Source organism: Streptomyces sp. NPDC051315 (assembly GCF_044455165.1).
Lineage (GTDB): Bacteria > Actinomycetota > Actinomycetes > Streptomycetales > Streptomycetaceae > Streptomyces.
The window spans coordinates 283468-397211 of the sequence record NZ_JBITEN010000005.1; the positions used below are offsets into that span (position 1 = coordinate 283468).

At 74.1% G+C, this 113744-nt stretch carries 102 protein-coding genes and 4 pseudogenes (2 of these 106 only partly in view); 58 read left to right on the forward strand and 48 right to left on the reverse strand.

All coding sequences use genetic code 11. The annotated features are described in order from the left end of the window. Window positions 1-332: the 3' end of an SDR family oxidoreductase gene (locus tag ACIBBD_RS12600; protein WP_399419329.1), read on the forward strand. 583 nt of this gene lie to the left of the window's left edge; only the last 332 of its 915 coding nucleotides appear in the window; its start codon lies off the left edge, out of view; it ends in the stop codon at window positions 330-332. A 33-nt stretch (window positions 333-365) separates the two neighbouring features. Here ACIBBD_RS12600 and ACIBBD_RS12605 read toward each other — a convergent pair whose 3' ends face one another. Beyond that, a complete protein-coding gene (locus tag ACIBBD_RS12605) occupies window positions 366-902 on the reverse strand; it encodes a hypothetical protein (protein WP_399419330.1) in 537 nt (178 codons plus the stop codon). Window positions 903-1003: 101 nt separating this feature from the next. Here ACIBBD_RS12605 and ACIBBD_RS12610 point away from each other — a divergent pair, with 101 nt between their 5' ends. The 5 genes from ACIBBD_RS12610 to ACIBBD_RS12630 all read left to right on the forward strand — a co-directional run bounded on the left by ACIBBD_RS12610 (window position 1004) and on the right by ACIBBD_RS12630 (window position 4554). Beyond that, a complete protein-coding gene (locus tag ACIBBD_RS12610; RefSeq protein ID WP_399419331.1) occupies window positions 1004-2287 on the forward strand; it encodes an MFS transporter in 1284 nt (427 codons plus the stop codon). Beyond that, on the forward strand, window positions 2284-2526 hold the full coding sequence (locus ACIBBD_RS12615) for a hypothetical protein (RefSeq protein ID WP_399419332.1): 243 nt from the start codon (window positions 2284-2286) through the stop codon (window positions 2524-2526). Before ACIBBD_RS12610 ends, ACIBBD_RS12615 begins: the two co-directional genes overlap by 4 nt. A 113-nt stretch (window positions 2527-2639) precedes the next feature. Beyond that, complete coding sequence (locus tag ACIBBD_RS12620) at window positions 2640-3335, forward strand: L,D-transpeptidase family protein (protein ID WP_399419333.1); 696 nt, start codon at window positions 2640-2642, stop codon at window positions 3333-3335. Between the two features lie 162 nt (window positions 3336-3497). Further along, on the forward strand, window positions 3498-3662 hold the full coding sequence (locus ACIBBD_RS12625; protein WP_399419334.1) for a hypothetical protein: 165 nt from the start codon (window positions 3498-3500) through the stop codon (window positions 3660-3662). A 67-nt stretch (window positions 3663-3729) separates the two neighbouring features. Next, a complete protein-coding gene (locus tag ACIBBD_RS12630) occupies window positions 3730-4554 on the forward strand; it encodes an EamA family transporter (protein ID WP_399419335.1) in 825 nt (274 codons plus the stop codon). A 23-nt stretch (window positions 4555-4577) separates the two neighbouring features. On the opposite strand, the gene ACIBBD_RS12635 is transcribed toward ACIBBD_RS12630, so the two are convergent. The 3 genes from ACIBBD_RS12635 to ACIBBD_RS12645 form a co-directional block, all read right to left on the reverse strand. Continuing rightward, window positions 4578-5978: a S1 family peptidase gene (locus tag ACIBBD_RS12635; protein WP_399419336.1), complete on the reverse strand. Its 1401-nt coding sequence runs from the start codon at window positions 5976-5978 to the stop codon at window positions 4578-4580. 118 nt (window positions 5979-6096) lie between these two features. Then, on the reverse strand, window positions 6097-6927 hold the full coding sequence (locus ACIBBD_RS12640; protein WP_399419337.1) for an SAM-dependent methyltransferase: 831 nt from the start codon (window positions 6925-6927) through the stop codon (window positions 6097-6099). Between the two features lie 52 nt (window positions 6928-6979). Continuing rightward, window positions 6980-8014, reverse strand: a complete 1035-nt coding sequence (locus ACIBBD_RS12645) for a hypothetical protein (protein WP_399419338.1) — start codon at window positions 8012-8014, stop codon at window positions 6980-6982. A gap of 24 nt (window positions 8015-8038) precedes the next feature. On the opposite strand from ACIBBD_RS12645, the gene ACIBBD_RS12650 reads away from it, so the two are divergent. Together ACIBBD_RS12650 and ACIBBD_RS12655 are read left to right on the forward strand one after the other, a co-directional pair. After that, window positions 8039-9217 (forward strand): MalY/PatB family protein, encoded by a 1179-nt coding sequence (locus ACIBBD_RS12650; protein ID WP_399419339.1) that lies wholly within the window; start codon window positions 8039-8041, stop codon window positions 9215-9217. Window positions 9218-9311: 94 nt separating this feature from the next. After that, entirely contained in the window at window positions 9312-9692 is a 381-nt protein-coding gene (locus ACIBBD_RS12655; RefSeq protein ID WP_399419340.1) for a PPOX class F420-dependent oxidoreductase, read from the forward strand. A gap of 47 nt (window positions 9693-9739) precedes the next feature. On the opposite strand, the gene ACIBBD_RS12660 is transcribed toward ACIBBD_RS12655, so the two are convergent. Next, the gene (locus tag ACIBBD_RS12660; RefSeq protein WP_399419341.1) at window positions 9740-12517 is read right to left on the reverse strand and encodes an alpha/beta hydrolase family protein; all 2778 of its coding nucleotides are present in this window, start codon (window positions 12515-12517) and stop codon (window positions 9740-9742) included. 416 nt (window positions 12518-12933) lie between these two features. Here ACIBBD_RS12660 and ACIBBD_RS12665 point away from each other — a divergent pair. The 3 genes and pseudogenes from ACIBBD_RS12665 to ACIBBD_RS12675 form a co-directional block, all read left to right on the forward strand. Then, window positions 12934-13143 (forward strand): annotated as a pseudogene (locus tag ACIBBD_RS12665) (cytochrome P450); the annotation flags it as partial. A gap of 127 nt (window positions 13144-13270) precedes the next feature. Next, window positions 13271-14008, forward strand: coding sequence for a TetR family transcriptional regulator (locus ACIBBD_RS12670; RefSeq protein WP_399419489.1), 738 nt, complete (start codon window positions 13271-13273; stop codon window positions 14006-14008). Between the two features lie 173 nt (window positions 14009-14181). Continuing rightward, entirely contained in the window at window positions 14182-14595 is a 414-nt protein-coding gene (locus tag ACIBBD_RS12675; RefSeq protein ID WP_399419342.1) for a Zn-ribbon domain-containing OB-fold protein, read from the forward strand. Window positions 14596-14969: 374 nt separating this feature from the next. Here the strand turns inward: ACIBBD_RS12675 and ACIBBD_RS12680 are convergent, their stop codons facing one another. Both ACIBBD_RS12680 and ACIBBD_RS12685 read right to left on the reverse strand, forming a co-directional pair. Beyond that, the gene (locus ACIBBD_RS12680) at window positions 14970-15818 is read right to left on the reverse strand and encodes a bifunctional methylenetetrahydrofolate dehydrogenase/methenyltetrahydrofolate cyclohydrolase (protein WP_399419343.1); all 849 of its coding nucleotides are present in this window, start codon (window positions 15816-15818) and stop codon (window positions 14970-14972) included. 71 nt (window positions 15819-15889) lie between these two features. Next, window positions 15890-16120, reverse strand: coding sequence for a hypothetical protein (locus tag ACIBBD_RS12685; protein ID WP_399419344.1), 231 nt, complete (start codon window positions 16118-16120; stop codon window positions 15890-15892). A gap of 197 nt (window positions 16121-16317) precedes the next feature. On the opposite strand from ACIBBD_RS12685, the gene ACIBBD_RS12690 reads away from it, so the two are divergent. Both ACIBBD_RS12690 and ACIBBD_RS12695 read left to right on the forward strand, forming a co-directional pair. Beyond that, the gene (locus ACIBBD_RS12690; protein WP_399419345.1) at window positions 16318-17145 is read left to right on the forward strand and encodes a hypothetical protein; all 828 of its coding nucleotides are present in this window, start codon (window positions 16318-16320) and stop codon (window positions 17143-17145) included. Window positions 17146-17204: 59 nt separating this feature from the next. Beyond that, window positions 17205-17849, forward strand: a complete 645-nt coding sequence (locus ACIBBD_RS12695) for a peptidoglycan-binding protein (RefSeq protein ID WP_399419346.1) — start codon at window positions 17205-17207, stop codon at window positions 17847-17849. Between the two features lie 23 nt (window positions 17850-17872). Here ACIBBD_RS12695 and ACIBBD_RS12700 read toward each other — a convergent pair whose 3' ends face one another. The 5 genes from ACIBBD_RS12700 to ACIBBD_RS12720 form a co-directional block, all read right to left on the reverse strand. Continuing rightward, window positions 17873-20218 (reverse strand): SpoIIE family protein phosphatase, encoded by a 2346-nt coding sequence (locus ACIBBD_RS12700; protein WP_399419490.1) that lies wholly within the window; start codon window positions 20216-20218, stop codon window positions 17873-17875. A 151-nt stretch (window positions 20219-20369) separates the two neighbouring features. After that, window positions 20370-20750, reverse strand: a complete 381-nt coding sequence (locus ACIBBD_RS12705) for a hypothetical protein (protein ID WP_399419347.1) — start codon at window positions 20748-20750, stop codon at window positions 20370-20372. A gap of 304 nt (window positions 20751-21054) precedes the next feature. Further along, a complete protein-coding gene (locus ACIBBD_RS12710) occupies window positions 21055-21978 on the reverse strand; it encodes a MurR/RpiR family transcriptional regulator (protein ID WP_399419348.1) in 924 nt (307 codons plus the stop codon). A 613-nt stretch (window positions 21979-22591) separates the two neighbouring features. Next, window positions 22592-24508, reverse strand: coding sequence for a phosphatase PAP2 family protein (locus ACIBBD_RS12715; RefSeq protein ID WP_399419349.1), 1917 nt, complete (start codon window positions 24506-24508; stop codon window positions 22592-22594). A 297-nt stretch (window positions 24509-24805) separates the two neighbouring features. Further along, window positions 24806-25705, reverse strand: a complete 900-nt coding sequence (locus ACIBBD_RS12720; protein ID WP_399419350.1) for an N-acetylglucosamine kinase — start codon at window positions 25703-25705, stop codon at window positions 24806-24808. Between the two features lie 322 nt (window positions 25706-26027). Between ACIBBD_RS12720 and ACIBBD_RS12725 the strand changes: the two genes are divergently transcribed. The 5 genes from ACIBBD_RS12725 to ACIBBD_RS12745 all read left to right on the forward strand — a co-directional run bounded on the left by ACIBBD_RS12725 (window position 26028) and on the right by ACIBBD_RS12745 (window position 32566). Then, window positions 26028-27161, forward strand: a complete 1134-nt coding sequence (locus tag ACIBBD_RS12725; RefSeq protein WP_399419351.1) for an ROK family transcriptional regulator — start codon at window positions 26028-26030, stop codon at window positions 27159-27161. 271 nt (window positions 27162-27432) lie between these two features. Next, window positions 27433-28764: an ABC transporter substrate-binding protein gene (locus ACIBBD_RS12730; RefSeq protein WP_399419352.1), complete on the forward strand. Its 1332-nt coding sequence runs from the start codon at window positions 27433-27435 to the stop codon at window positions 28762-28764. Window positions 28765-28811: 47 nt separating this feature from the next. Next, entirely contained in the window at window positions 28812-29789 is a 978-nt protein-coding gene (locus tag ACIBBD_RS12735; protein WP_399419353.1) for a carbohydrate ABC transporter permease, read from the forward strand. A 47-nt stretch (window positions 29790-29836) separates the two neighbouring features. Then, window positions 29837-30724, forward strand: a complete 888-nt coding sequence (locus tag ACIBBD_RS12740; RefSeq protein WP_399419354.1) for a carbohydrate ABC transporter permease — start codon at window positions 29837-29839, stop codon at window positions 30722-30724. Between the two features lie 6 nt (window positions 30725-30730). Then, window positions 30731-32566: a hypothetical protein gene (locus ACIBBD_RS12745; protein WP_399419355.1), complete on the forward strand. Its 1836-nt coding sequence runs from the start codon at window positions 30731-30733 to the stop codon at window positions 32564-32566. Between the two features lie 64 nt (window positions 32567-32630). Here the strand turns inward: ACIBBD_RS12745 and ACIBBD_RS12750 are convergent, their stop codons facing one another. The 3 genes from ACIBBD_RS12750 to ACIBBD_RS12760 are packed head-to-tail and all read right to left on the reverse strand — an operon-like array spanning window position 32631 to window position 34132. Beyond that, entirely contained in the window at window positions 32631-32921 is a 291-nt protein-coding gene (locus tag ACIBBD_RS12750) for a hypothetical protein (protein ID WP_399419356.1), read from the reverse strand. Next, window positions 32890-33486 (reverse strand): hypothetical protein, encoded by a 597-nt coding sequence (locus tag ACIBBD_RS12755; RefSeq protein ID WP_399419357.1) that lies wholly within the window; start codon window positions 33484-33486, stop codon window positions 32890-32892. Before ACIBBD_RS12755 ends, ACIBBD_RS12750 begins: the two co-directional genes overlap by 32 nt. After that, window positions 33422-34132 (reverse strand): nucleoside/nucleotide kinase family protein, encoded by a 711-nt coding sequence (locus ACIBBD_RS12760; RefSeq protein WP_399419358.1) that lies wholly within the window; start codon window positions 34130-34132, stop codon window positions 33422-33424. Before ACIBBD_RS12760 ends, ACIBBD_RS12755 begins: the two co-directional genes overlap by 65 nt. A 55-nt stretch (window positions 34133-34187) precedes the next feature. Between ACIBBD_RS12760 and ACIBBD_RS12765 the strand changes: the two genes are divergently transcribed. The 6 genes from ACIBBD_RS12765 to prcB all read left to right on the forward strand — a co-directional run bounded on the left by ACIBBD_RS12765 (window position 34188) and on the right by prcB (window position 41247). After that, complete coding sequence (locus tag ACIBBD_RS12765; RefSeq protein ID WP_399419359.1) at window positions 34188-34583, forward strand: nuclear transport factor 2 family protein; 396 nt, start codon at window positions 34188-34190, stop codon at window positions 34581-34583. Between the two features lie 86 nt (window positions 34584-34669). Beyond that, window positions 34670-35422 (forward strand): beta-phosphoglucomutase family hydrolase, encoded by a 753-nt coding sequence (locus ACIBBD_RS12770; protein WP_399419360.1) that lies wholly within the window; start codon window positions 34670-34672, stop codon window positions 35420-35422. Then, window positions 35419-37761, forward strand: a complete 2343-nt coding sequence (locus ACIBBD_RS12775) for a glycoside hydrolase family 65 protein (RefSeq protein ID WP_399419361.1) — start codon at window positions 35419-35421, stop codon at window positions 37759-37761. Before ACIBBD_RS12770 ends, ACIBBD_RS12775 begins: the two co-directional genes overlap by 4 nt. A gap of 120 nt (window positions 37762-37881) precedes the next feature. After that, window positions 37882-39378, forward strand: coding sequence for a hypothetical protein (locus ACIBBD_RS12780; protein ID WP_399419362.1), 1497 nt, complete (start codon window positions 37882-37884; stop codon window positions 39376-39378). Then, window positions 39375-40316, forward strand: coding sequence for a lysylphosphatidylglycerol synthase domain-containing protein (locus ACIBBD_RS12785; protein WP_399419363.1), 942 nt, complete (start codon window positions 39375-39377; stop codon window positions 40314-40316). Before ACIBBD_RS12780 ends, ACIBBD_RS12785 begins: the two co-directional genes overlap by 4 nt. 76 nt (window positions 40317-40392) lie before the next feature. Further along, a complete protein-coding gene (gene prcB, locus ACIBBD_RS12790; RefSeq protein WP_399419364.1) occupies window positions 40393-41247 on the forward strand; it encodes a proteasome subunit beta in 855 nt (284 codons plus the stop codon). A gap of 188 nt (window positions 41248-41435) precedes the next feature. Here the strand turns inward: prcB and ACIBBD_RS12795 are convergent, their stop codons facing one another. Both ACIBBD_RS12795 and ACIBBD_RS12800 read right to left on the reverse strand, forming a co-directional pair. After that, on the reverse strand, window positions 41436-42395 hold the full coding sequence (locus tag ACIBBD_RS12795) for a hypothetical protein (RefSeq protein WP_399419365.1): 960 nt from the start codon (window positions 42393-42395) through the stop codon (window positions 41436-41438). Window positions 42396-42408: 13 nt separating this feature from the next. Next, window positions 42409-43878, reverse strand: coding sequence for an APC family permease (locus ACIBBD_RS12800; RefSeq protein WP_399419366.1), 1470 nt, complete (start codon window positions 43876-43878; stop codon window positions 42409-42411). 331 nt (window positions 43879-44209) lie between these two features. Here ACIBBD_RS12800 and ACIBBD_RS12805 point away from each other — a divergent pair, with 331 nt between their 5' ends. Next, the gene (locus ACIBBD_RS12805; protein ID WP_399419367.1) at window positions 44210-44683 is read left to right on the forward strand and encodes a DUF5709 domain-containing protein; all 474 of its coding nucleotides are present in this window, start codon (window positions 44210-44212) and stop codon (window positions 44681-44683) included. A 133-nt stretch (window positions 44684-44816) separates the two neighbouring features. Here ACIBBD_RS12805 and sthA read toward each other — a convergent pair whose 3' ends face one another. Both sthA and ACIBBD_RS12815 read right to left on the reverse strand, forming a co-directional pair. After that, window positions 44817-46220, reverse strand: coding sequence for a Si-specific NAD(P)(+) transhydrogenase (sthA, locus tag ACIBBD_RS12810; protein ID WP_399419368.1), 1404 nt, complete (start codon window positions 46218-46220; stop codon window positions 44817-44819). A 94-nt stretch (window positions 46221-46314) separates the two neighbouring features. Next, on the reverse strand, window positions 46315-46521 hold the full coding sequence (locus tag ACIBBD_RS12815; protein WP_399419369.1) for a hypothetical protein: 207 nt from the start codon (window positions 46519-46521) through the stop codon (window positions 46315-46317). A 677-nt stretch (window positions 46522-47198) separates the two neighbouring features. On the opposite strand from ACIBBD_RS12815, the pseudogene ACIBBD_RS12820 reads away from it, so the two are divergent. The 4 genes and pseudogenes from ACIBBD_RS12820 to ACIBBD_RS12835 all read left to right on the forward strand — a co-directional run. Next, window positions 47199-47584, forward strand: a pseudogene (locus ACIBBD_RS12820) (MMPL family transporter); the annotation flags it as partial. A 146-nt stretch (window positions 47585-47730) separates the two neighbouring features. Then, window positions 47731-48618 carry a GNAT family N-acetyltransferase gene (locus tag ACIBBD_RS12825; RefSeq protein WP_399419370.1) on the forward strand — a complete coding sequence of 296 codons (888 nt, stop codon included), beginning with the start codon at window positions 47731-47733 and terminating at the stop codon, window positions 48616-48618. 44 nt (window positions 48619-48662) lie between these two features. Next, window positions 48663-48992, forward strand: coding sequence for a hypothetical protein (locus tag ACIBBD_RS12830; RefSeq protein WP_399419371.1), 330 nt, complete (start codon window positions 48663-48665; stop codon window positions 48990-48992). Window positions 48993-49072: 80 nt separating this feature from the next. Next, entirely contained in the window at window positions 49073-49351 is a 279-nt protein-coding gene (locus ACIBBD_RS12835) for a GlsB/YeaQ/YmgE family stress response membrane protein (RefSeq protein WP_399419372.1), read from the forward strand. Between the two features lie 21 nt (window positions 49352-49372). Here ACIBBD_RS12835 and ACIBBD_RS12840 read toward each other — a convergent pair whose 3' ends face one another. The 3 genes from ACIBBD_RS12840 to ACIBBD_RS12850 all read right to left on the reverse strand — a co-directional run bounded on the left by ACIBBD_RS12840 (window position 49373) and on the right by ACIBBD_RS12850 (window position 51998). Beyond that, window positions 49373-50257, reverse strand: a complete 885-nt coding sequence (locus ACIBBD_RS12840) for a Gfo/Idh/MocA family protein (RefSeq protein ID WP_399419373.1) — start codon at window positions 50255-50257, stop codon at window positions 49373-49375. Window positions 50258-50368: 111 nt separating this feature from the next. Continuing rightward, window positions 50369-50596, reverse strand: a complete 228-nt coding sequence (locus ACIBBD_RS12845; protein ID WP_399419374.1) for a hypothetical protein — start codon at window positions 50594-50596, stop codon at window positions 50369-50371. Between the two features lie 67 nt (window positions 50597-50663). Continuing rightward, complete coding sequence (locus tag ACIBBD_RS12850; protein WP_399419491.1) at window positions 50664-51998, reverse strand: diaminopimelate decarboxylase; 1335 nt, start codon at window positions 51996-51998, stop codon at window positions 50664-50666. 505 nt (window positions 51999-52503) lie between these two features. On the opposite strand from ACIBBD_RS12850, the gene ACIBBD_RS12855 reads away from it, so the two are divergent. The 11 genes from ACIBBD_RS12855 (at window position 52504) to ACIBBD_RS12905 (ending at window position 66589) form a co-directional block, all read left to right on the forward strand. Then, the gene (locus ACIBBD_RS12855) at window positions 52504-53436 is read left to right on the forward strand and encodes an alpha/beta hydrolase (RefSeq protein ID WP_399419375.1); all 933 of its coding nucleotides are present in this window, start codon (window positions 52504-52506) and stop codon (window positions 53434-53436) included. Window positions 53437-53697: 261 nt separating this feature from the next. Beyond that, window positions 53698-56646, forward strand: a complete 2949-nt coding sequence (locus ACIBBD_RS12860) for a LuxR C-terminal-related transcriptional regulator (protein WP_399419376.1) — start codon at window positions 53698-53700, stop codon at window positions 56644-56646. A 137-nt stretch (window positions 56647-56783) separates the two neighbouring features. Then, window positions 56784-58100 (forward strand): PucR family transcriptional regulator, encoded by a 1317-nt coding sequence (locus ACIBBD_RS12865; RefSeq protein ID WP_399419377.1) that lies wholly within the window; start codon window positions 56784-56786, stop codon window positions 58098-58100. Between the two features lie 171 nt (window positions 58101-58271). Next, entirely contained in the window at window positions 58272-59054 is a 783-nt protein-coding gene (locus ACIBBD_RS12870) for an ABC transporter ATP-binding protein (RefSeq protein WP_399419378.1), read from the forward strand. Window positions 59055-59248: 194 nt separating this feature from the next. Then, the gene (locus ACIBBD_RS12875) at window positions 59249-60052 is read left to right on the forward strand and encodes an ABC transporter ATP-binding protein (protein WP_399419492.1); all 804 of its coding nucleotides are present in this window, start codon (window positions 59249-59251) and stop codon (window positions 60050-60052) included. After that, window positions 60049-60945 carry a branched-chain amino acid ABC transporter permease gene (locus tag ACIBBD_RS12880; protein ID WP_399419379.1) on the forward strand — a complete coding sequence of 299 codons (897 nt, stop codon included), beginning with the start codon at window positions 60049-60051 and terminating at the stop codon, window positions 60943-60945. The genes ACIBBD_RS12875 and ACIBBD_RS12880 overlap by 4 nt, the downstream gene beginning before the upstream one ends. Further along, entirely contained in the window at window positions 60938-62065 is a 1128-nt protein-coding gene (locus ACIBBD_RS12885) for a branched-chain amino acid ABC transporter permease (RefSeq protein ID WP_399419380.1), read from the forward strand. The genes ACIBBD_RS12880 and ACIBBD_RS12885 overlap by 8 nt, the downstream gene beginning before the upstream one ends. Continuing rightward, entirely contained in the window at window positions 62062-63345 is a 1284-nt protein-coding gene (locus ACIBBD_RS12890; protein WP_399419381.1) for an ABC transporter substrate-binding protein, read from the forward strand. The genes ACIBBD_RS12885 and ACIBBD_RS12890 overlap by 4 nt, the downstream gene beginning before the upstream one ends. A gap of 171 nt (window positions 63346-63516) precedes the next feature. Further along, entirely contained in the window at window positions 63517-64374 is an 858-nt protein-coding gene (locus tag ACIBBD_RS12895) for an aldo/keto reductase (protein WP_399419382.1), read from the forward strand. A gap of 51 nt (window positions 64375-64425) precedes the next feature. Beyond that, entirely contained in the window at window positions 64426-66195 is a 1770-nt protein-coding gene (locus tag ACIBBD_RS12900; RefSeq protein ID WP_399419383.1) for an ABC transporter ATP-binding protein, read from the forward strand. 121 nt (window positions 66196-66316) lie between these two features. Then, a complete protein-coding gene (locus ACIBBD_RS12905; RefSeq protein ID WP_399419384.1) occupies window positions 66317-66589 on the forward strand; it encodes a DUF5133 domain-containing protein in 273 nt (90 codons plus the stop codon). A 19-nt stretch (window positions 66590-66608) separates the two neighbouring features. Here ACIBBD_RS12905 and tgmB read toward each other — a convergent pair whose 3' ends face one another. The 6 genes from tgmB to ACIBBD_RS12935 all read right to left on the reverse strand — a co-directional run bounded on the left by tgmB (window position 66609) and on the right by ACIBBD_RS12935 (window position 72275). Then, window positions 66609-67595, reverse strand: coding sequence for an ATP-grasp ribosomal peptide maturase (gene tgmB / locus ACIBBD_RS12910; protein ID WP_399419385.1), 987 nt, complete (start codon window positions 67593-67595; stop codon window positions 66609-66611). Window positions 67596-67612: 17 nt separating this feature from the next. Then, window positions 67613-67804: a putative ATP-grasp-modified RiPP gene (gene tgmA, locus ACIBBD_RS12915; RefSeq protein ID WP_399419386.1), complete on the reverse strand. Its 192-nt coding sequence runs from the start codon at window positions 67802-67804 to the stop codon at window positions 67613-67615. 244 nt (window positions 67805-68048) lie between these two features. Further along, window positions 68049-68330, reverse strand: coding sequence for a DUF1232 domain-containing protein (locus ACIBBD_RS12920; RefSeq protein WP_399419387.1), 282 nt, complete (start codon window positions 68328-68330; stop codon window positions 68049-68051). Window positions 68331-68623: 293 nt separating this feature from the next. Further along, window positions 68624-70726: a xanthine dehydrogenase family protein molybdopterin-binding subunit gene (locus ACIBBD_RS12925; protein ID WP_399419388.1), complete on the reverse strand. Its 2103-nt coding sequence runs from the start codon at window positions 70724-70726 to the stop codon at window positions 68624-68626. Further along, window positions 70723-71718 (reverse strand): FAD binding domain-containing protein, encoded by a 996-nt coding sequence (locus ACIBBD_RS12930; protein ID WP_399419389.1) that lies wholly within the window; start codon window positions 71716-71718, stop codon window positions 70723-70725. The genes ACIBBD_RS12925 and ACIBBD_RS12930 overlap by 4 nt, the downstream gene beginning before the upstream one ends. Then, entirely contained in the window at window positions 71715-72275 is a 561-nt protein-coding gene (locus ACIBBD_RS12935) for a (2Fe-2S)-binding protein (RefSeq protein WP_399419390.1), read from the reverse strand. Before ACIBBD_RS12935 ends, ACIBBD_RS12930 begins: the two co-directional genes overlap by 4 nt. A gap of 302 nt (window positions 72276-72577) precedes the next feature. Between ACIBBD_RS12935 and ACIBBD_RS12940 the strand changes: the two genes are divergently transcribed. Next, window positions 72578-73264 (forward strand): maleylpyruvate isomerase N-terminal domain-containing protein, encoded by a 687-nt coding sequence (locus ACIBBD_RS12940; RefSeq protein ID WP_399419391.1) that lies wholly within the window; start codon window positions 72578-72580, stop codon window positions 73262-73264. A 58-nt stretch (window positions 73265-73322) separates the two neighbouring features. On the opposite strand, the gene ACIBBD_RS12945 is transcribed toward ACIBBD_RS12940, so the two are convergent. After that, the gene (locus tag ACIBBD_RS12945) at window positions 73323-74564 is read right to left on the reverse strand and encodes a hypothetical protein (protein WP_399419392.1); all 1242 of its coding nucleotides are present in this window, start codon (window positions 74562-74564) and stop codon (window positions 73323-73325) included. A 590-nt stretch (window positions 74565-75154) separates the two neighbouring features. On the opposite strand from ACIBBD_RS12945, the pseudogene ACIBBD_RS12950 reads away from it, so the two are divergent. The 3 genes and pseudogenes from ACIBBD_RS12950 to ACIBBD_RS12960 all read left to right on the forward strand — a co-directional run. Further along, a pseudogene (locus ACIBBD_RS12950) lies at window positions 75155-75319 on the forward strand (helix-turn-helix transcriptional regulator); the annotation flags it as partial. 171 nt (window positions 75320-75490) lie between these two features. Beyond that, window positions 75491-75688, forward strand: coding sequence for a hypothetical protein (locus ACIBBD_RS12955; protein WP_399419493.1), 198 nt, complete (start codon window positions 75491-75493; stop codon window positions 75686-75688). Between the two features lie 272 nt (window positions 75689-75960). Continuing rightward, window positions 75961-76407: a hypothetical protein gene (locus ACIBBD_RS12960; protein ID WP_399419393.1), complete on the forward strand. Its 447-nt coding sequence runs from the start codon at window positions 75961-75963 to the stop codon at window positions 76405-76407. Between the two features lie 376 nt (window positions 76408-76783). Here ACIBBD_RS12960 and ACIBBD_RS12965 read toward each other — a convergent pair whose 3' ends face one another. The 6 genes from ACIBBD_RS12965 to ACIBBD_RS12990 all read right to left on the reverse strand — a co-directional run bounded on the left by ACIBBD_RS12965 (window position 76784) and on the right by ACIBBD_RS12990 (window position 83855). After that, the gene (locus tag ACIBBD_RS12965; RefSeq protein ID WP_399419394.1) at window positions 76784-77242 is read right to left on the reverse strand and encodes an SRPBCC family protein; all 459 of its coding nucleotides are present in this window, start codon (window positions 77240-77242) and stop codon (window positions 76784-76786) included. A gap of 132 nt (window positions 77243-77374) precedes the next feature. After that, window positions 77375-78202, reverse strand: a complete 828-nt coding sequence (locus ACIBBD_RS12970; RefSeq protein WP_399419395.1) for a tetratricopeptide repeat protein — start codon at window positions 78200-78202, stop codon at window positions 77375-77377. A 32-nt stretch (window positions 78203-78234) separates the two neighbouring features. Next, on the reverse strand, window positions 78235-81984 hold the full coding sequence (locus ACIBBD_RS12975) for a CHAT domain-containing protein (protein WP_399419396.1): 3750 nt from the start codon (window positions 81982-81984) through the stop codon (window positions 78235-78237). 42 nt (window positions 81985-82026) lie between these two features. Next, window positions 82027-83034 carry a hypothetical protein gene (locus ACIBBD_RS12980; protein ID WP_399419397.1) on the reverse strand — a complete coding sequence of 336 codons (1008 nt, stop codon included), beginning with the start codon at window positions 83032-83034 and terminating at the stop codon, window positions 82027-82029. Continuing rightward, entirely contained in the window at window positions 83031-83486 is a 456-nt protein-coding gene (locus ACIBBD_RS12985) for a hypothetical protein (RefSeq protein WP_399419398.1), read from the reverse strand. Before ACIBBD_RS12985 ends, ACIBBD_RS12980 begins: the two co-directional genes overlap by 4 nt. A 216-nt stretch (window positions 83487-83702) precedes the next feature. Further along, complete coding sequence (locus tag ACIBBD_RS12990; protein ID WP_399419399.1) at window positions 83703-83855, reverse strand: hypothetical protein; 153 nt, start codon at window positions 83853-83855, stop codon at window positions 83703-83705. A gap of 85 nt (window positions 83856-83940) precedes the next feature. Between ACIBBD_RS12990 and ACIBBD_RS12995 the strand changes: the two are divergent. From ACIBBD_RS12995 to ACIBBD_RS13005, 3 genes and pseudogenes are all read left to right on the forward strand, one after another. After that, a pseudogene (locus tag ACIBBD_RS12995) lies at window positions 83941-84135 on the forward strand (winged helix-turn-helix transcriptional regulator); the annotation flags it as partial. 355 nt (window positions 84136-84490) lie between these two features. Beyond that, window positions 84491-84949 carry a DUF4383 domain-containing protein gene (locus ACIBBD_RS13000; RefSeq protein ID WP_399419400.1) on the forward strand — a complete coding sequence of 153 codons (459 nt, stop codon included), beginning with the start codon at window positions 84491-84493 and terminating at the stop codon, window positions 84947-84949. A gap of 356 nt (window positions 84950-85305) precedes the next feature. Then, window positions 85306-85836, forward strand: a complete 531-nt coding sequence (locus tag ACIBBD_RS13005; protein ID WP_399419401.1) for a roadblock/LC7 domain-containing protein — start codon at window positions 85306-85308, stop codon at window positions 85834-85836. Between the two features lie 391 nt (window positions 85837-86227). Here ACIBBD_RS13005 and ACIBBD_RS13010 read toward each other — a convergent pair whose 3' ends face one another. The 6 genes from ACIBBD_RS13010 to ACIBBD_RS13035 all read right to left on the reverse strand — a co-directional run bounded on the left by ACIBBD_RS13010 (window position 86228) and on the right by ACIBBD_RS13035 (window position 95771). After that, a complete protein-coding gene (locus ACIBBD_RS13010) occupies window positions 86228-86836 on the reverse strand; it encodes a hypothetical protein (protein WP_399419494.1) in 609 nt (202 codons plus the stop codon). 189 nt (window positions 86837-87025) lie between these two features. Further along, window positions 87026-87991 (reverse strand): DUF1152 domain-containing protein, encoded by a 966-nt coding sequence (locus ACIBBD_RS13015; RefSeq protein WP_399419402.1) that lies wholly within the window; start codon window positions 87989-87991, stop codon window positions 87026-87028. A 192-nt stretch (window positions 87992-88183) separates the two neighbouring features. After that, a complete protein-coding gene (locus ACIBBD_RS13020) occupies window positions 88184-89548 on the reverse strand; it encodes an FAD-dependent oxidoreductase (RefSeq protein ID WP_399419403.1) in 1365 nt (454 codons plus the stop codon). Between the two features lie 169 nt (window positions 89549-89717). Continuing rightward, window positions 89718-92411: a SpoIIE family protein phosphatase gene (locus tag ACIBBD_RS13025; RefSeq protein WP_399419404.1), complete on the reverse strand. Its 2694-nt coding sequence runs from the start codon at window positions 92409-92411 to the stop codon at window positions 89718-89720. A gap of 79 nt (window positions 92412-92490) precedes the next feature. After that, window positions 92491-94986: a SpoIIE family protein phosphatase gene (locus ACIBBD_RS13030; protein ID WP_399419405.1), complete on the reverse strand. Its 2496-nt coding sequence runs from the start codon at window positions 94984-94986 to the stop codon at window positions 92491-92493. A 164-nt stretch (window positions 94987-95150) separates the two neighbouring features. Continuing rightward, entirely contained in the window at window positions 95151-95771 is a 621-nt protein-coding gene (locus ACIBBD_RS13035) for a TetR/AcrR family transcriptional regulator (protein ID WP_399419406.1), read from the reverse strand. Between the two features lie 233 nt (window positions 95772-96004). On the opposite strand from ACIBBD_RS13035, the gene ACIBBD_RS13040 reads away from it, so the two are divergent. From ACIBBD_RS13040 to ACIBBD_RS13050, 3 genes are all read left to right on the forward strand, one after another. Then, window positions 96005-97453, forward strand: coding sequence for an APC family permease (locus tag ACIBBD_RS13040; protein WP_399419407.1), 1449 nt, complete (start codon window positions 96005-96007; stop codon window positions 97451-97453). 26 nt (window positions 97454-97479) lie between these two features. Beyond that, window positions 97480-99051, forward strand: a complete 1572-nt coding sequence (locus ACIBBD_RS13045; protein WP_399419408.1) for an amidohydrolase — start codon at window positions 97480-97482, stop codon at window positions 99049-99051. A gap of 96 nt (window positions 99052-99147) precedes the next feature. Continuing rightward, the gene (locus ACIBBD_RS13050; RefSeq protein ID WP_399419409.1) at window positions 99148-99993 is read left to right on the forward strand and encodes a DUF72 domain-containing protein; all 846 of its coding nucleotides are present in this window, start codon (window positions 99148-99150) and stop codon (window positions 99991-99993) included. A gap of 17 nt (window positions 99994-100010) precedes the next feature. Here the strand turns inward: ACIBBD_RS13050 and ACIBBD_RS13055 are convergent, their stop codons facing one another. Continuing rightward, window positions 100011-100691 carry a lipoprotein gene (locus tag ACIBBD_RS13055; protein WP_399419410.1) on the reverse strand — a complete coding sequence of 227 codons (681 nt, stop codon included), beginning with the start codon at window positions 100689-100691 and terminating at the stop codon, window positions 100011-100013. A gap of 346 nt (window positions 100692-101037) precedes the next feature. Here ACIBBD_RS13055 and rpmG point away from each other — a divergent pair, with 346 nt between their 5' ends. Then, the gene (rpmG, locus tag ACIBBD_RS13060) at window positions 101038-101202 is read left to right on the forward strand and encodes a 50S ribosomal protein L33 (protein ID WP_399419411.1); all 165 of its coding nucleotides are present in this window, start codon (window positions 101038-101040) and stop codon (window positions 101200-101202) included. 118 nt (window positions 101203-101320) lie between these two features. After that, window positions 101321-101443, forward strand: a complete 123-nt coding sequence (gene ykgO, locus ACIBBD_RS13065) for a type B 50S ribosomal protein L36 (RefSeq protein WP_399419412.1) — start codon at window positions 101321-101323, stop codon at window positions 101441-101443. A 227-nt stretch (window positions 101444-101670) separates the two neighbouring features. On the opposite strand, the gene ACIBBD_RS13070 is transcribed toward ykgO, so the two are convergent. Then, on the reverse strand, window positions 101671-102078 hold the full coding sequence (locus tag ACIBBD_RS13070; RefSeq protein WP_399419413.1) for a cupin domain-containing protein: 408 nt from the start codon (window positions 102076-102078) through the stop codon (window positions 101671-101673). 435 nt (window positions 102079-102513) lie between these two features. Here ACIBBD_RS13070 and ACIBBD_RS13075 point away from each other — a divergent pair, with 435 nt between their 5' ends. From ACIBBD_RS13075 to ACIBBD_RS13095, 5 genes are all read left to right on the forward strand, one after another. Beyond that, window positions 102514-103281, forward strand: coding sequence for a hypothetical protein (locus ACIBBD_RS13075; RefSeq protein WP_399419495.1), 768 nt, complete (start codon window positions 102514-102516; stop codon window positions 103279-103281). 162 nt (window positions 103282-103443) lie between these two features. Then, entirely contained in the window at window positions 103444-105516 is a 2073-nt protein-coding gene (locus tag ACIBBD_RS13080) for a DUF1996 domain-containing protein (RefSeq protein WP_399419496.1), read from the forward strand. Between the two features lie 184 nt (window positions 105517-105700). Further along, window positions 105701-107401, forward strand: coding sequence for a hypothetical protein (locus ACIBBD_RS13085; protein ID WP_399419414.1), 1701 nt, complete (start codon window positions 105701-105703; stop codon window positions 107399-107401). Window positions 107402-107541: 140 nt separating this feature from the next. Continuing rightward, complete coding sequence (locus tag ACIBBD_RS13090) at window positions 107542-108924, forward strand: diacylglycerol/lipid kinase family protein (protein WP_399419415.1); 1383 nt, start codon at window positions 107542-107544, stop codon at window positions 108922-108924. Beyond that, a complete protein-coding gene (locus tag ACIBBD_RS13095; RefSeq protein WP_399419416.1) occupies window positions 108917-109489 on the forward strand; it encodes a phosphatase PAP2 family protein in 573 nt (190 codons plus the stop codon). The genes ACIBBD_RS13090 and ACIBBD_RS13095 overlap by 8 nt, the downstream gene beginning before the upstream one ends. A gap of 28 nt (window positions 109490-109517) precedes the next feature. Here the strand turns inward: ACIBBD_RS13095 and ACIBBD_RS13100 are convergent, their stop codons facing one another. Then, window positions 109518-110153 (reverse strand): class I SAM-dependent methyltransferase, encoded by a 636-nt coding sequence (locus ACIBBD_RS13100; protein ID WP_399419417.1) that lies wholly within the window; start codon window positions 110151-110153, stop codon window positions 109518-109520. 206 nt (window positions 110154-110359) lie between these two features. On the opposite strand from ACIBBD_RS13100, the gene ACIBBD_RS13105 reads away from it, so the two are divergent. Beyond that, the gene (locus ACIBBD_RS13105) at window positions 110360-110533 is read left to right on the forward strand and encodes a hypothetical protein (protein ID WP_399419418.1); all 174 of its coding nucleotides are present in this window, start codon (window positions 110360-110362) and stop codon (window positions 110531-110533) included. Between the two features lie 94 nt (window positions 110534-110627). On the opposite strand, the gene ACIBBD_RS13110 is transcribed toward ACIBBD_RS13105, so the two are convergent. From ACIBBD_RS13110 to ACIBBD_RS13125, 4 genes are all read right to left on the reverse strand, one after another. Next, window positions 110628-111062 (reverse strand): hypothetical protein, encoded by a 435-nt coding sequence (locus tag ACIBBD_RS13110; RefSeq protein ID WP_399419419.1) that lies wholly within the window; start codon window positions 111060-111062, stop codon window positions 110628-110630. 17 nt (window positions 111063-111079) lie between these two features. Further along, window positions 111080-111310, reverse strand: coding sequence for a hypothetical protein (locus ACIBBD_RS13115; protein ID WP_399419420.1), 231 nt, complete (start codon window positions 111308-111310; stop codon window positions 111080-111082). 167 nt (window positions 111311-111477) lie between these two features. After that, on the reverse strand, window positions 111478-113151 hold the full coding sequence (locus tag ACIBBD_RS13120; RefSeq protein ID WP_399419421.1) for an NlpC/P60 family protein: 1674 nt from the start codon (window positions 113149-113151) through the stop codon (window positions 111478-111480). Between the two features lie 496 nt (window positions 113152-113647). After that, a protein-coding gene (locus ACIBBD_RS13125; protein ID WP_399419422.1) for a helix-turn-helix transcriptional regulator crosses the window boundary here: on the reverse strand, window positions 113648-113744 show its end. Its footprint extends 245 nt past the window's final position; only the last 97 of its 342 coding nucleotides appear in the window; its start codon lies beyond the right edge, outside the window; it ends in the stop codon at window positions 113648-113650.

The following is a 113744-nucleotide window of genomic DNA, read 5'->3' on the forward strand; positions in this document are numbered from 1 at the left end:
GCGGAGCCACCGCGCTGGCGCTCACGCCCGGCTGGCTCCGCTCGGAGATCATGCTGGACCACTTCGGGGTGCGCGAGGACAACTGGCGGGACGCCCTCGACCGCGTGCCCCACTTCGCCATCTCCGAGACGCCCCGTTACGTCGGCCGCGCCGTCGCCGCCCTCGCCGCCGACCCCGAGGTCCGCCGATTCAACGGTGCGTCCCTCTCCAGCGGCGGCCTCGCCCCGGTGTACGGCTTCACCGATCTCGACGGCAGCCGCCCCGACGCCTGGCGCTACCTCGTCGAGGTACAGGACGCGGGCAAGCCGGCGGACCCGACGGGGTACCGGTGAGCCGGTCGCTGACCGTCGTTCGCCGTGGGTCCGTCAGGTGTCCGGCCCCGGTGGCAGCTGCCACCGCGCCGGGTGCCCCGGCGGCAGCTCCAAGTCGTCGCGTACGGCGGCGTAGTAGCCCGCGCGGCCCGCGCGCTGTCGCTCCAGCAGCGCCTGCCAGGCCTGCGGGTCCTGGGCGCCCGCCCGGAGGAAGCGCTCCATCTCGATCACGGTCGTCACCCACACCCGCGCCTTCTCCACCACGTCCCGGCTGCCCAGCATCACCAGTGCCTCACCGGAGGGGTCCCGGGCCGCGCTCGCCTGTGCCAGCAGCGGCTCGGCCTCCGCCAGGGGCATCGGGTGCGGATGCGGGTCGTTGCCGAGGTGCGCGGCGACCCGGTAGGTCAGCGTGACCGACTTCTTCAACGCCCGTGCGTACTCGGCGTACACGGCGAGCCGCCGCTCCTCCCACCGGGCGTCCCGCTCGCGCCGGAACCGCTCGCGATCGCTTCGCGCGAGCGCCAGGTAGGAGCCCAGGGCGCCGATCACGACACCGAGGAGCGCGGGCAGCTGTTGAATGAGCGCGGTCATGAACGCACGGTATCCGCCCGGTCGACGACGTAGCGCCGCTTCAACGTCCCTGCAGATCTTTTCACTTGTCGTGCGGGACACCTCTGCGGCAGCGTTCAGCCGTGCAGATCCCGACACCGCCCGCCTCGCCCTGGCGCGTCCCCGGCTTCCGCGTCCTGTTCTCCGCCACCGCGCTGAGCCAGCTCGGCGCGAACGTCGGCTATGTCGCCGTCCCCCTGGTCGCCGTGGCCGCGCTGGAGGCCACACCCGGCCAGGTCGGCGCGCTGGCGACGCTCGGCACGGTGGCGTTCCTGCTCATCGGGCTGCCGGCCGGGGCCTGGGTGGACCGGATGCGGCAGCGGCGTGTCCTCGTCGTCGCCGACCTGGCCCGCGCCGCTCTGTTCGCCTCCGTCCCCCTCGCCTGGTGGCTCGACGCGCTCACCCTCGCCCAGCTCTACGCGGTCGTCCTCCTCAACGGCTGCGCCACGCTGTTCTTCGACGTCGCCTCGCAGAGCGTCCTGCCCCAGCTGGTCGGCCGCGCCGCCCTCGTGCCGGCGAACTCGGCCGTCGTCAGCCTCCAGGCGGTGGGCAGCGTCGCCGGGCGTGGCGCGGGCGGCGGCCTCGTCCAGCTCCTGACCGCGCCCGTCGCCGTGGTCTGCGCGGCGGGCGCCCACCTCGCCTCGGCGCTCCGGCTCCTCGCCGTACGGCACGAGGAGCCCGCGCGGCGCCCGGCCGGGACGGCGGGGCTGCGGGCAGCAATCGCCGAAGGCGTCCGGCATGTGACCGGCAACCGGGAGTTACGCGCCCTCGCGCTCACCGCCTCCCTCAGCAACCTCGGCTCGCAGATCGTCAACACCATGCTGCCGATCCTGTTCGTGCGCGAACTCCGCCTCCCCGCAGGAGCGTTGGGCCTGTACTGGGGAGCGGGCGGCCTCGGTCTCCTGCTCGGCGCCCGCTGCGCCCGCCCCCTCGCCGCCCGCCTCGGCCACGGCCGTGCGCTGGCCGTCGCCGGACTCGCCCTGGCACCCGCCACCCTGCTGGTGCCGCTGATCGGACGCGGTCCGTGGCTGTGGCTCGCCGGCGCCGGCTGGGTGCTGGCCATGTTCAAGATCGGCACGGACAACGTGCTCGGTGTGAGCCTGCGGCAGCGCATGACGCCGGACGTCCTGCTCGGTCGCATGAACGCCACGTTCCGCTTCCTGCTGACGGGAGCGCTGGCGGTCGGTGCCGCGGTGTCCGGTCTGCTCGGCGAACTGGTCGGGGTCAGGGGCGCGCTGTGGGCGGGCGCCGCCGTGATGGCGGTGGCGTTCCTGCCCGTGTTCCTCTCACCGGTCCGTAGGCGCCGGGCACTCCCGGAAGAGGAGGCGCAGCGGTCCCCGACCGTCATCCGGTCGGCACGGAGGTGAGCACCGCCGGCACCCCCTCGGTGCCCGCCCCGGACGTACGCCGGTCGCCGAACGCCGCCCCGGCACCCCGCCGTGCACCGTCGCCCGGTGCCCTCTTCGCCGCCGACCGCACCACGCGCGCCCACCGTCCGCGCCCGCCCTTCACGGCCACGCAGGACGTCCTGACCCCGGGCCTGACCCCGGGCCTGACCCCGGGCCTGACCCCGTGCCCTGCGCGCCTGTCGCACGACGCGCTCTGACGGGCCGCCAAGTTCACCGTTTCGTCACAGCTCGCGCACTACCACAACCGTCGGCCCCGCCCGCCGGTCTAGTGGATACAGACCGCCTCAACAGCGTCAGGGAGAAGGCAGACATGGGGGACATACGCAGACGAGGTGCCGTCGTGCTCGGGGTCACGGGGCTGATAGCTCCGCTGACGCTCGCGCTGGGCGCGGCACCGGCGCAGGCCGCGAGCTGTACGACGCAGACGGGGCCGTACCAGAAGCAGGTGGAGAAGTTCCTCGGGCGGCCCGTCGACGGCAAGCAGTCGGCCGCCGACTGCAAGGCCATCCAGGCCTTCCAGAGCAAGCACGGCATCACGCCGAACATCGGCTACGCGGGGCCCGTCACCTGGGGCGTGATGGACCTGATGAACAAGCAGAAGGCGGTGGGCACCAAGCCCAACAAGGACGGCCGGTGCCCGACCAACAAGGGCCGCATCGCCTGCGTCAACCTCACCCTCCAGATCAGCTGGATCCAGGACGGCACCAAGCTGGTGTACGGGCCCGTCCCCGTCCGCACCGGCCGCGACGGGTACGAGACCCGCACCGGCCTGAAGAAGGTCTACTGGCGCAACATCGACCACGTGTCGAGCATCTACGACGTGCCGATGCCCTACAGCCAGTTCTTCGACGGCGGACAGGCCTTCCACTCGGTCGGCGTCAGCATGTGGAACCCGCCGGGCTCGCACGGCTGCGTCAACATGACGACCACCGCCGCCAAGAAGTACTGGTCGCTGCTGAAGACCGGCGACGACGTCTTCGTCTACGGCCGCAAGCCGGGCACCTGACGCGACGGCCGGCTTCCGATCCGGGGCGATCGGCCCCACGAACGGACGGACGGGCAGCCGAACGGACGGGCAGACGGACGTGATCAGCAACACGTCCGTTTTGTCCGTTTAGTTCATCTTTACTCACATCGTCTTCACCTTCGACGCCGTAAGATTCACACCATGTCCACCACTGTTGAACCCCTTTCCGAGCGATCGGCCGAAGAGGTCAACGAGGAGATCCGGGCCCTGTGGCTCCGGTCGGGCGGGACACTGAGCGTCGAGCAGCGCGAGGAGTACCAGCGGCTCGTCATGGAGTGGGCCGCCGCGGCCCCGCACACGGTCTAGGCGGCCTGACAGCCACCCGACCGCGGGGCCCCCGCATCGGAACACGTCCCCGGGGCACCCCCGGCAGATGGGTGCCCTCCTCGCACTGGCCTCGGCCGTCCTCCACGGCCTCGTCGACTTCGCCGGCGGCATCCTGTCCCGCCGCACGCACTTCGTCACCGTCACCCTCCTCGGTCAGATCGGCGGCCTGCTGCTCGCCGTGGCGGCCGCCCTTCTCGTGCCCGTCGCGGCCGTCGACCGCACCGACCTGCTGTGGGGCGCCCTCTCGGGCGTCGGCGGCGGCACGGCGATGCATTTCCTCAACCGCGGACTCAGCCGGGGCGTGATGAGCGTGGTGGTGCCCGTGAGCGCCGTCACGTCCGTCACCCTCTCCGTCCTGTGCGGTGTCCTCCTCCTCGGCGACCGGCCCGGCCTCCTCGCCTGGGCCGGCATCGCCGTCACCGTGTCCGCGCTGTGGCTGGTCGCCGGCGGCGGCACGGACGGCCTGGCCGGCGGCGGCGTGCGCGACGGATTCCTCGCCAGCACGGGCGTCGCCGTGCAGTACCTCGCGCTCGGGCAGGCAGGGGCGTCGAGCGGGCTGTGGCCCGTGACGGCCGGCCGGGTCGCCGCCGTGGCCGTCCTGCTGCCGTTCGCCCGCCGTGCACGGCGGGCGGCGACGGCGGGACTCGGTGTGGCGGCCCTCGCGGTCGGCGCCGGGGCCGCCCTGGGACTGACCCTGTTCCAACTCGCCGCCCACCGCGAACTGCTGGCGGTCGCCGTGGTCATCGCCTCCCTCTACCCGGCCCTGCCCGTCGTCCTCGGACTGGTCCTGCTGCACGAGCGGGCCACCCGCCGACAGGCGGTGGGCCTGGTCGGTGCCGGAGCGGCCACCGTGCTGCTCGCGGTGGGGTGACCTGGCCGACGCCCTGCGGCACCTCACCCCCAGGTCGCCGAGTAGTAGCGCTGGTACGCCTTGCGGTCCTGCTCCGCCCGGATGTACCGCGTCGCCACGAGCGCGACCAGGCTGCCCGCGATCACCAGCAGGCCGGGCCCGATGTTGCGGGGGTCGGTGAGACGGGAGACGAGGGTCGCGCCGTCGAAGCCGCCCGTCACCGGAGTCGTCGAACCCGGCGAGGCCGCACCCGGGGCGACCGACGCGGCGGTCGGCGAGGACGACGGCTCGGGAGCGCCCTCGGACGGGGCGGGCGAGGCACCGTTCTGCGCGTCGTCGGACGGCGCCGCCACGATCAGCTGCACCCCGAGCTGGGCCAGCGCCTTCGTCACCGGCTGGAAGTACGTCGTACCGCCCGAGGTGCAGTCGCCGCTGCCGCCCGAGGTGACGCCGAGCGCGATGCCCTCGGAGAACATCGGGCCGCCGCTGTCACCGGACTCGGCGCACACCGTCGTCTCGATCAGCCCGGAGACGGTGCCCTCCGGATAGTTGACCGTCGCGTCGAGGCCGGTGACCTCGCCGTCGCGCAGCCCGGTCGTGCTGCCGCTGCGGAACACCCGCTGCCCGACGGCCGCGTCGCCCACGCCCGTGATCCGCACGCCGTTGCCGTCCCCGATGGCCACGATGTCCGCGCCGTCGCCGGCGTCCCCGCTCTCGTACTCCACGAGGGAGAAGTCCCCGCCGGGGAAGTTCGAGTTCACCGTCCGGCCCAGCTGCCGGTTGCCCTGGTTGTCCGCGAACCATACGGACCCGGTCGGCCCGCAGTGCCCGGCGGTCAGGATGAAGTCGCTCGACCCGTTGGTGACGTTGAAGCCCGCCGAACAGCGCCCGCCGGTCGACAGGATGGGCTGGGCGCCGTTGATGCGGGTGGTGAAGGTGCCGGAGGTGCGCTCCATGCGGACGAAGCTGCCGATGCCGGACGCGACCTTCGTCAGCTCGGCCCAGTCGGAGGACGACACGGTGCTGTCCCCGCGCACGACGACCTGGTTGGACTTGTAGTCCATCACCCACGCGGTCCCGGCGACCCGGGGCGCCGAACGCAGCGTCGCCGCGGCCGACCTCAGCTCGTTCATGCTGTGCCCGACGACCTTCGCCTCGGCGCCCGCGCTGCGGACCGTCGCCGCCGTCGTCTCGTCGGTGACGGCGACGACCGGACGCCCGTCCGAGTCGACCCAGGTGCCCGCCGTACGGGAGGTGCCGAGCCGCTTCACCAGGTCCGCCCCGGTGCTCGCGACGGACCGCGCCGCATCGCCCGGCACCGTCGACGTGCCGGGCGTCTCGGTCGCCATGGCCGCCTGGGTGACCATGGTCCCTCCCAGGAGGAGTCCGCCGACTGCCGCCAGCCGTGTCACTCGCCGGACGATCCGTCGTCGTACGTGCCGCATGCATGGCTCCCGAAACCCCGAACGCGCGGTACCGACACCGCGGGGCCCTCCGGTCGTCGAGCGCCCTCATCTCCATACGTGCCGGGACCCCGCGGTGTTCACCCCGGGAGGGATCACCTCACGGCTTGCGGGCCACCCCGCCGAACATGGCCACCTCCTCCGGCTCCGGCCCGCCGGTTGTCTCCGGGCGCCAGCGCGAGCAGGACACCACGCCCGGCTCCAGCAGCTCCAGGCCGTCGAAGAAACGGTTCACGTCCTCGGGCGTGCGCTGGGTCAGCTTCGGTGTGCCGTGCTCGTTCCAGAACTTCACGGCCTCGTCCACGTCCGGCATCGCCGGGGAGGTGACGGTGTGCGACAGCACCAGGTGGCTGCCCGGGGGCAGCGCGTCCACCAGACGGCGCACCAGCCCGTACGGGTCCTCGTCGTCGCCGACGAAGATGACCACGCCGAGCAGTATCAGCGCGACCGGCTTGCTGAAGTCCAGCGTCTTCGCGGCGTGCTGGAGGATCGCGTCGACGTTGCGCAGGTCCTCGTCGAGGTAGTCGGTGCGGCCCTCGTCCGTGCTGGTGAGCAGGGCGCGGGCGTGTGCCAGGACCAGCGGGTCGTTGTCGACGTAGACGATCCGGGACTCCGGGGCGAGACGCTGGGCGACCTCGTGCGTGTTGTCCGCGGTGGGCAGGCCGGTGCCGATGTCGAGGAACTGGCGTATCCCGGCGTCGGAGACCAGGTGGCGCACGGCGCGGCCCAGGAAGAGGCGGTCGGCGCGGGCGTACTCGCCGATGCCCGGGTGCAGCCGGCGGATCTGGTCGCCGGCCGCGCGGTCGACCTCGTAGTTGTCCTTGCCGCCCAGCCAGTAGTTCCAGATGCGGGCGGTGTGCGGCTGGTTGGTGTTGATGCGGTCGCGCAGCGACTGCGCCGCCTCGTCCACGGCCGGCGGGTTCTCGGTCACGGATCAGCTCCTGTGCGTGCCTGGTGAAGAAGTGCCACGGTCAACCTGCAATCTAGACGGAGGAGTTGGCCCGCGCCCACGGTCCCCCGTCTTCGGCCACCGGACCGAGCCGGGCCCAGCTGCGCTCGTCGCCCCAGACCGCCCCCGGGCCGGTGTACGGACGCAGCAGCGCGGTGAGCGGCGGGTCGCCCTCGCCGTTCAGCTCGTCGGAGGCGACCTTGCGGGCGATCCCGGCGAGGAAGTCGGCGAGCTGCACCCGGGCGTCGGACCGTGCGACGACCAGCCGCAGCCCGACGAGCCCGATGCCCTGCCGCCGGGCGGAGTCCTCGATCCAGGCGATGCGCTCGGGGGTGAGCATGTTCTGCCGGTCGTGCGTGAGCAGCACCCGGTGCCCGCCGGCGCTCCAGTGCGCGGCCGTGCGCAGCACGGACGGCAGGAGGGGATTGAGGACCGGAACGAGCGGGGCGGGCCCGTCCCTCAGCGCCGCGCGATAGGAGAGCGCGCGGGGACGGGCCGCCGCGAGCCGTCGCAGAACGTCCGCGCATGCGGTCCCGGGATACGTGTGCCGCAGCCGGTCGACCGTCAGGAAGAACTCCTCCACGGGCGCTTCCGGTTCGCCCTCGGCGCGCACCCGCAGCAGCCGGTTGGCCGCAGCCAGGAATTCCCGCCACTGCGGGGCACGGAAGGTCCGCGGGCCTCCACGGAACAGCGTGACGGCCGCTTCCGCGTCGCCGAGCAGCAGGTCGGCCGCCCGGTCCACCACGAAGAACGCCTTCTCCACGAGATGCACGTACGCGCGGCCGTACAGCGGCCCCTCGGGCGCGAGCAGCCATTCCAGCACGGCCCGGTGCTTCTCCCGCAGCAGATGGTTGGCCTTGTACTCCTCGGCGGGCGAACGAATGCGGTCGCGGATCTCCCGCACGTGCCCGGCGGCCTCTTCCACCGGCATCCGCACACTGGCATGCGCGAACACGAGCGTATTGCCGCTGGTGAGGTTCTCCCCGTCCGACCCCGACTCGTCGCAGGCGACCTCCCTGACGGCGGACGCGTCCGCGAGGGAGGTCCCGTTCACCTGATCCCAGGTCACACCAGAGCCCCCTATCTTGTGCCCATGACCAGGATCCCGCACGAAACGTCCGGTGAACCGAATCCCCTGCGCACCCTCACCCTCGACCGCCTGCGATGTCGTTCGAGCATGAAATGGCGGACCTACCCGGAAGACGTCCTGCCGCTGTGGGTCGCCGAGATGGACGTGCCGCTCGCCGGGCCCGTGGTCCGCGCGGTCACCGACGCGCTCGCGCTCGGCGACACCGGCTACCCGTCGGGCACCGCCTACGCGGAGGCGCTGTCGGCGTTCGCCGCCAAGCGGTGGGGCTGGGACGGGCTCGAGGTCGAGCGGACCACGATCGTGCCCGACGTGATGCTGGGCATCGTCGAGATGCTCAAACTGGTGACCGGGCCCGGCGACCCGGTCGTCGTCAACCCGCCCGTCTACCCGCCGTTCTTCCCGTTCGTCACCCACCTGGACCGCCGGATCGCGGAGGCGCCGCTCGGCGCGGACGGGCGGCTCGACCTCGACGTGCTGGAGGCCGTCTACCGGCGGGCCGTCGCGGGCGGCGGGCGGGCCGCGCACCTGCTGTGCAACCCGCAGAACCCGACCGGCACCGCGCACACCGCCGGGGAACTCGCCGCCGTGGCGGCCCTCGCCGACCGGTACGGGGTGCGCGTGGTCGCTGACGAGATCCACGCGCCGCTCACCGCCGGGGGCGTCGACTTCGTGCCCTACCTCAGCGTGCCCGGTGCGGAGAACGGCCTGTCGCTGATGTCGGCGTCGAAGGCGTGGAACCTGGCCGGCCTCAAGGCCGCCCTCGCCGTGGTGGGCCCGGCGGCCACCGCCGACCTGGCCCGGCTGCCGGAGGAGGTCGGCCACGGCCCGAGCCACCTCGGCGTCCTCGCCCACACCGCCGCCCTGCGCGACGGAACGCCCTGGCTGGACGCCCTGCTGACCGGCCTCGACGACAACCGCCGTCTGCTCACCGAACTCCTGGCCGAGTGCCTGCCCGACGTCGGCCACCGCCCGGGCGAGGCCACGTATCTGGCATGGCTCGACTGCCGCGCGCTGGGCCTCGGTGACGACCCGGCCCAGGTCTTCCTGGAACGCGGCCGGGTGGCCCTCAACTCCGGCTTGGAGTTCGGCACGGGCGGCGCCGGTCACGTCCGGCTGAACCTGGCGACGACGCCGGAGATCCTGACGGAGGCGGTCCGGCGGATGGCGGCGGCGGTGCGCTGACGCCGAGCGTGTCCTGTGGATCAGGCCGGCTTCGCGTGAGGGTGCCTCCTGGCCGACCCGGCACGATCCACTGGACACTCTCTAGACTTCCGGCATGGACACCACGGCGCTGGACACGCTGGCAGCGGGCAAGTACCTGCTGATCACCAGCTACCGGAAGAACGGAAGCCCCGTCGCCACACCGGTGTGGGTGGTGCGGGACGGGGACACGCTCGGGGCCTGGACGGCCGCGGACTCCTGGAAGGTGAAGCGGATCCGGGCCCGCGGCGACGTCCTCGTCGGCCCCTGCGACCTGCGGGGCAGACCGACCGGCAAGCAGGTCCCGGCCACCGCCGAGGTCTGCGACGCCGGGACCACCGCCCGCTATCGCACGCTGATCGCCCGCAAGTACGGTCTCACCGGCCGCCTCACCCTCCTCGGCAGCCGGCTGCGGCGGGGCCTGGACGGCACGGTCGGGATCCGCATCACCCTGTGAACACGGGGGCGTGGACCACGCGGTCCACGCCCCCGCGGGAGGACGGCCTACGGCGCGTCCACCACCGTGCCCGTCAGCACCGGATGGCCGGGAAGCGGCTCGGCCTCGTCGTCGGTCAGCGCGAGGCGCACCGACTCGGCCGGCTCGGCCACCTGGTCCTTCACCGTCGGCACCACGAACTCGGCGGTGGTGGTGCCGGCCGGGATGCCCGTCCACACCCACAGGCTCGCCTGGGACAGCAGACGCTCGGGGTCGGGCAGCTCACCGGCGTAGTCCATCAGCCACTGCGGATCCACGTCCTTGGTGGACAACTCGGCGCCCTCGGTGACCGGCAGGACCCGGACCGGCTGCCAGATCTCCACGTCGGCCGGCTCGGAGAGGGACAGCCGCCAGCTCAGCGTCCCTCCCTCGGTCACCCGGTCCGTGACCGGCGTCAGGCTGACCACGGGCTCCGGGTCGTCGTTCTCCGCGGTGACCCCGCCCCGGTGCGAGCCGACGACGGCGTTGCGGACCGCCTTCACGACCACGTCGTGCTGCGCGTCGTAGGCGAAGCGGGTGTCGCCCTTCACCTCGACCGGTACGTCGATGGCGCCGCTGCCGGGCCGCACGGTCACCAGCCTGTCCGTGCTCAGGCCGGTGTCCGGGTCGAGGACGTGGACGCGGACCTGGCCGGTGCCCTTCCCGGAGACCGAGACCGGAACCCGGTAGGAGCGGGTGCCGGAGTCGCCCTCCTTGACCGTCAGACGGCCGATGTCGACGCGCGGCAGGGCCGGCGCCCTCACCGGCGCAGTGCCGGGCGCCCAGCCCCAGGCGTCCATCAGCCAGGCCCGCCCGGCCGGCGAACGCGGTGTGAGAGCGAGGGACTTGACGTGCTTCAGGTCGAGCCCGGCCCGCGTGGCGGCGGTCAGCGGGACGCGCAGCTCGCGCGCCCAGTAGGAGGCGGTGCGCTCGCTGCCCGGCAGCCCGTCGACCGTGACCTGGCCGAGCCGGGCCCGGCGGCCCGAGGAGTCCGTGACCGACACGTCGAGCCTCGTGCCGGTCGTGTTCGGTGGCACGAACACCCGCAGGGCCAGTTCCTCGGCACCGGAGAGCGAGAGCGGTGCGGCCGGGGTGACGCGTGCCGCCGTACCCGGCGCCGACCACTTCAGCTCGACCGCCCGGCGGCCGGTCTCCCGTTCGGTCTCCCATCCCGCGAAGTGCGGCGAGGACCCGGCGGCCTCACGGTCCAGGCAGGCGACGGCCGGGTCGGGGTCGATGGCCGAGCACAGCCGGGCACCGGTCACCGTCACCGGTCCGTCCGGCAGCAGGCCGGCACCGCGGCGCGCGCCGACCGCGTGGGTCAGGACCCGGGCGGGACCCGCGGACGGGGCCCGCCTGCCCGTGCCGTCGAGCAGCGGACGCACCCGGTCGTCCCCACCGACGAACAGCCGGGCCGCTGCGGCGATGTAGGTGGCGCCGGCCTGGTGCTGCTGGTCGGCGGTCAGCCGGGTGGCGGTACCCGGCGAGCAGACCGGGTCGCGCTGCTCCTCGTCGTCCCAGAAGTCGTCCCAGGCGGGCGCCTCGGCCTTGCCCGGCGTCCACTCGCTGTTGAAGAAGTTGTGGTTGGCGCCGACCATGTAGACCGCGCTGTGCAGGGCGCTGCCCTTGCTGACACCGCGCGTTCCGTCGACGTACACCTCGCCCTGGAGGTCGGACACGTCGCCGTCGCAGCCCGGCAGGATCGTCGCCGACGGCACGTCCGCGACCGGATTCTGGCCGAAGATCGTCGGTCCGATGAGGACGGTGCCGCGGATCTTCCAGCGGACCGGGCCGCGGTAGCCGTCCAGGGCGGCGGGCGCCGGGTAGAGGCTGTCCATGGCGGCCCGGTTGACACCCTCGCCGCCGCGCGAGTGCCCCACGAGCAGGACCCGGGAGAGGTCGGCCTTCGGCGCCGTGCGGACGGCCGCGGGGGCGGTGGACGGGCGGGAGGCCCAGCCGGCCCAGCGGGCGAGGTGCTGCCGGACCAGCGACGAGCGCGCCTGGGCGCCGCCGTCCTCGGCCGCGAAGTCCTGGCCGTTGATGCCGTTGGCCGAGATCGACACCGTCACATAGCCCTGGGAGGCCAGCAGTTCCTGGTCCTGCAGGTAGCCCTTGTGGCTCGGGATCGGCTCGGTGCCGGCCGGGCAGGGCCACTCGCCGGTCGCGTACTCCGCGTCGCCCGGCTTGAAGCAGGTCGAGTGGCGGCCGTGCAGGAACAGCGCGAGCGGCCGCTTGCCGGTGGCCCCGGCCGGCGCCACCACGACGGCCTCCATCTCCACCGGGGCGGAGAAACCGGGCAGCTTCACCGGGTCGAGGGCGTACTCGCCGGTGACCGTGCGGTACGCGCCGGGCTTGCCGGGGTCGACCGGGTTCGCCGGCACCTGCGCCGACGGCCGCGGCGCGGCCGGCGAACGGGCCCCGTCGGTCGCGGAGTTGTCGGCGGGTGCGTCCAGGCGGCGTCCGCCCGCGAGGACGCGCAGGTCCTTCAGGGGCGCGTCGGCGGCGTCTTCCAGGGCGAGCCGGAACGTGCGGCCGTCCTTGGCCGCCTTCGGTACGCCGAGCATGCGGTTGGCCGCGTGGAACTCCACACGGGCGTCGCCCATGGGCACGCGCGTGGCCGACCTCCACACCAGTTCGCGTGCGCTGCCCTCCCCGGTGACGCGCCAGCCGGGCGGCAGGGCGTTGTCGGTGGCGGTGGCCAACGGTCTGGTCTCGGCCGGTTGCCGGGCGTGTGCCAGTTCCGGTGTTCCCGCCAGGGCCGCGAGCGCGGCCACGGCGGTGACACCTATTCGCCGGGCACGGATCAAGGGTTCACTCCTCACCACTTGGAGCGCGGGAGCCACCGTCGGTACCGGAGGCCCCTCGCGTCACGGAGGAAGCGAAACCGATGCTGTGGGTTGCCCGTGGTGGTGGATCCGGTCCGCCGACCGCAAGGATCCGGTCACCGGCGACCAGCCGCCCGGCGCGCGGGAAAGGCCATGCGCAGGAGCCGAACTCCCCCTCCGCGCGCGGCCGTCGTCGGCGCCGGACACCGCACCCGGACCTCCACGCGCGACCTCGCACATCCTGGACCCCGGCGACTCCCTCCACGCCGCCGCCAACTGCCGCTTCGCGCTCGCCCCGGCCGTCGGGCCCGGCCGGGTCGGCGGGATGGGCGCTCACCGGTTCGCCGCCCGTCCGTGAGACCGCGCCGATCAGCGCGCGGGCAGCCCGGCAGCACGACGACCCCGTCATCTTCGGCAAGGGCGGCCCCCACCTGTGCCGGGGCGACCTGTCGGCCCGCACCGAGCTCCCGAGCGTGTTCGAGGAGCTGATCCGCGTCCGGCCGACGTCCGGCTGGCCGGCGAGGTCCCGCGAGTGCGGTCCACCTTCGTCGAGGGCATCGAGAGGCCAGGGCATCAAGCGGCTGCCGGTCGAGGTGACGCTGGCCTGATCTCCGGCACCGCGGCACTCAGTTCCCCTTGGGGAGGGAACTGAGTGCCATCACCGGTGGCCCGGGTGTTACGTTCCCCGGTATGAGCTCCAGTGACAGCGCCGGGACGGCCGGCGCCAAGCCGCCCATGCGGGACGCCCTGGTCGCGGCGGCCTTCCGGCTGTTCCTGGAGCGGGGCTACGAGCAGACCACGGTCGACGACATCGTGGCCCTCGCGGGGGTCGGCCGGCGCTCCTTCTTCCGTTACTTCCCCTCCAAGGAGGACGTGGTCTTCCCCGACCACGAGCGCTGTCTGGCCGACATGACCGCGTTCCTCGCCGCGAGCGACGCGGAGGCCGAGCCGGTGCGCCGGGTGTGCGACGCCGCCCGGCTGGTGCTGCGCATGTACGCGGAGAACCCCTCCTTCTCCGTCCAGCGCTACCGGCTCACCAAGAGGGTTCCCGGGCTGCGGGCGTACGAGCTGTCGGTGGTGTGGCGCTACGAGCGCGCCCTCGCCGAGTACCTGCGCGGCCGCTTCGCCGGCCGGCCCGACGGCAATCTCCGGGCGGACGTCATCGCGGCGGCCGTGGTCGCCGCGCACAACAACGCCCTGCGCTCCTGGCTGCGGTCGGACGGGCAGGGTGACGCGAGCGCGACGGTGGACCACGCGCTCGCATACGTGCAGTCGGCGTTCGGCGCTCCGCCGGCCGCGCCCTCCGCCCCCGCTCCGGCCCTCGCCACGAGCCCGACCCCGACCACGGCACCGAGCACGACCGGGGAACGGCCGGGGGAACGGCCGGAGGACGTGGTCGTGGTCGTGTGCCGGCGCGGGGTGCCCCTGTGGCGGGTGGTGCAGGAGGTCGAGACGGCCCTCGGGCGGGAGTGACCTCGCGGAATGTTCACCAGGTCCCCTCCTTTTTAGGGGTACGCAGTGCCTTTACGAGTGGCACTGAGTGCCATACGCTGTCGGCGTGCACGGTGGCACGGTCAACCGGGCACGTGCGTGCGCGGGTGCGTCGCGTACGCGGGATTCCGGCCGAGCGCAGGGAGTTGACCAGCGTGTACCACCACTCAGGAAGCGCCGTTCAGCAGGCGACGGGTTTCTCGGCGGGCGTCCTCGACCACCGGGGCACGGACGCCGAGGCGATCCACTTCCAGCGCTGCACCTGGTGCGGCACCGCCATGTACCACCGGCTGCTGTGTCCGGTCTGCCAGGGCAGCGACCTGCGCACCGAGCGCAGCGAGGGCACGGGCACGGTCCGCCACTCCACGGTGGTCCACCGCAACACGCCCTCCGCGCGCAACGTGTCCCTGATCGAGATGGCCGAGGGCTTCGTGGTGCGCGGCCGGGTCATGGGCCCGCCGATCGGCATCCACAGCGGTGACCGCGTGCGACTGTCCACGGCCAAGGACCCGGTCCGGGGCGAGCCGGTCTTCCAGCTGGTCGACGAGCCGTACCGGGCCTGGCACTGACGCCCGCCGTCAGGAAGCCCGCGTGCCGAGGGCGGACACCAGGTCCCCGGCCCGCACCGGCTTCCCCGTTTCGAAGCACCGCTCGGCGGCCGGCGTGACCGGCCGCCTCGCCCGCTTCGACGGCCCGCTGCTCCCCGGGCGGCGCCGGCCTCGCCCCGCACTTGCTCGCGTCTCCCGCTACCGCCACCAGCGCGTCGACCGGCTCGGCACCGGCCTGGTGGTCACCGCCACGACCGCCGACGGCACCTCGAGGCGCTCGAGCTTCCCGCCGGCCGGGGCTGGTGCACGGCCCTCCAGGGGCACCCGGAGGACACCGCCCACCGGGATCCCGCCCAGCAGCGACTGTTCGACGCCCTGGTGGTGGCGCGCTGACGTCAGAGCCGCTCGGCGGCCTCGACCACGTTGGTCAGCAGCATCGCCCGGGTCATCGGACCCACGCCGCCGATCGGCGGCGCGAAGGACCCGGCGACGTCACCGACGTCCGGGTGCACGTCACCGAGGACGCCCTCGACCGTGCGGGTCAGGCCCACGGAGAGGACCGTGGCGCCCGGCTTGATCCAGTCGGGCCGGACCAGGTGCGCCACACCGGCGGCGGCCACCACCACGTCCGCCTCCCGGGCGTGCGCGGCCGTGTCCTGGGTGGCCTCGTGGCACAGGGTCACCGTGGCGTGCTCGGTGCTGCGGGTCAGCATCAGCCCCAGCGGGCGGCCCACCGTGACACCGCAGCCGATCACGCAGAACTGCTGCCCGGTGATCGGCACGTGGTTGCGGCGCAGCAGGTCGATGATGCCGCGCGGGGTGCACGGCAGCGGGCCCGGTATCCCCAGCACCAGCCGGCCCAGGTTGGTCGGGTGCAGCCCGTCGGCGTCCTTGAGCGGGTCGATCAGCTCCAGCACGGCGTGGGTGTCGATGTGCGCGGGCAGCGGCAGCTGCACGATGAACCCGGTGCACGCCGGGTCGGCGTTCAGCCGCAGCACCGCGGCCTCCACATCGGCCTGCGAGGCGTCGGCGGGCAGCTCCACCCGGATCGAGGCGATGCCGACCTGCGCGCAGTCCCGGTGCTTGCCGCCCACGTAGGAACGGCTGCCCGGGTCGTCGCCGACGAGGATCGTGCCCAGCCCCGGGGTGATGCCGCGCTCCTTCAACGCCTGGACGCGGAGGGCGAGTTCGTTCTTGATGTCGGCCGCTGCGGCCTTGCCGTCGAGAAGTGTCGCGGTGGTCACGGGAGTGAAGGAGCCCTTCAGGAGAAGAAAGACGGTCCTGTCATCGTACGACCCGATCGGGCCCGCAGATCTCAGGACCGGGGCCGGTGCCCGCTGCGCCGCGGTGCCGGCTCCGCCCCGCCGAGGAGGGTCCGGCAGCGCTCCCCGCCCTGCTCCTCGACCTGGAGCACGATTCGCCGCAGCGGGTCCGCCACGGCGCGGCACTCGTCGTCGGGGAGCCGGCTGGTGACGAAGGCCTCCTCCTCGTCGCGCTCGGGGAGCAGTCGCACCATCAGCTCCTCGTCCTGGCCGGTGAGGCTCATCGCCGGGGCGAGCCTCTCGGCTTCGGTGAGGGAACGCCGGCCGGACCCGGGTGGCTCCTTCGCATCGCTTCCCAAAGGCCGTCCCCGGGCCCCCGGCCGTTCGGCCTCACCCGGGTACGGAGCCCGGGGCCCCGCGCGGGACCGCCCGCGGGCCCACGTACGCTTCCCGCTACCGCACCCACCGCCGAGGAGCCCGCATGCCCGCCGCCCGCCCCCGCCTCCTCTACGTCACCGACCTGGCCTACCCGGCCCGCGGGCGCCGCTACGGCGACGAGGACGTGCTCCTCACCTCCCGGCTGCGCGCCGACTTCGACCTCGCCCTGTGCCACCCCCGGGACGCGGCGGCGCTGATGGACGCCTTCGACGCCGTAGTCGTCCGCAACAGCGGACCAGTCCTCGGCTACCGGGAGGAGTACGACGCCTTCCGCGAGCGCGCGCTGAGCGCAGGCACCCGCGTCTACAACCCGCTCACGGGCCGCGCCGACATGGCGGGCAAGCAGTACCTCGTCGACCTGAGCGCGGCCGGTTTCCCCGTCATCCCCACCGTCGACCGCCCCGAGGACCTGCACCGCCTGCCCGACACCGACCGCTACGTCGTCAAGCCCAAGCTCGGCGCCGACTCCCTCGGCATGCGGACGGTCACCGCGGACGCCCTGCCCGCCCTGGCCGACGGCGCCACCCTCGTCCAGCCCCGCGTCGACTTCGCCCACGAGATCTCCTTCTACTTCGTCGACCACGACCTCCAGTACGCCCTGTACGCCCCGCACCCCGACCGCCGCTGGCAGCTGGAGCCGTACGACGTCACCCCCGACGACCTGGAGTTCGCCCGTCGCTTCGTCGACTGGAACGGCCTCGCGCACGGCATCCAGCGCGTCGACGCCTGCCGCGCCCCCGACGGCGGGCTGCTGCTGGTGGAGCTGGAGGACCTCAACCCATACCTGTCCCTGGACGCCCTCGACGACGCCGGACGGGACGCCTTCGTCGCCGCGATGACCCGCTCCCTGCACCGCTTCCTCGCCGGCTGAACCCCGCCGTGCCCGCGCGCGTATCTCTCCCCGGGGACACGGGACGGAGGGAGACCAGCGTGCCGACACCGGACGAACCCGGACAGCCGCACGAACGCCCGGTCCTGGAGCCCATCCGGGTGCTCAGGCCGCGCAACACCGACGCCCTCGCGGAGCTGTTCCGCGAGATGACGCAGGACACCGGCCCCTACGAGGCCGTCCCCGTGCCGGACCGGCCGCCCGGCGGGGAGCCGGAGACCGAGGAACTCCCGCCGGTGGGCCGCGGGACGCCGCCACGGCAGCGCGGCGCCGGACCGCACCGCGTCGCCGTCGCCTCGGTCGTCGTGCTCACGGCGGCGCTCGCCGGCTTCGCCTGCGCCCTGCTGCTGCCGGGCCGCGACGACGAAGCGGCCGCGCGGCACCCCCCGGCCACCACCCCGGCCGCCCCCGCACCGGACACCGCCCCGGCCGGCACGCCGTCCGCCACGACCGGTCCCGACGGTGCCGGCGCCCTCCGCGAGGGCGACTCAGGCTCCGAGGTCACCGACCTCCAGCAACGCCTGCGACGGATCCCGGACATCTACGACGGCCCCACCGACGGCCGCTACGACAGCGCCCTGACCGAGGCCGTGGCCCGCTTCCAGGTCTGGTACGGCATCCGCGGCGACGAGACCGGCGTCTACGGCGACGACACCCGCCGTGACCTGGAGGCCCGCACCGGCTGACGGGACGGGCCCGCTCGGCGGTCCTACCCGGCGCTCTCCTCCCCGTCCCGAGGCACCCGGATGTCGAGCACGCACACGTCGTCCCGCCGCTCGGGCTCCAGCATCGTGTCGAGCAGCCGCTCCAGCGGCACCGGCCCGGTCGGGGTGGGCGTGGCGGCGGCGCGGGCGAGCCGCTCCAGTCCCCGGTCGATGCTCTCCGAGGGCCGCTCGACCAGCCCGTCCGTGTACAGCACCAGCCGGTCACCGGGTTCGAGGCGGCACTCCGCCTCCTCGTAGCGAGGGCTGTCGCCGGCGCCGAGCAGCACCCCGAAGGGCCGGGCCAGGTAGCGGGCCTCGCCGTCGCGCAGCAACAGCGGCGGCGGATGGCCCGCCTGCGCCCAGACCAGCCGCCGTTCGCGCGGGCTGTAGCGGGCCAGCACCATGGTCGCGGAGCCGTGCGGGTCGCGGGAGTGCAGCAGCACGGCGTTGAGCCGGGCGAGCGCCCCGGTCAGCGACGAACCCGTGATGATCATGCCTTTGGCGGTGAACCGCAGCAGCGCCATCGCGGCGACGGCGTCCATGCCGTGCCCGGCGACGTCGCCCACCACGAACAGGGCGTCCCCGTCGGGCAGTTCGATGGCGCTGAACCAGTCACCGCCGACGTTGAGCCCGGACTGGGCGGGCAGGTAGGCGATGTCGACGCGCAGCCCGGCCAGCCGCACCGGCTTCTTCGGCAGGGGCAGCAGCGCGTCCTGGAGCCGGGCGGCCACCGTGCGCTCGGCCTGGAGCACACCGTGCTGGGTGAGGATGGCCCGTTCACTGGCCACGAGGGCGAGTTCGGCGCTGCGCTGCGCGGTCAGGTCCTGGACGAATCCGTGCACCTCGATGGGCGTGCCGTGGACGTCCGAGACCGCCTCGGCGACCGCCCGCAGGTGCCGGACGCCCTGCCGGGAGACGATCCGGAAGGGCACGTCGCACGGCAACCCCTCCCGCATCAGGTCCCCGATGGCACGGGCCACGACGGGTGTCTCCTCCGGCAGCGCCAGGGCGGGGAGCTGGGCCAGGGGCACGGGGCCGTCGGCGGGGTCGCGGTCGAAGATGGCGAAGACCTGGGAGGACCAGTTCACCTCGCCGGTGACGAGGTTCCAGTTCGCCCAGCCCAGGTTGCCCAGCCGCTGCACGTCGGCGAGCCGTTGCTCCTGCCGGTCCGAGGGGTCGTGCCGGATCCAGCTGACGACCAGCCCGTCGCCCAGCCTCGCCGCCCGCGCCGAGTAGGTGGCCGGCTCGCTGACCCCGGCCACGACCCGCTGCCGGGCGAACGGCTCGCTCTCGTACGGCTGCCCGGAGGCCAGCGTGTCCAGGCAGCCCTGCCACAGCGGCTCCTCGGTCACGGCCGGCCAGCACTCCAGGAAGCGCAGCCCCACCAGCTCACGGCCGCTGCGGCCGACCACGTCGGACGTCCCGGCGGTGGCGGCGTCGATACGGAAGTCCTCCACCCGGCCCGAGCCGGCGTGCAGCGGGGTGAGCAGGACGGCGGCGACGGGCAGCCGGTCGAACACGGTCTGCACGGCGTCCGCGTCCGCCCCGGCGGCGGCGGGCTGCCGGGGACCGAACATGCGCAGCGGCCCGGCGCACAACCGGGCGGCGGCCAGCAGGTGGTCGCGGACCTCGGGGGTGAACGGGTCCGCGCTGCGCCGGAGTATCCCGAGGGCGACGTCGGCCGACTGTCCGGTGGCCACCGGCAGCCAGGCCCGGGTCGGCCACTGTCCGGGCGGATCCCCTATCAGCAGGTACCGCTCACTGTCCTCCTCGAGGTCGTCCAGCCAGCGCGGCCGTCCGGTGTCGAGGGCGTCCAGCGCGGCGATCCCGGTCAGCGGCGGCACCCGGCTCCACTGGCCGGCGAGCGCCTCGTCGATGCCGGCGTGCCCGAAGAGTTCCAGCCCGCCGGAGGGCAGGCGCGTGAAGAGCAGGACCGCGGTGGCGCCGGTGTCCGGGGCGAGGTGCTCCAGCAGGCAGCGGGCGAGGTCCTGAGGGCCGCCGACGTGGGTGAGTGCCTGACCGAGCCGGGCCAGGGCGACGGTGTCGGCCCGGGCCGGTGCCGGGGCGCCCTCCCCGACGGTGCCGGTGACGGCGTCGGCCAGGGGTGGCTCGGGGGCCGTACCGGCGGGTGGTCCCAGGCTGCCGAGGGTGATCCAGCACTCCTCCAGCACCGTCCGGCGCGCCTGCTTCGCCCGCCGCTGGAGCTCCTCCCGCGCGGCGTCGGTGGAACATCCGGTCAGCGCCATCACGGCGCCCTTGGCGCGCTCCATCACGGCCGAGGTGGCCGCCAGCTCCTGAAGCCGGTCCAGCTCGGCGCGCTGGCGCGCCACGACCCGGGTCAGGGCGGCCATGTCGGGCACGGCGCCGGGCTCGGCGGGCCGGGCGGGTTCGCTCGTCACGCCACGAGCATCGCACACGGACCCCAATCCGATCGCGGTCTTGAGCGGCAGCCCCTTCGCCAGCGGCGATGCCTGCGGCCGGCCCCGGAACGGAAGGCCCCGTTCAGCGTCCCGAGCCGCTGTCGACGAGGGCTTCGGTCACGGCGCGGACGCTGCGGGCGATGTGCTGCAGTTGCAGGACCTCGGCGGCGTACAGCTTGATCGTGTGCTCGATGACCGACTCGGGCATCCCGAGACGCGGCAGGTCGGCGCGGGCGGTCTGCAGGGCGGTGCGCGCGACGCGGATCTCGTGCTGGACCTGGATCTGCGCATGGCGGGCGAGCAGCACCGGGTGGCGCAGCAGCGCCGGGTAACTCGCGTAGCGTGAGGGGACCAGTTCGCGCAGCCACTTGGCCGCGGAGCGCTCCCAGTCGTAGCTGCCGGGCGTCTTGACCTGGCACGGCCAGTCCGGGCTGATGCGCGTCGTCGTCAGGGGCATGATCATCGCTTCCGGTGTGCGGTGTCGGGACGGGTGGTCCGACGGGTGTGGGGCGGCCCCGGCCTAGGGGATGACCGGGGCCGCCACGGGCCCTCGCGCCGGCGAGGCCCCGGACACCCTGGGCGCCGACGCGGGTAGGTGACGGCGGCTTCGGGTGTCCGTACTCGAGCCCTTGGTGGGCGGGTGCGACCGTGAGCAGTATTTATATATGCCGACGCCTTTGCAAGACGTATGAAAACATTCATGCGCGAAATGCCGACAATGATCCGTCTGTGCGTTTCCGTGCAGGGGGGTGGGGCGGAGGAGCGCGTCAGTCCCGTAGGAAGAACTGGTGCTGCTCGGCTATCTGTTCGTACTCCTCCAGGCGTGCCTGGGTGCGTTCCGGGCCAGCGTCCGTCATGGCCTGGAGCAGCGCGGCCGCCATCACGCCGGGGGCCGCGTAGGAGTCGAAGACCAGCCGGGAGCCGGTGCCGGTGGCGAAGGTGACGTCGGCCTCGTCGGCCACCGGTCCCAGCGCCAGATCGGTCACCAGCGCCACCTTGAGGCCGGCGCTGCGGGCGACCCGTACGGCGGTGAGCGTCTCCTGCGCGTGCCGGGGCATGGAGAACGCCAGCACCCACGTCCCGCCCGCCTCCCGGGACTGCAGCAGCGCGTCGTAGGCGACGCTGCCGCCCCGGTTCACCAGCCGCACGTCCGGGTGGATACGGCGGGCGGCGTAGGCGAAGTACTCCGCCAGCGAGGCCGAGATGCGCAGTCCGAGGATGGTCAGCGGCGTCGACGCCGACAGCCGCCGGCCGACCTCGATGACCTGGTCGGGGTCGGCGAAGTCGCGGCGCAGGTTCTCCAGGTTCTCGATCTCCGCGTCGACCGCCGCCTGGAGCTCGTTGCTCCGGTTCTCCTCGGCCGCCGCGGGCCCGCCGGCCAGCGTGCCGAGCGCGATCGACTGGAGCTTCTCGCGCAGCGCCGGGTAACCGCTGAAGCCCACCGCGGCCGCGAACCGGGTCACCGAGGGCTGGCTGACACCGACGCGGTCGGCGAGGTCGGTGATCGACAGGAACGCCGCCTCGGTGATGTGCTCGATCAGGTACTGGGCGATGCGCCGCTGACCCGGGGACAGATGGGGCCCGTCGAAGAGGGCCCGCAGCCGTGAGGTGGGGGACACCTCCGCCTCCGGAGCGGTCTTGCCCGAGGTGATCGTGGTCGCCTGTGCGCGTGCCTGCTGAGGCGATGGCACCGGTCCTCCTCCTTTGTCTCCCACGAGGCTCAACATAGCTCACGGCCCGTTCCGGCCCCGGGCGCCGTGACCGGCGGCACGGGCCGTGAGCGGGGCGTACGACGGCGCCGCGGTTCGGGGGCTCGCGGAGCGGATGGGCGGCGGGGCGGCGAGACCTCGGGTGGCGCGGGCGCGAGGTGCGGCGGCCGGGGCACCGGGACGACGTGGGGCTGCCGGACGGTCGGCGGCACGCGCCGCGAGTGCCGCGCACGGCGACGCCCACTACGGGGCCAGCCAAGACGGTGACGGGGGGCGAGGGCCGGGCCGCCAGGGGGCTGGAGTGTGAGTGAGGCCGGGCCGCCGGGGGCTCCCGGCGTGTGGGTGAGGAGCGGAGGCGCCCAGGCGGAGGAGTGGAGGTCGGGCCGTACAGCGTCCGCCGGGCGTGCTGCATCCCACCGGCCGCGTACCGCAACCCGGTAGCCCGCGTACCGCCACAGCCCGGGGCGCCGGACCGGGGGCTCTCAGCCCCCGGTTCGCGGGCGTCCCTGCCGCTGTGACACCGGCGGGACGGGCGGGAGCCGGTCGCGTGGCGGGCTCACGCACCCGCCGCGCGCCGGCTCCCGGCCCCCGGGTGCTACCGCTCCAGCAGTCGCACCGACAGACCGTCCGCCGTGTACACGGGTACGGCCCGCAGCGTGTCGGAGTCCAGTTCGACGCGGGCGAAGCGACCGCGCAGCGCCGGGGCGCCGATCACCCGGACGGTGCTTCCGGCCGCCGGGGGCTTGCGCGGGTCGAGGCGCAGCGACAGCACGCTGTCCTCGCCCAGCACGACCCGCCGGGTCACCGTCAGGACCGCCTTGGGCCGGCCCGCGCGCAGCGTCGGCTCCAGCGTGCCGGCCTCCTGCGCGAACAGCCCGTGCACCCGCACCGGCTCGTCGATCCGCACGGTTCCGCCCAGCACCCGTACGTCCCCGTGGCCCAGCGCGTGGGCGGACGCGGAGACCAGGACGCCGTCCTCCACCACGGTCCCGCCCGTGTACCGGTTGTGGCCGGTCAGGGTGAGCGTGCCGGTGCCCCTCTTCGTCAGGCCGCCCCGGCCGTCGATGTCGTTGCGCCAGGCGTCAGCCGCGTGGAAACCGCCCGCGGACGCGTCCAGCGTGACCATCACGTCGGTGTCGAAGGAGCCGTATCCGTCCGCCGCCGCGAACAGGTTGAGGCGGCCCCACTGTTCGAAGCCGTCCAGCAGCACGTAGCCGGAGGGCAGCGCGGTCGTGCGCAGCACCTCGCGGCGCTGGACCGCGTCCAGATACGGCAGCCGTGTCTCCAGCAGCACCTCGGCGCCCTTGGGCACGGTGAGGGGCTGGTCGCGGCCCTCCCGGGTGAGCACGTAGGTCAGGCGCGGCCCGACGGCCCGTGCGTTGGCGCGCCGGTCGGCGTAGGGGTCGCCGGCGTCGGAGTGGGCGTACGCGAACAGGGTGTCGGCCGTCGTGCCGGACTTCTCGGTGAAGTAGGCCAGGGCCTGCGCCCGGGCCGCCTTCTTCAGCTCGGCGTTGGCCGGGTCGGCGAGGGCGGCCGCGGCGAGGGCGGTGGCCATGACGCGACCGCCGATGACGTCGACGGTGGAGTGCATGCCGGAGACGATCCGGGTGTGGCTGAGCTCGAAGGCGCGGGTCACGAGCTCCTGGAAGCGTTCCGGCACCGCGTACGCGAACGCCAGGGCGGCCAGGTGGAGGGCGTTGGTGTGGCCGCTGGGGTAGCCGCCGTCGTCGGCGGGAGAGGCGCCGCGCTGGCGCAGCAGCTGCGGGGCGACGATCACCTCCGAGTCGTAGACCGGGTAGCCGAGGGCGTCGGTCCTGCCGGTGTCGACGACCTGGCTGTCCTCGTTCATGCGCCACGGACGCGGGTACTGGTAGGCGAACTTGCCGGGGTTGCCGGAGGCGAAGGGGCCGCGCACGGTGTCCACCAGCCTGGCGACCTGCCCGAGGTCCGAGGTGTACGAGCCCGCGCCGATCGCGGAACCGGCCGGGGCGTCGGCGGGCACGGCGTCGCTGACGGTGGTCGGGGGTGTGCCGTCCGGGGCGCTGGTGATCGACGTGACCGCCTTGGCGCCCGCCTTGTAGAGGCCGGCGAGCGGGCCCAGCCCGGCGATCATCGAGTAGCTCTGGTGCTGGCGGTCGTAGAGGAACGCCTCCTTCGCCTGCGCCTCCGTACGGTTGGCGGTGACGCGGGCGCAGTAGCGCATGTTGGCGCGCAGCACCTCGGGCCGCAGCGGTGCGCCGGTGTTCCATGCGGAGCCGGTCTTCCAGACCTCGGCCATACCGCCGAGGATCCTCACCACGGCGTTGGTCTCGGGCGTGAGGTTCGTCAGGACGTTCGTCCGGTAGTCGTCGACGAACGCGGCGGCGCTCGTCGCGGCCTTCGCGTCGGCGGCGCCCAGCCAGGAGACGAGGGTCGGGGCGGTGACCACGGCGGCGGAGCCGCCCAGGGAGGCCTTCAGGAAGCCTCTTCTGTTCACGGCCGAGTGCGTGCGGTGCCCGGCGGGTGACGGCATGGGTGTGCCTCTCGTGAGTTCTTCGGCCGTGCGGCCGGGGAGGACGTGCGATCCGGAGCGGCTCCGACGGAGGTCGGCAACCGGTGAGCCGAAAGGTGCGTACGGGCGAAGATCTACGGCCGGGTCGTGACCCGTCGGCGAGGGGTCGGCGGCCGTGACGTGTCCCCCGGGTGAACGGGGGTCCCCGGCCCGTATGTGATCGCCGGTGGTGCCCGGACGTGTCTGCCGCCGACGGGTGGGCAGGGAGCCTGGCGGTGCGGTGAGTCCGTCGGCCGTGGGGCGACCCGCTGACCGGCGTCACAGCAGGCCCCGTGCCAGGGCCACCGCCCCCGTGACCGGCGGGACGCGCAGGGGGCGCGCCCGCGCTGCGGGTACGGACTCGGTCAGTGCGGTGGTGAACGCCCGGTACAGCGGGGGCTGGGCGAGGATCGTGCCGCCCGCGACGACCACGTCACCGACCGGGACCCCGCGGGCGGCGAGCCGGGCGACGAGCGCCGCGAGCGCCCCGCCCGCCTGGGAGATCACCCTCCGGGCGAGCGGAGAGCCGTCGGCGGCTGCCGTGAAGACCACCGGGGCGTGCCGGCCCCACTCGGCGGAGACGGCGGAGGCGCCCTCCAGTGCCGCGCCGAGCGCCGGCACCTCGGGCACTCCGAACGCGGCGACGAGCCCGAGCGCGAGGGCCTCGGGTTCCTCCCCGCGGTCGTGCGCGGCCCACACGGCCCGGGCGGCCTCCCGGACCAGGCCGGCCGCGCCGCCCTCGTCGCCGAGGACCGCGCCCCAGCCGCCCACCTGCACGGCGGTGCCGTCGGGCAGCCGGCCCACGGCGACCGAGCCGGTGCCGGCGACCAGACCCGCGCCCTCGTCCAGCCCGGCGGCGGGGACGAGGAGGTGGGCGTCGCCCACCACCAGCGCGGGGGCTTCGAGGTGCGGCTGGAGCGCGGCGCGGAGCCGCGCGCACTGGCGCGGGGTCTCACAGGCATGGCCACCGACGGCCACGGCGGACGGGCGTGCCCCCGGCGGGAGGGCCTCGGCGACCAGTGCGGCCAGCCACCCGGCGGCGGTCACCGGGTCGTGCGGCCGCCAGCCGCCGCTCGCGCTGACGTGGTCGGCCACGAGGGTGTCGCCCGCGAGCGCGCGCAGATGTGTCTTGGTGCCGCCGACGTCGATCCCGACCACGAGGGGCGCGGAGTGCTGCACGGGTCCTCTCCTCCGTCGTTGCGCTGGGCTGCGACGGCGGGCGAACCGTGCCGGTGGGACGGGCGGTTGCAGAGCTAGGGAAGCCCCGGGACGGGCTTCTGGCGGACCACGGCAGGCGAGTACCGTGACGTTCGTTAGGAAGTTAACTAACGAAGTACAGTGCGTCAAGAGTCGTCGCGCGGTCCGGCCACCGGGCGGCCCGTCCGGGGCCGTGGCGGAGGCGGTCGCGCGCGACGCCGTGCATCCCATCGCCGCACTCCGCACAGACGATCGCCCCCGGAGTGCGGTCCGTGACCCGAGTGGGGGAACTGTGGAACACGACGTGGCAAGAGCCCCCCGCCTGACCGAGAGCGCGAGTGCGGTGTTCGCCGTACTGGCCGAGGCGGGCAGCGCGACCCGGCCCCGGCTCGCGAGCCTGGCGGGCCTGTCCAAGCCGACGGTGTCCTCCGCCGTCGCGGAACTGGAGAGCGCGCGGCTCGCCGCCCACTCCGGCACCGCCTCCAGCGGCACGGGCCGTTCCGCCGCCCTGTACCGTCTGGGGCCGGCCGCCGGGGCCGTGCTCGCCGTCGACCTCGGCCCCGCCCTCACCCGGGTGCGGGGCTGCGCCCTGGACGGCACCCTGCTCGCCGAGGCCACCGGCTCCCGGGCGGACGCCGCCGACGTGGTGCGCGAGGCGCTCGGCGCGCTGCCCGCCGGCGCCCCGCTGCGGACCATCGTCGTCGCCGTCGGTGACGTCACCGCGCGCGGCGAGGAGGGCACCGGCACGCGTCCGGCGACGGCCAAGGCCGGTCCCGTCTTCGACGCCGTGGCCGTCGCGCTGCCACCGGGCGTGCCCGTCCACGTCGAGAACAACGTCAACTGCGCCGCGCTGGCGGAACTGCACGAGGGCGCGGCTCGTGGCCGCCACACCTTCGGCTACCTGCGGATCGGCGTGGGCATCGGTCTCGGCATCGTCGTCGGCGGCCGGGTGCTGCGCGGCGCGAACGGGGCCGCCGGAGAGCTGGCCCGGCTGCCCTACCCCTGGTCCGACGGCAGTGAGCCCCGCCTGGAGGCCCTGGAGGAGTACATCGGCGCGCGCTCCCTGCTGCGCAGGGCCGCCGAGGCCTGGCGGGACGCCGACGGGCCGTGCCCGCGCACCACCGAGCGGCTCTTCGCCCTCGCCGGGGAGGGCCGGGCCGCGGCCCGCGCGGTCGTCGACCGTCACGCCGTGGACGTGGGCCGGCTCGCCGCCGCCGTGACCGCCGTACTGGACCCGGGGCTGATCGTGCTGGGCGGCAGCACGGGCGCGTACCCGCAGCTCCTGCCGGGTGTGCGGGCCGAGCTGGAGCGGCTGAGCTGGCCCACCGAGGTGGTCAGCAGCAGGGTCGGGGACCTGGGCACCGTCGTGGGCGCGGCCCGGCTCGCGGTGGCCCGGGGAGTCCAAACCGTGACCGAGGCGGCGCGGGCGGAGGATTGACGGCCTCCGACTCGGTCTGCCAATGTCCGGACAAGCGCTTTCTAAGTCGGCCGGGACGCCGACTCGGGGTGAGCGTCCCGCCCGTACCCGAGGTACGGCAGCCACGCGAGGGCGTGCTCGTGTGACGACGGCCATGGCGGCCGGGGATCCGCACCCAGCAGGATGGCGCGGCCGGGCGAGGCCGCACCCCCGGAAGGCGCCATTCCGAGCAGAACGCCCGTGCCGCAGCGACCGGCCGGGACATCCGTCACGCACCTCCAGGGAGGACCCGGTGGGTCACCAGATCTCGCGCAGAACCCTCTTCCGCACCGCGAGCGGTCTCGCCGTCGCCGGCGCGCTCGGCAGCTCGCTCAGCGCCTGCGGCGGGGGCACCGGCGCCGGCAGCTCCAGCAGCGACCTGACCATGACCTGGTGGGGCAGCGACGAACGGCACGCGGCCTACAAGAAAGCGCTCGCCTCCTTCCAGAAGAAGAACCCGAAGATCAAGATCCGGGAGACCTACTCCGGCTACGACGGGTACTTCGACAAGTTCAACACCAACATCGCCGGCGGCAGCGCCCCCGACCTGCTTCAGATGGACACCGCCCTGGTCGCGCAGTACGCCCGCAAGGGTGTCCTCGCCCCGCTGGACTCCTACGTCGGCAAGACTCTGGACCTGACCGGGTTCTCCAAGACGCTGCTCGCGGCCGGCACGGTCGACGGCAAGTTCTACGGCGTCCCCTCCGGCATCGGCGTCAACCAGCTCACCGTCAACCGCAGCGGCCTGGAGGCGCTCGGCCTGAAGCTGCCCGACCGCGAGTGGACCTGGGCCGACCTGAAGAAGGTCGCCACCGACGTCCACAAGAAGAGCGGCGGCAAGACCTACGGCGTCGACGACGGCGGTGGCGGCACCCTCCAGTGCTTCGAGATCTTCGCCCGGGAGAAGGGCCAGACGTTCTTCTCCGAGGACGGCAAGAAGCTCGGCTTCACCGCCGACACCCTCCAGGAGTGGTGGGAGTACTGGGCGGAGATGCGGGGGCTCAACGCCTGCCCGCCGCCGGCCGTCACCTCCGCCGCGCACAACGACCTCACCAAGAACGCGGTCGTCATCGGCAAGGCGCTGTTCACCTTCGACTCCGGCGTCTACGGCGCGGGCGGCTCCATCACCGACGCCCAGCTGGACTTCCTGCCCACCCCGCAGGGCGACTGGTCCGGCGCCCGTGAGGGCAACTTCGTCAACGGCGGTGTGCTGCTGAGCGCCACCAAGGCCAGCAAGAAGGTCGCCGACTCGGTGAAGATCATGTCGTTCTTCGCCCAGGACCCCACCGCGATCAAGGACATGCAGCTGCTGCGCGGCATCCCGCCGACGGAGAAGGCCCGCGACCTGATCGCCTCGGGCCTGACCGAGACGGACAAGCTCAACATGGAGAACGCCGACTACATCTCCCAGCGCGTCTCCAAGGCGACCAACGCCCTGCCCGCCCCGGTGCCCCCGCCGCAGGGCGCCGACCAGATCTGGGACCTGCTGTTCCAGTCCAACCTCGCCGTCGCCTTCGGCAAGAAGTCGGTCAAGGCGCAGCTGGGCGAGTTCTTCGACCAGGCAGCGGGAATCCTGGGCGGCTGAGCCCGTCGCACACCGAACCACCGGGAGAGGGTCAGGGAGAGATGAGTATGACCACCGCCAAGACCGACGAGGTCGTGAAGGAGTCGCCGGTCACGGCGCCCCCCTCCGACCAGCGGGAGCGCGACCGCATGCGCCGACGCCTCGCCAGACGGCGGGGCGGGGGATGGTGGCCGTACCTCTTCCTGGCCCCCTGGTTCCTGGGCCTGTTCGGCCTGACCATCTACCCGATGCTCGACTCGCTGTACCTGTCCTTCACCGACTTCGACCTGCTGACGCCCGCGCAGTGGGTCGGCCTGGACAACTACGACAGGATGTTCACCGACGACCCGGTCTTCTGGGACTCGGTGCACGCCACCCTCCTGTACGTCCTCGTCTCCGTGCCGCTGAAGCTGGCCCTCGCCCTCGCGGTGGCGATGCTGCTCAACCGCGACATCCGGGGCATCGGCCTCTACCGCGCCGCCTTCTACCTGCCCTCCCTGCTCGGCGGGGCCGTGGCCATCGCCATCGTGTGGCGGCAGGTGTTCGGCGGCGACGGCCTCTTCAACGACTTCCTCGCCTGGTTCGGCATCAAGGGCCAGGACTGGATCTCCAGCCCCGACACCGCGCTGTACACGCTGGTCCTGCTGGCCGTCTGGCAGTTCGGCACCCCGATGGTCATCTTCCTGGCCGGCCTGAAGCAGTTGCCGAAGGACGTCTACGAAGCGGCCGCGATCGACGGCGCCGGCCCCGTCACCCGCTTCTTCAGGATCACCCTGCCGCTGCTGACGCCGATCGTCTTCTTCAACGTCGTCCTCCAGATCATCGACGCGTTCAAGACGTTCACCCCTGCCTTCGTGATCAGCAACGGCTCGGGCGGACCGCTCAACTCGACCATGCTGTACTCCCTGTACCTGTACAAGAAGGGCTTCACCGACCTTCAGATGGGATACGCCTCGGCCCTGGCCTGGGTCCTGTTCCTGGTCATCGCCGGCTTCACCGCGGTCAACTTCATCGCCAGCCGCTACTGGGTGCATTACGACGACTGACGTCGTCCGAGTCCGTCACGACGCCTGAGCGAGGAGTCCTTCACACCATGTCCGCCATCACCCAGACCGGAGCCTCCAGGTCGCCGCTGCGGAAGCTGCGTTCGGCCACCGGGGCGCGCCGCATCTTCATCCACACCGTGCTCGTCGGCGTGGCGGTCGTCATGCTGTACCCGCTGCTGTGGATGCTCAGCAGCTCCCTCAAGCCCGACACCGAGATCTTCACCCACCCCGGGCTCATCCCGAACGCGCTGCGCCCGGAGAACTACTCCGAGGGCTGGAGCGGCTCCGGCAACTCCTTCTCCCTCTACATCACCAACTCGCTGATCGTCACGATCGGCGCGGTGATCGGCAACGTCGTCTCCTGCTCGCTGGCCGCCTACGCCTTCGCGCGCTTCGAGTTCCGCGGCAAGAAGATCTGGTTCGGCCTCATGCTGGGCACGCTGATGCTGCCCACGCAGGCGGTGCTGATCCCGCAGTACACGATCTTCTACAACCTGACCTGGATCAACACCTACCTGCCGCTGATCGTGCCGAAGTTCCTCGCGGTGGACGCCTTCTTCATCTTCCTGATGGTCCAGTTCATCCGGTCCATCCCGCGCGAGCTGGACCACGCGGCCATGATGGACGGCGCCAACCCCTTCCAGATCTACTGGAAGATCATCCTGCCGCTGATGAAGCCGGCCCTGGTCACCACCACGATCTTCACCTTCATCTGGACGTACGACGACTTCCTCCACCAGCTCGTCTACCTCCAGCAGAACGACAAGTTCACCGTCCCCCTCGGGCTGACCCTGTTCCTGGACCAGACGAGCGGCTCCTCCTACGGCGCGATGTTCGCCATGTCGACCCTCGCCCTCGCCCCCACCCTCATCTGCTTCCTCATCTTCCAGAAGAGGCTGGTCGAGGGCATGGCGACCTCCGGCATGAAGGGCTGACGGCACGTGCACCTCCCTCACCAGCGCGGTCCGCTGCACGACCTGCCCGACACCCCGGAGGCCTACGACGCCGTCCTCGCGGACGTCGTGGACCAGGCCCTGCGGCGGATGACGCCCAACGGCAGCCTCGAGCACCCGGACTGCGTCGACGACATCGGCGACACCTCCCTCGGCATCACCTCCCTGCTGGCCCTCGCCTGGCAGCGCACCGAGGACCCCCGCCTGCCGGACGCGGTGCGCCGCAGCCTCGCCTTCCACCTGCGGGAGCGGGTGTACGTCGAGGACAACCCGGGCTACCCGAACCTGAGGGTCCGCAACTCGGGTCTGCCGTACGCCCGCTACACCCTCGCGGCGGGCGCCCACCCCATCGGCGACTGGCCGAGCACGGTGTGGGCGCTGCTCCAGGCGGTGAACGTCCTCGACACGGCGGACGGCCTGGTCGACGACGCGCAGCGCGCCGAGCTGCTGGAGGTGGCGCACGGCTACTGGCGCTGGCTGACCGAGGCGACCTTCTTCAACCCGCAGGAGGCGGGCAACCAGGCCATAGGCTGTGTGGTGGGCGGCCTGATGCTGGCCCGCCATCTCCCGCCCGGAGAAGCGGAACCGGTCCGCGCGCGTGCGCTGGCCCTCTACGCCGACGAGATCCGGGCGCACCGCGTCCCCGACCGCGGAGCCCTGCTGCCCCCCGAGCACGGCGGCGCCTACGACAACAACTACGGCCCGATCTCCCTGTCCTTCCTCGCCCAGGCCCACCGGATCAGCGGTGAGGAGGTCTTCGCTCAGGACGGTGACGCGCTCGCCCGGTACATCGACGCCCGCCTGACCAACGGCGGCTTCGACAACGGCGGGCCCCGCTACAGCGAACAGCACTCCGGCTTCGAGTCGGTCCTCGGTCTGCGCTACTTCAGCCGCCGTGTCGGCTCCGACCTGGGCCGCTACCGGGGCGACACCCGCTGGGGCCGGCACGCGGTCAAGGCGGACGGCGGGGTCGACGGCCACTTCGCGTGGATGCTGGTGTGGCAGATCCAGGACGCCACGCGCTGGCAGCGCACCCCCTCGACGTCGTCCAAGCGCCACCAACTGCGCGCCGGATCGGTCTCGGTGGCCTTCGACGACCGGATGACCCCGTCGCTGATCGAGGCGGGCGGCACGTACTACCTGCCCGCCGCCGTCGGCCGCCAGCACGGCTTCGGACCGGTCAGCGACGGCTTCCTGCTGTGCCGTCCCATGGGCCAGGTCCGCGTCCGCGACGTCCGCGCCGACGGCCTGACCGCCAAGCTCGTCACCAAGCCGGTCGTCGGCCGCGACCACGTCCTGCGGCACGTGCGCTCCCTGTACGTCACCGACGGCACCAGCCTGTGGACGACGGTCGCCGTCGAACGCCTCGACGGCACGCCGTACCTGCTGGCCGGGCTGCCGTACGCCGAGGACGACGGCGACCGGGTGCGGCGCACGGCCGAGGGGGCGGTGGCCTCCGCCGGCGCCCTGCGGCTGACCCACCCGGACACGCCGGGCGCGGACCACTTCGACGCCCGCACGCAGACCACGCAGGAGCAGGCCGCCTTCGGCCTCGCCGCCGACCCGCGCGGCTACGGCAACCCCGACGAGGGGTGGCGGCACCTGGTCAGCTCCACGGCCCTGGAGGCCGCCCCGGCCCCGGACGCCCCGGACGACATGCACGTCTTCGCCGTGCGGTACGGATCGCGGGAGCCGCTCACGGTGTCCGTCGAGCGGGGCGAGGAGGGGCTGACCGTACGGACGGCCGCCTTCACCGCCGTCCTCGGAGCCGACGACGCGCACGGCGAGCCGCGGCTGACGCTGCGCACGGCGGACCGGAGCTGACGCCGCCGACCGCGGACAGGAGCTGACGCCGCACGGCCCGGCCGGGCGCGGCACCGACGCCCGGTCAGACCTCGAAGGTCATGCGCGGGGTGGCGCGCACCGCGTAGGCGGGCAGCCGGGCGTCGCGCAGGAACGCGGGGGAGGGGGACAGCCCGAACCGCCGCTCGACGACGCCCGGACTGCGGCGGTGACCGGTCCGGTGGTCCTCGTCCTCCGGCGGGAGACACGTCTGCCCGTCGGGGGCGAGGACACCGGCCGCGACGAGGTCGGGCAGGAGCAGATCGGGCTCCCCCCACCGACAGGGGCCGAGGAGTGGGCGGCGTTCAGACGGGCAGCCCGAGCAGGCCCCAGCCACGCCGCGCCGTCTCGTCGACGACGACGGCCCATTCGCGCAACAGCACCGTGAAGGCGTCGAAGTCCGCGATCCAGCCGCCGGGGCGCGCCGCATGCCGGTCGTACTCCTCGCGCAGGCCCTCGAGCAGGGGCTCCGCGCGGGCCCAGTGGGCGGCGATCACGGGCACGACCGGGGGCGGGCAGACGAGCAGCAGGCGCGGCCGCCAGGGCGTGGCGTCCGACGGGAAGAGGCCCGGCTCCGGCGGGTCGCCGCCTTCCCCGAGCAGGTGGAAGAGGAAGCCGTCGAGGGACTCCCCCAGCACGGGAGCGGCGAACTCCCGTGCGGTGTCCCAGCCGTCGCCCGCCCAGAAGTGCGGCTTGTAGGACCCGGCGGTGCTGTGGAACTCGTAACGGCCGCACCACGGCACCTCCGGCGAGGCGGGGAACACCCAGCCCGTCCGCGGTTCCGCGTCCCAGTCGGTGTCCTGCGGGCAGGCCGCCTCGTACAGCAGCTCCTGCCGCTCACCCGCCGGAGTCCGCCGCAACTCCTCCCAGTCCAGCCCCAGTACGGCGATGTCCAGCCCCATACGGCCACCCTACGACGTCCCGCACCACCAGGTCCGCCCGCTCCCGCGTCGCCGCCACCAGCTCGGCGTTGCGCTGGTCGGTGCCCAGGACCCAGGCCACCGCCTCCTCGTGCGCCTTGCCGAACTCCTCGTGCCGGGCGACGAGCCGGCGGACGCGTTCCTCCTCGTCCGGCTCGCAGAACCACACCTCGTCCAGCTCGCGCCGCACGCGGGCCCACGCACCCGTCCCCAGCAGCAGGTAGTTGCCCTCCGTGACGATCAGCCGGGCCGACGGCGGCACCGGGACGGCCCCCGCGACGGGTTGCTCCAGGACCCGTTCGAAGCCGGGCGCGTACACGATGTCGGCGCCGTCCGCCTCCTCCCGCAGCCGGCGCAGCAGCGCCGCGTACCCGGCCGCGTCGAAGGTGTCGGGCGCGCCCTTGCGGTCGCGGCGGCCGAGCCGGTCGAGCTCGACGTCGGCGAGGTGGAAGCCGTCCATCGGGACGTGCGCCACCCACGGCTCGCCGGTGCCGTTCAGCTCCCGGACGAGGTGCTCCGCGAGGGTCGTCTTGCCGGCGCCGGGGCCGCCGGCGATGCCGAGGAGGGCGCGCCGGCCGTCCCGGACGAGGGAACGCGCGCGCAGCAGCAGATCATCGAAGGTGAGCACGGAGACGAGTGTCGCAGGCCGGCGGGGAACCCGGGATGCCCGGGAGGAGGAGAACGTGTCCGAGGACGAGAGGCGCATCCGCGCCCTGATCACGCGCTGGGCCGACGCCGTGCACCGCGGCGACCTGGAGGCCGTCCTCGCCGACCATGCCGAGGACCTCCTCCTGTACCACGTGACCCCGCCGCACGACGGCCTGCGCGGCCTGGCCGCCTACCGCGCGATCTGGCCGCCCTTCTTCGCGTGGCAGGCGCAGGGAGCGCTGTTCGAGATCGACACCCTCGACGTCAGCGCCGGATCCGAGGTGGCCTACGCCCACGCCTTGTTGCGCTGTGGTACGCCCGAGGAACTCGCCGAGCGCCCCACCCTGCGGCTGCGGCTGACGTTCGGCCTGCGCAAGCGGCGCGGCCGGTGGGTGATCGCGCACGAGCACCACTCGTTCCCGCACGACTGACCCGTTCCCGCACGACCCGTCCCGCGGCACGGCGGTGTGGCGTGCGCCACTCGGTGGGCACGCCCGTACGGGGGAACGGGTCCTGTATGACGACGACGCTCGGAATCCCGGACACCATCCAGGCCTGCCTCTTCGATCTCGACGGGGTCGTCACCAGGACGGCCGTGGTGCACGCGGCCGCCTGGAAGGAGACCTTCGACGCGTTCCTGCGCGAGCGCGAGGGCGAGGACTTCCGGCCGTTCGACACCGCCGGCGACTACGACGAGTACGTCGACGGACGCCCGCGCGCCGACGGCGTCCGCACCTTCCTCGCCTCCCGCGGCATCCGCCTGCCCGAGGGCGAACCCGGGGATCCGCCCGACGCCGGGACCGTCCACGGCCTCGGCAACCGCAAGAACGACCTGCTGCTGGAGAAGATCCGCACCCAGGGCGTCGAGGCCTACGAGGGCACCCTGCGCTACCTGGCGGCCGTCCGCGCGCGGGGCCTGCGCACGGCGATCGTCTCCTCCAGCGCCAACACCCGTGACGTGCTGCGCTCGATCGGCGCGGAGGACCTCTTCGAGGTGCGGATCGACGGCGTCGTCGCGGCCGAGCGCGGACTGCCCGGCAAGCCGCACCCCGACACCTTCCTCGCCGCCGCCCGCGACCTCGGCGTCGAGCCGTCCCGCGCAGCCGTCTTCGAGGACGCCCTGGCCGGCATGGACGCGGGCCGCGCCGGGCACTTCGGGTACGTGGTGGGCGTTGACCGGGTGGGGCAGACCGACGCCCTGTACCAGCACGGCGCGGACGTCGTCGTCAAGGACCTGGCCGACCTGGCCGAACTGGGGGGAGACGCTTGATCACCGACCGGTCCTACGCCGTCGAACCCTGGTGCGTGCGCGAGACGCACCTCAACCTCGACGTCCTCGCCCAGAGCGAGTCGGTGTTCGCCCTGTCCAACGGGCACGTCGGCTGGCGCGGCAACCTCGACGAGGGCGAACCCCACGGCCTGCCCGGCTCCTACCTCAACGGCGTCCACGAACTGCACCCCCTGCCCTACGCCGAGGCGGGCTACGGCTATCCCGAGTCCGGGCAGACCGTCATCAACGTCACCAACGGCAAGATCCTGCGCCTGCTCGTCGACGACGAGCCGTTCGACCTGCGCTACGGGCGGCTCGTCTCCCACGAACGCGTCCTGGACCTGCGCCGGGGCGTCCTGGAACGCAGCTGCGAGTGGACCTCGCCGGCCGGCACCACGGTCCGGGTCCGCTCCACCCGGCTGGTCTCCCTCACCCAGCGCGCCGTCGCCGCCGTCGCCTACGAGGTCGAGGCCGTCGGCAGCCGCTCCCGTGTCGTCATCCAGTCCGAGCTGGTCGCCAACGAGAGCCTGCCCGAGCCGAACGGCGACCCGCGCGCGGCCCGCGCGCTGAAGTCGCCGCTGGAGCCGGAGGAGGACATCGCCGTCGGCCGACGGCTGCGCCTGGTGCACCGCACCCGGCGCAGCGGTCTGCGTGTCGCCGTCGCCGCCGACCACGACGTCAGCGGCCCCGAGCGCACCACCATCAGCAGCGAGAGCAACGTGGACGTGGCCCGACTGACCGTCACCTCCGTGCTCGAGCCGGGCGAGAAGCTGCGCGTGGAGAAACTCGTCGCGCACGGCTGGTCCGGTGCCCGCTCCCGGCCCGCGATGAGCGACCAGGTGGAGGCGGCCCTCGCGGCCGCCGGACACAGCGGCTGGCAGGGCCTCCTCGACGACCAGCGGGCCTACCTCGATGACTTCTGGGCCCGCGCCGACGTCGAGGTCGACGGCGACGAGGAGATCCAGCAGGCCGTCCGCTTCGCCCTCTTCCACGTGCTGCAGGCCGGCGCCCGAGCGGAGGGGCGCGCCATCCCCGCCAAGGGTCTGACCGGTTCCGGCTACGACGGCCACGCCTTCTGGGACACCGAGACCTTCGTGCTGCCGCTGCTCACCTACACCGCGCCCGAGGCCGTCCGGGAGGCGCTGCGCTGGCGGCAGGGCACCCTGGACGCCGCCCGCGAGCGCGCCACCCAGCTCGGCCTGCGCGGCGCCGCGTTCCCCTGGCGCACCATCGAGGGCTCGGAGGGCTCGGCGTACTGGCCGGCCGGCACAGCCGCCTTCCACGTCAACGCCGACATAGCCGACGCCGTGGTCCGCTACGTGGCGGCGACCGGCGACACCGGCTTCGAACGGGACACCGGCGTGGAACTGCTGGTGGAGACCGCCCGCCTCTGGCGCTCGCTCGGCCACCACGACGCGCACGGCACCTTCCACATCGACGGCGTCACCGGCCCCGACGAGTACAGCGCGGTCGCCGACGACAACACCTACACCAACCTCATGGCCCGGGCGAACCTGCTCGCCGCCGCCGACGCCGTCGAACGCCATCCGAAGGAGGCCGCCGCGCTCGGCGTCGACGCGGAGGAGAGCGCGGCCTGGCGGGACGCCGCGGAGGCCGTGCACATCCCGTACAACGACGAACTCGGCGTCCACGAACAGCACGCGGGCTTCACCCGCTACCAGCGCTGGGACTTCGCCGGCACCAGCCCCGACCAGTACCCCCTGCTGCTGCACTTCCCCTACTTCGACCTCTACCGCAAGCAGGTCGTCAAGCAGGCGGACCTGGTGCTGGCGATGTACACCTGCGGCGACTTCTTCGACGACGAGCAGATCGCCCGCAACTTCGCCTACTACGAGCCGCTGACCGTCCGCGACTCCTCCCTGTCGGCGTGCTGCCAGGCCGTCGTCGCCGCCCAGGCGGGCCATCTGCGGCTGGCCTACGACTACACCGCCGAGGCCGCCCTGATGGACCTGGCGGACCTGGAGCACAACACCCGCGACGGCCTGCACATCGCCTCCCTCGCGGGCACCTGGATGGCGCTGGTCGCCGGATTCGGCGGACTGCGCCGGGACGGCGACGGCCTGCGCTTCGCGCCGCGCCTGCCGGAGAGGTTCAGCCGCCTCGCCTTCTCCCTGCAGTTCCTCGGCCGCCGCCTGCACGTCGAGGTCGGCCCGGACAAGGCCACGTACACCCTGCTGTCCGGTCCGCCCCTGACGATCGGCCACCACGGCACCCCCCTCACCCTCAACGGCGAGGGCCCCGCCGTGCGCGCCATCCCGCCGACTCCTGAACGCCCGTCACCCGAGCAGCCCCCGCACCGCCGTCCGAACGCCCGCTGATCGCGGGATCCCTCAGGCACCTGGCCGAACTCCACCCTGCGCACCCGACCGGGACAGGTTACTTTGACCGTGATTTTCCCGGTTGCTCGGTTTCTCCGTCTGCGGAGTGAGGGGTGGACGATGGCCAACGGCACGAACGCCATGCTCGTCGGCGCGCGACGCGGTGCGCCGGCGAGCGTGCCGGGCACGTCCTGGCGCGCACGCGGCCAGTGGCTGCTCGCCGCGGTGGCCGCCGCCTTCACCGTCGCCCAACTGGTCCTCGTCGGCCCCGGTCTGGGCCTCGGCTGGGACGAGACGGTGTACGTCAGCCAGAACAGCGCCCAGGCGCCCCCGGCCTTCTTCAGCGCCCCGCGCGCCCGGGGCGTCTCCCTGCTGGTGGCACCGGTCACGTCCTGGTCGACCTCCACCGAACTGCTCCGCGTCTACCTGGCGCTGCTGTCCGGCCTCGGCCTGTACCTGGCGCTGCGCGTCTGGCGGACGCTGTTCCCGGCGCGCGTCCTGGCCGCGGCCGGCGCCCTCTTCGCCTCCCTGTGGATCACCCTCTTCTACGGCCCGGCGGCCATGCCCAACCAGTGGGTCGCGTTCGGCGCCCTCGCCTGCGTCGGCTGCTTCCTGCGGGTCCGAGCGGACCACCGGGACCGGGCCGCGCTGTGGGGGGTGGCGGCGGGTGCCGCGCTCATGGCGTGGATGCGGCCCACCGACGCCGTGTGGATCTCCCTGCCACTGATCGTCCTGGTGGCGGCGGGCCGGCGGATGCGCCTCGGGCTGGTGCTCCTGGCGGGGCTCGCCACGGGCATCGGGCAGTGGGTGATCGAGGCTCACCTCTCCCACGGCGGCCTCGCGCAGCGGCTGCACGAGGGGTCCCGCATCCAGGGCGGGCTCGGCTGGAACATCGCCGTCGACGACCAGCTGCGCAGCCTGGTCGGCCGGGCCCTGTGTCGGCCGTGCACCGGATCCCTGCCGCACCCGACCGTCATGGCCTGGTGGTTCGTCCTCCCGCTGCTCGCCGCCGCCGGTCTGGCGATCGCGGCCCGCGCCCGGCGCACCACCCCCACCCTGCTCCTGCTCGCCTGCGCCACGACCGCCGCCCTGCCCTACCTGTTCATGATCGGCTACGCGGCACCCCGCTTCCTGCTCCCCACCTACCTCCTGCTCGCGATCCCGGTCGCGGACGCCCTGTTCCACCTGGTCACCAGAGCGGACGGCCGGGCGCGCCCGGCCGCCGTCGCGGTCCTCGCCCTGGGCCTGGCCGGTCATCTGGCGGTGCAGTACGTCGTCCTGGACCGGACCGTGGACCGCACCGCCGCCGACCGCCGCGACTGGGCCCGTACGGCCGCCCACCTGAACCGGCTGGGTGTCCGCCCGCCCTGTCTGCTCACCGGGACCGACGCCATCCCCGTCGCCTTCTACGCCGGCTGCTCCTCGGCGAACCCGCGCGGCCACAACGTCAACACCACCGAGGCGGGCATCCTGGACACCGCCCGCCGGATCCCCACCGCCGCGCTGTCCCGGCCGGGCGGCCCGCCACCCCCGTACGCCCGCGGCTGGCAGCGCCACCCGTCCGCCGGCCTCGACCTGCACCTGGCGCCCCCGCCGCGCGCGAGCGGCCCCGCATGACATTCCAGCGGGTCTCCGTGGCGGCGATCCGCAAGGGCACCCACTGGCAGACCGCTCTCACGCTCGCCGTCCTGGTGGCCGCCGGGTGGCTGGCGCGCCGGCACTGGCCCGTACTGGAGGCCGGCGCCCTGCGGCTGGCGGTCGCCGACCAGGGCTGGCTGCTGACCGGTGCGACGGCCGCCTGCGGCACCTGGCTGTGCGCGGCCCTCGCCCTGCAGGGCGCCGTCGTCCGGCGGCTGCCTCAGGGGCGGCTCGTGGCCGCGCAGTTCGCCGCCTCCGCCGCCAACCAGGTGCTGCCCGCCGGGCTCGGCGCGGGCGCCGTCAACCTGCGCTTCCTCATGCGCTGCGGGCTGTCGGCCGGCCGCGCGGCGACCGCCGTGGGAGTCAGGGCCACGGCGGGCGGGGTGGCGCGCGGTGCCCTGATCGCCGTACTCGCCGCCGCCTGCCCGGGGATCCTCCGGGTCCCGCACGACGGGGGCGGCTGGGCGGTCGCCGCCCTCGCGGCCGTCGGGGCGGGCCTGCTGCTGGCCGGCCGGCGGTGGCCGCGGGGCCGGCGGGCCGTGGCCGCAGTGGCGGCGGACGTCAGGGCCGTCCACGCGCGGCCGCGGCGGGCGGCCGCCCTGTGGGGCGGTTCGGTGACGTTCGCCGCGCTGCACGCGTGCGTGCTGATCGCCGTCACCCGGGCCGTCGCGCTGCCCCTGCCCCCGGTCCGGGTGGCGCTGCTCTACCTCGCCGCGAGCAGCGCGGCCGCCCTGCTGCCCACCCCGGGCGGACTCGGCTCCCTCGACGCGGCGCTGGCCTTCGCGCTGGCCGCCGCCGGGGCGCCGGCCGAGGGGGCCGCCTCCGCCGTGCTCGGCTACCGGCTCCTGACCGTCTGGCTGCCGCTGCTGCCGGGCCTGTTGGTGCTCGGTCTCCTCGTCCGCCGCAAGGCGCTGTGACCCGCAACCCGCGTTTCCCGTCCGCCGGCCTTTGGTAGGAGTCCGGTTGTCGGACCGGGCGGACGAGGGGGAGGCCATGACGGGGAACGACCACGGCGGGCGGCTGGGCGAGGAGTTCTTCACCCCGGGGACCTCGTCCTTCACCGAGTTCCTTGCGGCACACCGCCCGGAGTTGCTCAGCACGCGCCGGATCCTCCCGGACGGCCTGCGCGCCGCGCCGGACCAGGTGCCGCACGGCACCACCGTGCTCGCCCTCGCTTACCGCGACGGCGTGCTGATCGCGGGCGACCGCCGGGCCACCATGGGCAACCTCATCGCCCAGCGCGACTTGGAGAAGGTGCACCCGGCCGACGACCACACGGCCGTCGCCTTCGCCGGCACGGTGGGGCTCGCGCTGGACATGGTGAAGCTCTACCAGGTCGAGCTGGCGCACTTCGAGAAGATCGAGGGCGTCGCGATGAGCCTCGACGCGAAGGCGCGCCGCCTGGCCGGCATGCTCCGGCAGAACCTCGGCCAGGCCATGCAGGGCCTCGCCGTCGTCCCGCTCCTCGTCGGCTACGACGCCTCCGCCCCCGAGGGCGGACGCGGCCGCATCTTCAGCTACGACGTCGCCGGCGGCCTGTACGAGAAACGGGGCTTCCACGCCGAGGGCTCCGGATCGCCGTACGCCCGGGGCGCGTTGAAGAAGCTGTTCCGCACGGGCATGGACCGGCGCGAGGCCGCCCTCGCCGCCCTCCAGGCGCTGTACGACGCGGCGGACGACGACTCCGCGACCGGCGGCCCGGACATCAGCCGGCGGATCTTCCCCATTGTCTCGATCATCACCGAGGACGGCTTCGAGCGGCTGCCCGAGCCGGAGACGGAGGCTCTCAGCCGTGAGATGGTCGAGCGGCGCAGCAGCCGCCCGGACGGACCCACCGCGACGCCCTGACCCGTCCCTGACGAGGCGCTTTCCGTACGCGTGGTGAGGACCTGGAGGGCGAGTGAGCGGGGCGTGCGCCCTGACGACGCTCCACCGTCGAGGCGCCCACCGTGGCCGTCCGTCCCGACGCGGGCGGGCGGCTCACCGGCGGCGCCGCCCCGCCCGTCCGGCAGGAGGCGGGGCGTGCGCCCGGCATGTCAGGCCGGCAGCCCCCATTCCCTGCGCCACCGCGTGAGCTGCTGCGCCGGATCCCCGGTGTACGACCACGGGGTCCGGGTGGCGCGCCGGCCGATCATCCGCAGGAGCGGCTCCGCCACGTCGCCCGCCCCCGCCGAACAGGCCGCGTGGGCGAGGTGGTTGAGGTCACGCAGCTCACCGGGGGCGATCTGCGTCCGCGTACGGCCCAGGAGCCAGCGCTCCCAGGTGCGGCGTACGTCGCCCACGGCGCCGTCGTGGGTCCAGTGCTGCCCCAGGCCCACCGCGGTGGACCGGCCGTGCGCCGCGTCGAGGGCGTACCGGTACTCCTCCACCCGGGCGTACTGCACCAGCACCGGCAGCGGGCAGCCCGGCGGGGCCACACCGGCTGCGTCCCGCGCGAAGTCGTACATCAGGCTGTGCGTGCCGTGCCAGCGCGCCGAGTAGTAGTGCAGCACCTGGAGGTGGCCCTCCATGCTGTACGGGTCGCGCCGGTGCAACTCGTCCCACCAGCGCGCCAGTTCCCGTCGGCGCACCCCCGACGGATACAGCCGCGCGACCGAGATCAGCGAGATCCACGGCGTCGGATCGTCCACGAACGCCTCGGCCGCCGCCAGACAGGCCAGCACCGCGGTGTCCACCCGGTGCTGGTCGATCGGCACGCCCCGGCCCGCGGCGATGGCCAGGTTGAAGGCGCGGGCGGTCTCCGTGGCCGCCCGCAGCACCAGCGCGTCGGCACTGTGCGGCTCGGCCGCCAGCCAGGTCTCCACCGTCGAACTGTCCGCGCAGGCCTGCGCGAGCATCCGGACCCGGTGTCCCCGGGCGAGCCAGTCCGCACCGGTCGCCCGCAGCAGGTCCCTCAGGCCCTGCCAGCGGCCGATGACGATGTCGTGCCGGGTGGAGGAGAGGGCCGCGTCCCCGCAGTCGGGATCGAAATCGGGTGCGAAGCGGTCTCGCGCCATCGCGGGTCCCCCTCTAGAAGTCGGTGGGGAGACCCTCGTGGGCGGCGGAGCGCGAGGACGCCGCGCTCACCGGCACGTAGTCGACGGCGACGGTCCGCGAGGCGTCCAGCCGGGCCGGCCGGTAGTAGTCGCTGCCCTTGCGCCAGTACCAGAGCATCGGCACCAAGCCCACCCCGAGCCCGCCGAGGCCGATCGCGACCGCCGCGGAGCTCAGCTCGCCGAGCGACTCGACGAACACCCAGAACATGAACAGGGCGCCGCACAGCGGCCACAGCCCGCCGAAGAGGAAGTCCGTCGGCGACTTCAGCAGCTTCTTCCGGTACGCGACGACGACGGCGAGGCCCGCGAGACCGTAGTAGACGGCGATCTGCAGGCCGATCGCCGAGATCGCGTCGGAGAGGATCTCACCCACCGAGCCCAGCGCGTTGGAGGCGACGAACATGCCCAGCGCCACCGCGCCGACCACCGTGATGGCCACCCACGGCGTGTTCCACCTGCGGTGCACCCGCCCCAGCGCCGCCGGCATCGTCCGGTCGCGGCCCATCGCGAACAGGGACCGGGTGACCTGGATGAGAGTGGTCTCCAGGGTGGCGACGGTGGACAGCAGCACCGCCACGACCAGCAGCTTGCCACCCCAGCCGGGCCACACCTCCTCGCCGAGCACCGCCAGCACGTTCGCGCCGTTCTCCTCGATCCGGCGCGCGCTGAGGATGACGTTCACCGCGATGGTGAACACCTCGAAGAGCAGGAAGACGACGCCCACCCCGATCAGCCCCGCGAGACCGGTCGTGCGGCGGCTGTTGCGGGTCTCCTCACTGAGATTGCTGGTGACGTCCCAGCCCCAGTAGTAGAACGCCGCCACCAGCGCCCCCGCGGCGAATCCGGACACCCCGTCGAACTGGCTGAAACCCAGCCAGGACCAGTCGAAGACGCGGGCGTTGTCCGTGTGGAGGAACGCCAGCACCGCGAACAGCGCCAGAATCACCAACTCCACCCCCGACAGGACAAGTTGGGCGCGGACGGTCAGCCGGGCGCCGCCGAGGACCACGCTCAGCATCATCAGGAACCAGCCGGCGCCCACCAGCGTGGACAGCGCCGTGTCGTCGGCGAGGCCCTCGTCGAACAGGGCGAGCGTCATCGAACCGGCCGGCAGGGAACCCGCCACCATGAAGATCGTCGCCGACATCACCAGCGCCCAGCCGCTGACGAAGCCGAGGAAGGGATGGAGCGTGCGCCCCACCCACGAGTAGCTGGCGCCCGCGTTGACGTCGATCCGGCTGAGGTAGCTGAAGGCCAGGGCGATGCCCAGCATCGGTATCGCGCAGTACAGCAGCGCGGCCGGACCGGCCGGACCCACCGCGCCGGCGAGCACCGCCGTCGTGGCGGCGATCGAGTACGCGGGGGCGCTCCCCGCGACCGCCATCACCACCGTGTCGAACGTGCCGAGGACGTTGGCCTGCAGCCCTCTGCTGTTGTTGCTCATCTCGCTGCTTTCCGTCGTGCACCGCCGGAACGGGGGACGGCCCGACGGCGTGGGGGGTGGGGGGTGGTGCTCCGCCGCGCCGACACGGGGTGACCGCGGGGCATGGGCGGGGAAAGCCGCGGTGGATCCCGCCCACCTTGCGTTGGGGGACGGTCACACCGAGTGTGCGAGTGATGATAGCCCCAGCGATTGACTTTCAAGATTGGCGGCGGGCCTCGTCCCCGCCGCGGCCCGTGCGGTCGGCATGTGCCGGGGTTGGGGCGCGCGTGGCGGGGATACCCGGAGAGGCGAACGGGGACCCACGCACGAACCACCAGCCCAGGAGGCATTCATGGGTACGGAGCCCGAGAGCATGGGCGACGACGCCTACCAGCCCACCGGCACCAACGAGGAGCAGGAGGACGCCGCTCCCCTCGACCTCCAGGACGCCCTCGACGAACGCACCTACGACGACACCCTGGACGAGGGCTACTCCCCGCCGGAGAAGCCCCTCGGCGTCACCAAGCACGGCACGACCGCGGCCGAACAGCACGACGGCGAGAGCCTCGACCAGCGCCTCGCCCAGGAGGTCCCGGACGTGGCCGAGCCCGCCGGGGACGAGATCGGCGACCTCCCCGACGGCGAGGGCGAGCCCGTCGACCCGGAGGCGGGCGACCGGCGCGCCGGCCGCCTGGTCGCCCCCGACGAGGGCGCGCACCCCGACGCCACCAAGGAGGAGATCGCCCAGGACGTCGGCATCGACGCGGGGGCCGCGAGCGCGGAGGAGGCCGCCGTCCACGTCGTGGACGAGAACGACCTGCCGTAACGGACCGGCGGACCGGGCGCACGAGCGCGTCGAGCGGACCGGGCGGGTGGTCGGCCCGTGCGGGCCGTGCCGGCGGGTGCGCCCCGGCCGTGCGGGCCGGAAGGCGCGGCAGGGGGCCGGGGCGCCGGCCCGTTCAGTCCCCGATCCGGTCCAACTGCCGTAGCCGGTTGGTGGCGTCGAGGGCGGCGACCTTGTAGGACTCGGCCAGGGTCGGGTAGTTGAACACGGCGTCGACCAGGTAGTCGACGGTGCCGCCGAGGCCCATCACGGACTGGCCGATGTGGATCAGCTCGGTGGCGCCCGCCCCGAAGCAGTGCACGCCGAGCAGGGTGCGGTCCCGCGGGGAGACCAGCAGTTTGAGCATGCCGTGGGCGTCGCCGATGATCTGCCCGCGGGCCAGCTCCCGGTAGCGGGCGATCCCCACCTCGTACGGCACCCGCTCCTCGGTGAGCTGGTCCTCCGTCCGTCCGACGAAGCTGATCTCCGGGATGGTGTAGATACCGATCGGCTGGAGCCGGTGCATCCGCCCGACGGGCTCGCCGCAGGCGTGGTAGGCGGCCGCGCGCCCCTGCTCCATGGCCGTCGCGGCGAGCGCCGGGAACCCGATCACGTCACCCACGGCGTAGATGTGCGGCACTCGCGTGCGGTAGTGCTCGTCCACCGCGATCCGCCCGCGCGCGTCCGCCTCCAGCCCGGCCCGGTCCAGGTCCAGCCCGTCGGTCAGACCCTGCCGGCCCGCCGAGTACATCACCACCTCCGAGGGGATCTTCTTGCCGCTCTCCAGCACGGTCAGCGCACCGCGCGGATGCCGCTCGACGGCGGCCACGGTCTCCCCGAACCGGAAGGTCACCGCCAGGTCCCGCAGGTGGTACCTGAGCGACTCGACGACCTCCACGTCACACATGTCGAGCATCCCCGCCCGCTTCTCCACCACCGTCACCCTGCTGCCGAGAGCGGCGAACATCGACGCGTACTCCATGCCGATGACCCCCGCGCCCACGATCACCAGGGAGCGCGGCACCCGCTCGATCGTCAGGACGTTGTCGGAGTCGAGGATGGTGCGCCCGTCGAACTCCACGCTCTGCGGCCGTGCGGGACGCGTACCGGTGGCGATCACGATGTGCTCGGCGCTGATCAGCCGTTCCTGGCCGCCGGCCTCGCGCAGGGCGACGGTGCGGTCGTCGACGAACCGGCCGGTGCCGGAGTACCGGACGACGTGGTTGCGGGACAACTGACTGCGGACCACGTCGACTTCGCGCCCCACCACGTGCTGCGTGCGCGCGGTCAGGTCGGCGACGGTGATGTCCTCCTTCAGGCGGTAGCTCTGCCCGTAGAGGTCGCGCTGGGTGAGGCCGGTGAGGTAGAGCACGGCCTCGCGCAGGGTCTTGGAGGGGATGGTGCCGGTGTGGAGGGAAACCCCGCCGAGCATGTCGGGGCGGTCGACGACGGCGACGCGGCGGCCGAGCTTGGCGGCGGCGATGGCGGCCTTCTGACCGCCCGGACCGGATCCGAGGACGAGCATGTCGAAGTCGGGCACCCTCCGGAGTCTGACAGCCCGGAGGGTGCTTCGAAAGGGTGGGCCGGCGACGGCCCGTCACCCGGTCGTCGGCCGGTGCGCGCGGCCGCGGCGCTCAGGGCAGCAGCTTCTCGATCGCGTCCGGCCCTTCCTCGTCCAGCTTGCGCCGCGCCCACTCGAGGTTGCGCGGGGTGAGGTCCCTGCCCGTGGCCAGAACCATGTCCTCCGGCGACACATCGGTGCCGGTTCGGGTGTGGAGCAGTTTGTCCGGGGTGGCGCGGTCGGGGGACGGCCGGGAGGCGTCGGGCTGTGAGGTCGACATGGTCTCTGCTCCTCGGTCCGGAGGGCTGTTCGGTCCCGGTGCGGTCAGCGGGTCCACTAACACCATTCATCGCGGGAGCGCACCCTGCATCCGGAAAGCGCCGGTGCACCGGGACACCGGCCGCGGAACCGAGGGCTCCCTCGCGGGCAGGAGTACCGCCCAGGACCGGAACATAACCCCCGGATCGGGGCGGAAACAACCTTCGGGTGTTCCCCACGCGCATCCATGCGCGGGATGCCGGGCCCTCCCTGCCCGGATGCCGGGCAGGCCGGACCGGCGTCTAATGGGCTGTACCGGAGATCCGGGACCACCCGCCGGCGGAAGAGGCCCGGGCCATGGAATCCAGCGGTGCGGAGACGGGGGGAACGGCAGGGCGGGGATCAACGCGGCGGGGGACCGCGACGGCTCGGTGCCTGGTGCGCCCGCCACTTCCTGATCGTCGCCGTCGACCGGCTGCCCGGATGGTCACGGCAGTCGGTGACCTGCGGAAACCTCCCCACGTGCCGGCGTCGCAGATCCCACCCGCGCAGACGGCGTCGAAGGCCGGCCCGGTGTCCGCCGGCGGCACGACCGGCTCCCTCACCGTCCGCTTCGACGTCCAGCCCTCCGCACTCGGCGACGGCACCTCCACGGCGTCGACGAGGCCGCCCGCCCGCCGGCGCAGGTTCTTCCCGCCCTCGCGCGTCCACGAGCACTGGCTGCGCACCAGGGACGCCGAGGCCGCCGTCGCCCACGCCGTGGAGATCACCGCCCGGGTCATCACCTGCGCCGCCCTGATCACGGTGAGCGTCCTCGCCGCCTCCGTCGTCAGCGACACCGTCGTCGTCAAGACGCCGGGGCTCGGCCTGACCGTCGGCGTGCTCGTCGACGCCACCGTCGTACGGCTCTGCCCATGGCGCCCGCGGTGATGACCCTGCTGGGCCGGCACGTCCGGTGGACGACCCGGTGGCCGGCCCGGATGCTGCCGCACATCGACCCCGAGGGGGAGGGCGAAGGCGTCAGCCTCGGGGCGGGGGCCGGGAAAACCGGTGGACGGCCCGGGAGCCGTACCCCTAGCGTGTGACCGCACGCCCAGTGACTCACGGAAGGAGGCGGGCGCCATGCAGTTCACCCACATCCCGCGCTCCCTCACCGTGACCCCGGCGTGCCGAGTCTGACCGATGTCCGACCGCCCGGGAGCGCACCACGTTTCGCATCCCGGAGGAATCCGTGACCGATCTGGTCATCCGCGCGCTCGACGAGAGCGACGTCCACCTGTTCGACACCCTGCCCGACCCGCTCCGTGCCCACGAGGCGTTCGGCCACGCCACCTACCGCCCCGACTGGAAGCGCGTCGCCCTGCGCGACGGCCGGGTCGTCGCCCGCGCCGCCTGGTGGGGCGGACCCGACGACAGCGCACCGCTCACGGTGGAGTGGTTCGACTTCGCCGACGGCGAGGAGGAGGCCGGCGCCGAACTCCTGCGCACCGCTCCCTGGCGCGTCGGCCTGGACCTGGTCATGCCCGGCGGCTGGCGCGAGGACCCGGCCCTGCGAGCCGCCGCAGAGGCCCGTTCCACCGCCGCCCGCGCCGCCGGTTACACCCCGCTGGTGGAGCGCTTCATCTACCGCTGGACCCCGGAGTGCGGCCTGCCGGAACGCCCCGGCCGCCTCCACTTCGCCCCGGAACCGGACGACGCGGTCTTCTTCGACGCGTTGCGCCGCATCCACTCCGTCACCCTCGACGCCCATGCCCGCAAGGCCATCGCCAAGGGCGGTCTCGATCTGGCCGCCCAGGAAGAGATGGACTTCTTCCGCTGGTGCCCGTCGCCGCGGGACTGGTGGCAGATCGCCCGGACCCCGGACGGAGACCTCGCCGGCATCCACATCCCGGCCCACAACCCCTCCGGCCCCTGCATCGGCTTCATCGGCGTCCTGCCCGAGCACCGGGGCCACGGCTACGCCTACGACCTGCTCGCCGAGTGCACCCACTATCTCGTCGAACGGGGCGCCGAGTTCATCGCAGGCGCCACCGACCAGGGCAACTTTCCCATGGCCGCCCACTTCACGAGGGCCGGCTACCCGATCGTCCGGGAGCGGGTGAACTTCGACGCCGTCTGACAGGCTGGTGCGCGATGTGACCGACCGCGAGTGACGGAGGCGTGATGGGGTTCGACGGCGGGGTCTGGTACATCGGCTGCGGTGAGGGGCGGGTCGGGGAGATCGTCGTCGACGACCACGACTTCCCCTGGCTGTCCGGACGCTTCGTCCCCGGCCCGGCGTACGCCGCCGTCGAACCCCTCTTCACCCGGGAACTCGCCCTGCTGGAGGAGGACCTGGACGCCCATCTCGACGAGTGGGAGACCGTGCAGGCCGAGATCAGGCGCCGCGTGACGCTCACCTCGCCCGGCGGGCCCGTCGCCGAGTTCCTGCTGCACATCCAGGGGGACCAGGCCTGGTTCCGGTGGAGCGAAAAGCCGTTCGGGGACGACTAGGAGACCTCCGGCAGGTTTGCGGATCCCGTGACCGCGCATTCGGGAGACGTACACGTTTTCAGACGGAGACAGGAGGAACCGTGGGCATCATCGCCTGGATTCTGATAGGCCTGCTCGCCGGTGCCATCGCCAAGCTGCTGCTTCCCGGGAAGGACCCGGGCGGCATCATCGTCACCATGCTCATCGGCATCGTCGGCGGTCTGCTCGGCGGCTGGCTGGGCAAGGTGATCTTCGGAGTGGACTCGATCGACGGCTTCTTCGACCTGTCCACCTGGATCGCCGCGATCATCGGCTCGCTCATCCTGCTGGTCCTCTACCGGGCCGTCACCGGCAACCGGCGCACGCACCGGCACGCCTGACCGGCCGCGACCACCGCGTACTCAGCCGGCGCCGTTGGCCAACAGGGTCTCGGCCTCGGCGAGTACCTCGGTGACCCGCAGGCCGAACGCCGCGTCGCACGCGTGCGGACGGCCGTCCCGGGCCGCGGCGCCCAGCGCGTCCGCGGCCCGGCCGAAGGCGGTGGCGGCGTCCGAGTCACTCTCCGGGAGCCGCACCACTCCGGCCTCGCCACGGATCTCGACGGCGGCACCCGCCGCCGAGGGCGGGGCCGTCAGACTGAGCGTCAGCGTGCTGGAGGCACCGCCGACGTGGTCCAGGACCACGTGCACCGTGTCCCCGGGCCCCCGCCCGGCCGCCGACACCCGGCGCACGTCACCCAGGACCGGGAGCAGCACGGACAACGCGTGCGGTCCCACGTCCCACAGGGCGCCCTTCTCCCGGCGCCACGGCGTGGCGAACGGGCTGTCCCCCGTGAACACCGCGCCCAGCCACTGCGCGTGCCCCGTGAACCACCCACCCTCGGCCGCCCGCTCGGCCATCCACGCCTCGGGCTCGGGCAGGAAGCGCGTGGTGAAGAAGACGACCGAGGCGACCTCCGCCTGCCGAGCGGCCCGCGCCACCGCCCGGGCTCCCGCCACCGTCGCGGCGACGGGCTTGTCGAGCAGAAGGTGACAGCCGGCCTCGGCGGCCCGCACCGCGAGATCGGCCTGTACGTCCGGCGGCACCGCGACCGCGACCGCGTCCACCTCCGCGAGCAGGGCGTCGGCATCGTCGTAGGCCCGGGTGCCGTGACGGTCGGCCAGTTCCTCGGCGGCGGCGGGGCGACGGCCCCACACACCGGCGAAGTCGAGGCCTTCGTGCGCGCTCAGGGCGGGGGCGTGGACCATCTGCGCCCAGGGGCCGGTGCCGAGCAGACCGATGCGCATGTCGCTGACTCTCCCTGCTGCCGGTACGAGGTGACGGTCGACACCGTGCACGGCGCCGTCCGTGAGCGAGCCTCGCACACGGACGGCGCCGACGGGGAACCCGGGGGCCGGTCAGGCGGCCCGGGGCTCGGACAGGCCGTCGTCCGTGACCGGCTCCCCGCTCCCGGTGCCGCCCCGGATCAGCCGCAGATGCCGCTTGCGGGCGGCATGCCGCGGCTTGGCCGGGGCGGGGGTGAGCAGACGGTCCTCGACACGGTCCATGACCACGAGCAGGACGGACAGCAGCGGCAGCAGCATTACGGCGACCCAGAACACAGTGTTCTCCTCGTCAACGGACACGTTTCGGGTGCTCCGAATCGCGCCGCTGATGCCTGGGAACGCCGTGAACGCCCCTCCTGGACGCGACTCAGGGCAGTGAAGGCGCCGCGAAGCCGGTCAGCAGCGCGTCCGCCCGGTCCAGCCCGCTCTCCACGGAGATCTCCCGCAGCGTCTGCGGGGGACGGACGGTGGCGAACCCGACCCGCCCGTCCCGCACCAGACACCCGTACACACCGGGCCGGGGCAGGCTGTTGTACGCCCAGGGCGCCGAGAAGCAGTAGGCGCCCGTGTCGTGCAGGACGACCAGGTCGCCCTCGGCGAGTTCGGGCAGTTCGCGCTCGTGCGCCACGACGTCCCCGGCGAAGCAGAGGGGCCCGGCGACGTCCTGTCGCAGCGGGGGCGTCCGCTTCGGCGAGCCGTCCGGGCCGTGGGCCGACACCCGCAGCGACCAGGCGCCCGGCATGAACACGGTGCGGGTGGCGACCTGCGCACCGGCATGGGTGACGGCGATACGGCGGTCGCCCGCGTCCTTGACGTACTCCACGCGCGCCGCGAGGAAGCCGTTCTTGGCGAGCAGGGAGCGGCCGAACTCGGTGACGATCCGGTAGCGGCCGTCCAGCAGGGCCGGTTCGGCGGCGGTGAGCGCGGCGACGTAGTCGGCGAACGTGGGGGTGACGGTGTCGTCGGCGAAGTTCACCGGGAGCCCGCCGCCGAGGTCGAGGCTGGTCACCTGGCGGTGGCCGACGCGGGCGTCGATCTCCTCGGCGAGGAGGTGGAGGGCGGCGAGCCCCTCGGCGATCAGGGGCAGCGGGCAGCCCTGCGAGCCGACGTGCGCGTGCAGCCGGGTCAGCCACGGCCGCCGCGCGAACGCCTCGACGACCCGGGCGCGGGCACCGGGATCGCGCAGCGCCACACCGAACTTGGCGTGCTCCGTGGCGGTGCTCATCGCCCCGATGGTTCCGCTGCCGACCTGCGGGTTGACCCGTAGCCCGATGACGGACGCGCAGTCCGCCGGGCGCAGCGCGTCGACGCGTTCGAGCTCGGCGAGGTTGTCGGCGTTGACCGCGACGCCGAGGGCGAGGGCCTCGCGGATCTCCCGGCGGGTCTTCGCGGGGGAGTCCAGCACGATCCGCTCGGGCGCGAAGCCCGCGTCCAGCGCCAGCCGCAGCTCGCCGGGGCTCGCCACCTCGCAGCCCATGCCGGTGTCGGCGAGCAGCCGCAGCACCGGCACCAGCGCGCAGGCCTTGGCCGCGAAGGTGTGCAGTACGCCGGGGACCCGCGCGAACGCCTCGTGCAGACCGGCGACACTGTCCCGCACGCCCTGGACGTCGACGAATCCGGCCAGCGGCCGCTCCTCGCCGAGCAGCCCGTCGGCCACGGCCTGACGCACGACGGGGGCGACACGCGAGGCACTGCTCACGATCGCTCGCTCGAAAGTGTCCTCGAAGGTGTCGGCGACGGTGCTCTCGGGGGCGCGGGAGGGGGCGTGGGCGGAGGCGCTCTCAGGGGCGTTCTCGATGGGGGACGACACGTCCTGGTCTCCTTCGGTGCGCCGGGAAGGGGCGGTCGACTCCAGGTTCGCCCCTTTCCGGGCCGTACGTCTCGGGTGGCTCGCCTTCCGCGGGAGTCCGTCGCCCGGCTGCCCTCGCGCCGTCCGGCGGACCCCTCGTCGGCGGGCGGACCGCCCGGCGGCGTCGTCCGGCGGGCTACCTCTGCGGTCGTCCGCGGACCGCATCCCGGTGCCCGGTGGACCGCACCCCGTCGTCCGGCTGATCCCTCCCGCTCGTCCGGCGGGCCTTCCGTCGTCCGGAAGACCGGTGACATTGCCGGTCCCCGGACCCTGCCATGCCTCCGATAGTGGCACCGCCAGCCCGTCAACGGGCCCGCCCGGCCGGGTGGGCCCGTTGCGACAGAGAGGACGACTCGTCGTGCAGCAGCAAGCGCGCACCGGTGCCGCCCACCGCGTCTCCACCAGCTCCCCCCACCGCAGGCCCGGCCGGATCGCCGGCCTGGCGGCGGCGATCGCCGCGGTCGTCGGCCTCACCACCCTCAGCGGCCCCGGGGCGCACGCCGCGGACAACCCGTACGAGCGTGGCCCGGCGCCGACCAACGCCAGCATCGAGGCGCTGCGAGGACCGTACGCCGTCTCGCAGACCTCCGTCTCCTCGCTCGCCGTCACCGGCTTCGGCGGAGGCACCATCTACTACCCGACCAGCACCGCCGACGGCACCTTCGGGGCGATCGCCATCTCACCCGGCTTCACCGCGACCCAGTCGTCCATCGCCTGGCTGGGACCGCGCCTGGCCTCCCAGGGCTTCGTCGTCTTCACCATCGACACGAACACTACGGGGGACCAACCCGACTCCCGGGGCCGTCAGTTGCTCGCGGCGCTGGACTACCTCACCGAGAGGAGCTCCGTCCGCGGCCGCATCGACGCCAGCCGGCTCGGTGTGATGGGCCACTCCATGGGAGGCGGCGGCAGCCTCGAGGCCGCCAAGACCCGCCCCTCCCTCCAGGCCGCCGTCCCGCTGACGCCGTGGAACCTCGACAAGACGTGGCCGGAGCTCAACACGCCCACCCTCGTCATCGGGGCCGACGGTGACACGATCGCGCCCGTGGCCAGTCACGCCGAGCCGTTCTACTCCTCCCTGCCGTCCTCACTGGACCGGGCCTACCTGGAGCTGAACGGCGCCACGCACTTCACCCCGAACACGTCGGACACGACGATCGCGAAGTACAGCATTTCGTGGCTGAAGCGGTTCATCGACAACGACACCCGCTACGAGCAGTTCCTGTGCCCGCTGCCCCGGCCGAGCCTGACGATCGAGGAGTACCGGGGCAACTGCCCGCACACCTCCTGACCCCGGACCGACGTACCGCCGTACTTCCGTACGGCCGTACCGCTGAACCGCCCCACTCCGGCGAGCGGCGGCCGCGCATCCCCGCGCGGCCGCCGCCGTCGTTGTGCGGGTGCACGCCCCGGGCCGCCGGACGGTGGGCAGCCGCACACGTCGCATACCCTCAACCACCGGTGAACGCCCAGGTAACAGCTGCGAAGCGGTTTCTTTCCAAGGTGGACGCACGGCTTCCGCCCTTCGTTACGCGTGCGTAACGTCGGGGGAATGACCGGACAGACGACCGTGCAGCGCGGGTACGTACGGGCGGTGACCGGCGAACCCGGTGGTGGACGCACGTGGTTCCTCGACTCGGCGGCCCGCTCCTTCTCCACCGGCGCCACCGGAGCCGCCGGAGCAGTGGTGCACGTCCGGGCCGACCCGGCGCGGGCGGCCGTCCCCGGCAGCGGTCTGCGCACGCTGCTGCGCGCGCTCGGCGAGGTCACCGGGCGCACGCCCACCGGATCGACGGGCGGGGCACTGCTCGACGCGCTGCGCGCCGTCCCGACCCCCTTGCTGGTGTGCGTCGACGACGCGCACCTGTGGGACGCCCCCTCCCGCGCCGCCCTGGGCCACGCCGCCGCACGCCTGCACGGAACGCCGGACGTGAGCCTGCTCCTCAGCATTCCCGGACACCTCCCGCCCGCCCCGGAGTTCGCCGGACTGCCCCTGCTGCGGGTGGACCCGCTGTCCCCGGACGAGGCGGCCGCCCTGGTGGACGAGGCGACGGGCGGGACCGTCGACGAGGGCGTACGGGACGACGTGGTCGACGCGGCCGAGGGCAACCCGGCGCTGCTGCTGGCCGTCGTCCGGCGGCTCACGCCCGCCCAGTTGAGGGGCGAGCGCCCGCTGCCGCTCCCGCTGGTCGACAGCGAGGTCCTGACCGGCGTGGTCGGCGGGCACCTCCCCGGGCCGACGCCCGGGCAGCAGGACGTCCTGTTGACGGTGGCGGCCGCCGTACGGGACACGGAGGCCTTCGGGTCCAGCGGGAACGCGGGAGACGCCGACGCCGCGGAGCACGCCTCCGTCGACGTACGGCTCGTCCTCCGCGCGGTGGAGCACCTGCGCGACGACGGACCCCTTCCCTCCGGCTCCTCGCTGCCGGACCTGCTCGTGGCGGCCGACGGTGAGGTGCGGTTCCGCAGTGAGCTGCTGCGCCGGGCGGTGTACGCGGCGGCCCCTGCCGGGCGGCGCCGGGCCGCGCACCGGGCGCTGGCCCGGGCCCTGGAAGACGAGGGCCCGCGGCTCCGTGCGCTGCTGCACCGCGCGTGGGCCGGCGCGGGAACCGCGGCCGAACTGGCGGCCGCGGCGGCCGATGCGGCCGACTCCGTCCCGCGCGGGCTGCGGTGCGCCGCGTACATCAGGGCCGCGGAGCTGGCCGGCGACACGCCCCGGCGCGCCGAGTGGTACACGGCCGCCGCCGAGCAGGCCCTGCTCGCCGGAGGCTCGCACCGGGCGCTGCGGCTGCTCGACGCGGCCCGGACCGGCGGGGCCCCCGCTCTCGTGCGGGGCCGGGCCGAACTGCTCCGCGGGACGACGCTCCTGCACGACGGGCCGGTCGACGAGGCCCGGGCCTCCCTGCTGCTCGCCACCTCCCTGCTCTCCGCACGAGCCCCCGAACAGGCGGAGGCAGCGGCTCTCGGCGCGTCGGACGCCGCATGGGCGTCGGGCGACCCGGCCGGCTGCCTGAGCGCCGTCCTGCGGAGCGCGGACGTGGGCGTGAGGAGGAGTGCGGGCACGGCTGTGGACGGTGCCGGGTTCGGGGGGAGTGCCGGGGGCGTGTCGGGGGCCGGGTCCGAGGTGGGGAGTGTCCAGGCCGGCCCCGACCCCGTAGACGAGGGCGAAGCCGAAGCCGAAGCCGAAACCGGACCCGGCCTCTCGGGCGCGGGTGAAGCCGGACTCCGACCCGGCCTCTCGGGCGCTGGTGAAGCCGGACCCGGACACTGGCCCCTGGCGAGCCGCGCAGCGGTTGTCCGGGACTACCGGCGCGGGCTGCGTGCCCTGCTCGAAGGGGACTTCCGGGCGGCGGCCCGGTCGCTGCGGCGCGTGGTGGAGTGCGCGGAGGCGAGCGACGAGCCGGAGGAGGCGCTGCGCGCGGCGGGCGCGGCGCTGATGCTGGGCGACCTCGACGCCGGGCGCCGGGCGGCGGCCCGGGCCCTGGCCGCCGCCCGCACCCTCGGCACCGCCGCGGCCGTCCCCCGGGCACGCGAGTACCTCGCCTACGTCGAACTGCGTGCCGGCCGGCACGCCCTGGCCCGCACCCACGCCGAGCAGGGCCTGCGTGCCGCGCAGGCGGCCCGGCAGCGCAACACGGCCGCCCACCACCACGCCGTACTGGCGCTGGCCGCGTCCATCGAGGGGGAGACCGACCTGGTCGCCGGACACGTGGCCGCCGCGTCGGCCACCGCCCGGCGGCACGGCCTCGCCCAGGCCGCGACCCTCGCGGAGTGGGCCGCGGCCCGGGCCGACCTGGGCTGCGGCCGGCCCCGGGAGGCCGCGGACCGGCTGGGGCCGCTGGTGCGGCCGGGCCCCCGGCGCGGCCACTTCGCGGTGTGGATGCTCGCCGTGCCCTGCTTCGTGGAGGCCGCCGTGTCCGCCGGATGCCCCGACGGCGCCCGCGCCGTGGTGGAGGACTTCGCCGGATGGGCCGGTTTCGGCGCCGATCCGCAGGCGCCCGCCCAGCTGCTGCGCTGCCGTGCCCTGCTGGCTCCGCCCGAGCGGGCCGACGCGCTCTACCGGCACGCCCTCGACCTGCACGACGCGGCGGGCGGTGACTTCGAACGGGCCCGCACCGAACTCCTCCACGGCAAGTGGCTGCGCCGCCGGCGCCGGCTCGCCGAGGCACGCGAGCGCCTCGGCGCCGCGCTGGTCGGGTTCGAGCGCTGCGGGGCACGGGCCTGGGCGGAGCAGACCCGGGGCGAACTGCGCGCCAACGGGGTCTCCCCGAGCGGAACCCGGGCCGGCGCCGGCCTGTCCCTGCTGACCCCGCAGCAACTGCGAATCGCCCGGTGCGTCGCCGACGGCGCCACCAACCGGGAGGTGGCCCTGACCCTGTCCGTGAGCACCCGCACCGTCGACTACCACCTGCGGAAGGTCTTCGCCGCGCTCGGCGTGCGCTCCCGCCTGGAGCTGGCCCGGCTGGTCGAACAAGCCGAAAAGAGCGGTGCACACCCCTAGGGACCGACCGGACGGTATGTCATCCTGCGGGTCAGGACGAGCATGCCGGCGGGACGGCGCGGACTCCACGGCAACCGGAGCCGATGGAGCCCGGCCGGGCGGGGCCGCCGGCACACCGACCCTGGGGGAGGCCCGCGATGCACCACGCCCTACGGCCACGAACACTGTTGCGCCCCACGCCGACGGGACCAACGGGACCGGCGGGACCGGCCCTGCGGCCGCGGCCGCCGCGGATGCGCTCGCTGATCGACGCCGACGCCCTGGACGTGCTGCACCGCGCCGCCCGGATCCTGCTGGACGACCTGCCCGACCTCACCGACGGGCTGGTCGCCGCGATCCAGGAACAGGAACCCGCCTACCGCGCGGCCGTGGAGATCGACCCCGCCGCCACCTGGCAGGAGGTGCACCGCTCGCTGCGGCACAGCGTGGCCTCGCTGCTCGACCCGCGCGGCAACCGGGACGCGGCGCGCCGCTGCTCCTGGAAGATCGGGGCGACCCGCGCCGAGCAGGGCCTGCCGCTGGACGCCCTGCTGCACGCGTTCCGCCTCGGCGGTTCCCTGGTCTGGCAGCGCCTGGTGGAGGAGACCTCCCGTACCGCTCCGGAGGACGTGCGCCTCCTCGTGCACGTCGCCGCCGACGTGTGGAACTTCGTCGACGAGCACTGCACGCTGGTCGCGGACGCCTACCGGCAGGTGGAACGGCAGCTGGCCTGGCGGCGTGAGAACCGGCTGCGGCTGCTGGCCGCGGCCCTGCTCGACGGCACCAGCCGCATCGCCGACCTGCCCGAGACCGCCGAGGCGCTGGACCTGCCCGAACAGGGCCGTTACGCGGTCGTGGCAGTGGCCGGCGGCTCCCCGTCCGAGGCCACCGCGGCCCGTGCCGCCGCCGGGCGGGGGACACGGGTGCACTGGCACACGGGCGTGGAGGTCGACTACGGGATCGTCCTCCTCGGCGACCGTGACGCCGACGGCCGCCTCCCGGGACGTGGCGAACACGAGGCCGCGGGCGGGGAGCCGGGCGGATGCCCGCCGTCCGGTGCCCGGGTGGGGATCAGCACGGCCGTCTCGGGACTGGCGGCGGTCGGCGACGCCCGCCGGCTCGCGGACACCGCGCTGCGCATGTGCCCCCAGACAGGCGGCACGGTCCGGCTGACCGAGCACCTCCCCGCGGCCCTGGTGATCTCCTCGCCCGATCTCGCCGCCGCCCTCGCGGAGCGCGTCCTCGGCCCGCTGCGCGCCCTGGAGCCCGCCGACGAAGCCGTCCTGCTGGACACGCTGGCCACCTGGCTGGCCTGCGACGGCTCCGCGCAGCGGGCGGGGGAGCGGCTGTACTGCCACCGCAACACCGTCCTCAACCGCCTCCGCCGCTACGAGCAGCTGACGGGCCGCTCCCTGTCCCGCCCGGCCGACGTGGTGGAGATCAGCCTGGCGCTGGCGACACGGAGTGCGCGCTGAGGAACGGGACGGTTCCGGCGCCGTGGGCACCCGCACAACCCTGCCCCGCCCGCGCTGGGCCCGCGCAGCGAGCCCGCCCCGGCGCCTGTACCGGCCGGTATCCCGCGTGCTGTCGTGAGCTCCCCTTCCACCGAAGCGCCGTGCCGAACGGCACGGACCCGAGGAGCCGCGATGCCCGAAGCACCCCCGCAGGACCCGCCCGCGCTGCACGTCGAAGGCCTGGACGTGACGTACGGGCGGGCCCTGTCAGCCCTGCGCTCCGTGTCCCTGACCGTCCCGCCCGGCGAGGTCGTGGCGCTGCTCGGCGCGAACGGCGCCGGCAAGTCCACGCTGCTGCGGGCCCTCTCGGGCACCCTGCGCCTGCACCGCGGCACCATCACCGCCGGCCGGGTCCGCTATGGCGACATCACCCTCGACGGACGCGATCCGGTCGCGGCGGTGCGGGCCGGCGTCGTCCAGGTACCCGAGGGCAGGCGGGTCTTCGCCGGGCTCACCGTCGAGGAGAACCTGCGCACCGGCGGCCTGGGCCTGAGCCGGCGCGACCCCGCCGTGGTCCGGGAGGCCCGCGACCGGGTGTACGGACTCTTCCCCGTCCTCGCCGAACGCGGCCGCCAGGCCGCCGGCCTGCTGTCCGGCGGCGAGCAGCAGATGCTCGCCATCGGCCGCGCCCTGATGGCCGCCCCGCGCCTGCTCCTGCTGGACGAACCCTCCCTCGGCCTGGCCCCGCGCATGGTGTTCCGCATCGCCGAAGTGATCCGTGAGATCAACGAACAGGGCACGGCCGTCCTGCTGGTCGAGCAGAACGCCGGGATGGCCCTGTCCCTCGCCGACCACGCGTACGTCCTCGACGTGGGCGAGATCCGGCTGTCGGGTCCCGCCGAGGAACTGGCACGGACCGACGCGGTACGCCGCCTCTACCTGGGCGAGACGACCGGCGACCAGGGGGCCGCGTGAACATCCGCCCCACCGGCCGTACGACGAACAGCACCACCGGCCGTACGACGGACAGCCCCACCGGCCGTACGACGGACAGCACCGCCGGCCGTACCACGAACAGCTCGGCAGACCGTACGACGGACAGCTCCACCGGTGTCCTCACCGACCGCCGCCCCGCACCGCCCCCCGCGCTCCACGTCCGTGACGTCACCGTGCGTTTCGCCGGTCTCACCGCCCTCGACACGGTGTCCTTCACCGTCGCACCCGGCTCGGTGCACGCCCTCATCGGACCCAACGGCGCCGGCAAGTCCACCTGTTTCAACGTCCTGTCGGGCCTGTACCGCCCGGCCGCCGGGCAGGTCCTGCTCGGCGACACCGAACTGACGGGGCTCGCCCCGCACCGGATCGCCGCGCTGGGGGTGGCCCGCACCTTCCAGAACATCGTCACCACCGAGGGCACGGTCGCCGACAACCTGATGCTCGGCCGGCACGCCCTCTCCCGCGCGGGCTTCGCCGCGAGCGCCCTGCGCCTGCCGAGCGCCGTACGCGAACAGCGCGAGCACCTCGACCGGGCCCGCGAGATCGCCGTACTCACCGGCCTCGCCGACCACTTCGACACCCCCGTGGCCCTGCTGTCCTACGGCGACCGCAAGCGCGTCGAACTCGCCCGCGCCCTGTGCCTGGAACCCCGCGTGCTGCTGCTCGACGAGCCCGTGGCCGGCATGAACGGCGCCGAACGCCTCCGCACGGCGGAGGTCGTGCACACGGTCCGCGAACGACTCGGGCTGTCCGTCCTGCTCGTCGAGCACGACATGGGCCTGGTCATGCGCCTCGCCGACGAGGTCACCGTCCTCGACTTCGGCCGCCGCCTCGCCCACGGCACCCCCGACGAGATCCGCCGCCACCCCGAGGTCCTGCGCGCCTACCTCGGCACCGGAGCACCCGAGGAGGAGGACGCCGAAGCCCCCGACAGCGGGACCGGCGCCCCGCCCTCCGGCAAGGACGACGACCGATGACCACCTTCCTCGACACCCTCCTCAACGGCCTCGCCCTGGGCGCCGTCTACGCCCTCGTCGCCCTCGGCTTCGTCGTCATCTTCAAGGCCTCCGGCGTCCTCAACTTCGCCCACGGCTCGCTGCTCCTGCTCGGCGGCTACCTCGTCGCCGTCCTCCACGAGGACCTGGGGTTCGCCGGCGCCCTCGCGGTGGCCGTCCTGGCGACCGCGGCCGTCGCCGGCGCCCTGGACCGGCTGCTGCTGCAACGCGGCGACCCCGACCCGAAAGCCGCCCACGTGCAGACGATCGTCACCATCGGCGTGGACATCGTCCTGCTGACCGACCTGGCCCGGCGCATCGGCGGTGACCTGCTCACCCTCGGCGACCCCTGGGGCGACGCGGTGACCGGCCTCGGCCCGGTGACCGTCGCCGACAGCCGGCTCGCCGCGATCGTGGTCTCCGCCGTCGTCATCGGCACGGTCTTCGCCCTGTTCCGGTTCACGCCCTGGGGACTGTCCCTGCGGGCCGCGGCCGAGGACGTGGAGGCGGCCGCCCTCATGGGCGTCCGGCTGACCCGGGTGCGCATGCTCGCCTGGTGCCTGGCCGGCGCCCTGGCCGCCCTCGCCGCCGTGTTCCTCGCCGCCTTCCCGGCGCCCGGCCTGGAGCGCACCACCGGTCAGATCGCCCTGAAGGCGTTCCCGGCGGCGATCCTCGGCGGCATGGCCTCCCCGCCCGGCGCGCTCGCCGGCAGCCTGATCATCGGGCTGACCGAGGCGCTCGTGGCCGGCTACCAGTCCGAACTGCACGTCCTCGGCGAGGGGTTCGGCGACGTCGCCCCGTACGCCGTGATGGTCGTGGTGCTGCTGGTGCGGCCCACCGGCCTGTTCGGCGCGAAGGGAGCGGTCCGTGTCTGAGCTCCTCCCGAAGGCGGCCCGTCTCCTGCTGCCCGCCCTCGTCCTGTGCGCCCTGCCCTTCTACCTGGACGCCTTCTGGCTGCGTATCGGCCTGTTCTCCATGGCCGCCGCCATCGGTGCCGTCGGCCTCGGCCTGCTCTCCGGCACCGCGGGCCAACTCTCCCTCGGCCACGCCTTCTTCCTCGCCGTGGGCGCCTACGGCTACACCTGGCTGGCCGGCGAGCCCGGTCCGGCGCTGCCCCCGGCCCTCGCCGCCGTCCTGGCCGTCCTGCTGGCCGGCGCCGCGGGCGGCCTGTTCAGCCCCGTCGCCGGGCGGGTACGCGGCATCTACCTGGGCGTCGCCACGCTCGCCCTGGTCTTCCTCGGCCACCACGTGCTGCTGACCGCCGACTCGATCACCGGCGGCTTCAACGGCCGCTCCGTCCCGCCGCTCACCCTCGGCGGGTTCGGATTCACCGCCGACGATCCCGAACTCGTCGTGCTGGGCGTGCCGTTCGGCGCGGAGGAACGCCTGTGGTACCTCGGCCTGGCCCTGTTCGCCCTCACCTGGTTCACCGCGCGCGGCCTGCTGCGCGGCCGCCCCGGACGGGCCCTGGCCGCCCTGCGCGACAGTGAGACCGCGGCGGCCGTGATGGGCGTGAACGTCGCCCGTCACCGCTCGGCGGCCTTCGTCGTGTCGTCGATGTACGCAGGCCTGGCCGGCGTCCTGCTCGCCCTGTCCTTCCGCCGGGTCGTGCCCGACTACTTCGGCCTCGCCCTCTCCGTGGACTACCTCGCCATGATCGTCATCGGCGGCCTCGGCTCCGTCGCCGGCGCCACCGCGGGCGCCGTCTTCGTCACCGCCCTGCCCCTGCTGATGACCCGCTACGCCGACCAACTGCCCCTGGTCGCCGCCCCCGGAACCGGCGGCGAGGGAGCGGTCGGCCCGACCGAGGCGGCCCGCTACCTCTACGGCGCGGCCATCGTCCTCGTCCTGCTGTACGCGCCCGACGGACTGCACGGCCTGACCCGACGCCTCCGGGCCCGGCTGCGTCCCGCCCGGTCCCCGGACCGCACTCCGCCGGCCCTCCCGTCCGCTTCCCCCGCCTCACCCGCACGAGCCAAGGAGCCCACCCCGTGAACTCCCAGCACCACAGACACCGCACCCCCGGCACCGCGCTCGCCGCGGCCCTGACCGCGCTGCTGATCGCGGCCACCGGCTGCAGCTCCAAGGCGGGCGGCGGCAACAGCTCCGACGACGCCGACGCCGACGGCGTCAAGTCCGGGCCGGGCGTGAGCGCGAAGACCATCCGGCTCGGCGCCCTCACCGACCTGACCGGCCCCTACGCCACGCTTGGCAAGAGCATCGTGCAGGCCCAGCAGATGTGGGCCGACGAGACCAACGCCGACGGCGGCATCTGCGGCCGCAAGGTCGAGATCGTCGTCAAGGACCACGGGTACGACGTGCAGAAGGCGGTCACCGCCTACGCCGACATCGCCCCGGACGTCGTCGCCCTGCCCCAGGTCATCGGGTCGCCCGTCGTCTCGGCCCTGCTCGACGACATCGAACGCGACCACGTGCTCACCTTCCCGCAGGCCTGGGCGGCCTCCCTGCTGGGCAAGGACTCCATCCAGGTCCTCGGCACCACCTACGACGTCGACATGATCGCCGCGGTCGACTTCCTCACCCGCACCAAGGGCCTCGCCCAGGGCGACACCGTCGGCCACGTCTACTTCGAGGGCGACTACGGCGCCAACGCGCTCGAAGGCTCCACGTGGGCCGCGGAGAAGGCCGGTCTGAAGATCGTCGGCCAGAAGATCAAGGCGACGGACACGGACCTCTCCGCCCAGGTCACCGCGTTGAAGAAGGCCGGCGCGAAGGCGATCCTGATCAGCGCCGGACCCGCCCAGACAGCCTCCCTGGTCGGTGTCGCCGCCTCCCGCGGCCTGAGCGTCCCCGTCGTCAGCAGCGCCCCCGGATTCGCCCCGCAGCTCATGAAGACCCCCGCGGCACCGGCCCTCGAGGCCATGCTGCACGTGGTCAGCGCCGCGCCGGCCGTCAGCTCCGCCATCCCCGGCGTCCAGCACATGGTCAGCGCGTACGAGAAGAAGTACCCCGGCTCCCAGGTCGACTCCGGGGTGCTGTCGGGCTACAACGCGGCCCATCTGCTGGGCGCCGACCTGGAGAAGGCCTGCGCGGCCGGCAGCCTCGCCCGCGAGGACGTGGTCAAGGCGCACCGCTCGCAGAAGAACGCCGACACCGGCCTCGGCACCCCGCAGAACTTCTCCGACGTCTCCCGGCCCGCCTCGCTGTCGACGTACGTGCTGAAGCCCGACGGGAAGGCGACCGGCGGCCTGGTCGGCGTCGAGGACGCGCACCGCGCCCCGGGAGCCGAGGAGTACCTGACGAGCCGTTCGTGATCCGGACGGGGATTCAGCGGCCACGCTGCTGAATGCGTTCGCTTTCTTCCATTGGACCTCCGTCCACGGCCGGGCCAGGCTGGAGCGAGTGAGTCCGGTGCGCCGCCATCACCTTCCGGCGCACCGGACTTCCCTGGTCACCGCGACAGCCGGAGAGAGGTCACGACCCCCATGCACACCCGCCGTATCGGTGACGTCGAGGTCAGCGCGATCGGACTGGGCGCGATGCCCATGTCGATCGAGGGACGGCCCGACGAGGCACGCTCCCTCGCCACCCTCCACGCCGCCCTCGACGCCGGCGTGACACTGATCGACACCGCGGACGCCTACCACCGGGACGCCGACGAGGTCGGCCACAACGAGACCCTGATCGCCAAGGCCCTCGCCACCCACGACCGGGGCGGTGACGTCCTGGTCGCCACCAAGGGCGGCCACCTGCGCCCCGGCGACGGCAGCTGGACCCTCGACGGCAGTCCGCGGCACCTCAAGGAGGCGTGCGAGGCGTCCCTGCGCCGGCTCGGCGTGGAGGCGATCGGCCTGTACCAGTTCCATCGCCCCGACCCGCGCGTGCCGTACGCCGACTCCGTCGGCGCGCTGCGCGACCTGCTCGACGAGGGCAAGATCCTGCGCGCCGGCGTCTCCAACGCGAACCCCGAGCAGATCAGGCAGGCCGACGACATCCTGGGCGGCCGGCTGGTCTCCGTGCAGAACCAGTTCTCCCCGGCGTTCCGCTCCAGCGAGGCGGAACTGCGGCTGTGCCACGAACTCGGCATCGCCTTCCTGCCCTGGAGCCCGCTCGGCGGCATCTCCCGGGCCGGCGGACTCGGCTCCGCCCACGCGCCGTTCGCCCGGATCGCCGAGGCGCGCGGAGTGAGCCCGCAGCGGGTCTGCCTCGCCTGGATGCTCGCCAAGTCGCCGGTCGTCGTCCCCATCCCCGGCGCCAGCCGCCCCGAGACGATCCGCGACTCGGCCGCCGCGACGGAACTCGCCCTCACACCCGAGGAACTGGCGGAGCTGGACGCCGCCTGAACACCCCCCGCCCAGCCCCTTTCACCCGGCACCTGGGGAGGACCACCGCCGATGGCGTCGTCGCTCGACAGACCCCTCGACCATCGCTACCGGGACGAACACCCGATCCGCACGCTCGCCTACCTCTTCCGCGCCGACCGGTACCGACTGGCCGGCGCGGTCGTCGTCTTCACCGTCAAGCACAGCCCCGTCTGGCTGCTGCCCCTGATCACCGCGTCCATCATCGACACCGTCGTCCAGCACCAGCCCATCGGCAGGCTCTGGACGAGCACCGGCGTCATCCTCTTCATCCTCGTCGTCAACTACCCGCTGCACCTGCTGTACGTCCGCCTCCTGTACGGCAGCGTCCGCCGCATGGGCACCACCCTGCGCTCCGCGCTCTGCACCCGCATGCAGCAACTGTCCATCGGCTACCACTCCCGGGTCAGCGCCGGCGTCCTGCAGGCCAAGGTCGTCCGGGACGTGGAGGCCGTGGAGCAGATGGTGCAGCAGACCGCGGAGAACGGGCTCGGCGCGCTCACCGTCCTCACCGGCGGCCTGATCATCATCGCCGTGCGCACACCGGAGTTCGTGCCCGTCTTCCTCGTCGTGGTACCCGCCGCCGCGTTCGTCGTGGCCCGCCTCAGGGCCCGGCTGCGCACCCACAACGAGCACTTCCGCCACGAGGTCGAGACCCTCTCCTCCCGGGTGACGGAGATGACCCGGCTGATCCCGGTCACCCGCGCGCACGGCCTGGAGGGCAAGGCGCTGCGCCGCATGGACGGCACCCTGCACCGGCTGCTGACCTCCGGCATGCGCCTCGACCTGGTCAACGGCCGCTTCGGCTCGATCGCCTGGGTCGTCCTCAACGTCGTCGGCGTGCTCGTCCTGGCCGGCGCCGCGCTCATCTCGTACTACGAGGTGTGGGGGGTCACCCCGGGCGACGTCGTCATGCTCAGCGCCTTCCTGACCACCCTCACCAACTCCACCACCACGCTCACCGGTCTCGCCCCGGTCATCACCAAGGGGCTGGAGTCGGTCCGTTCGGTCGGTGAGGTGCTCCAGGCGCCGGAGCTGGAGGACAACGAGGGCAAGGCCGAACTCGCCTCCCTGCGCGGCGCGGTGACCTTCGACGGAGTCGGGTACGCGTACGACAGCGGCCGGCCGGCGGTGCGCGACTTCACGCTGGCCGTCGCACCGGGCGAGACCGTCGCCCTGGTGGGCGCCTCCGGCGCCGGCAAGTCCACCGTGCTGAACCTCGTGATCGGCTTCATCCGGCCGACCTCGGGCCGGCTGCTGCTCGACGGCACCGACATGAACACCGTGGACCTGCGCACCTACCGGCGGTTCGTGTCCGTGGTGCCCCAGGAGTCGGTCCTCTTCGACGGCACCGTCCGCGAGAACGTCGCCTACGGCATGGAGGACGAGGCCGACGAGGAGACGGTCCGCGCGGCCCTGCGGGACGCCAACGCCCTGGAGTTCGTCGATCGGTTGCCCGAAGGGCTGGACACCCTGGTCGGCGAGCGCGGCGCCCGGCTGTCGGGCGGTCAGAAGCAGCGGCTGGCGATCGCCCGCGCCCTGATAAGGGATCCCAAGGTGCTCATCCTCGACGAGGCAACGTCCGCGCTCGACACCCGCTCCGAGGCGCTCGTCCAGCAGGCCCTCGCCCGTCTGCTGCACGGCCGCACCACCTTCGTGGTGGCGCACCGCCTGTCCACCGTGCGCGGCGCCGACCGCATCGTCGTCATGGGGGACGGCCGCATCCTGGAGACCGGCACGCACGAGGAACTCCTGCGTCACGGCGGCGCGTACACGGCGCTGCACAGTGGGCAGGTCGCCTGACGTCAACCGGGAGCCAAGTGGCTGAAAACATGCCCCCGGAGGGTGACAGGGATCTCACACACGCATGAACCGCCCCGGTTCGGGCACACGCTGCCCACTACATCTGGAGAGAGGGGCGCTCGTGATCGTTCCGGACCCGAAGGCCGTCAGGACGCTGCTGACGCGGTACGCGTCGCTGAAGATCGCTCAGGCGGAGAGGGAGCGGCCGCAGGCGGCGCGCGAGTTGGAGGACGTCACCTACACGCTGTGTGTCCTCATGGGTACCTCCGACGTCCGCGAGGCGGTCGCCGCGGCGGACGCCCTGCTCGACTCCGCGGTGCGGCCGCCGGCGGCCCGGGTGCCGAGGCAGGAGCAGGAGAGGGACGGGGAGAGCGGACTCTCCCTGGCCGTCTGAGCGCACTTTCCGGCCCGGCTCAGGGAACCGCCGAACCGCAGCGGTCCGTGGGCCGGGCCGACCGCTGGGGCCCGGACCCGGCCAGCCACTCCGCGATGGTGCGGGCGATCGGCTGGCCGGTGTCCACCTCGACGAAGCCGAACTGCCCCGACTGGTTGCACTCCAGGAACCACCACGTCCCGTCGGCGTCCTCCGCGAAGTCGAAGGCCCCGTAGGCCAGTTCCGCCTCGCGCAGATACGTCCGTACGGCGTCGGCGAGGCGCGGCGGGACGTCGGCCGGGCGCCACGACGCGGTGGAGGGCGCGAAGCGCACGTCCACCGCGTCGGGGTCGCCGTCGGAGTCCGTCACCTTGCGGGCGGCCAGCATCCGGTCGCCCACCGCCGTCAGCCGGATGTCCGCCCGCTTGACGATCCGCCGTTGCAGCAGGGTCGGACCGTAGGCGACGGCGGCGAAGTCGGCGTCCGGCGGGACCCGGGTGGTGGGGACCGCCCGGGGCGGATCCTGCGGATGCGCCCCCGACACCGGCTTGACCACCAGGTCCGGGTAGCGCTCCGCGAAGTCCCGTGCCGCCTGCGGGAACGTCGTGATGAGCGTGGCCGGCACCGGCAGCCCGCTGCGCTGGGCCAGCCGCAGCTGCCAGGGCTTGTGCCGGGCCCGCACGGCCGCGTCCGGATGGTTCATCCAGCGCGCCCCGCTCCCGCGGAGCATCCCGTACAGCGCCTGCGAGGCCTCCTCCGTCAGCCACGCGGACGGTTCGGGCGCCCGGGCCGCCGCCGCGCCGGGCCGGCGGACCCAGACGGACCGCAGCGAGTCGAGGCTCACCAGCCGTCCCGCGGACGACAGGTGTCCCCGGAAGGCACCGTGCACGTACTCCGCGGAGAGCGCGACGGTGTGGGTGAGGTCGGCGGGGTCCAGCCGCACGACGGGGACGCCCGCGGCGTTCAGGTGGTCGACCACCATGTCCGCCGTGACGTCCTCTTCACAGGTCAGGATGAGCACGGTCATCGTGTGTCGACCCGTGTTCAGTCGTCGAAGTGAGTCTTGGAACCCGCCGTCGAGGTCGTCGTCCCGAGTTCTCTCAGCAGTGCGTGGTCACGAGCGGCGATCCGCCCGTCGAAGAGCACGTTCACCTGCAGTCCAGGGTCATAGGCGTACGGAGTGGCGAACTCCAACTCCGCCGCGGGGCGGGCGTAGTTGAGCGCGAACGGTTGCATCGTCTCTCCCTCGTCGGTACTGCCTCGAACAAGCGGTGCCGCTGTGCGACGTCACTCGGGCCCGCTGCGTTGGTGCGACCTCCGGCCCGTCGGACGGACCTTCAGTCACTTATACGAATCGAACGGGTGGTTGGTTTCCTCACTCTCCGTGATCGACACGGCCGTGGGGTGCGGGGCAGGGAGCTGAGCAGGGGCGATGCGCCTCGGATGGGGCGAAAATTCTCTACCGGCCGGTCAGTGACGGTCAGTTGACGGTCGTGGCGCGGTCGGGGGCGCGGCGCAGGGAGCGCAGGGCGAGCAGGAGGACGCCGATGTCGTCGAGGTAGACCGGGTCGGGCAGCACGTCGGTCGGGAGGAGGAAGTACGCGACCGCCCCCCAGAACACCCAGCGAGGGCCGGTCGGCAAGCCCGCCCGCCGCAGGCCACGCCGGGCCCGGACCAGCCGTACGAGCACGGCGGCGGCCAAGGCGAACAGCGCCGCCGCCAGCACCACCGCGACGGTGATGAGCGTGGTGGTCGCATCCACGGGCCCTCCCTGTGCGCGGTCCGTCGCGCGGTGTCCGGCGTTCCCCCGGTCATCGAATTCCCCGTTTTCGATCCCCGGATGCCCTCTTTCCCTGGGAATATCGCACGGAACAGCGCACCGGTCTCCCACGGCACGGGTGCCGCGCTCCGAGTGGCGGAACCCCGCGGGAGGGGGCGGACACCGGACGGGAACCGGACCTCCCGGACGCGGGGCCGGCCGGTCCGGTGGCCAGGGGGCCCCGGCGCCGGACCGCCGCCCTGGTGGCCGCCGACGCCGGTCCGGTATCCCCCGTCTCAGTGGCCGGGTTCCCGCAGGGCCGTCAGGACCCGGTCGGGTGTGAGAGGCAGTTCACGCAGGCGGGTGCCGGTGGCATGGTGGACGGCGTTGCCGATGGCGGCCGCCGTGCCCACGATGCCGATCTCGCCGATCCCCTTGCCACCCAGGGGGTTGAGGTGGGGATCGTCCTCCTCCACCCAGTGCGCCTCGATGTCCGGCACGTCCGCGTGCGCGGGCACGTGGTAGGAGGCCAGGTCGGACTCGGCGAAGTCGCCGAAGGCGGCGTCCATGGTGCTGCCCTCGGTCAGGGCCATTCCCAGGCCCATGGTCATGCCGCCCACGAACTGGGAGCGGGCGGTCCGGGCGTTGAGGATGCGCCCGGCCGCGTACACCCCCAGCAGGCGCCGCACCCGCACCTCGCCGGTCACCGTGTCCACGGCGACCTCCGCGAAGTGCGCCCCGAACGCGTGCCGCGCGTAAGGGCTTTCGGCGTCCGCCGTGCCGGCCGTGTCGGCGTGCTCGACCAGGCCGTGCTCGGGCACCGGGCCGGGAAACCCGGTCAGGCGTTCCGCGAGCCGTCCGCAGGCCTCGTGGACCGGCCAGCCCCAGGAGGCGGTGCCGGAGGAACCGCCGGCCAGCGAGGCCGACGGCAGGTCGCTGCTGCCCACCCGGATCCGGACCCGCTCCACGGGCACGCCCAGGGCGTCCGCCGCGATCTGCGTGAGCACCGTACGGGCGCCCGTGCCGATGTCCGTGGCGTTCGTCTCGACGAGGAACGTCCCGTCGGGCAGGGCGCGCGCCGCTGCGGCCGACGGTGCCACCATCACCGGGTAGGTGGCGGCGGCCACGCCCGTCCCGATCAGCAGCGGACCCTCGGAGCGGGAACGCGGGCGGGGATCGCGCCGCGCCCACCCGAACCGGCGGGCGCCCTCCCGCAGGCATTCGACGAGGTGCCGGCTGCTGAACGGCCTGCCGCTGTCCGGTTCGGTCTCCGGCTCGTTGCGGATCCGCAACTCCACGGGGTCCATGCCGAGCGCCACGGCGAGTTCGTCGACGGCCGACTCCAGGGCGTACATGCCCGGCGCCTCCCCGGGCGCCCGCATCCAGGACGGCGTCGGCACGTCCAGCGGCACCACGCGGTGCAGCGTGCGGCTGTGCGGGACGGCGTACATGACGCGCGCGGGGGTCGCCGCCTGCTCCACGAACTCCTTCACCCGGGAGGTGTGTGTGGTGACCTCGTGGACGAGGGACGTCAGCCGGCCGTCGGCGTCCGCGCCGAGACGCAGCCGGTGCAGGGTGGGCGCCCGGTGCCCGACGACCGACGGCAGCACCCGGCGGGGGAGGGCGACCGTGACCGGACGCCCGGTGTGCCGCGCGGCCATCACCGCGAGCACCACGTCCACCCGGGGCGTGCCCTTGGACCCGAAGCCGCCGCCGACATGCTCGGCGACGACCGAGATCCGCTCCTCCTCCACCCCGAACAACCCGGCGAGCACGCCCCGTACGACCGTGGTGCCCTGGCTGGAGGTGTGCACGGTCAGCCGCTCGCCGTCCCAGTGCGCGGTGCTGGCGTGCGGCTCCATCGGGTGGTTGTGCAGGGGCGGCACCCGGTAGCCGACGTCGACCCGCACGGCCGCGTCCGCGAAGGCGCCCTCCGGGTCGCCGTGTTCCCGGACGGCGGGGTAGCCGCCGTTGGCCTGCTCGGGGACGTACGCGTCGGGGTGCGCGGCGGACAGGCTCACGTCGTGGGACCGCTCGGCGTACGAGACCCGTACGGCGGCGGCGCCGGCCCGGGCCGCTTCCTGGCTGTCGGCCACCACCAGCGCCACGAACCAGCCCCGGTGCGGGACCTGCGGGTCCTGGAGGACGGCGAGGGTGGGATCGTCCGGCTCGGCGAGGCGCGGCGCGTTCTCATGGGTGAGGACGGTGACCACACCGGGCAGCGCCAGCGCGCCCGAGGCGTCGACGCCCGTCACCCGGCCGCTCGCGACCGTCGCCGGCACCGGGCGGGCGAACAGCCGCCCGGGGGAGGGGAACTCGGCGGCGTAACGGGCGGTGCCGGTGACCTTCTCCCGTCCTTCCCGGCGCTCGGCGGGAGCGCCCACCGCGGGGGCGGTCATGAGTCCTCCCGGTGCCGTACGAGTCGCGTCAGGACGTCGACGGCGAGGTTGCGGGCGAGGGGCACCTTGTACGCGTTGTCACGCAGCGGCCGGGCCTCGGACAGTTCGAGGTCGACGGCGTGCTCGAACGCGGCCGCGGTGGGTGCCGCGCCCCGCAGCGCCTCCTCGGCGCGCAGGGCCCGCCAGGGCCGGTGCGCCAGTGCGCCGAAGGCGATCCCCGCATGCGCCACCACGCCGTCCGACACCTCGAGCACCGCGGCGACGGAGGCCAGGGCGAAGGCGTACGAGGCCCGGTCGCGGGCCTTGCGGTACGCCGACGGCACCCCGGCCGTGGCGGCCGGCAGCAGCACGCCGGTCACCAGCTCACCCGGTTCCACGACGGTGTCCCGCTCCGGGTGCTCCCCGGGCAGCCGGTGGAACTCCGCGGCCGGTACCCGGCGCACGCCCGCGAGGCCGTAGAGCTCGACCTCGGCGTCCAGCGCGGCCAGGGCCACGGCCATGTCGGAGGGATGGGTGGCGATGCACCGGTCCGAGTGCCCGAGCACCGCGTGGTCGCGGTGGACGCCGTCCCGGGCACCGCACCCGCTGCCCGGCTCGCGCTTGTTGCAGGGCTTGGTGACGTCCTGGAAGTAGGGGCAGCGGGTGCGCTGGAGCAGGTTGCCGCCGGTGGTGGCGGCGTTGCGCAACTGTCCGGAGGCACCCGCGAGCACCGCCTGCGACAGGGCGGGGTAGCGCTCGCGGATCCGCGGATGCGCCGCGAGGTCGCTGTTGCGCACCATGGCCCCGACCCGCAGCGAGCCGTCCGGCAGCTCCCTCACCTCGTCCAGCGGGAGCCGGGTGACGTCGATGAGGGCGGCGGGCCGTTCCACACCGAGTTTCATCAGGTCCACGAGGTTGGTGCCGCCGCCCAGGTAGGAGGCGCCGGGGTGGGAGGCGTAGGCGTCGGCGGCCTCGGCGAGGCTGCCGGCCCGTACGTAGGCGAAGGGTTTCACCGGACCACGTCCTCGACCGCGTCGACGATCCGCGGGTACGCGCCGCACCGGCAGAGGTTGCCGCTGAGCCGCTCACGGATCTCCTCCCGGCTCAGCGGCACGGGCCCGGTGGGCGCGCCGGCGTCGGTGACGTGCGAGGGATGGCCCGCCTCCGCCTCGGCGATCGCCCCGACCGCCGAGCAGAGCTGACCCGGTGTGCAGTATCCGCACTGGAAGGCGTCGCGCTCCAGGAACGCCCGCTGGAGCGGGTGCGGCTCCTCGCCGTCCCCGGACAGGCCCTCGACGGTCGTGACGTCGCAGCCGTCCAGGGCGACCGCGAGCAGCAGGCAGCTGTTGACGCGCCGGCCGTCGACGAGGACCGTGCACGCGCCGCACTGCCCGTGGTCGCAGCCCTTCTTGGCGCCGGTGAGGTCGAGATCCTCCCGCAGGACGTCCAGCAGGACCCGCCGGTGGTCGACGGTGAGGGTGTGCGGCTTGCCGTTGACGCGCAGGGTCGTCTCGGAGCGGTGGGGAGGCGGCGCGGTGGTACCGCCCGCGGGGCCGTGCTCGCTGCCCATGTCGTGGATCCCTTCCGGAAGATCCGAGGACGAAGATCGGTGGTGCGGTGGTGTCTGAGGTGGTGCGGTGGTGCGGTGGTGTCTGAGGCCTGAGGCCGTGGTGCCTTGGGCCGTGAGGCCGTGGTGTCGTCGTGCCGTGGTGACCGCGTATCCAGTCCGGGCCGCATGACACGCACCGGCACGGAGGGACTCGGTGCGGTGACGGTGTGCGACGGTCCGCCGCCCTTCGCGCGGCCTGCCGCACCCGGCGGTCCGCCGCGCCGGGGGCGGCTGCCCCAGGGCCGCTCTCTAGGCTGCCTGTCATGACCGATTCCCAAGTGCCCGACGCATCCCGGGTCTTCGTGCTGCGTGAGACCTACGGGACGCTCGCCGCCGTCGTGGAGTCCCTGGGCGACGAGGAGTCCTGGCTGCCCACCGCCTGCACCGGCTGGGCGGTGCGCGACCTGCTGTTCCACTGCCTCTCGGACGCCCAGCGCGCACTCGTGGCCCTGCACTCGCCCGCCTCGGTCCCGCCCGACCGGGACGCCGTCACCTACTGGCACAACTGGTCGCCCGCCCCGGTCGGCGCGGCGAACGGCCGGCGCTGGGTCCGGGTGAGCGCGAGCATGTTCCTCGACTTCGGCCAGCTGCGCGACCTCTACCTGGAGACCGCGGCGGCCACCGTCACGGCAGCCGCCGCGGCCGACCTCGCCCGCCCGGTGTCCACCCAGGGCCACGTCCTCACCGCGGGCGACCTGGTCACCACCCTCGTCGTCGAGGCCGCCGTCCACCACCTGGACCTCGTCCGGGACCTGCCCGACGCGCCCGGTCCCGCGCCCGCCGGCCTGGCCGCCGTACGGCAGACCCTGGACGGTCTGCTCGGCCGGCCCGTGCCCGTGGACTGGAGCGACGAGCACTACGCCCGGGCGGCCACCGGGCGGGCGCCGCTCACCCCGGAGGAACGGCGTGCGCTGGGGGCGGACGCCGGGCGACTGCCGTTGTTCTGCTGACGCGTCCCCCGGACATGTGCTGCTCACACCCCCTGGAGGTGCGGGTGGCGGCCCCCGGTCAGCGGCCGGCCGCCGCCCCGGGGCCCGCTTCCGTGCCGTCCCGGTCCCGCTCGTCCTGTTCCGGGTCACCCTGGCGCGGCTCGTCGTGTTCCGGGTGGTTCAGTTCCGGGTCGTTCCGGTCCCGTGAGCCGCCCCCGGTCGGCAGTGCCGGGCGCAGGCCCTTCGCCGTCTCCCGGAGCCGTTCCAGGGTCCGCCCCAGCTGCTGGAAGGGAGAGCCGCCCGGCTTCGGCTGCGGCTGCGGGCGCTCGCCGGCCTCGGCCGCCTCGCGGTAGGCGGCCAGCGCCTCATGGGCCTGCTCGGCGGCCTCCCGGTACAGGTCCCGGGACCGGGTCATCGCCTCGAGCGCCTCGGCGTACATCGTCACCAGCTGGCGCTCGCGGGCCAGCTCCTCCTCGAGCGTCAGCAGCTGCCACTGCTCCCGCAGCGCGGTGAGCGCGGCCTCGCCGCCCTCCGGCAGCGGCTTGGGCAGGGCGGCGAACCGGGTCACCGCGTCCAGCAGCTCGGTGGGGTGCGTGCCGTCCAGGAACACGCTGCGCACCGAGAAGTCGCCCGCTTCGTACGTCTCCGGGGCGGGCGAGCCGGGCAGCACCAGCGCACCGCCGCGCGGCAGCTCCACGTCGAAGTCGCGCAGCGCCCAGTTCACCGTGCGCAGCTGGTGGGGTGCCGCGCGGTGCTCCACCACGCGGTGGTGCAGACCGGGAGGCAACAGCGGGACCAGCGACCGGCGGCCCCGCTCGTCCGGCGTCATCGCCTCGTGCACCACGACGTGGACGGTCCAGGTGTCCCGCAGGGCGTGGCGCAGGGTGCGCCGCAGGTCCTTGTCGTCCGCCGGCAGCGGGTTGATGTCGAGGTACCCCTGCCCGGTGACCGTCTCGTGGCCCCAGGGGGCGTCCGCCTCCCAGGGCCAGAACATCGCGGCGGGCGACGGTCCGCGCAGGTCCCACGGCCGCTCCGACTCGGCGACCAGCGTCCACTCCTGCCCTCGCCCCGACCACTCCGCGAGCGTCAGCCGGGCGCGCACGGTCACGCCGTCGGACAGCAGCCACCGGGCCTCGAAGGCCAGTTCCCCGTCGGCGGTGTCCTCGTCGGGCACCTCCAGGAAGTCCTGGATCGTCGCGTCGTCCTTGAGTGAGCGCAGGTTCCTGCGCAGGACGTCCGGCGCGGCGGGCCCGGTGTGGCGGCCGCGGGCCAGCCACACCGTGGAGGGAGTCGGGGGCGGGACGGGCGGGGAGGTGAGCATGAGTCCATTCGTGAGAGCGGGGGACGACGTGTGGGTGCCAGTATCGTCGTCGTGGCGGGCGGGTGATCAAGCGGGGTGGGCGTGGACGAGGTCGCGTAGCGCCTTCCCACCTGCGGTGCGCGTCACGCGTCCGACTCCGCGCGTCCCGTGTGATCCACACGAACGGGGTGCGCGCCGTTCACCACGGCCGCCCCCCGCACACCCGTGGCCCCGCCCGCCCGCGGCCCCGACAATCGACCCGCGGACAGGGCCCGCCCACCATCCGCGTCGGGGCGGGCCCTGTCCCCACGGGCCGGCAGCGGGTCCGCCCGGGGCGGCACCCCTCCCTCAACTGAGGCGCCCCCCGCTCCCCCGTCGGGGCGGCCGGATGGCTGGTGATGCCGATGTCTGCGTACGGTCACGGCATGCGGCGGAGGAGCGGAGCGGTGACGGTCGCGGCGGTGTCCGCGGCGCTGATGGCGAGCGGCGCGACGATCCGTCCCCTGCTGACCGCGCACCGGCTGGAGCAGTGGGCCGGCGGATGGCTCGCCCCCGGCCGAGGGGAGCGCGGCGGTCCCGTGCGGCATCCCGCGAGCCGGCCGCCGGAGCCGATGGTGGAGGAGCTGGGCGCACGCGAGCGCGACGTGCTGCGACGGCTGTCCCGGATGATGTCGACGGACGAGATCGCCGACGATCTGCATCTGTCCGTGAACACCGTGAGGACGCGTCTGAAGAGCGCCTACCGCAAGCCGGCGGTGAACCGGCGCGGCGACGCGGTACGCCGCGCGCGAGCTGCGGCTGCTGTGGCCCCGCGCCGGGAGGCAGCGTCGGCCGGGCGGGGCGGAGGTTCACCCGCGCCGGGTGAGGGCGGGGCGCCGGGCGGGACGGACGATGGCCGGGAGGGGCGCACCCACGCCGTCCCAGGCCCGTCCTCGGGAGAGCAGCTCATGCGTTACGAGATCCGCGTCGACGGACGCATGTCGGAGACGCTGGCCAAGGCCTTCCCGGAACTGGGCCACGTCGTGATGTCCGGTCAGACGGTGCTGTACGGCCCCGTCATCGACGAGGCGCACCTGTACGGCCTGCTGGCGCGGTTCCGGTCGCTGGGGCTGCGGGTCATGGAGATGCGCCAGCTGCCGGAGTGACCGGGAGTGCGGCACCGAAGGCCCCGGAGGCACATCGGCCTCCTCGGTCCGTGGCGGGTGCCGGCACGCCGCCGAGGCGGGCCGCTCACCCGTCACGGGTGAGGCGGCCGGTGCCTGCCGTGGGCACGCTGGCAACGCGGCACCGAAGGGTCGGCGGGCGGGCGTCCGGGAGTTCCGCAGGGCGAAGGAACCGCCCCTGAGCGGCTCCGGCCCCGAGGGTTTTGCCCCCGGTCGCTGAGCACGCGCCGGAATCAACGAAACGAGGCAGAAGGATGACAGGCACCCACTCCACGCACACACGCGCGGCGAGGCAACCGTTGGCCGCCGGTCTGACGATGTTCGCAGCCGTCATGCTCATGATCGGCGGGATACTCGACGTCCTGCGCGGCATAGCGGCGATCGCCGAGGACGACGTCTTCCTCACGACCCGCAACTACGTCTTCGAGTTCGACCTCAGCGGCTGGGGCTGGATCCACCTGATCCTGGGGGTGGCCGCAATGATCATCAGCTTCGGCCTGTTCCAGGGCGCGACGTGGGCGCGCGTCGCCGGTGTGGCCATCGCCGGGCTCATCATCATCGCCAACTTCCTCTCCCTGCCGTACTATCCGGTCTGGTCCGTCGTGATGATCGCGATGTCGGGGTTCATCATCTGGGCGCTGTGCACGGTGCGGACCGACGAGTCCTTCGCACGGTCCGAGCGCGCGCCGCGCGACATGTGACGGCGAGCGGCGACGGCACCGCGCCCCTGACCGCCAAGGCGTCAGGGGCGCGGTGCCGTCGCCGGCTGACTTCCGGCCCTCACGAAGGCGGGGGCGCCCCGCCCCAGTGGCGGGGGGGGCCCCGCCCCGGCCCCCGGCCCCCCCCCGGCGGCGGGGGGGGGGGCCCGTCGCCGGCTGACTTCCGGCCATCACGAAGGCGGGCCCGCCCGGCCGATGAGCCGGACGGGCCCGCCTCGGGCCGAGGGCCCACTGCCGGGTGACAGCCGGCGGCCGGCCCTGCGCGGTGACCGGCCGGCGGCGCCGACAGGCCGGTGGCCGCGCCGCGGTGACCACCAGGCTGACCGCGCGCGACCACCGGCCGTCGGGTGAGGCGCGGTCACCCCGGAGTGACCCGACCGCGCCACGAACCGGTCTCGCCGCCGCGCTCCTCGATGTACTCCTTGAACCGCCGCATGTCGCCCTTGACGCGGCGGTCGATCACGCCCAGCCAGTCGGCGGCCTTCTCCGCCGCCCCGCTCGGCTCGACTTCCATGGTGAGCTCCACCCGGGTGTGCGAGTCGTCCAGCCGCTGGAAGCGGACCATCCCCTTCTGCTGGGCGTCACCGCCGACCGTGCGCCAGGTGATCCTCTCGTCCGCGAGCTGGTCGACGATCTCGGTGTCGAACTCCCGCCGCACGCCGCCGATCTTGGTGGTCCAGTGGTTGTGGGTTTCGTCGACCTGCGCCACCTCCTCGACGCCCTCCATGAAGTTCGGGAACTCCGTGAACTGCGTCCACTGGTTGTACGCGGTGCTGACCGGAACCTCGACCTCGACCGCTTCCTTCACTGTGCTCATGACTGCTCCTCTCCTCGTATGCCGGCCGCACGCGGGCGGTCCCGGCGCCAGGATTCGTGAGCCGAGTACCCCGCATCGGCGTCGGTACGGCGGGCGGCACCGGCCGCCTCCGGGCCGGCACGGCGCGCCCGGTCAGGAGCCGTCGACGCGGCCCAGCAACTCCCGGGCCTCGGCCGTGCGGCGGTGGTCCGGGCCGAAGGCCGCCAGGCAGGCCGCGTGGGCCGCCGTGACCCGGCCGCGGGCGTCGGCATCCCGGCCCAGTCCCAGGAGGGCGGTGGCCACGGCCGGCTCGACGGCGCCCGTCTCCGGGCGGTGCTGCTCCTCCGGCAGGCCGCGGCGCACCTCGTCGGCGCGCTCCGCCTCGGCGAGGGCCTCCTCGTGGCGGCCCTGACCACTGAGGCCGCGGGCCAGACCGAGCCGCAGCACCAGGGTGAGCCGGCCCGGTACGGGCGGGGCGGCGAGGGCCTCCCGGGCGAGCGCCTCGGCTTGCGAGTGGCGGCCCTGCGCGTTGAGGGCGTACACCAGTCCGTTGCGGGCGGCGGCCGCTATGAGCGGCATCCGCGGCCCGGTGCCACGGGCCGGGGCCCGGGCGACGGCCGCGCACTCCGCCTCGCATTCGGCGTGCCGGGCGAGCGCGCTCAGCGCCTGGGCGCGGTCCGAGCGCAGTTTCAGCGTCTGCGGGTGTCCGGCGCCGAAGACCCGGACGTAGACGGGCAGCAGTGCGTCGTACAGGGTGACGGCCTCGGCGTGCCGGCCCTGGGCGTCTGCCGCGAGCGCGCCGATGCCGAGCGCCGGCGGTGCGTACTCGTCGTCGCGTGGCCGTGACCGGGCGGCGGCGACGGCGCGAGCCTCGGTCTCGGCCTCCGCGTAGCGCCCCGCCCGGTACAGGGCCGTGGCCCGGGCCAGAGGGCCCGTCAACCGGCTGGCGTCGTTTCGGCCACGCGGCCGGAAGAGTCCCATGCCCGGAGCATACGGATGGCCGGCTCCGCGGCTCAGGCGCCCACGTGCACGTACGAGGCCCACCGGCCGGGCGCGTGGGGCATCCGGGCGCGCAGGGCGCGGACCGAGTGGTGGAGCGACTCCGCGGTGTGCGCCGGGGCGGCTGGGGCGATGCCGTTCAGACGGGTGTAGAAGTCCTCGGCCGTCTGCAGCGCCACGCTGTCCTCGACGCTCCACAAGGTCGCGACCACCCGCCGGTAGCCGGTGAACTGAAGGGCGTGGGCGAGGGTGATCGCCTCGTCCGGCACGCCGGCTCCGCCCCTGGCCGTCTCGCAGGCGGACAGGTAGACGAGCTCCCCGTGCCCCTGGGGCCGGGCGGTGGCGAGCTCGGCCACCGTCAGCAGTCCGTCGTGGAGACGGAGCCCGGTGCGGGACGGAGCCGCGAGGTCCTGGCTGCCGTGACAGGCGATGTGGGCCCAGGCGTGCCCGGCGAGCGCGGCGCGCACGGCGTCGCGCGTCGCCTCCGGGCCGTCGAGCAGCAGGTGGTCCCGGCCGGGGAACAGCCGGGTCACCGCCGCGGCTTCCCGGCGTACGCCGCGCAGGACGGGCATCCCGGGCGCCTCGGCGACAGCGACGGCCAGCAGTCCGGTCCCCTCCGTGCGACGGTCCCCCCGCCCGCCGCCCGCCCGGGCGGACGCGTGCACCAGGCTGCGCAGCGTCGGGGTGTACGAGCTGACGACGCGGTCCAGGACGCTGTCGCCGGCACGGGGCCGGTCCGAGCCGGGATCCGCGGCACGTCCCGCCGCGTGCAGGGGCAGCAGAGCGAGGGGACCGGTGGGACACCACCACAACCGTGGCCAGGAGCCGTGCGCGGACACGGGCGAGGTGAGGCCCGACGCCTCCAGCACGGGAGCGGCGACCACCTCCCACAGCCACTCCAGCATCTCCAGGAGAGTCTGTTCGCGGACCATGCGGGCGGCCACACCGGCGGCGCCGACGGCGCGGTCGGCCTCGTCGAGCACGGTGAGGAACCGGACCACGCGCGCGTACGCGTCGTGGGCGGTCAGGCCGGGCAGCGGCACCACGCGCACGGCGTCGCCCGTCACGATCAGGGCGTCGCAGCGCAGGACGCTGACGTTGACCAGCACCACCGGTCCGGGCAGTCCCGACCGCAGGTCACGCAGACGGGGCCGACGCAGGAAGTCCTCGAAGCCGGGCAGCCGGCGTACCTCCTCGACCAGTTCGTCCCACTCGCGGGCCGGGGCCATCCGGCGGTCCGCGGCGTCGTGACGCTCCAGCCAGACAGGGCGCGACGGGACGGCCGGGAACGGCGTACCCGCCCCGGGGCCGCCGGTGGAGGGAACCGCGGGAGGCAGGGCAGCGGCTCCCGCGCCGTCCGACGCGTCCAGTGCGGAGCGGACCTGGTCCAGGCGGGCCGCGAGCGCGGGTGCCGCGGCGCGCAGGGCGTCGAGTTCGGTGTTCTGCTCGAGGAGCTGCGACCACAGCACGGACCGTCCGCGTTCGAGGAGCTCCACCGCCTCCTCCGGCCGGCCCGCGGCCAGCGCGGCCGCGGCGGCGTTCTGGGCCAGTCCGGCGCAGTCGGCGAGCAGCCGTTCGCGTTGCGCGCGGTCCAGGCCGCGCCAGGCGAGCAGCGGCAGCAGCTCCACGGCCGTGGCCATGCCTTCCGTCGCCCGCGGCCAGTCACCGAGCTCCGCCGCCAGCCCGCCCCACGAGGTGGCCGCCCCGATCCGGTCGGCCGCCCCGGTGCCGGGCAGCCGCGCCGCCCGCTGCCAGACCGCGACGGCCTCGGCCGCACTGGCCCGGTCGCCGGTGCGCTGATACCGCGCGCACAACAGCTCGCCGAGCGCGGACAGATGACGGCCGTACCCGGGGGTGTCGGCCGGGCCGGTGCGCACCGCCTCCCGCAGGAGGGCCTCCGCCTCACGCGCGTCACGGGCGAGGCCCGTCTGCTGGTACCGCCACCGCAGCGAGGTACCCAGGTTGGCCATGCACCTCGCCCGGTCGGCGGCGCCCACCGCCGTGCCGAGGGCGGCGCGGTGGGCCGCGATACCGTCGTTCAGGTCGGCCAGGTCCGCCGCTTCCCGCCGGGGTGGCTCCCCGGTGCGCGCGGGTGGTCCGTCGCCGCCGCCGTGCTCCAGCCGCCAGACCCAGCGGGTGACAAGGGTGTTGCCGAGGTTCAGCTGGCACGTCGTGTGCAGCGGATGGTCCCGCGGGGTGGCGCGCACCGCCTCCCGGCCGGCGCGGACGGCCGCGTCGAGGTCGGAGGGGTCCAGGCGGCGCGTGAACCTCTCCTGGTGGGCGATGCCCAGGTTGCTCAGGTACATGCCCCGGTTGGGATCTCCCGGGGCGGTGGCGGTCACCGCCTCGGCCGCGGCGGTGACCGCCGTGTCGAGGTCGACCGGGTCGGCGAGGAAATGGTTCCGCAGCGCCGTCAGGGTGCCCAACTGCCCGTGCAGCAGGACGTACGCGGCGTCTTCGGGAGGCACGGTGTGCAGGCCCTGGCGGACCGCGCCGATCGCCTCGTTCACGTCCGCGATGTCGCCGTCCCGCTCGAACCGCAGGCGCAGACCGCGGGCGTGGTTGTTCAGCAGCAGCGCGCGCGCCGGGTGCCGGACGGGGCAGCGCCGCAGCGCCTTGCGGCCGGCGTCGAGCGCCTCGTCCAAGTCCTCGTCGTCGCCGCTCAGTTGATAACGCAACTGCAGCGCGACGGCCAACTGGTCCAGGCAGGTCGGGTGATTTCCGCCGCGTGGGTGAGACACCCGCAGGGCCCCTCGTGCGGCGGCGACGGACTCGTCGAGATCACGGAGGTCACCGGTGCGTTCGTGTCGGCGGCGCAGCGCGAGGGCCAGGTTGACCAGCACGGCCACCGCGTCGTCGCCCACGGACGGTCCCGGCCCGTCGGCGTCGTCCGGATCCACGTCGGCGGTGGGCAGGGGCAGGCCCAGCGCGGCGAGTGCCGCTCGCTCCGCCGCGATGGATTCGTCGAGGAGGTGGGGATCGCCCCGGTAGTCGTACAGCGCGACCAGCGCGCCGCCCAGCGTGTTGAGGCAGGCGGCGCGCGGGGATCCGTCCGTGGCGGCTTCCGCCCCGTTGCGCGCGTGGTCGACGGCCTCGTCCAGGTCGGCCCGGTTCCCCCGGCGTTCGTACCGGTTGCGCAGCGCCAGGGCCAGGTTGTTGCAGGCTCCCGCGTACGACCCGTGCCGCGGACCTGCCGCTCGGACGGCGTCCCGGCCGGCCCCGACCGCTTCGTCGAGGTCGGCGGGGGCTCCGGTGAGCAGGTGCCGCTCGGTGAGCAGGCCGCACAGGGCGGTCAGGATCTGGGCGCGTTCCCGCCCGGTGGTGCCGGGGTGTCGCGCGGCCGACCGGGCCGCGTCGATCGCGCCGTCCAGATCGCGTGGGTCACCGGTGATCCGCAGGCGGGCCCGCCGCACCTCGGCCAGGTGGGCGAGGAAGTACGTGACAGGGGGCAGGTGGGGAGCGGGCTCAGCCGCTCGCTCACGCAGACGGACCGCCGAGGCGGCGCTGTCCAGGGCGCGGTCGAGGTCGCCCCGCACCATCGCGCCGCCGGAGAGTTCGGCACGGAGCAGGAAGAGGGCGGAGGCGAGCTGGGCGGCGATCGCCCGCTGCCCCGGATGCTCCGCCGGGACCTGCGCGTGCAGCGCTTCCACCAGCGCCAGCGCCCGCTCCACCGCGGGAAGCTCGCGCCGCACCCCGGCCTGTTCGTACGCCGCCACGGCTTCGGCGGCCAGCCGCTGCAGCCTGTCATCGAACGGCGTCCGCACCGCGCCTCCCCAGGTCCACCCGCTCCGCCCGTCTCCCGCGCGTCACTGCGTGTCTCCCCCTCCCGCCCCGGCGGGCGGCGGCTCCCTCCGGCGTGGACGGCAGCAGCACCCCTCCGGCGCCGGCTCGGGGTGCTCGTACTGCGCCTCCGGCGACCTTCCCTGCCGCCAGAACTCCGACAACGCCGTGTTGACCCGGCGCTCCTGCTCCGGGTCACCGGGCAGGGGCAGGTGCAGCGCCGGGTACAGATCGAAGCGGTGCAGGTCGAAGCAGACGCGCACGGCCTGTCCGTAGCCCAGCGCGGCGTGCACGGCGGCGTGGTACGCCAGCCGGGACAGCAGCAGGGGCGCCAGCGCGATCAGCAGCCACCAGCCGGCGCGGGCCAGCAGACCGGCGCTGAGCGCGGCGCACAGCGCCGAGACGACGCTGACACGGCAGGCGGCGTCGAGGGCGTCGCGCCGGTCCTCCACGGTCTCCTTGGCCACGTCGCCGAGGACGGTGTACAGGCGGGGCCACGCGGTCGGTCCGTCCCACCCGTAGGGGGCGCCGCACCGGTCCTCGGCGGCGGCGAGCGCGTTGCCGAGCCGGGTGGGGCGCAGCAGGTGGGACTGTTGCGGGAAGCGGGCCCGCAGCGTGCTGTCGGCCAGCCCCGCCCGGTGGACCGCCTCCGGGCCGGGCGGTTCGTCATCGCGCAGTCGCGCGGCACGCACCAGCCGCTGCCGGCTGCGTTCCTGACGCCGTAGACCCCACCGCGCCGGCGCCCCGCACCAGGCGGGCCAGTACCCCTCCAGCAGCCTGACGCAGGCCAGTTGCAGCGGATGGAGCGCCAGGGCCACCACGATCGTGCCGAACAGCAGCAGGACGGCCTCGCCCGCACCCATCGCGCCGACGCGCCGCCAGGCGGCGCCCCAGTCCGGGGCGGCCCCCGGCGCGCCCGCGCGGACGAGCACCAGCACGCACAGGAAGCAGGCGCACACCGGTACGTAGCCGATGACGAAGAACCGGCCGCCCAGCGCGGCGGTGGGCGGCCGCCCGACCGCGGTCAGGCTCACTGCGCCATCCGCATCGCACCGTGACCCGCCGTCGGGCACACAGGTGGCTCCTCGTCGGCCGCGATCCGGTACGTGGCCCGCCCGCACCGCCCGCACCGGTAGCGGTACGCCGTGAACCGCGTGGGCGTGCCGGGGAGCGTGCCGTGGTCTCCGGCGCCGAGTCCGCCGCGCAGGGAGAGGTCCTCGTCGTACGGGTCCGCCGTCGGCACCTGCTGCTCGAAGCGGACGCGGGCGGTGGAGCCGACCGGCCGCCCGTCCGGGACGAGGAGGACGCTGTCCACCGCCGGGTCGGTGGCGAACACGTACCTCAGCGTCTCGATCAGTTCCGGCAGTGACGCGCTGGAGGGGAACTCCAGCCGGGCCCTCCCGCCCCCGCCGTCCCCGCTCGCGTCCGGGCCTGTCCTGTCGTGCACCAGCGCCTCGTACGCCCGCGGCGCCTTTGCCCCCGTCACCACGTCGGTGTACCTCCCCTCGGCCGGGCACAGGCGCGGGAGCCCTGCCACACCTCCCGGCCCGTGCGCGTGGAAAACGAGTGTAGGACCCCACAAGTGCCCGGGCAGCCGCCTCGCACCGGACCCGTACGGGAGCAACTCATCGCGCTCCACGGGGAGTTGCCGCTGTCCGGCCGTTGGCCCCGCTCCACGACCGGCGTCCACGCGATCAGCGGTTCACCGGAAGGCGGCGACGTGACTGCGGGCCCGGGCCGCGAAGGTGCGGGGTGCGCGGCCGAGGACTCGTTCGGCGCCGGGACTGACACGCCGCTCGGCGGGGGCGGGGTCACCGAGGATGGCCACGGTCGTCTCCACCACGGCTTCGGGCATGAACCGCAGCATCTGCGCGCGGGCCTCGTCGCGGGTCTGCTCGACGAGACGGACCGGTTCACCGAGCGCCTCGGCGATCGCCTCGGCCCTGCGGCAACTGGAACGCGACGGGCTGGTCGTGCGCACCTACCACCCGGAGGTCCCCCCTCGGGTCGAGTACGAGATCAGCGAGCTGGGCCGGAGCCTCGCGCTCTTCGCGCACCTCGCCGAATGGGCGTCCGGCAACCTGGACAAGGTCGACCGCGCCCGGCACGACTACGACAGCGACCCGGCCCGGTAGCGGGCGGCGCGCGAACGGTGCAGCACGCTGTAGCCGCCGGCGTCGACCGCCGACAGGACCGCGTGCAGACCTTCAGGGCGCGCGGCCCCGGGGCCGCGTGGCGGCGATGACCAGGCCGTGGCGGCCCGCCCGCCTAACCCGCCGCCCGCGCCTGGAACGACAGCGACCCAGGCCCGAGCCGCCGGCTGTCGACGGCCTCACGATCGCCGACACCCCCGCCGAGCCCGTCACCCGGACCCCTCCGGAACCTGGTAGGTCTCGGTTGGAAGACAAAAGGGCGAAAATGCCGCGTACGGGGTACTCGCGAGGCAACGGGCGCTCACCGTGACGCGCCCCGAGCGAGAAGGTCGGCACCATGAGCGCACACACCCATGCGACGAGAGTGGCCCATACTCCTGTCCAGCAGGCGGCGCTGCTGGTGGGGGCGGTGTTCCTGCTGGTGGGTGTCCTGGGGTTCATTCCGGGGATCACCACGAACTACGACACGATGCAGTTCGCCTCGCACGAATCCGGGGCCCAGCTCTTCGGCATCTTCCAGGTCTCCATCCTGCACAACCTCGTCCACCTGCTGTTCGGGGTCGCGGGCCTGGCCATGTCCCGCACCGCCTCCGGCGCCCGCACGTTCCTGCTGGTCGGCGGCGCCATCTACCTGGTGCTGTGGCTGTACGGCCTGCTCGTCGGCCACACCAGCGAAGCCAACTTCATACCGCTGAACACGGCCGACGACTGGCTGCACTTCGTCCTCGGCATCGGCATGATCGCCATGGGCGCGCTGCTCACCCGTCGTACGGCTCCCACCTCCCGGAGGATGTGACCGGCTACGGCACCCCGGTCGACGCCGCCCGCGCCTGACCGGGACGGACGCAACCCGAGAACCCCACCGGGAGCGGTGAGGCCGCTCCCGTCGAGAACCGAGAAGGGGACCGCGTGACCGCGCGGCCCCCTTCTCGGAGCCTCACCGGGTCGCCTGCGCCGGCCCTGGTGTCGTCATGGGGGCCCGCAGCACGTTCCAGAGGAAAATGCCAAAGTTCTCACCTCGGCCCAGCACTTTCCGTAACCTCGGCATCACGCTCTCGGCGCGGCGGCCCGGTGGCCGTGCGGGCGAGTGCGGTCCGGCATGCGCCGCGCACGCACTTCCCCAGCCCTCGTGGTGGCGAAAGGAGACCGGTCATGGCCGTGGAGGCCGAGGTCCTGAACGAACTGCACCGGCTGCGGGCGCGCATGCCCCGGCTGACGGGGGCGCTGGCGGCGAGCGTCGACGGTCTCGTCCTCGCCCAGGACATGCCCGACGTCCAGCCGGAAGGGCTCGCGGCCCTCACCGCGGCCGCCCTCGGCGTCGGCTACCGCATGGTGGACCTGACGGCCCGGGGAGAGTTCCGCGAACTGCTCGTGCGCGGGGCGGGCGGCTATGTCGCCACGTACGCGGCCGGCCCCTTCGCCGTCCTCACCCTGCTCGCCGACGGCCGGGCCAACGTCGGCCGACTGCACCTGGAGGGCCGGCGCAGTGGCGCCCGCATAGCGGAACTGATGGCGGCACGGCAGACGCCACGCGAGGACACCCCTTCCGTGTTCCAGGACGGCGACCCGTCCCCGTTACCGCCTCCGCCGCCGACGCCGCCCCAGGGCCGGCCCCTGGGCGCTCTGCCGGTCCGCATACCGCGCCAGTTCCGGCCGCAGCACGGCCCCGAGTACGGCGCCTGAGCCGAAGGCGGCGCCAGGAGCCGGACGGTGCGGGCGGTGAGCCCTCACCCGCCACAGGCCCGCCTTCACCGCACAGGCCCGCCCTCACCCGCCACAGGCCCGCCTTCACCGCACAGGCCCGCCTCACCCGCCACAGGCCCGCCCGGCGCCGCCGTCCGGCGCGCGCCCGGCCGGTCGCCCAAGAGGCTCGGCCACCGGTGTTCCAGCGCCCGGTCCCGGCCTCCGGGGCGGGGGCTCCGGGACTGGATCCGACGCCGGCCTCCCGTCGCCGCGAGACGGTCCGGCTGACAGCACGCTGGTCTCCCGTCCCCCCTCGCACCGCCCCACTCAGACCGGCCCGTGGCTCCCGTTCACGCCCGCTCGCTGCCCCTCGGGCCGCCGACGGAGGCCCTCATATGCCTCCGCCCTCCGTCTCCATGCGGCCGCGCCGATGGCCGAGCCGCCCGCGCCGGCGGCCGCCCGACCGTTCCGGGCCCGTCCCGCCTCCCGGACCGGGGGCGCTGAACCCGCCGGGGACGAGGCGTGGCGGGGCCACGCTCGGTGGGGCGGGGGGAGCGGGACGACCACCTGTCGCCCGTCCGGCCTCCGGTGTGCCCGCGTCGGGGGACGGGCGGGGTGCCGCGCGGCCCATCACACGGGTGTGCGGCATCACCTGCGCGCAGGCGGAGCACACTTCGCTGAGTGTCCACACCTGGCCGACGGCCGGGTCGTGGCGCAGCACCAGGACGACCAGGCCCGCGCAGGCGATCCGGGTGCCCTCGTGGCACGCGCACCGCTGGCGGCGGCACCAGCAGGCGGCGTCGGGCCGTACCGCGGCCGCTCGTGCGTGGGCGGCGGCATGGGCCTCGGCGAAGCGGCGCAGGGCGGTGAGGTCGCGCGAGCGCGGCGGCATCGCGCACGGCGAGGAGCAGGTGACCGAAGCGGTGCGGTCCCGGTGCCCGACCACACGGATCGTCCAGCAGCGTCCGGGACGGCGGGCTGACGGGGCGTCAGGGTGCATGAGAGCCAAGACCACAGGTCCTTCGTGGGAGGCGAGACGGGCGGGGAGGGCACTCCGGGCGTTCCGGCACGGCGTTCCGGAAGTGACCCCGTTCACAGCATGCCCGTGGCCCCGCGGACCATTCGCGCCGTGCCCCCTCTGGACGACAGACCGCTGACGCGGGGGCCAACGGCGCGTGAACGCGGCCCGTCAGTGCGGGAACGCCCGCGGCTGCCTGAGCCGGGGGAGTCCGTCGCGGAACTCCTCGATGCGGGAGCTGATCTGGCGCATGAGGACCGTGTCCCCGATGCGGTCCAGACAGAGGTTGCGGCGGGCGAGGGCGGGCGCGTCCACGCAGAAGTACAGCGCCATCAGCGGGTTGACGAAGAGCTCGCCGTCCTTCGTCCGCTCGGTGAACCGTACGTCGCCGAAGTCACCGCGTACGGCGGCGGCGACGGAGCCGTTGACGATGCTGGGGTGGCCCGGGGTGTGCTCCTGGGCGTGGGCCACCGCGTCGAGGTACAGGGCGCCCTCGCGGCTGTCGCGCGGCAGGGAGAACGCGCCGAGGTAGCCGCCCTCCCGGTCCAGCGCGGCAAGGTTCTCCAGCACGAGGGAGTGGTTGACCCCGTGGTAGGCGTCGACCCCGAAGCCGAGGCACGCCACCAGCCGGTGCTCGACCTCGTCGAGACCGTGCACGGCGGCCAGGCTGGCCATGTCCTCCTCGGGCGTGCCCAGTCCGTGCTCGTCGCCCCGCATGAGGATGTCCGTCCCGCCGTCCACCAGGACGACGGCGTCCACACCGTCCAGGTGGTGCAGGAGCGCGCGGTAGGCGGCCCGCAGCGGGGTCACTCCGGTGCGGGCGAAGGCGTACACCGTCGAGGGCAGGCCGTGCAGGTCGAGCCAGCGGGCCAAAGTGCGCTCGGGGAAGTAGTCGCCCCGCGCCGGGGTGCCGGGGTCCACGGCCGCGACGTCCGGCTCCACCCACACGTCGGCGGGCAGGCCGTACAGGTCGGAGAAGGAGAGGTTGGCCAGATGGACGTCCTTGCCCGCCGACCGCAGGGCCAGTGCCAGCGGCAGGCCCGCGTAGATGTCGAAACCGCCGCCCGCGCCGGCGACGAGTATCCGCCGCGCGTCGCGCAACCGGGTGAACAGGGGAGGCTCGTGGAGGGAGAACACGCCGGGACGCTAACAGGCGTCGATCATGCGGCCCACCGAAATAGGCCGGGAACGCCGAGGGCCCGGAGCTTCGTGGCTCCGGGCCCTCGCGACGCGCGCGCTCACGCCGGACGCGCTCACGCCTGCGGATGCGCTCGCACGCTTCGGGTGCTCTCACCCGCTGCGGGTGAGCACACCCGCAGCGGGACGCGCTCAGGCCCCGCTCTCGCGGAGCATGTCCTCCCGCTCGACGATCTTCACGCGCTCACGGCCCTGCGGCTCGCCCAGCGCCTTCTCCGCGGCGTCCAGCTTGTACCAGCCCTCCCAGGTGGTGAAGCGGACGTCGCGCTCGGCCAGGAACGCGTCCACGGCCTCCGGCGCGGGCGAGGTCGGCGTGTGCAGACGTCCGTTGGCGAAGTCGTCCAGCAGGTTCGACACCGTCTCGTTGGCGTCGCCCTTGGTGTGGCCGATCAGGCCCACGGGACCGCGGCGGATCCAGCCCGTGACGTACGTCGACTGCAGGTGCGCGCCGCTCTCCTCGATGACGCGGCCGCCCTCGTCCGGGACCGTGCCCGAGTCGATGTCCCAGGGCAGCTTGGGGAGCTTCTCGGACAGGTAGCCGACGGCCCGGTAGATCGCCGTGACGTCCCAGTCCTTGAACTCGCCGGTGCCCTTGACGTTGCCGGTGCCGTCGAGGGCGGTGCGCTCGGTGCGCAGGCCCACGACCTTGCCGTCCTCGCCGAGGATCTCGGCCGGCGACTCGAAGAAGTGCAGGAACAGCTTGTGCGGCCGGTCGCCGACGTCGCGGATGGCCCAGTTCTCGAGGGTCTTGGCGACCATGTCGGCCTGCTTGTTGCCGCGCCGGGTGGCGATCGAGCCCTCGTCGTAGTCGATGTCCTCGGGGTCGACGATGACCTCGATGTTGGGGGAGTGGTCCAGCTCCCGCAACTCCATCGGGGAGAACTTCGCCTGCGCCGGGCCGCGCCGGCCGAAGACGTGGATCTCCAGCGCCTTGTTGGCCTTCAGGCCGTCGTAGACGTTCGGCGGGATCTCCGTCGGCAGCAGCTCGTCCGCCGTCTTGGCCAGGATGCGGGCCACGTCGAGGGCGACGTTGCCGACGCCGAGGACGGCGACCTTCTCCGCCTCCAGCGGCCAGGTGCGCGGCACGTCCGGGTGACCGTCGTACCAGGAGACGAAGTCGGCGGCGCCGTAGGAGCCGTCCAGCTCGATGCCGGGGATCGACAGCTCGCGGTCGGCCATGGCGCCGGTCGAGAAGACGACCGCGTCGTAGAAGGCGCGCAGGTCGTCCAGGTTGATGTCGGTGGGGTAGTCGACATTGCCGAAGAGGCGGATCTGCGGCTTGTCGAGGACCTGGTGCAGGGCGGTGATGATGCCCTTGATCCGGGGGTGGTCCGGAGCAACGCCGTAACGGATCAGACCGAACGGGGCAGGCATGCGCTCGAAGAGGTCGATGGAGACACCGGGGTCGGTGGCCGCATCGGACTTGAGCAGCGCGTCGGCGGCGTAGATCCCGGCGGGGCCGGCTCCGACAATGGCTACCCGCAGGGGGCGGGGCATGATCAGTTCCCTTCGAACGGCGACAGATCGACTCGACGGGAAGCCTAAACTAAGGCAAACCTAAGTCGGTACCGGGGTCCGGTCTATGAGCTCATAAACGTCATTTATGAGCCGGATGTGGGCGCCGCGAGCCGTCGGGGAGGGCGGGAACGGGGACCGTGCCCGGCCGTCAGGGCAGGGGCTGTTCCGCCCAGATCACCTTTCCGGTGGGCGTGTAGCGGGTGCCCCAGCGGTCGGTGAGCTGGGCGACCAGGAACAGGCCGCGGCCGCCCTCGTCGGTCATCGTCGCGTACCGCAGGTGTGGCGAGGTGTTGCTGCTGTCGGAGACCTCGCAGATCAGGGTGCGGTCCCGCAGCAGACGGACCCGCACCGGCGGGCTGCCGTAGCGGATCGCGTTGGTGACCAGCTCACTCAGGATCAGCTCCGTCGTGAAGGACAGGTCCTCCAGGTCCCAGCGCGCCAGCTGCCGGACGACCGCGGCCCGCACCTCGCCCACCGCCGCAGGGTCCACCGGCACGTCCCACTCGGCGACCCGGTCCGGCCCCAGCGCCCGGGTGCGCGCGACGATCAGCGCGATGTCGTCGTTCGGGCGGGCCGGCAGCAACGACTCCAGGACGACCTGGCAGGTCTTCTCCGGCGACCCCTCCGCCTGCTCCAGGGCGCTGCGCAGCCGCTCCAGACCGGTGTCGATGTCCTGCGTGCGGTCCTCGACCAGCCCGTCGGTGTACAGCACCAGCCGGCTGCCCTCGGCCAGCTCCAGCTCGGCCGTCTCGAACGGCAGCCCGCCCAGCCCCAGCGGCAGCCCGGCCGGCACGTCCGGGAACTCGACCCGGCCGTCGGGGTGCACCAGGGCGGGCGGCGGATGGCCGGCGCGGGCCACGATGCAGCGCCGGGAGACCGGGTCGTAGATGGCGTACAGACAGGTCGCCCCCGTCACCGGCGCGGCGGTCCCGTCGGCCGTCTCGTCCTGGTCGATGCGGGCCACCAACTCGTCCAGCAGCCCGAGGAGCTCCTCCGGCGCGAGGTCCAGGGCCGAGAAGTTGTGGACGGCGGTGCGCAGCCGGCCCATGGTGGCCGCCGCGTGCAGCCCGTGGCCCACGACGTCGCCGACCACGAGCGCGACGCGGGCGCCGGACAGCGGCAGGACGTCGAACCAGTCCCCGCCGACGCCCGCCTGCGCGGGCAGGTAGCGGTAGGCGATGTCCAGGGCGCCCTGGTCGGGCAGGGTCCGCGGCAGCAGGCTGCGCTGGAGGGTGACGGCCATGCCGTGCTCGCGGGTGAAGCGGCGCGCGTTGTCGATGGAGATCGCGGCGCGCGCCACCAGCTCCTCCGCGAGGACGACCTCCTCCGGATCGAAGGGGGCGGGCCGCTCCGAACGGTAGAAGCTGACCACCCCGAGGACCAGCGCCCCCGCCCGCACCGGCACGGTGATCAGCGAGTGGATGCCGAACTCCACCACCTGCTCGGTCCGCTCGAGGTCCTGCGCGCGCCAGCCCGGAGACTCGGCGAGCCGGGCCTCCAGCACGGGCCGCCCGGCGGCGAGACTGCGGGCCTGCGGAGCGGTGTCCACGAAACGGATGCGCTCGCCCACCGCGTACAGCGGCGCGCCCTTGCGCACCCCGCTCATCGCGGTGCGCCGCAGCGCGGCCCGGGAGTCCGGCTCCTCACCCTCCAGGACGGCGTCGAAGAGGTCCACGGTCACGAAGTCCGCGAACCGGGGCACGGCCAGCTCCGTCAGCTCCTCCGCCGTCCGGGTCACGTCCAGGCTCGTACCGATGCCCACCCCGGCCGCGTACAGCATGTCCAGGCGCTCGCGCGCCGCCTCCGCCCGGCCCGACAGGGCGCGCAGCTCCGTGGAGTCACGGAGCGTGGCGACGCTGCCGGCGGGCCCGCCCGCGAGGTCGGTGGGCCGCTGGTTGATCGCCAGCAGCCGCTCCCCGACCAGGTGCACCTCGTCCGTGACCATCCGGCCGGAGGCGAGCAGCTCGGCGGTGCCGGCGTCCAGGCCGAGCTCGCGGACGTCACGGCGTTCGGCGTCCGGCGGCAGGTTCAGCAGACGGTGCGCCTCGTCGTTGGCGAGCAGCAGGTGCCCGTCGCCGCCGACGATGATCACCCCTTCGCGTACGGCGTGCAGCACCGCGTCGTGGTGTTCGTACATGCGGGTCATCTCGCGCGGGCCCAGGCCGTGGGTCTGGCGCAGCAGCCGGCGGCTGACCAGCGCGGTGCCCCCCGTGGCGAGGGCGAGGGCCGCCGCGGCGGTGGCCAGCACCAGCGGCAGCTGACGGTCCGCGTTCCCGCCGACGTGCGCGGTGGTGATGCCGGCCGACACCAGCCCCACGATCTCGCCGTCGGGCGCCCTCACCGGCACCACCGCCTGCACCAGCCGGCCGATGGTCCCTTCGACCTCCTCGACCACCGTGCCCCCGGCCTGCGCCGGTGCCAGCGTCCCGACGAACTTCTTGCCGATGCGGTCCGGCTTGGGATGGGTGTAGCGGACACCGTCGGGGTTCATGACGACGATGAAGTCGACCTCCGACGCCTCGCGGGCGGCCTCGGCGCGCGGTTGCAGCACCGCGGTGGGGTCGGGAGCGCGCAACCCCGCCACGATGCCCGGGGAGTTGGCGAAGGTCTCGGCGACGGCGAGGGAGCGGTTGCGGGCCTCACGGGTGCTGTCGTGCCGCACCTGGAGCACCAGGGCGACCACCGCCGCGACGACCAGCAGCAGCACGATGACGACCTGCAGGACGAACACCTGCGCGGCGAGGCTGCGGCCGCCCAGCGTGCTCTCGGGTGTCCGTCGCGCCCGCGGGTCCCGGGGGCGACGGGCCGGCCGGGTATCCGATCGCCCCAGGAGTCGGACCATGAGCCATGTCTACACTGCCCGGCTCCGTGAGGCGAGGGGCGGTACGCACAGTGATGGACCGTACTCGTGCCGGCGCTCGTCAGGGGAGCGGGGTGGCCAGCAGCAGGGCGATGTCGTCGGGCCGGTCCGTGGCCTGCCGGGCCGTCGCCGTGAGCCGGTCGGCGACGTCCGCGAGGGACCGCTCGGGGGGAGCGCCGGCGGCGGCCAGGGTGGTGCGCAGGGCGGTGATGCCGTCGTCGATGTCGTGGCCCGGCCGCTCGACCAGGCCGTCCGTGTACAGCGCGAGGATCGCCCCGGGCTCCAGGCGCAGTTCCGCCACCGGGTAGTGGGCGCGTGGGTCGACCCCGAGGACGACCCCGCCCGGCAGCTCCACGGCATGGGTACGTCCGTCGGGGTGGCGCAGCAGCGGCGGCGGGTGCCCGGCGTTGACCGCCCGGGCCAGGCCGGTCGCCGGGTCCAGGCGGACGTAGCAGCAGCTGGCGAACTGGCCGGGGTCCAGGTCGATGAGGAGGAGGTTGGTGCCACCCATGACCTCTTCGGGCGGCCGGTCGCCCAGGGCGAAGGCACGCACCGCGCTGCGCAGTTGCCCCATGGTCGCGGCGGCCTGCACGCCGTGCCCCTGCACGTCGCCGATGACCAGGGCCAGGCCGTCTCCGGCCCCCACGACGTCGTACCAGTCGCCGCCCACCTCCATGCCCTCGGTGCCCGGCAGGTAGCGTCCGACGGTCTCCACGCGCGCGTGCCGCGGCAGCCGCCCCGGGAGGAGGGCCTGCTGGAGGCCGCGGGCGAGGGCGGCCTCGGTGTCGTAGCGCTGGGCCTTCTCCATCGCGTGGGCGATCAGACCGGCGAGGGCGGTCAGCACCGTGCGCTCCTCGGAGCTGAAGCTGCGCGGGCGGTCGAAGCCCAGGATGCACGAGCCGACCGGGCGGCCGGAGGCGATCAGTGGCAGGAAGGCGCGGGCGCCCTCCGTCGCGTCGAGCGGGATGCCCGGGTAGGCGTCGGCCAGCTGCTGCATCGAGTCGAAGAAGATCGGACGGCCGGTGGTGAGCGTCTCCACGCCCGGCAGCCGCGCGTCCAGCGCGACGCCCTCGAACGGGGCCAGGAAGCCCTCGGGGAAGCCGGTCTCCCAGGCCAGGTACAGGTGCCGTTCCTGGAGCAGGTAGATGGCCAGCCGGCGGCCGCCGAAGGCGGGCAGCAGCTCCTGCATGACCACCGCCGACACCTGGCGGGCGGTCACCGCCTCCGTCAGCGCGATGGCCAGGACGATCGGCCGGTACAGCGGGGCGGTGGAGGCGACGGCGTCCCGGGCGGGAGCCTCGGTCCCGGCGTCGGCCGCCGCGGCGGACACGGGCCCGCCCGGGGCGTGCGGCACGCGGTTGGCCGGGACGGCGGTGCAGGTGAGGAGGTCGGGGCCCGGGAAGACGGCCACGCTCAGCCAGTCGCCCTCGTACGGGCGCGGCCCGGATCCCCGGTCCTCGTCGGCGGGGCCGGGCCGGCGGACGTGGAAGTGCACCGGCTCCTCCGGCGACAGCAGCGCGCCGCGCAGATGCTCGTCGCACGCGGGCTGGTTCAGCCAGGGCACGGCCTCCCACAGGGACCGGCCGAGCAGCCGGGAACGCTCGGCGCCCAGCAGGTGAGCGGCCCGCGGGTTGGCGTAGACGATCAGCCCCAGCCGGTCCAGGCAGAACACGCCCTCCGGCAGCAGGTCGGCGGCACCGTCGGCGAGGGCGCCGGGTCCCGGGTCGAGGAGGACGCCGGTGACGGGGGCCGACGGGGCGGAACGTGCCGCCCACAGTTCCAGCAGCCGCAGACCGCCGTCGGCGGTGCGGAGCTGCACCGGACGGGGCGGCGGTCTGCCCTGGGCGGTCTCGCGCAATAGGGCGGGGAGGCGCTGGGCGTCCGTCGGGTCGACGGTCCGTGCCAGCGCGTCCAGGGTGCCCGGGCGCTCGTCCGGCGCGAGCCCGAGCAGGGCGCGGGCGGGCTCGTCGGCGGTGACGGCGCCGGTCACCGGGTCCCAGGCCAGATGCCCGACCCGCCCCGGCGGCGGACCCGCGGCCGGCGGACGCACGCACAGCGGCTCGTCGTCCCAGGTGACGGTCCGTCCCACCGCCTGCCTGCGGAGCAGTGCGGCCGCGAGGCCGTCCGCCACGAGCGTCAGCCGCTCACGGGAGGCCAGCACCTCCCCGGCGTCCGCGGACGCCGCACACAGCACGGTCATCACCCCGAAGGCCCGCCCGTCCGCCGCGACGGGCACGTTGAGCGTGCCGAACTGGAAGGGCAGGCCGGCCGCGTACTGCGGGTAGCGCCGCATGGCCTCCGTGGCGTTCGCCAGGATCACCGGTACGCCGAGCCGGTGGGCGTCGGCGACCGGGAACGGCCGGTCCACGCTCACCCGCCACCAGGGCCGGAACAGCGGCCCGGGCAGTCCCGCGAGGACGGCGAGCCGCAGCAGTCCGGGGGTGCGGGAGTTGAGGTACACGCCCCCGGCCCGGGCATCCGCGGCCCGCAGCGCGTCCACCGCGGCCCCGGCCAGCACCCCGGCCGGCGCCCGTTCGTCCCAGGCGCTCCCATTCATCGGCCCCACCTCGTCCGTGCGCCGCCCGACGGGCGACACAGCAAGAATGCGCCTCATCGACGGCGGTGTGCATCCGCGCGGGTGACCGGCGGAGCCCGGCGGGGCGGCGGGCGCGGGCGGCTTCGGCGTGGGGCGGGGTGAGGACGGGCGGGGGCCGCCCCGCCCTATCCGGCGGCCCGCCCCGCCTCCCGCGCCGCCCGCGCGAGGTCCAGGAAGCCCTTCAGACCCAGGTCGAAGGCGCGGTCCGCGCGGCCCTCGCCGACCGCGGCGAGGGCCTCAGCGAGGCGGGGGGTCGGGGCGCGGTCCGTCAGTTCCCACATGGTCTCGGGGGCCGCCAGGTCGAGCGCGGAGCCCAGGACGAGGTTCTCCAGCGCGATGATCAGCGGCATCACCTCGGCGGCGGGGAAGCCGGCGTCCAGCAGCAGGGTCACCGCGCGTTCGTACTGCTCCAGGACCCGTGGTGCCCGGACGGGCGAGGTCATCAGCAGCGGGATCGCCCGCGGGTGCGCGGCGAACGCGGCGCGGTAGGAGCGTGCCCACGCCTCCAGCGCGGTGTCCCAGGGCGCCAGCTCCAGGGTCCCGGGGTCGATCGCGGACGCGACCCGCTCGCGCAGGAGTTCCACGATGCCGTCCCGGCCGTCCACATGGTGGTACACCGAGCCGGTCTGGACGCCGAGCCGCCGTGCGATCTGCGGGACGCTGAAGTCGCCCTGCTCGTCGATCAGCCGCAGCGCCGTGGTGGTGATGCGCTCGCGGTCGAGGAGCGGTGTGCGCGGCCGTCCCATGGTCAGTGTGCTCCCTGCGGTCTGCCCCGGGGGCTTCCCGGATGCCCACCGGAAGGTTACATTGCGGAAACCGAAAGCCTTTAGGTTTACGGGTCCCGGCGCACGTCATCCGCGGTGCGGCGGGGCCCCGGCGCGATCCCGCACGCCCTGGTCCAGGCTGTCGCCGTGGACCCTCGAACCCGGCCGTCCTCCCGTCCGGGACCCTCCCGTCCGCCGCTCGAAGGGCTTCCCCCGTGTCCGTGACCACCCCCGACCCCGCCCAGGAGAGAGCGCCGTCCGCCCCGGCGGGCCTGCGCTCCGGCACCCTCGGCACCGCCGACATCGCCTTCTTCGTCGTCTCCGCCGCCGCCCCGCTCACCGTCATGGCCGGCGTCGCCCCGCTCGCGATCCTCCTGGGCGGCATCGGCGCGCCCGTCGGCTACCTCGTCGCCGGTCTCACCCTCGCCGTCCTCGCCGTCGGCTTCACCACGATGAGCCGGCACGTCACCCACGGCGGCGCGTTCTACGCCTACATCACCCGCGGCCTCGGCCGCCCCGTCGGCGTCGGCGCCGCCCTCCTCGCCCTGATCGGCTACAACGGCATGGAGATCGGCGTCTACGGCCTCCTCGCCACCTCCACCCAGGACACCGTGCACGCCCTCTCCGGCAGCGACGTGCCCTGGCTGCCGGTCTCCCTGGCCGGCCTGCTGCTCATCGGCTACGGCGGCTACCGCTCCGTCGACTTCGGCGCCAAGGTCCTCGGCGTCCTCCTCGTCGCCGAGACCGGCATCCTGGTCCTCCTCGCGGCGGGCGTCCTGCTCAAGGGCGGCGCCCACGGACTGTCGGCCGCCTCCCTGGCACCCGGCAACGTCCTCGTCCCCGGCACCGCCGCCGTCCTCGCCTTCGCGTTCGCCGCGTTCACCGGCTTCGAGTCGACCGTCATCTACCGGCGCGAGGCCCGCGACCCCGAGCGCACGGTCCCGCGCGCCACCTACCTCGCCATCGGCTTCCTCGGCCTCTTCTACGCCTTCGTCGTCTGGATCGCCGTCCAGGCCTTCGGCGACGACGAGGTCGTCGCCGCCGCCGGCGAGGACCCGGCCGGTCTGTTCTTCACCGCCATCAGCACCTACGTGGGCGACTGGGCGGCCGACCTGATGCACGTCTTCATCGTCACGAGCGTCCTCGCCTCCCTCCTCGCCTTCCACAACGCCATCAACCGCTACGGCCTCGCCCTCGCCGAGGAGGGCGTGCTGCCCCGGCGGCTGGGACGGGTCCACCCCCGCCACCGCTCCCCGTACGTCGCCGGTCTCGCCCAGACCGTCCTGGGCGCCGTGGTGGTCACCGCCTTCTGGGCGGCGGACGCGGACCCGTACGGGCAGCTCCTGCTCTGGGTCAACACCCCGGGCATGATCGGCCTGCTGCTGCTCCAGCTGCTCGCCGCGATCGCCGTGCCCTGCTACTTCCGCCGCGTGCGCCACCAGGAGGGCGTGCTGCGCACCCTCGTCGCGCCGATCGCCGCGACCGTTCTGCTGGCCACCGCGATCGTCCTCGTCGTCGGCCACATCGACCTGTTCACCGGCGCGTCCCCGACGGTGAACGCCGTCCTGATCGCCGTCGCCCCCACCGTCTTCGCCGTCGGCCTCCTGCTCGCATGGTGGCTGCGCCGCAGACGACCGCGGGTGTACGCCCAGTTCGCCGAATGACCGCACCGAGCAGAGGAGCCGCTGCCATGCCCACCGCCGACCTGATCGTGACCGGAGCCCGGATCCGCACCCTCGATCCCGCCCGCCCCCGGGCCACCGCCGTAGCCGTGCGCGACGGGTGCGTCGCCGCGGTGGGGGAGGAGGCCGACGTACGCGACTGGCGCGGGCCCGGCACGGAGGTGGTGCGGCTGGACGGCGCGCATCTCGTGCCCGGTCTGGTGGACGCGCACAGCCACCCCGTGTGGGGTCTGGAGATGGCGACCGGCACCGACCTGTCGGCGGTGACGGACCTGGCCGGGCTGCGGGCCGCGCTGGCGTCCGCCGCACGCGTCGACGGCTGGGTCCTCGGGTACGGCCTGGACCACAACGCCTTCGAGGGCCGGCCCGTCGACCGCGCCCTCGTGGAGGACGTCCTGGCCGGATCGCCGGCCTTCCTGCGCCTGTACGACGGCCACTCCGCCCTCGCCGACGGCAAGGCCCTGGCCGCCGCCGGGGTCACCGGACCGCGGGACTTCGCGCAGCGCTCGCAGGTGGTGTGCGACGACACGGGACGGCCGACCGGGCACCTCGTCGAGCACGCGGCGATGGACCTGGTCGCCGCCGTCGCCCCCCGGCTGTCCCACGACGCCCGCCGGGCCCGGCTGCTCGGCCTGCTGTCCGCGATGGCGGCGACCGGGCTGACCGGCGCCCATGTCATGGACGGCGGCGACCTCGACCTGGTGGCGTCCGTGGCCGAGGAGACGGTCCTGCCGGTGCGGCTGCGTTTCGCGCCCTGGTGCATGCCCGGCGCGGACGCCGACGACCTGGAGGAACTGATCGCGGCCCAGGGCCTGAAGGGCCGTCACTGGCGGGTCGGCGCAGTCAAGTTCTTCATGGACGGCACCGTCGAGGGCGGCACCGCGTGGCTGCGGCACGCCGACTGCCACGGCCAGGGCACGGACGCCTTCTGGCCGGACCCCGGAGCCTACGCCGCCGCCGTACGCACCCTGCACGCGGCCGGCGTACGGACCGCCACGCACGCCATCGGGGACGCGGCCGTCCACCACGTCCTGGACACCGTGGCCGCCCTCGGCCCCGACGCCCGGGGACGGCACCGGATCGAGCACATCGAGACGGCGCCGGACGACCTGCTGCCCCGGTTCGCTCAGGTCGGGGTGGCCGCCTCGATGCAGCCTCCGCACACCGCCTACACCCGCCCCGACGGCACCGACGAGTGGTCCCGCCGGCTCGGCGCCGCACGGGCCGCCCACGCCTGGCGCCTGCGCGACCTGCGCGACGCGGGCGCCACTCTCGCCCTCGGCTCGGACTGGCCCATCGCCCACCACGACGTCCGGGCGGTCCTGGCGACGGCCCGCAGCCCCCGGGGCGCGGCCTCCCGGCGACCGGGCCTGACCGGCCTCGAAGCCCTGGAGGGCTGCACCACCCACGCGGCCCGCGCGGCGGGGGAGCAGGACGCCGCGGGACGGATCGCGCCCGGTTTCCGGGCCGACCTCACCGCGTTCTCCGTGGACCCGGTGGAGGCTCCCGCGGGCGAACTGGCGGACGCGCCGGTCCCCCTGACGGTGACGGGCGGTCATGTCGTGCACCAGGACTGCTGACTTCGAGGGGGGGATCGGCTGCTCGGCGGGCGCGAGGATCCGCGTCGCTACCGGGGAGGGTGGTGGTTCCCGCGTTCTTCGGGGTAACCGCCCGCCATGGGCGAGATAGTGGTCGGCACCTGTTCGTGGACGGACCGGGCGCTCGTCGGCAGCGGCTGGTACCCGACCGGACGGCGGGACGCGGAGGGCCGGTTGCGGCACTACGCCGAACGCTTCCGGGTCGTCGAGGCGGACTCGACGTACTACGCCCTGCCGAGCGAGCGCACCAGCGGGCTGTGGGCGGAGCGCACACCCGACGGCTTCGTGTTCGACGTGAAGGCCTTCTCCCTGCTGACCGGCCACCCCACCCGGTCCGCGGTGCTCCCGCCCGGGCTGCCCGACGACATCCGTTCCCCGAAGGCGCTGGACGAGGTGTGGCGGCGGTTCGCGGACGGCGTGCGGCCGCTGCGGGAGGCGGGCCGGCTGGGTGCCGTCCTGTTCCAGTTCCCGCCGTGGCTGCGGCCCGGGGCGCGGGCGCGGGAGGTCCTCGCCCAGTGCGCCGAGCGCACCGCGGGGTGGCCCGTCTGCGTGGAGTTCCGGCACCCCGACTGGTGGCGCGGCGAACAGGAGCGGACGACCGCGGAGTTGCTGCGGTCGTACGGATTCTCCGCCGTCGCCGTCGACATGGAGCCGTCACTGCCGTCCGCGGTGCCACCCGTCACGCCCGTGACCTCCTCGCGGTTGGCGGTCGTGCGCTTCCACGGCCGCAGCCCGGCCTGGGGGACGGGCAGCAAGGAGGACCGCTTCCGCCACGAGTACACCGACGACGAACTGCGGGAGTGGCTGCCCCGGGTGCGCGCGCTGGCCGGACGGGCCGAGCAGGTGCACGTGCTGTTCAACAACTGCTGCGCCGACGCCGCCGTCCGGGCCGCCGCGAGGATGCGCGAGCTGCTCCGGAGCTGACGGACGCCGGCGGACCGTCAGGCGGTCGCCTTCAGGGTGCCCTTGGCGAGCTCGAACGCCGGGAGCATCGCCTCGTGCTCCTCGGTGTCCATGCCGCCGAGATGCAGCACGACCGGGCCGTCGGGCGTGGTCACGGCGAGGGCGCGCTCCTTCTTCGTCTCCTCCAGCAGCTCACTGGTGGTGACGTACTCCACCTCTGCGCCGGTGAGGCCGCCCGCCTCGAAGGTGCGGTACGTCGCCCCGCTCGACCCGCTCTCGGCGGTGACGAAGTCCTCCAGCACGGCGCGGGCGTCGGCGTCGCCCGGCTCGCCGGTCCACACGCGCAGGAAACCGATCTTCCCGGCGGGCTTGGCGTCGACCTCGCAGGCCATGGTGACGGGGCCCTGACGGAGCAGCGCGTCGGCGAGCTCGTCGGTCAGCTCGTCGCCGGTGTCGCCCTCCCGCGAGGCCGAGTCGACGGCCTCGGCCTTCCAGAACTCGGCGATGTCGAAGGTGACGGGCAGTTCACAGGCGGACCCGTCGGCGCCGACGCTGCCCCCGCGCGCCGCGACCTCGGCGGTGGCCTTCGCCGCCCCCTTGGCCGACGCCTTCGAGGACGCTTCCGAGTCCTGCCCGGTCTGCCCGCATCCCGTCGCCACACCCGTCAGCAAGGCCGCCACCACCAGGCCCCGCCCCACGTTCCCCACCCCGAAGCGCACCGCTGTCTCCCCTTCTTTCCGGCACCGGTCCACCCGGTACCGGCGGAGCACTGTATCCGAGGCCTCCGACACACCGGACGGGCAGGTCGCGGCGGCCGGCGCGAGCCTGCCCCGCGCCTGCCGAGCGCGCGGCGCGCCCGGACCGACCGGCGGGGCGAGGGGGCGCGCCCGGACCGACCGGCGGGGCGAGGGGGCGCGCCCGCCCGGACCGACGCGGCGGGGCGACGAGGCCGCGCCCACTCCGGAATGCGGGAATGTCCCAACCCCCTCCTCCGTTGTACGGCGTGACTGACATGCACGGCTCAATGCAGAGGATGCGGTGCGTGTCGGTGGAAGGAGGTTCCCCATGGCACGCAGCACGGCGCGCCCCGTCATCACCCTGAGGTCCACGGCCGGCACCGGTGTCACCTACGTGACCCGCAAGAACCGTCGGAACGACGCCGACCGGCTGGTCCTGCGCAAGTACGACCCCGTGGCGGGACGCCACGTCGCCTTCCGCGAGGAACGGTGACCTCGGCGCACGACCGGAGTGCGTTCGAGCGGCGTTCGGACGACCGGAGTGCGTACGACCGGAGTGCGTACGGCCGAAGTGCGTTCGGGCGGAGGGTGTCCGACCGGAGGAGGCAGTCATGAAGGTGCGCAAGTCCCTGCGCTCGCTGAAGTCCAGGCCCGGCGCCCAGGTGGTGCGCCGCAAGGGGGTGACCTTCGTCATCAACAAGAAGGAACCCCGCTCCAAGGCCCGCCAGGGCTGAGCGGCCAGGACCGGTCCGGTGGGCCCGGCCCCGATGCGGGGCCGGGCCCACCGGTATGCCGTCACCCGCCGCGCCCCCTCACCGGGCGGATCCGCCCCGGCCGCTCTACGGTGGGGGAGCGGCCGTGCTCTCCGGAGACACCGTCCGCTCCCGGCCGGCGCCGACTTCTCCCACCGTCCGAACCGGCCGGGATCCCGCACACGTTCCCGTCCCTGCTCCGCGCGCGCTCAGTGGCGCACCGCCGCGTCCGGTGCCGCCGCACGCGTGGACAACGGGCTGCCGGCCGGCAGGAAGAACAGGGCACAGATGCTCAGGGTCTGCGTCCCCCGGTTCTCCGCCTTGTGCACGCCCTGCGGTCCCACGGGCTCCACGATGCACTCGCCGGCGGTGGTGACGCACTCGGAACCGTCCGCCAGGGTCCGGGTGAGCGTCCCGGCGGTGACCACCGCCACGACCCTGCCCTCGTGGTAGTGCCAGGGCAGCTCCCCGCCCGGCGGGATCTCGTACCGCGCCACGACCACGCGGGTGTGCTCCGGCGCGGCGAGGGCGAGCTGTTCGGTGAGGACGCCGTCGGCCAGCAGGGCCGGTACGGGATCGGCGGCGGGCCGGGCCGCCACGGGCGACGGGCCGCTCACGATGTCCGCCTCGGTAACGGGGCCGGTGTCATGGTCCGCTGGTCAGTGCGTTTCACGCGGTGAGATTATCCGATCGGTGTTACGGGGTCGTGACGGGCTGTCAGGGGCGCGGGGTACGGCAGTCCACCGGAGGGGAACCCGGCATTCGCCCCGGTCACGGGCTCGGAGTGATCCCCGACGGCCGTCTCGGCGTCTACCGGGGCGACCGACCCGGCGTGCGGCCCGCCACCTCCACGGCCAACCGCTCGTACGGGGACGAGATGCGGCCGTACGCCCGGATGGGCGCGTGGCGAGTGGTTGGGGAGGACGGTGGGGATCGTGGGTCCGGCACGGCGACGGCGACAGGGCGGCACGGAGGGGCGGTGGGGCGACGCCGCCGACAGCGGGCACCGGGCCGGTGCGGCGCGGCGTGCGGCCGCCTTCACCGGGCGCACGCTGCGCGCCGAGTGGCACGCCATCGTCGTCGACCCGGTACGACGGCTGCGCCGACGGGGGCCGTCCCGGCTCCTGCTGGCGTTCGTCGCCTGCGGTGGCGTGATCTTCTTCCACGCCCTCGCGCAGCGGCCGGCCGGCGCGGAGGTGGTGCGGGCCCTCGGCGGGGTCCAGGGCGACCTGCCCCTGTGGCTGGCCCTGCTGCGCACCCCGGTCTCCCTGTACGTCCCGGCGCTCGACCTGCCGGTGTGGGCCGGCATCACCCAGCTGTTCCTGGCCTTCGCCCTGGCCGAGGTCACCCTCGGGCGAGCACGGACCCTGGCGGTCGCCTACGCGACCACACTGGCCGGCACCCTCACGGCACGGGTGATGATCGCGGCGGGGCCGGACCGGTGGGGGTTCGGACTGCCGCCCGAGGCGGGGCAGGTGCTCGACACCGGTCCGTCCGCGGCCGTCGTGGGTCTCTTCACGTACCTCTCGGTCGTCCGCCGTGCCACCGTCGTCTTCCTCCTCACCGGCGGCTCGATGGTGTGGGAGTCGATCGCCCGGCCCAACCTCGCCGGCCGTGAACACCTCGTCGCCGTCGCCGCCGCCCTCGTCCTGGGCCTGCTCCACGAAGGGCGGGGGAGACGGCGGCGGATCCTGTCCCGGCCCGCACCCGAGCACGCGGAGCCGGAGCGTCCGGAACCGGGACACCTCCCTGAGGTACCGGCGGAAGCGCAGGACAGGGCCTGTCTGCAAGAGATTGCTGTGAATTCTCGGGGCGGTTGAACACTGCGGGGTCCGGCTGCGTATTGGGCCGGGGGATTTCATGTCCTGGCCGTCGACGAGGTTTTGGAGCACTCCGTGGGACACAACAGGCGCAGACGCCCGACGGGCGGACGGCGCGCGACCTTCGCCGCGGTCGCGTTGATGCTGGGCGGCGGAGGGATGATGGCCGCCAACGTCTACGCGTCCGCGACCGAGGACGACTCCGGAACGCCCTGGACGTCGGGCTCCGTCACCATCGACTGCCCGGACGTCGGCAGCCGGCTGACCAGCGTGCCGGACGCGGCCGCGCAGGAGGTCGACCGCGAACTCGCCCTGCTGGACGAGCAGATCGCCGCCGCCTACCGGCAACTCCAGGGCTCGGCACAGGCCGTGCGTGAGGACGCCGGCTTCGCCGACAACGCGGTGATGAACCCGCTGAAGGAGAAGCGCGGCGCGACCATCGAGCGGATCGCGGTCGCCATCGAGCGCGCCGGGGACCGCCCGGAGGGCCTGGAGGACCTCGCCGCGTGCAGCCTGCGCACCGCCGACGACCAGGCGGGCGAGGCCGGCCAGGGGCAGGACGGTCAGAACCAGGACGGTCAGGGCCGGGAGGACCAGGGCCAGGACGGTCAGGACCAGAACGGTCAGGAGCAGAACGGCGGGCAGGGCGACGACGGCCAGCAGGACGACGGCCAGCAGGGCAACGGCGGGCAGGCCGGGAACGGCCCCGTGGCCGCCGACTACGCGGACATCACCACGATCCAGCCTGCCCAGCAGACCCCGCCCGCGACCGCCGACGCCTCCCGCGGCACCTTCAGCACCAGCTGCGGCGTCAACGCCAACGGCCTGTTCAACTCCGACAACGTGATCGTCGCGCCCGGTGTCACCAACGGCGCCCACCACTTCCACGACTACGTCGGCAACCAGGCCAACGACGCCTTCGCCTCGGACGACGACCTCGCGAACGCCGAGACCAGCTGCGTCGACCAGGGCGACAGGTCCTCGTACTTCTGGCCGGTGCTGCGGCTGCAGAACGGCACGCAGGAGCGGGACGCCCAGGCTCCGGGCGGCGGCATCGAGGGCAACGCCGGTGAGATCGTGACGCCCAAGGAGGTCACGATGACCTTCGTCGGCAACGCGCGCGGCGAGGTCACGGCCATGCCCCGGCTGCTGCGCATCATCACCGGCGACGCCAAGGCCTTCGTCAACGGCACGGCCAACGCCAACGCGTCCTGGAGCTGCACCGGCTTCGAGGACCGTCAGCTCAAGGACAAGTACCCGCTCTGCCCGGACGGCAGCGACGTGGTGCGCACCTTCCGCTTCCAGAGCTGCTGGGACGGCACCAACATCGACAGCGCCAACCACCGCACCCATGTGGCGTTCGCCGGCGCCGACGGCGGCTGCCCGGCCGGTTTCCGGGCCATCCCGCAGCTCGTCCAGCGGATCGTCTACGACGTCGACGCGCCCAGCCTCCAGGACGGCGGGCGCACGACCCCGCTGTTCGCGGTGGACTCCTTCCCCGAGCAGCTGCACAAGCCGGTCACGGACCACGGTGACTTCATCAACGTCTTCGACGAGGACCTGATGGGCCAGATGGTCGACTGCATCAACGAGGGCCGCACCTGCGGCGCCGGCTCCGGCGGCGACAACGGAGGGAACGACGGCGGCGACAACGGAGGGAACGACGGCGGCGACAACGGAGGGAACGACGGCGCCGGTGACAACGGCGGCGACAACGGCGCCGGTGACAACGGGACCGGCGACGGCGCGGACAACGGCTCCGGCCAGGAGCAGGGCCAGGACCAGGGCCAGGACCAGGACCAGGACCAGGACCAGGGAGGGCAGCAGCCCCCCGCCCAGAACCCCGAGGCACCCGGGACCGACCCCGCGGAGACCGCACCCGCCGACCCCGACCCCGCCGCCGGTGACGCCGGTGACGCGGACACCCCGGTGAGCGCGGAACCCCGCGCCTACGCGAAGCCCACCACCAAGTCGACCCAGGCGGCGGCCCCGCCCGCCCAGGACCCCGGCGCGCAGAACGGCGGCGGCACGCAGAGCGACACCGGCAACGCCGCGACCGCGCCGACGCAGACCCCGCCCCCCGCCGACGCGGGCGACACCCCCGTCGTCCCCGCGCCGCAGGCCCAGGGCGGACTGGCCGACACCGGCGCCGACCTGTGGCCCGCGGCCGCCGGAGGGCTGCTGGTGATCGGAGGGTTCGTCCTTCTGCGCCGTTCCGCCAAGCGTCCGTACTGAGGTCCCCGCGGCTTCTCCCCGCGCGAAGGGGGCACGTTCGGGTGCACCCGGAGGGGAGGAGCCGCCCCTCCACCGGGCCGCGCGGTATATGTCGCTCGGAGCGACCGGAGTGACCGGACCGGCCGCTCCGAGCGACACCACCGGCCCGGGAGCCGGGACGGATGCCACGCGACCAGGGAGCGCCATGGAGCACACGGAGTACGACTACGACCTCGGCACCCACGGCCGACCCGTCACCACCTCGTCCCCCGAGGCGCAACGCTGGTTCGACCGCGGCCTGGTCTGGTCGTACGGCTTCCACCACGAGGAGGCCGTCGCCTGCTTCGAGGCCGCCGCCCGCGCGGACCCCGACTGCGCGATGGCGTACTGGGGCATCGCCTACGCCCTGGGCCCCAACTACAACAAGCCCTGGGAGTTCTTCGACGAACAGGACCTGGTGCGGACCGTCGCCCGCACCCATGAGGCGGTCGAGCGCGCCCACGCGAAGGCCGTGCGCGCCACCCCCGTCGAACGGGCCCTGATCGGCGCGCTGCGCGCCCGCTACCCGCAGGAGCGGCCCGCGATGGACTGCTCGGTGTGGAACGCCCCCTACGCCGACGCCATGCGCGCCGTCCACGAACTCGCCCCGGACGACCCGGACGTCGCCGCCCTGTACGCCGACGCCCTGATGAACCTCACGCCCTGGCAGCTGTGGGACCAGCGCACCGGCGAGCCCGCCGAGGGCGCCCGCACCTTGGAGGCCAAGGCGGTGCTGGACCGCGCGCTCGCCGACGGGGCCGCCACCGACCACCCCGGCATCCTGCACTTCTACCTCCACCTGATGGAGATGTCGCCGGCTCCCGAGAAGGCCCTGCCGGTCGCCGACCGGCTGCGCGACCTGGTGCCCGATGCCGGGCACCTGCAGCACATGCCCTCGCACCTGGAGGTGCTGTGCGGCGACTACCGCGCGGTGGTGTCGGACAACACGAGGGCGATCGCCGCCGACGAGAAGTACCACGCGCGGGCCGGGGCGATGAACTTCTACACCCTCTACCGGGCCCACAACTACCACTTCAAGATCTACGGGGCGATGTTCCTCGGCCAGGCGCGGGTCGCCCTGGAGGCCGCCGACCGACTGGAGGCGTCCCTTCCGGAGGATTTGCTGCGGGTGGAGAGCCCGCCCATGGCGGACTGGCTGGAGGCCTTCCTCGCCATGCGGGTGCACGTGCTGATCCGCTTCGGGCGCTGGGCCGACATCCTGGATCTGCCGGCGCCCGCCGACCCCGAGCTGTACAGCATGACCACCGCGATGCGGCACTACGCCCGCGGCGTCGCGCTCTCCGCGACCGGCCGCATCCCGGAGGCGGAGGCCGAACGCCGGCTGTTCGGCGAGGCCGTCGCCCGGGTCCCCGAGACCCGCATGCTGTTCAACAACACCTGCGCCGACATCCTCGCGATCGCCTCCGCGATGCTCGACGGCGAGCTGGAGTACCGCAAGGGCGACCACGACGCCGCCTTCGCCGCCCTGGAACGCTCGATCGTCCTGGACGACAGCCTCCCCTACGACGAGCCGTGGGGCTGGATGCAGCCCACCCGTCACGCGTACGGCGCCCTCCTCCTGGAGCAGGGCCGCGTCGCGGAGGCCGAGGCGGTCTACCGCGCCGATCTCGGCCTCGACGACACGCTGCCCCGCTCCTCCCAGCACCCCGGCAACGTCTGGTCCCTGCACGGGCTCCACGAGTGCCTCGTACGGCTCGGCAAGGAGGGGGAGGCCCGGATCGTCGCCCAGCAGCTGAGGTTCGCGGCCGCGCTGACGGACGTACCCGTCGAGGCGTCTTGCTTCTGCCGCCTCGACACGGCCCCCGGGACCCCCGGCGCGGGCGGCTGCTGCGGCATGGACAATTGACCGACCGTCCGCCCGGGATGCCGAGCGGTCCCGCCCGTCATGACCATGGACGCGGCGGGCCGCGGGTGTCCGCAGCGGGCGGGATACCGTTGGCGCCGTCCAGGCGGAACAGGGGGACTTCGCACGATGGCGGGCGCAGGGTGAACGAGACACGTACGACGACGACCGGCGGCCAGGTCCGCCCGTACGGCGGGGTCGGCCGCGCGCGGGGATGGGCCAGGCTCGCCCTGCTGCTCGTCGCCGGCTGCGCCGCGGTGGTGGGCGCGGGGGCCGGCTCCGGCGGCTGGCTGGTGCTGCTCGCCGGCCTCGCCGGACTCGCGCTGGCCGGGGCGGGCGTGTGGTGGATGCTCGCGCACCGGGGCGGGGCCCGGCTCCTGGGCGGCCTGCTGGCCGTGACCGCGCCCGTCGGCGTCCTGGTGCTGTACGCGGCGTCGGGGCTGTGGGTGGTGGCCGTGGGCGCGCTCGCGCTGTGGGCGGCCGCGCTCGCCTCCGCCCGGACCGCGCTGCGCAGCCTGCGCCGGCCCAGGGGTACCCACGGCCGCCGCACCCGGCCGCCCCGCCGGCCCGTCCTGATCATGAACGTGCGCTCGGGCGGCGGAAAGGTCGAGAAGCACCGTCTCGTCGAACGTGCCGAGGCGCTGGGCGCCCGGGTGGTCCTGCTCGGCACGGACGACGGCTGGACCGACCCGGTCGTGGAGGCCCGCAAGGCCGTCGCCGAGGGCGCCGACCTGCTCGGTGTCGCGGGGGGCGACGGCACCCAGGCGCTCGTCGCGGCCGTCGCCGCCGAACACGGCCTGCCGTTCCTGGTCGTCGCCGCCGGCACCCGCAACCACTTCGCCATGGACCTCGGCCTGGACCGCACCGACCCCGTGCGCAGCCTCGACGCCCTCATCAACGGCGTCGAACTCCGGGTCGACCTGGGGGACGTCGCCGGGCGGGCCTTCGTCAACACCGTCTCCTTCGGGGCGTACGCGGAGATAGTGCAGAACCCCGAGTACCGCGACGCCAAGGCCGCCACCGCCCTGGAGCACCTGCCCGACCTGCTGCAGGGCGGCGCCGGCCCCACCCTCGACGTCCACGCGGACGACGTCCGTATCCACGCGCCGCAGGCCGTCCTGGTCAGCAACAACGCCTACGCCCGCGCCGACCCGCTCGGCGGCGGCCGCCGCCCTCGTCTGGAGACCGGGCTGCTCGGCGTGATCGGCGTCCGCGTGGAGGGCGCCGCCCAGGCCGCCGAACTGGCCCTGCTCGGCGAACGGGCCAGCGGCATCACCTCCCTCACCGCCCGGCGCGTGGTCGTCGAGGCCGACCGGGACCGCATCCCGGTGGCCGTCGACGGCGAGGCGCTCGAACTGCCCGCCCCGGTGGTGTGCACGGTGCGGCCCAGCGTGCTCCGGGTCCGGGTGCCCCGGCACCGTCCCGGCGCCGCCTACGCGCCACCGGCCATCGACTGGCGGCGCATCGTCCGCCTCGCACTCGGCCACCCCGACCCCCGCACGATCAAGGATGCGTACGATGTCTGACCGCCGACCGAAGTTCTCCGCCCTGCGACTCGTGCGCGACCTCGCGACCCTGGACCAGGCGCTGTACGAGGCGGTCACCGTCACCAGGACGCCCACCCTGGACACCGCGCTGCGCCGGCTGTCCGCGGCCGCCGACCACTCCAAGCTCTCCTTCGCCGTCGCCGCGGGCCTGGCCCTGCGGGGCGGACGGGGGCGCCGCGCCGCCGTCCTCGGCGTCGCGGCCGTCGGCGTGGCCTCGGCCACCGCCAACCTGGCCGGCAAGCGGCTGGTACGCCGGCCGCGACCGCACCGCGCCGAGGACTCGCCGTTCCCGGGGCGCCATGTGCCGATGCCGGACTCCGCGTCCTTCCCGTCCGGGCACACCGCCTCGGCCGTCGCCTTCGCGGCCGCCGTGGGCCCGGCCCTCCCGGCCGCCGCCGTCCCGCTGGGCCTGCTCGCCTGCGCGGTGGGCTACTCGCGGGTCCACACCGGCGTGCACTACCCGGGTGACGTCGTCGCCGGCGCGCTCCTCGGCACGGGATCGGCGGCTCTGGTGCTGTCCCTCGCGTCCCGCGCCGACGTCTGAGCGCTCCCCCCCCGCCCGCAGTACGTCCCTACTCCCGCCCGCAGTACAGGAAGAGGTGCGGCTCGGGGCCGGCCTCGGGATGGTCGGGGGTGAACAGCGTGTTCTCCTCGGCCAGCACCGTCAGTCCCGCCCCGGCCACCACGTCGGCCAGGTCCGCACCGGCGAAGCTGGTGACCCGCACCGGCTGCCCCATGAAGACGGCGTCGACTCCCTCGACGTCCAGCGGCACGGTGGCGAGCACGAGACTGCCGCCCGGCAGCAGCGCCCGCGTCAGCCGGCCGAGCAGAGCGGCCTGTTCCGCGCGCTCCATCTGCAGCAGGGAGAAGTACACGCAGACCGCGTGGTACGAGCTCTCGTCCAGCGTGAGATCCCGCACATCCCCGCACCGGAACGTCGCCCCGGGCACCTGCCGGGTGGCGAGGTCCACCATCACGGGGGAGACGTCGACCCCCAGCACGTCGTGTCCCGCTCCGGCCAGGGTGGCGGCCGTCGGCCGGCCCGTCCCGCTGCCGACGTCCAGCACCCGGCTGCCCGGCGCCAGCCGGCCCAGCAGCCACTCCAGGGACCGGAGATGCGCCTCCGAGTGCGCGAACGCCTTCTCGTATCCGGACCCCAGCGCGTCGAACACCGCCGCCGCACGCCGTCCGTCGTCCTTGCCGCCCAAGCCGGCCTCCCGTTGTGGTAGCGGATCGGATCCGGCGATCCTCGCACTCAGGGGCCGGTTCACGCCATGTGCCGGGGCGGTTCCGGGAAGCGGCCGGAATCAGAGTTTCCGCTACCGACAGTAACGTGATCAACTTTCATCTTCAGGTGGGGCTACTGGCAAGTAATACCGGCCCCGACCCCGTCGTTCCGTCTGGAGGACCCCCCATGACCACTCCTGAGGATGCTCTGCACCAGGCGCGTGCCACCTATGAGGAGCACGTCCGCACCTGCCGCCAGTGCTATGTGGACACCGTGCCGTGCGCCGTCTCGAAGCACCTCCTGCGCATCTACAACAACGCCAGGAGGGGGCAGATGCGCCCGAACCCGGCCGTCCGCTAGGCCCGGCCTCAGCGCCCCGCGGACACCGCCACCGTCAGGTTCCTGATCTCGTAGCCGCCGATGTCGTCCATGAACGACACCCGCGGCTCGCCGGTCATCCGCAGGCCGTCGAGCGCGAGGAGCCGGCTGAGCAGGACGTCCGCCTCCAGTACGGCGACGGCGGCACCCGGACAGCGGTGCGCACCGTCCCCGAAGGCAGCCCGGCCGCCCCCGGCCCCAGCTCCAGGGCCCGGCCCGGACGCAGCAGGTACGGGTCGGGGCCCACGACGTCCGGGTCGGTGTTGGCCTCGTCGACGAAGACGGTGATCAGCTCGCCGGGAGGGACCGTGGTCCCGCCGTCCCGCGTGGGCAGCCGCAGGGGTGCGGTCGCCCGGCGCGACAGCCGTCCGACGACGGGTTCCAGCCGCAGGATCTCCTGCAGCAGGCCGAGCCGCTCCGGCTCGTCCGCCGCCCGGTACCGGTCGAAAAGCTCCCGGTCTTCGAAGAGGTGCCAGGCGGCGAGACAGATGAACTCGCGGGTGGTGACCATGCCCGCCGCCGCGTACGTCAGGCACTCGCCGAGGATCTCCGCGTCGGAGCACCCCTCGGAGAGCAGGTGGGAGTCTCCACCGTCTCGATGCCGAGCCCGGCCTGCACGGTCCGCGTACTGCGCAGCACCTCGCGGGTGGCCGCGTAGCCGTGGATCTGCCAGGACCCGTCCGGCCCACGGCTCACCGGGCAGCCGGGCCGTTCGCGTCCCCGGCCGACCTTGCGTACGGTCTCCCGCGCGTCCCCCATCGGGCCACCCCTCCCTCGCCGGGCCTTCGCCGTGTTCTCGCCGGGCCGGAGGCCAGTGTGACCGCCGTGCGGCGCACCGCGATGCACGCTTACCGGCCACGGCTCACCGCCAGGCGGGGGAGAGGGCACGGCGGGGAGAGGGGCGGGTAGGGGAGGGCGGACGCGCCTCAGGCGGGCCGTACCGCGCCGCGCAGCGCGCCCTCGCCGAGGTCGTGCACCGACTCCTCGCGGATGGACGCGCCGGGGCCCGGCGCGTGGATCATCATGCCGTTGCCCGTGCACAGGCCGGTGTGGCTCAGGTCGTCGAAGAAGAAGACGAGGTCGCCGGGGCGCAGATCGTCGTGGCCGACCCGGGGGAACGCCCGCGCCTGGTCGACGGATGCCCGCGGCAGCGTCACCCCGGCGGCCTTCCAGGCGGCCTGGGTGAGGCTGGAGCAGTCGTAGGACTCCGGTCCCGTCGCTCCCCACACGCACGGCCGCCCGATCTGGGCACGGGCGAAGGCGAGGGCTTTCTCCGCCTTGCCGAGGTAGGCGGGGCCGGATCCGTAGGTGGTGGCACCGGTGGGGGCTTGGACGGGGGCGGAGGGGGCGAGGGCCGGGGCCGGGGCGCTGACGGCGGCTGCGGGCACGGCGGTGCCGGGGACCGGGAGGGCGAACTCGGATGCGGGGAGGGCCGCTTGCGATGTCGGCAGGACGAACTCCGGTGCGGGGAGGGTCGCTTGCGCCGTCGGGAGGGCGACGTCCGGTGCGGACACTGCGGCTTGCGGCGTCGGAGGGGTGAAGTCGGGTGCGGGCAGGACGGCTTCCGGTGTCGGGAGGGCCAAGTCGGGTGCCGGGAGAGCGGCTTGCGGCGTCGTAAGGGCGAAGTCGGGTGCGGGGAGAGCGGCTTGCGGCGTCGGGAGCCCGGTGGAGGGTGCCATGAGGCCGTAACTGGCCGCGAGGAGGCCGGTCTCGGGGGCCGGGAAGCCGGACACGGGCGGTTGCAGGACGGGTTCCGGTGTCAGGGTGCCGCGAGCGGCGGCGGGCAAGCCGGTTCCGGTGGTCGGGGCCAGGCCGTCGGCGTCCGTCGTCCCGGACGCGTCGGAGCCGAGGCCCGTCCACTGTCCCGACCACGTGTCCGTCGTCGGCGGGTAGGCGGGCAGTTCCCCGGTGTCCCAGGTCCGCCCGACCGGCTCCCAGGTCCGCTCGGCCGGACGTGACTCGATCGCCAGGAGCGACGCCACCGGCTGCGCGACGCCGCGGGCCAGCACCTCACGGGCCGTGGTGAGCTTGCGCCGGATCTGCTCCTTGGTGTTCCGCAGCCCGGGCCGCGCCGCCGCCGGGGCGGAGGAGGGCGCGGGCAGCAGGGCCCTGGGCTCCTCCTGCCGGGGCGCGGGCGCCGCCGGCAGCGCGGCCACGGCCCGCCCCGTCGGCTCCGGCCCCCGCCGCTCGACCGCCTCGAGCTCGAGCCGGCCGCCGGCCGCCTCCAGCTCCCGTACGGCGTCGGAGCCTGCCGGTCGCTGCGGACGTGCGGGCCGGGCCGGGCGCTCGGGCAGGCGATCGGACGGCAGGGAAGCGGGGGCGGTCGGCCCGAGCCGGCTGCGCGCCACGTCGAACCACTGCCGGGCGACGGCCTCCAGCGACGGATCGGCCGCCCGGCGCCCGCTGTTGGCGACGGAGGTGACGGTCCTGCGGCGGCCGCTCTTCATGGCGCGGGTGGCGTTGAAGGTCCCGGTGTCGGTCTCGGCCCGGTCGTAGAGCGCCCTGACCCGCTGCTGGATCTCCGCATGGCTCGGCTCGCCCATGTCCTCGAAGCGTGCGGAACCCGGGCCCGTGGGGAGCGGGGTGCGATCCGTCGCCATGGAAGACGTACTCCTTCCGTGCTCCGCCGGCCGAGTGGGCGGTGGATGCGGGCCGTCCTGTCCCAGGATGCCCCGAGCTCGCTGCGCCGTAGGGCGGTCGAGCATCCCACCCCGGGGTTGGACGGTCCCCGGCTCCGGCCGTACCACTGGTGTCACGGACTCGGCGGAGGCCGCGCGGCCGGCGGGGTTCGCCGGAGTCGGTCGTGCGGCCTGGGCGTCAACCTAGCCAACGTGTGACGCTCGTGTGAAGATTCACGGGTCAAATGTCCGATACGTATTCGTGACCTTCGTCTCGCTCGGCCGCAACGAGGTTTGGCTCGCCCCGACTTGGCCGGTACGCCGTGCCGCCCTCGACTCGTACGCCGTGGCCGCTGCCCTGCGGCGCCCGGCGTCGGCGGGCCCGCGTCACGTCAGGCCCGGCGGCCGCACCCCACCTGCGTCCGGCGCAGAGGGGAGGCGTCCCCCATTCGCGTCGGGAACGGCCCCTCTGTCGCGCTCACGCCCCGTGGGCGTCGGGCTCGGGGTGCCGGGAGCGGTGGACCTCGTCGTGGACCAGCAGGGAGAGCAGGGACGCCACGGTCAGACCCGCCTCC

Excerpts from the sequence above, each read along its gene's own strand:
- ACIBBD_RS12605 (WP_399419330.1), bottom strand. The coding sequence starts at position 902 with ATGACCGCGCTCATTCAACAGCTGCCCGCGCTCCTCGGTGTCGTGATC.
- ACIBBD_RS12620 (WP_399419333.1), top strand. The coding sequence starts at position 2,640 with ATGGGGGACATACGCAGACGAGGTGCCGTCGTGCTCGGGGTCACGGGG.
- ACIBBD_RS12625 (WP_399419334.1), top strand. The coding sequence starts at position 3,498 with ATGTCCACCACTGTTGAACCCCTTTCCGAGCGATCGGCCGAAGAGGTC.
- ACIBBD_RS12630 (WP_399419335.1), top strand. The coding sequence starts at position 3,730 with ATGGGTGCCCTCCTCGCACTGGCCTCGGCCGTCCTCCACGGCCTCGTC.
- ACIBBD_RS12635 (WP_399419336.1), bottom strand. The coding sequence starts at position 5,978 with ATGCGGCACGTACGACGACGGATCGTCCGGCGAGTGACACGGCTGGCG.
- ACIBBD_RS12650 (WP_399419339.1), top strand. The coding sequence starts at position 8,039 with ATGACCAGGATCCCGCACGAAACGTCCGGTGAACCGAATCCCCTGCGC.
- ACIBBD_RS12655 (WP_399419340.1), top strand. The coding sequence starts at position 9,312 with ATGGACACCACGGCGCTGGACACGCTGGCAGCGGGCAAGTACCTGCTG.
- ACIBBD_RS12670 (WP_399419489.1), top strand. The coding sequence starts at position 13,271 with ATGCGGGACGCCCTGGTCGCGGCGGCCTTCCGGCTGTTCCTGGAGCGG.
- ACIBBD_RS12685 (WP_399419344.1), bottom strand. The coding sequence starts at position 16,120 with ATGAGCCTCACCGGCCAGGACGAGGAGCTGATGGTGCGACTGCTCCCC.
- ACIBBD_RS12690 (WP_399419345.1), top strand. The coding sequence starts at position 16,318 with ATGCCCGCCGCCCGCCCCCGCCTCCTCTACGTCACCGACCTGGCCTAC.
- ACIBBD_RS12700 (WP_399419490.1), bottom strand. The coding sequence starts at position 20,218 with ATGGCCGCCCTGACCCGGGTCGTGGCGCGCCAGCGCGCCGAGCTGGAC.
- ACIBBD_RS12705 (WP_399419347.1), bottom strand. The coding sequence starts at position 20,750 with ATGATCATGCCCCTGACGACGACGCGCATCAGCCCGGACTGGCCGTGC.
- ACIBBD_RS12715 (WP_399419349.1), bottom strand. The coding sequence starts at position 24,508 with ATGCCGTCACCCGCCGGGCACCGCACGCACTCGGCCGTGAACAGAAGA.
- ACIBBD_RS12735 (WP_399419353.1), top strand. The coding sequence starts at position 28,812 with ATGACCACCGCCAAGACCGACGAGGTCGTGAAGGAGTCGCCGGTCACG.
- ACIBBD_RS12740 (WP_399419354.1), top strand. The coding sequence starts at position 29,837 with ATGTCCGCCATCACCCAGACCGGAGCCTCCAGGTCGCCGCTGCGGAAG.
- ACIBBD_RS12755 (WP_399419357.1), bottom strand. The coding sequence starts at position 33,486 with ATGGGGCTGGACATCGCCGTACTGGGGCTGGACTGGGAGGAGTTGCGG.
- ACIBBD_RS12770 (WP_399419360.1), top strand. The coding sequence starts at position 34,670 with ATGACGACGACGCTCGGAATCCCGGACACCATCCAGGCCTGCCTCTTC.
- ACIBBD_RS12780 (WP_399419362.1), top strand. The coding sequence starts at position 37,882 with ATGGCCAACGGCACGAACGCCATGCTCGTCGGCGCGCGACGCGGTGCG.
- ACIBBD_RS12785 (WP_399419363.1), top strand. The coding sequence starts at position 39,375 with ATGACATTCCAGCGGGTCTCCGTGGCGGCGATCCGCAAGGGCACCCAC.
- prcB (WP_399419364.1), top strand. The coding sequence starts at position 40,393 with ATGACGGGGAACGACCACGGCGGGCGGCTGGGCGAGGAGTTCTTCACC.
- ACIBBD_RS12795 (WP_399419365.1), bottom strand. The coding sequence starts at position 42,395 with ATGGCGCGAGACCGCTTCGCACCCGATTTCGATCCCGACTGCGGGGAC.
- ACIBBD_RS12800 (WP_399419366.1), bottom strand. The coding sequence starts at position 43,878 with ATGAGCAACAACAGCAGAGGGCTGCAGGCCAACGTCCTCGGCACGTTC.
- ACIBBD_RS12805 (WP_399419367.1), top strand. The coding sequence starts at position 44,210 with ATGGGTACGGAGCCCGAGAGCATGGGCGACGACGCCTACCAGCCCACC.
- ACIBBD_RS12815 (WP_399419369.1), bottom strand. The coding sequence starts at position 46,521 with ATGTCGACCTCACAGCCCGACGCCTCCCGGCCGTCCCCCGACCGCGCC.
- ACIBBD_RS12830 (WP_399419371.1), top strand. The coding sequence starts at position 48,663 with ATGGGGTTCGACGGCGGGGTCTGGTACATCGGCTGCGGTGAGGGGCGG.
- ACIBBD_RS12840 (WP_399419373.1), bottom strand. The coding sequence starts at position 50,257 with ATGCGCATCGGTCTGCTCGGCACCGGCCCCTGGGCGCAGATGGTCCAC.
- ACIBBD_RS12860 (WP_399419376.1), top strand. The coding sequence starts at position 53,698 with ATGACCGGACAGACGACCGTGCAGCGCGGGTACGTACGGGCGGTGACC.
- ACIBBD_RS12865 (WP_399419377.1), top strand. The coding sequence starts at position 56,784 with ATGCACCACGCCCTACGGCCACGAACACTGTTGCGCCCCACGCCGACG.
- ACIBBD_RS12870 (WP_399419378.1), top strand. The coding sequence starts at position 58,272 with ATGCCCGAAGCACCCCCGCAGGACCCGCCCGCGCTGCACGTCGAAGGC.
- ACIBBD_RS12880 (WP_399419379.1), top strand. The coding sequence starts at position 60,049 with ATGACCACCTTCCTCGACACCCTCCTCAACGGCCTCGCCCTGGGCGCC.
- ACIBBD_RS12895 (WP_399419382.1), top strand. The coding sequence starts at position 63,517 with ATGCACACCCGCCGTATCGGTGACGTCGAGGTCAGCGCGATCGGACTG.
- ACIBBD_RS12900 (WP_399419383.1), top strand. The coding sequence starts at position 64,426 with ATGGCGTCGTCGCTCGACAGACCCCTCGACCATCGCTACCGGGACGAA.
- tgmB (WP_399419385.1), bottom strand. The coding sequence starts at position 67,595 with ATGACCGTGCTCATCCTGACCTGTGAAGAGGACGTCACGGCGGACATG.
- tgmA (WP_399419386.1), bottom strand. The coding sequence starts at position 67,804 with ATGCAACCGTTCGCGCTCAACTACGCCCGCCCCGCGGCGGAGTTGGAG.
- ACIBBD_RS12925 (WP_399419388.1), bottom strand. The coding sequence starts at position 70,726 with ATGACCGCCCCCGCGGTGGGCGCTCCCGCCGAGCGCCGGGAAGGACGG.
- ACIBBD_RS12935 (WP_399419390.1), bottom strand. The coding sequence starts at position 72,275 with ATGGGCAGCGAGCACGGCCCCGCGGGCGGTACCACCGCGCCGCCTCCC.
- ACIBBD_RS12940 (WP_399419391.1), top strand. The coding sequence starts at position 72,578 with ATGACCGATTCCCAAGTGCCCGACGCATCCCGGGTCTTCGTGCTGCGT.
- ACIBBD_RS12945 (WP_399419392.1), bottom strand. The coding sequence starts at position 74,564 with ATGCTCACCTCCCCGCCCGTCCCGCCCCCGACTCCCTCCACGGTGTGG.
- ACIBBD_RS12955 (WP_399419493.1), top strand. The coding sequence starts at position 75,491 with ATGCGTTACGAGATCCGCGTCGACGGACGCATGTCGGAGACGCTGGCC.
- ACIBBD_RS12960 (WP_399419393.1), top strand. The coding sequence starts at position 75,961 with ATGACAGGCACCCACTCCACGCACACACGCGCGGCGAGGCAACCGTTG.
- ACIBBD_RS12965 (WP_399419394.1), bottom strand. The coding sequence starts at position 77,242 with ATGAGCACAGTGAAGGAAGCGGTCGAGGTCGAGGTTCCGGTCAGCACC.
- ACIBBD_RS12970 (WP_399419395.1), bottom strand. The coding sequence starts at position 78,202 with ATGGGACTCTTCCGGCCGCGTGGCCGAAACGACGCCAGCCGGTTGACG.
- ACIBBD_RS12990 (WP_399419399.1), bottom strand. The coding sequence starts at position 83,855 with ATGCCCGAAGCCGTGGTGGAGACGACCGTGGCCATCCTCGGTGACCCC.
- ACIBBD_RS13000 (WP_399419400.1), top strand. The coding sequence starts at position 84,491 with ATGAGCGCACACACCCATGCGACGAGAGTGGCCCATACTCCTGTCCAG.
- ACIBBD_RS13005 (WP_399419401.1), top strand. The coding sequence starts at position 85,306 with ATGGCCGTGGAGGCCGAGGTCCTGAACGAACTGCACCGGCTGCGGGCG.
- ACIBBD_RS13010 (WP_399419494.1), bottom strand. The coding sequence starts at position 86,836 with ATGCACCCTGACGCCCCGTCAGCCCGCCGTCCCGGACGCTGCTGGACG.
- ACIBBD_RS13020 (WP_399419403.1), bottom strand. The coding sequence starts at position 89,548 with ATGCCCCGCCCCCTGCGGGTAGCCATTGTCGGAGCCGGCCCCGCCGGG.
- ACIBBD_RS13025 (WP_399419404.1), bottom strand. The coding sequence starts at position 92,411 with ATGGTCCGACTCCTGGGGCGATCGGATACCCGGCCGGCCCGTCGCCCC.
- ACIBBD_RS13030 (WP_399419405.1), bottom strand. The coding sequence starts at position 94,986 with ATGAATGGGAGCGCCTGGGACGAACGGGCGCCGGCCGGGGTGCTGGCC.
- ACIBBD_RS13035 (WP_399419406.1), bottom strand. The coding sequence starts at position 95,771 with ATGGGACGGCCGCGCACACCGCTCCTCGACCGCGAGCGCATCACCACC.
- ACIBBD_RS13045 (WP_399419408.1), top strand. The coding sequence starts at position 97,480 with ATGCCCACCGCCGACCTGATCGTGACCGGAGCCCGGATCCGCACCCTC.
- ACIBBD_RS13050 (WP_399419409.1), top strand. The coding sequence starts at position 99,148 with ATGGGCGAGATAGTGGTCGGCACCTGTTCGTGGACGGACCGGGCGCTC.
- rpmG (WP_399419411.1), top strand. The coding sequence starts at position 101,038 with ATGGCACGCAGCACGGCGCGCCCCGTCATCACCCTGAGGTCCACGGCC.
- ykgO (WP_399419412.1), top strand. The coding sequence starts at position 101,321 with ATGAAGGTGCGCAAGTCCCTGCGCTCGCTGAAGTCCAGGCCCGGCGCC.
- ACIBBD_RS13080 (WP_399419496.1), top strand. The coding sequence starts at position 103,444 with ATGGCCGCCAACGTCTACGCGTCCGCGACCGAGGACGACTCCGGAACG.
- ACIBBD_RS13085 (WP_399419414.1), top strand. The coding sequence starts at position 105,701 with ATGGAGCACACGGAGTACGACTACGACCTCGGCACCCACGGCCGACCC.
- ACIBBD_RS13095 (WP_399419416.1), top strand. The coding sequence starts at position 108,917 with ATGTCTGACCGCCGACCGAAGTTCTCCGCCCTGCGACTCGTGCGCGAC.
- ACIBBD_RS13105 (WP_399419418.1), top strand. The coding sequence starts at position 110,360 with ATGACCACTCCTGAGGATGCTCTGCACCAGGCGCGTGCCACCTATGAG.
- ACIBBD_RS13110 (WP_399419419.1), bottom strand. The coding sequence starts at position 111,062 with ATGGTCACCACCCGCGAGTTCATCTGTCTCGCCGCCTGGCACCTCTTC.
- ACIBBD_RS13115 (WP_399419420.1), bottom strand. The coding sequence starts at position 111,310 with ATGGGGGACGCGCGGGAGACCGTACGCAAGGTCGGCCGGGGACGCGAA.
- ACIBBD_RS13120 (WP_399419421.1), bottom strand. The coding sequence starts at position 113,151 with ATGGCGACGGATCGCACCCCGCTCCCCACGGGCCCGGGTTCCGCACGC.